At 68.0% G+C, this 115343-nt stretch carries 83 protein-coding genes and 2 pseudogenes (2 of these 85 only partly in view); 29 read left to right on the forward strand and 56 right to left on the reverse strand.

Annotation, left to right across the window (positions count from 1 at the left end):
- The 3 genes from ACO2Q3_RS00985 to ACO2Q3_RS00995 form a co-directional block, all read right to left on the reverse strand.
- Positions 1-252: the 5' portion of a tyrosine-type recombinase/integrase gene (locus ACO2Q3_RS00985; protein WP_423305640.1), read on the reverse strand. Its footprint begins 21 nt before the window's first position; 252 of the gene's 273 nt are visible here — the first part of the coding sequence; the start codon lies at positions 250-252; its stop codon lies beyond the left edge, outside the window.
- Positions 249-1250: a tyrosine-type recombinase/integrase gene (locus ACO2Q3_RS00990; RefSeq protein WP_423304492.1), complete on the reverse strand. Its 1002-nt coding sequence runs from the start codon at positions 1248-1250 to the stop codon at positions 249-251. Before ACO2Q3_RS00990 ends, ACO2Q3_RS00985 begins: the two co-directional genes overlap by 4 nt.
- A 189-nt stretch (positions 1251-1439) precedes the next feature.
- The gene (locus tag ACO2Q3_RS00995; protein WP_423304493.1) at positions 1440-1946 is read right to left on the reverse strand and encodes a TPR end-of-group domain-containing protein; all 507 of its coding nucleotides are present in this window, start codon (positions 1944-1946) and stop codon (positions 1440-1442) included.
- A gap of 835 nt (positions 1947-2781) precedes the next feature.
- Between ACO2Q3_RS00995 and ACO2Q3_RS01000 the strand changes: the two genes are divergently transcribed.
- Positions 2782-4644, forward strand: coding sequence for an ATP-binding protein (locus ACO2Q3_RS01000; protein ID WP_423304494.1), 1863 nt, complete (start codon positions 2782-2784; stop codon positions 4642-4644).
- Positions 4645-4850: 206 nt separating this feature from the next.
- Here the strand turns inward: ACO2Q3_RS01000 and ACO2Q3_RS01005 are convergent, their stop codons facing one another.
- The 7 genes from ACO2Q3_RS01005 to ACO2Q3_RS01035 all read right to left on the reverse strand — a co-directional run bounded on the left by ACO2Q3_RS01005 (position 4851) and on the right by ACO2Q3_RS01035 (position 15585).
- Positions 4851-7817 carry a TonB-dependent receptor domain-containing protein gene (locus ACO2Q3_RS01005; protein ID WP_423304495.1) on the reverse strand — a complete coding sequence of 989 codons (2967 nt, stop codon included), beginning with the start codon at positions 7815-7817 and terminating at the stop codon, positions 4851-4853.
- A 298-nt stretch (positions 7818-8115) separates the two neighbouring features.
- A complete protein-coding gene (locus tag ACO2Q3_RS01010; RefSeq protein ID WP_423304497.1) occupies positions 8116-9666 on the reverse strand; it encodes an AMP-binding protein in 1551 nt (516 codons plus the stop codon).
- Positions 9667-9727: 61 nt separating this feature from the next.
- On the reverse strand, positions 9728-10036 hold the full coding sequence (locus ACO2Q3_RS01015; RefSeq protein WP_423304498.1) for a DUF4387 domain-containing protein: 309 nt from the start codon (positions 10034-10036) through the stop codon (positions 9728-9730).
- A complete protein-coding gene (locus ACO2Q3_RS01020) occupies positions 10029-11435 on the reverse strand; it encodes an acyclic terpene utilization AtuA family protein (protein WP_423304500.1) in 1407 nt (468 codons plus the stop codon). Before ACO2Q3_RS01020 ends, ACO2Q3_RS01015 begins: the two co-directional genes overlap by 8 nt.
- A 28-nt stretch (positions 11436-11463) precedes the next feature.
- Positions 11464-12831 carry an MFS transporter gene (locus ACO2Q3_RS01025; protein WP_423304501.1) on the reverse strand — a complete coding sequence of 456 codons (1368 nt, stop codon included), beginning with the start codon at positions 12829-12831 and terminating at the stop codon, positions 11464-11466.
- Positions 12831-13898 (reverse strand): lactonase family protein, encoded by a 1068-nt coding sequence (locus ACO2Q3_RS01030; RefSeq protein ID WP_423304503.1) that lies wholly within the window; start codon positions 13896-13898, stop codon positions 12831-12833. The genes ACO2Q3_RS01025 and ACO2Q3_RS01030 overlap by 1 nt, the downstream gene beginning before the upstream one ends.
- 115 nt (positions 13899-14013) lie before the next feature.
- Complete coding sequence (locus ACO2Q3_RS01035; protein ID WP_423304504.1) at positions 14014-15585, reverse strand: acetolactate synthase large subunit; 1572 nt, start codon at positions 15583-15585, stop codon at positions 14014-14016.
- Between the two features lie 343 nt (positions 15586-15928).
- Between ACO2Q3_RS01035 and ACO2Q3_RS01040 the strand changes: the two genes are divergently transcribed.
- The 3 genes from ACO2Q3_RS01040 to ACO2Q3_RS01050 all read left to right on the forward strand — a co-directional run bounded on the left by ACO2Q3_RS01040 (position 15929) and on the right by ACO2Q3_RS01050 (position 18908).
- Positions 15929-17338 (forward strand): acyclic terpene utilization AtuA family protein, encoded by a 1410-nt coding sequence (locus ACO2Q3_RS01040; RefSeq protein ID WP_423304506.1) that lies wholly within the window; start codon positions 15929-15931, stop codon positions 17336-17338.
- Positions 17331-17639 (forward strand): DUF4387 domain-containing protein, encoded by a 309-nt coding sequence (locus ACO2Q3_RS01045; RefSeq protein WP_423304507.1) that lies wholly within the window; start codon positions 17331-17333, stop codon positions 17637-17639. The genes ACO2Q3_RS01040 and ACO2Q3_RS01045 overlap by 8 nt, the downstream gene beginning before the upstream one ends.
- 96 nt (positions 17640-17735) lie before the next feature.
- The gene (locus ACO2Q3_RS01050) at positions 17736-18908 is read left to right on the forward strand and encodes a citrate/2-methylcitrate synthase (protein WP_423304508.1); all 1173 of its coding nucleotides are present in this window, start codon (positions 17736-17738) and stop codon (positions 18906-18908) included.
- 4 nt (positions 18909-18912) lie between these two features.
- Here ACO2Q3_RS01050 and ACO2Q3_RS01055 read toward each other — a convergent pair whose 3' ends face one another.
- The 6 genes from ACO2Q3_RS01055 to ACO2Q3_RS01080 all read right to left on the reverse strand — a co-directional run bounded on the left by ACO2Q3_RS01055 (position 18913) and on the right by ACO2Q3_RS01080 (position 25331).
- Positions 18913-19848, reverse strand: coding sequence for a LysR family transcriptional regulator (locus ACO2Q3_RS01055; RefSeq protein WP_423304509.1), 936 nt, complete (start codon positions 19846-19848; stop codon positions 18913-18915).
- A gap of 24 nt (positions 19849-19872) precedes the next feature.
- Positions 19873-20880 (reverse strand): phosphoglycerate dehydrogenase, encoded by a 1008-nt coding sequence (locus ACO2Q3_RS01060; protein ID WP_423304510.1) that lies wholly within the window; start codon positions 20878-20880, stop codon positions 19873-19875.
- Positions 20881-20942: 62 nt separating this feature from the next.
- Complete coding sequence (gene leuD / locus ACO2Q3_RS01065; RefSeq protein WP_423304511.1) at positions 20943-21605, reverse strand: 3-isopropylmalate dehydratase small subunit; 663 nt, start codon at positions 21603-21605, stop codon at positions 20943-20945.
- 2 nt (positions 21606-21607) lie between these two features.
- On the reverse strand, positions 21608-23026 hold the full coding sequence (gene leuC, locus ACO2Q3_RS01070) for a 3-isopropylmalate dehydratase large subunit (RefSeq protein ID WP_423304512.1): 1419 nt from the start codon (positions 23024-23026) through the stop codon (positions 21608-21610).
- A gap of 114 nt (positions 23027-23140) precedes the next feature.
- A complete protein-coding gene (locus ACO2Q3_RS01075) occupies positions 23141-24028 on the reverse strand; it encodes an amidohydrolase family protein (protein WP_423304513.1) in 888 nt (295 codons plus the stop codon).
- Position 24029: 1 nt separating this feature from the next.
- Entirely contained in the window at positions 24030-25331 is a 1302-nt protein-coding gene (locus ACO2Q3_RS01080; protein WP_423304514.1) for an MFS transporter, read from the reverse strand.
- Positions 25332-25651: 320 nt separating this feature from the next.
- Between ACO2Q3_RS01080 and ACO2Q3_RS01085 the strand changes: the two genes are divergently transcribed.
- Positions 25652-27046, forward strand: coding sequence for an FAD-binding oxidoreductase (locus tag ACO2Q3_RS01085; protein WP_423304515.1), 1395 nt, complete (start codon positions 25652-25654; stop codon positions 27044-27046).
- Between the two features lie 142 nt (positions 27047-27188).
- Here the strand turns inward: ACO2Q3_RS01085 and ACO2Q3_RS01090 are convergent, their stop codons facing one another.
- The 9 genes and pseudogenes from ACO2Q3_RS01090 to ACO2Q3_RS01130 all read right to left on the reverse strand — a co-directional run bounded on the left by ACO2Q3_RS01090 (position 27189) and on the right by ACO2Q3_RS01130 (position 48445).
- On the reverse strand, positions 27189-28058 hold the full coding sequence (locus ACO2Q3_RS01090) for a S1/P1 nuclease (RefSeq protein WP_423304516.1): 870 nt from the start codon (positions 28056-28058) through the stop codon (positions 27189-27191).
- A gap of 109 nt (positions 28059-28167) precedes the next feature.
- Positions 28168-36798 carry a calcium-binding protein gene (locus ACO2Q3_RS01095; RefSeq protein ID WP_423305641.1) on the reverse strand — a complete coding sequence of 2877 codons (8631 nt, stop codon included), beginning with the start codon at positions 36796-36798 and terminating at the stop codon, positions 28168-28170.
- A gap of 609 nt (positions 36799-37407) precedes the next feature.
- Positions 37408-38151 (reverse strand): annotated as a pseudogene (locus ACO2Q3_RS01100) (hypothetical protein); the annotation flags it as partial.
- Between the two features lie 1030 nt (positions 38152-39181).
- The gene (locus ACO2Q3_RS01105; RefSeq protein WP_423304518.1) at positions 39182-40507 is read right to left on the reverse strand and encodes an HlyD family type I secretion periplasmic adaptor subunit; all 1326 of its coding nucleotides are present in this window, start codon (positions 40505-40507) and stop codon (positions 39182-39184) included.
- Positions 40504-42264 (reverse strand): type I secretion system permease/ATPase, encoded by a 1761-nt coding sequence (locus tag ACO2Q3_RS01110; RefSeq protein ID WP_423304519.1) that lies wholly within the window; start codon positions 42262-42264, stop codon positions 40504-40506. The genes ACO2Q3_RS01105 and ACO2Q3_RS01110 overlap by 4 nt, the downstream gene beginning before the upstream one ends.
- Before the next feature lie 1002 nt (positions 42265-43266).
- Entirely contained in the window at positions 43267-43509 is a 243-nt protein-coding gene (locus ACO2Q3_RS01115; protein ID WP_423304520.1) for a hypothetical protein, read from the reverse strand.
- A gap of 86 nt (positions 43510-43595) precedes the next feature.
- A complete protein-coding gene (locus ACO2Q3_RS01120) occupies positions 43596-44453 on the reverse strand; it encodes a S1/P1 nuclease (RefSeq protein WP_423304521.1) in 858 nt (285 codons plus the stop codon).
- Between the two features lie 951 nt (positions 44454-45404).
- Positions 45405-47495, reverse strand: coding sequence for a S8 family serine peptidase (locus ACO2Q3_RS01125; protein ID WP_423304522.1), 2091 nt, complete (start codon positions 47493-47495; stop codon positions 45405-45407).
- Complete coding sequence (locus ACO2Q3_RS01130) at positions 47483-48445, reverse strand: trypsin-like serine protease (RefSeq protein WP_423304523.1); 963 nt, start codon at positions 48443-48445, stop codon at positions 47483-47485. The genes ACO2Q3_RS01125 and ACO2Q3_RS01130 overlap by 13 nt, the downstream gene beginning before the upstream one ends.
- A 573-nt stretch (positions 48446-49018) precedes the next feature.
- Here ACO2Q3_RS01130 and ACO2Q3_RS01135 point away from each other — a divergent pair.
- The 3 genes from ACO2Q3_RS01135 to ACO2Q3_RS01145 are packed head-to-tail and all read left to right on the forward strand — an operon-like array spanning position 49019 to position 53271.
- A complete protein-coding gene (locus ACO2Q3_RS01135) occupies positions 49019-50284 on the forward strand; it encodes a DNA cytosine methyltransferase (protein ID WP_423304524.1) in 1266 nt (421 codons plus the stop codon).
- A 3-nt stretch (positions 50285-50287) separates the two neighbouring features.
- Complete coding sequence (locus tag ACO2Q3_RS01140) at positions 50288-51550, forward strand: hypothetical protein (RefSeq protein WP_423304525.1); 1263 nt, start codon at positions 50288-50290, stop codon at positions 51548-51550.
- A gap of 11 nt (positions 51551-51561) precedes the next feature.
- Positions 51562-53271 (forward strand): DUF262 domain-containing protein, encoded by a 1710-nt coding sequence (locus ACO2Q3_RS01145; RefSeq protein ID WP_423304527.1) that lies wholly within the window; start codon positions 51562-51564, stop codon positions 53269-53271.
- A 121-nt stretch (positions 53272-53392) separates the two neighbouring features.
- Here ACO2Q3_RS01145 and ACO2Q3_RS01150 read toward each other — a convergent pair whose 3' ends face one another.
- A complete protein-coding gene (locus tag ACO2Q3_RS01150) occupies positions 53393-54121 on the reverse strand; it encodes a DNA -binding domain-containing protein (protein ID WP_423304528.1) in 729 nt (242 codons plus the stop codon).
- A gap of 136 nt (positions 54122-54257) precedes the next feature.
- Complete coding sequence (locus ACO2Q3_RS01155) at positions 54258-54593, reverse strand: helix-turn-helix transcriptional regulator (protein ID WP_423304530.1); 336 nt, start codon at positions 54591-54593, stop codon at positions 54258-54260.
- A 184-nt stretch (positions 54594-54777) separates the two neighbouring features.
- On the opposite strand from ACO2Q3_RS01155, the gene ACO2Q3_RS01160 reads away from it, so the two are divergent.
- From ACO2Q3_RS01160 to ACO2Q3_RS01175, 4 genes are all read left to right on the forward strand, one after another.
- The gene (locus ACO2Q3_RS01160) at positions 54778-55263 is read left to right on the forward strand and encodes an RNA polymerase sigma factor (protein WP_423304531.1); all 486 of its coding nucleotides are present in this window, start codon (positions 54778-54780) and stop codon (positions 55261-55263) included.
- A gap of 11 nt (positions 55264-55274) precedes the next feature.
- Complete coding sequence (locus ACO2Q3_RS01165; protein ID WP_423304532.1) at positions 55275-56276, forward strand: FecR family protein; 1002 nt, start codon at positions 55275-55277, stop codon at positions 56274-56276.
- A gap of 274 nt (positions 56277-56550) precedes the next feature.
- Entirely contained in the window at positions 56551-59481 is a 2931-nt protein-coding gene (locus tag ACO2Q3_RS01170) for a TonB-dependent receptor (protein ID WP_423304533.1), read from the forward strand.
- A gap of 38 nt (positions 59482-59519) precedes the next feature.
- On the forward strand, positions 59520-61946 hold the full coding sequence (locus tag ACO2Q3_RS01175) for a prolyl oligopeptidase family serine peptidase (protein ID WP_423304534.1): 2427 nt from the start codon (positions 59520-59522) through the stop codon (positions 61944-61946).
- Here ACO2Q3_RS01175 and ACO2Q3_RS01180 read toward each other — a convergent pair.
- The 3 genes from ACO2Q3_RS01180 to ACO2Q3_RS01190 all read right to left on the reverse strand — a co-directional run bounded on the left by ACO2Q3_RS01180 (position 61924) and on the right by ACO2Q3_RS01190 (position 65495).
- The gene (locus tag ACO2Q3_RS01180; RefSeq protein WP_423304535.1) at positions 61924-63720 is read right to left on the reverse strand and encodes an asparagine synthase-related protein; all 1797 of its coding nucleotides are present in this window, start codon (positions 63718-63720) and stop codon (positions 61924-61926) included. The two genes, ACO2Q3_RS01175 and ACO2Q3_RS01180, sit on opposite strands and share 23 nt — an antisense overlap.
- Before the next feature lie 4 nt (positions 63721-63724).
- Entirely contained in the window at positions 63725-64366 is a 642-nt protein-coding gene (locus ACO2Q3_RS01185; RefSeq protein ID WP_423304536.1) for a lasso peptide biosynthesis B2 protein, read from the reverse strand.
- A gap of 496 nt (positions 64367-64862) precedes the next feature.
- Positions 64863-65495, reverse strand: a complete 633-nt coding sequence (locus ACO2Q3_RS01190; RefSeq protein WP_423304537.1) for a GntR family transcriptional regulator — start codon at positions 65493-65495, stop codon at positions 64863-64865.
- Between the two features lie 287 nt (positions 65496-65782).
- On the opposite strand from ACO2Q3_RS01190, the gene ACO2Q3_RS01195 reads away from it, so the two are divergent.
- The 7 genes from ACO2Q3_RS01195 (at position 65783) to ACO2Q3_RS01225 (ending at position 72389) form a co-directional block, all read left to right on the forward strand.
- Complete coding sequence (locus tag ACO2Q3_RS01195; protein ID WP_423304538.1) at positions 65783-66319, forward strand: helix-turn-helix domain-containing protein; 537 nt, start codon at positions 65783-65785, stop codon at positions 66317-66319.
- A gap of 386 nt (positions 66320-66705) precedes the next feature.
- A complete protein-coding gene (locus ACO2Q3_RS01200) occupies positions 66706-67767 on the forward strand; it encodes a zinc-binding dehydrogenase (RefSeq protein WP_423304539.1) in 1062 nt (353 codons plus the stop codon).
- Between the two features lie 371 nt (positions 67768-68138).
- The gene (locus tag ACO2Q3_RS01205; protein ID WP_423304540.1) at positions 68139-68585 is read left to right on the forward strand and encodes a MarR family winged helix-turn-helix transcriptional regulator; all 447 of its coding nucleotides are present in this window, start codon (positions 68139-68141) and stop codon (positions 68583-68585) included.
- 68 nt (positions 68586-68653) lie between these two features.
- Positions 68654-69214, forward strand: coding sequence for an isochorismatase family protein (locus ACO2Q3_RS01210; RefSeq protein ID WP_423304542.1), 561 nt, complete (start codon positions 68654-68656; stop codon positions 69212-69214).
- A complete protein-coding gene (locus tag ACO2Q3_RS01215; protein ID WP_423304543.1) occupies positions 69195-70649 on the forward strand; it encodes a DHA2 family efflux MFS transporter permease subunit in 1455 nt (484 codons plus the stop codon). The genes ACO2Q3_RS01210 and ACO2Q3_RS01215 overlap by 20 nt, the downstream gene beginning before the upstream one ends.
- Positions 70650-70842: 193 nt before the next feature.
- Positions 70843-71418, forward strand: a complete 576-nt coding sequence (locus ACO2Q3_RS01220; RefSeq protein WP_423304544.1) for a TetR/AcrR family transcriptional regulator — start codon at positions 70843-70845, stop codon at positions 71416-71418.
- Entirely contained in the window at positions 71415-72389 is a 975-nt protein-coding gene (locus ACO2Q3_RS01225) for an NAD-dependent epimerase/dehydratase family protein (RefSeq protein ID WP_423304546.1), read from the forward strand. The genes ACO2Q3_RS01220 and ACO2Q3_RS01225 overlap by 4 nt, the downstream gene beginning before the upstream one ends.
- Before the next feature lie 167 nt (positions 72390-72556).
- On the opposite strand, the gene ACO2Q3_RS01230 is transcribed toward ACO2Q3_RS01225, so the two are convergent.
- Positions 72557-73513, reverse strand: coding sequence for a hypothetical protein (locus ACO2Q3_RS01230; protein ID WP_423304547.1), 957 nt, complete (start codon positions 73511-73513; stop codon positions 72557-72559).
- A gap of 10 nt (positions 73514-73523) precedes the next feature.
- On the reverse strand, positions 73524-76475 hold the full coding sequence (locus ACO2Q3_RS01235) for a TonB-dependent receptor domain-containing protein (protein ID WP_423304548.1): 2952 nt from the start codon (positions 76473-76475) through the stop codon (positions 73524-73526).
- A gap of 284 nt (positions 76476-76759) precedes the next feature.
- On the opposite strand from ACO2Q3_RS01235, the gene ACO2Q3_RS01240 reads away from it, so the two are divergent.
- From ACO2Q3_RS01240 to ACO2Q3_RS01255, 4 genes are read left to right on the forward strand one after another with little or no spacing between them, the layout of a single operon-like run.
- Positions 76760-77353: a hypothetical protein gene (locus ACO2Q3_RS01240; protein WP_423304549.1), complete on the forward strand. Its 594-nt coding sequence runs from the start codon at positions 76760-76762 to the stop codon at positions 77351-77353.
- A gap of 47 nt (positions 77354-77400) precedes the next feature.
- Positions 77401-78789 (forward strand): acyclic terpene utilization AtuA family protein, encoded by a 1389-nt coding sequence (locus ACO2Q3_RS01245; protein ID WP_423304550.1) that lies wholly within the window; start codon positions 77401-77403, stop codon positions 78787-78789.
- 3 nt (positions 78790-78792) lie between these two features.
- On the forward strand, positions 78793-79110 hold the full coding sequence (locus tag ACO2Q3_RS01250) for a DUF4387 domain-containing protein (RefSeq protein WP_423304551.1): 318 nt from the start codon (positions 78793-78795) through the stop codon (positions 79108-79110).
- Positions 79111-79131: 21 nt separating this feature from the next.
- Positions 79132-80493, forward strand: a complete 1362-nt coding sequence (locus tag ACO2Q3_RS01255) for an MFS transporter (protein ID WP_423304552.1) — start codon at positions 79132-79134, stop codon at positions 80491-80493.
- A 1-nt stretch (position 80494) separates the two neighbouring features.
- Here ACO2Q3_RS01255 and ACO2Q3_RS01260 read toward each other — a convergent pair whose 3' ends face one another.
- The 5 genes from ACO2Q3_RS01260 to ACO2Q3_RS01280 form a co-directional block, all read right to left on the reverse strand.
- Complete coding sequence (locus ACO2Q3_RS01260; protein WP_423304553.1) at positions 80495-81685, reverse strand: citrate/2-methylcitrate synthase; 1191 nt, start codon at positions 81683-81685, stop codon at positions 80495-80497.
- 249 nt (positions 81686-81934) lie between these two features.
- Positions 81935-84409 (reverse strand): S9 family peptidase, encoded by a 2475-nt coding sequence (locus ACO2Q3_RS01265; protein ID WP_423304554.1) that lies wholly within the window; start codon positions 84407-84409, stop codon positions 81935-81937.
- Positions 84410-84484: 75 nt separating this feature from the next.
- Positions 84485-87430: a TonB-dependent receptor gene (locus tag ACO2Q3_RS01270; protein WP_423304555.1), complete on the reverse strand. Its 2946-nt coding sequence runs from the start codon at positions 87428-87430 to the stop codon at positions 84485-84487.
- A gap of 102 nt (positions 87431-87532) precedes the next feature.
- Positions 87533-88492: a FecR family protein gene (locus ACO2Q3_RS01275; protein ID WP_423304556.1), complete on the reverse strand. Its 960-nt coding sequence runs from the start codon at positions 88490-88492 to the stop codon at positions 87533-87535.
- Complete coding sequence (locus ACO2Q3_RS01280) at positions 88467-89060, reverse strand: RNA polymerase sigma factor (RefSeq protein WP_423304557.1); 594 nt, start codon at positions 89058-89060, stop codon at positions 88467-88469. Before ACO2Q3_RS01280 ends, ACO2Q3_RS01275 begins: the two co-directional genes overlap by 26 nt.
- A gap of 140 nt (positions 89061-89200) precedes the next feature.
- Between ACO2Q3_RS01280 and ACO2Q3_RS01285 the strand changes: the two genes are divergently transcribed.
- Complete coding sequence (locus ACO2Q3_RS01285; protein WP_423304558.1) at positions 89201-89734, forward strand: Lrp/AsnC family transcriptional regulator; 534 nt, start codon at positions 89201-89203, stop codon at positions 89732-89734.
- Between the two features lie 248 nt (positions 89735-89982).
- On the opposite strand, the gene ACO2Q3_RS01290 is transcribed toward ACO2Q3_RS01285, so the two are convergent.
- From ACO2Q3_RS01290 to ACO2Q3_RS01305, 4 genes are all read right to left on the reverse strand, one after another.
- On the reverse strand, positions 89983-91398 hold the full coding sequence (locus ACO2Q3_RS01290) for an aldehyde dehydrogenase family protein (RefSeq protein ID WP_423304559.1): 1416 nt from the start codon (positions 91396-91398) through the stop codon (positions 89983-89985).
- Positions 91399-91447: 49 nt separating this feature from the next.
- Positions 91448-92290 (reverse strand): enoyl-CoA hydratase-related protein, encoded by an 843-nt coding sequence (locus ACO2Q3_RS01295; RefSeq protein ID WP_423304560.1) that lies wholly within the window; start codon positions 92288-92290, stop codon positions 91448-91450.
- 43 nt (positions 92291-92333) lie between these two features.
- Positions 92334-93833 (reverse strand): AMP-binding protein, encoded by a 1500-nt coding sequence (locus tag ACO2Q3_RS01300; RefSeq protein WP_423304561.1) that lies wholly within the window; start codon positions 93831-93833, stop codon positions 92334-92336.
- A 181-nt stretch (positions 93834-94014) separates the two neighbouring features.
- Positions 94015-94911, reverse strand: coding sequence for a LysR family transcriptional regulator (locus ACO2Q3_RS01305; RefSeq protein WP_423304562.1), 897 nt, complete (start codon positions 94909-94911; stop codon positions 94015-94017).
- Positions 94912-95273: 362 nt separating this feature from the next.
- Here ACO2Q3_RS01305 and ACO2Q3_RS01310 point away from each other — a divergent pair, with 362 nt between their 5' ends.
- Together ACO2Q3_RS01310 and ACO2Q3_RS01315 are read left to right on the forward strand one after the other, a co-directional pair.
- Entirely contained in the window at positions 95274-95759 is a 486-nt protein-coding gene (locus ACO2Q3_RS01310; protein WP_423304563.1) for a MaoC family dehydratase, read from the forward strand.
- A gap of 5 nt (positions 95760-95764) precedes the next feature.
- Positions 95765-96916, forward strand: coding sequence for a CaiB/BaiF CoA transferase family protein (locus ACO2Q3_RS01315; RefSeq protein ID WP_423304564.1), 1152 nt, complete (start codon positions 95765-95767; stop codon positions 96914-96916).
- A 29-nt stretch (positions 96917-96945) separates the two neighbouring features.
- Here ACO2Q3_RS01315 and ACO2Q3_RS01320 read toward each other — a convergent pair.
- The 8 genes and pseudogenes from ACO2Q3_RS01320 to ACO2Q3_RS01355 all read right to left on the reverse strand — a co-directional run bounded on the left by ACO2Q3_RS01320 (position 96946) and on the right by ACO2Q3_RS01355 (position 106496).
- Positions 96946-98429, reverse strand: a pseudogene (locus ACO2Q3_RS01320) (aldehyde dehydrogenase family protein).
- 12 nt (positions 98430-98441) lie between these two features.
- Complete coding sequence (locus ACO2Q3_RS01325; RefSeq protein ID WP_423304565.1) at positions 98442-100043, reverse strand: GMC family oxidoreductase; 1602 nt, start codon at positions 100041-100043, stop codon at positions 98442-98444.
- A gap of 7 nt (positions 100044-100050) precedes the next feature.
- Positions 100051-101568, reverse strand: a complete 1518-nt coding sequence (locus ACO2Q3_RS01330) for an MFS transporter (RefSeq protein WP_423304566.1) — start codon at positions 101566-101568, stop codon at positions 100051-100053.
- A 264-nt stretch (positions 101569-101832) separates the two neighbouring features.
- Positions 101833-102591 (reverse strand): SDR family NAD(P)-dependent oxidoreductase, encoded by a 759-nt coding sequence (locus tag ACO2Q3_RS01335; RefSeq protein WP_423304567.1) that lies wholly within the window; start codon positions 102589-102591, stop codon positions 101833-101835.
- A 70-nt stretch (positions 102592-102661) separates the two neighbouring features.
- On the reverse strand, positions 102662-103840 hold the full coding sequence (locus ACO2Q3_RS01340) for a thiolase family protein (protein WP_423304568.1): 1179 nt from the start codon (positions 103838-103840) through the stop codon (positions 102662-102664).
- Between the two features lie 29 nt (positions 103841-103869).
- On the reverse strand, positions 103870-104676 hold the full coding sequence (locus tag ACO2Q3_RS01345; protein ID WP_423304569.1) for an enoyl-CoA hydratase/isomerase family protein: 807 nt from the start codon (positions 104674-104676) through the stop codon (positions 103870-103872).
- Positions 104673-105545, reverse strand: coding sequence for an enoyl-CoA hydratase (locus ACO2Q3_RS01350; RefSeq protein ID WP_423304570.1), 873 nt, complete (start codon positions 105543-105545; stop codon positions 104673-104675). The genes ACO2Q3_RS01345 and ACO2Q3_RS01350 overlap by 4 nt, the downstream gene beginning before the upstream one ends.
- A 21-nt stretch (positions 105546-105566) precedes the next feature.
- Positions 105567-106496: an SDR family NAD(P)-dependent oxidoreductase gene (locus ACO2Q3_RS01355; protein WP_423304571.1), complete on the reverse strand. Its 930-nt coding sequence runs from the start codon at positions 106494-106496 to the stop codon at positions 105567-105569.
- A gap of 229 nt (positions 106497-106725) precedes the next feature.
- Between ACO2Q3_RS01355 and ACO2Q3_RS01360 the strand changes: the two genes are divergently transcribed.
- Together ACO2Q3_RS01360 and ACO2Q3_RS01365 are read left to right on the forward strand one after the other, a co-directional pair.
- Positions 106726-108267 (forward strand): acyl-CoA synthetase, encoded by a 1542-nt coding sequence (locus ACO2Q3_RS01360; RefSeq protein WP_423304572.1) that lies wholly within the window; start codon positions 106726-106728, stop codon positions 108265-108267.
- Between the two features lie 78 nt (positions 108268-108345).
- Positions 108346-109170: an enoyl-CoA hydratase-related protein gene (locus tag ACO2Q3_RS01365; protein ID WP_423304573.1), complete on the forward strand. Its 825-nt coding sequence runs from the start codon at positions 108346-108348 to the stop codon at positions 109168-109170.
- 28 nt (positions 109171-109198) lie between these two features.
- On the opposite strand, the gene ACO2Q3_RS01370 is transcribed toward ACO2Q3_RS01365, so the two are convergent.
- From ACO2Q3_RS01370 to ACO2Q3_RS01395, 6 genes are all read right to left on the reverse strand, one after another.
- Entirely contained in the window at positions 109199-110122 is a 924-nt protein-coding gene (locus ACO2Q3_RS01370; RefSeq protein ID WP_423304574.1) for a LysR family transcriptional regulator, read from the reverse strand.
- A gap of 144 nt (positions 110123-110266) precedes the next feature.
- Complete coding sequence (locus ACO2Q3_RS01375) at positions 110267-111409, reverse strand: acyl-CoA dehydrogenase family protein (RefSeq protein ID WP_423304575.1); 1143 nt, start codon at positions 111407-111409, stop codon at positions 110267-110269.
- Positions 111409-112275, reverse strand: a complete 867-nt coding sequence (locus ACO2Q3_RS01380; protein WP_423304576.1) for an SDR family NAD(P)-dependent oxidoreductase — start codon at positions 112273-112275, stop codon at positions 111409-111411. The genes ACO2Q3_RS01375 and ACO2Q3_RS01380 overlap by 1 nt, the downstream gene beginning before the upstream one ends.
- On the reverse strand, positions 112259-112636 hold the full coding sequence (locus ACO2Q3_RS01385; RefSeq protein WP_423304577.1) for a MaoC/PaaZ C-terminal domain-containing protein: 378 nt from the start codon (positions 112634-112636) through the stop codon (positions 112259-112261). Before ACO2Q3_RS01385 ends, ACO2Q3_RS01380 begins: the two co-directional genes overlap by 17 nt.
- A 22-nt stretch (positions 112637-112658) precedes the next feature.
- Positions 112659-113120 carry a MaoC family dehydratase N-terminal domain-containing protein gene (locus ACO2Q3_RS01390; protein WP_423304578.1) on the reverse strand — a complete coding sequence of 154 codons (462 nt, stop codon included), beginning with the start codon at positions 113118-113120 and terminating at the stop codon, positions 112659-112661.
- Complete coding sequence (locus ACO2Q3_RS01395; RefSeq protein ID WP_423304579.1) at positions 113120-114313, reverse strand: lipid-transfer protein; 1194 nt, start codon at positions 114311-114313, stop codon at positions 113120-113122. Before ACO2Q3_RS01395 ends, ACO2Q3_RS01390 begins: the two co-directional genes overlap by 1 nt.
- A gap of 96 nt (positions 114314-114409) precedes the next feature.
- Between ACO2Q3_RS01395 and ACO2Q3_RS01400 the strand changes: the two genes are divergently transcribed.
- Entirely contained in the window at positions 114410-115303 is an 894-nt protein-coding gene (locus ACO2Q3_RS01400) for a LysR family transcriptional regulator (RefSeq protein WP_423304580.1), read from the forward strand.
- Between the two features lie 21 nt (positions 115304-115324).
- Here the strand turns inward: ACO2Q3_RS01400 and ACO2Q3_RS01405 are convergent, their stop codons facing one another.
- Positions 115325-115343 carry the 3' portion of an N-acyl-D-amino-acid deacylase family protein gene (locus tag ACO2Q3_RS01405; protein ID WP_423304581.1) on the reverse strand. Its footprint extends 1715 nt past the window's final position, so 19 of the gene's 1734 nt are visible here — the last part of the coding sequence; its start codon lies beyond the right edge, outside the window; the stop codon is at positions 115325-115327.

Below are 115343 nucleotides of genomic sequence, written 5' to 3' on the forward strand. Positions count from 1 at the left end.
AGGGATCTTTAGTAAGAGACCAAGGATGTGACCGCTCACGTCATCAGCGGCTACGACGAGCGCCTTGTCGAGATGCACGTACCGCTGGGCGACGCCCAGCGCCGCATGTCCGAGCAGCCCGGCGATGGTCAGTTCCGAATAGCCCATGTCCGCGGCCACGCTCGCGAATGTGTGGCGCAACGTGTGCAACGTCACGTCCCTAAACCCAGCCAAGTGGCAAAGCCGCGCGATCGTCGTGTCCGCCGCAATCAGATGCGTCTCTGCTCGGTCGCTCGGAAGACGAACACCTGCTCGTCGCTCCGTTTCTGGCTTTGAACGAGCGCGCTCACCGCCTTTCCGATCACCCGCGTTTGCGGCCCGGCCTTCGTATCCGCAAAATGCACGCAGTTGGACCCTAGCCACGCGTACCGAAGCCCCAGCGCCTCGCCCCGCCGGAATCCCGTCATCAGCATCAGGGTCACTGCGGCAAGACCCACACGACTTTCGCCGAGAGTGTCGACCTCTCGCATCGCCACCCCGAGGGCGACGATTTCTTCCTCCGACAGGCGTCGCGTTCTCTTCTTGCTCGCGATCTGCCGGACCCCCAGCGCCGGATTGTGTTCGATCAACTGCCACCGTTTGAAGTGACCGAGGATCATCCGCAGGGTCGCCACAGTGCGCCCCGCAACGCCAGGCCCACCTTTCGTGTTGGCGCCGCGTCCGCTTCGCCTCCTCCCGGCCTTCGTCGTACCGGCCGCGATTTTGGCCGGCATGGTCTCGATGTCGCCGAGGGTCAGCGTGCGAAGCGCACGCCCTCCAAGGAGCGGGCGGATGTGGGCCTCGATGCGCGTGCGGTCGTTCTTGACCGTGGTTGCCTTGATCGGCTTGCGGGTGCGCACCAGGAGCCGGCCGGCGCTCGCCTCAGCCAGATACCAGTCACAAATTTCCGACACTGTCTTGCCGGCGCGCCGGGCCTTCCGTTCACTAGTCGGGTCATTGCCGCCGGCGACCGCACCAAGCTGCTTTAGCGCGAGCTTGCGAGCCTTGTCCGGCACAAGGGCTCCGTGCTTGCCGAGGGCCATCCGTCGGGTGAGGCCATCTGCGTTGCGATACTGGACAACGTAGGTCTTCACCCCACCGGGCCTCACCCGCACGCCGAAGCCTTTGAGTTCGCTATCCCACACGATCTTTTCGCGATCGTCGGCTGCCAGGTCATCGACGAGCGTTTTTGTGAGCTTGGGCGTACGTCGCGCGACTCCAATTCCTATCAAATGAGTCGTGTTTCCACAGAAAGTTATCCACAGCCGGGAAGCACATGGGAAGCAGAACCGGGAAAAATCCCTGGTTCGGCATAGCGCGCTCCCGGCGGCAAAAAGGTCAAGTTATTCAGCGCTTAAGGCGTGTTTCTGGCGGCAATCGGATACTGCCGGAGAGGCCCCCGGGTCGATTCGGCAGGAACTCTAGATAGGCTTGGTTCCAATCCAGATCCGGGCGGCGATCGAAAAGGCGAAGTTGAAGCGCGCCTCGGCCCAGAGCGTGCAAAGCCCCGCAATGCGGGCGTCTTCTCCGAGGGTCGGAGCAAAGGCCACGGCCCGCGCCGGTTCGCCGGACCACAGGCGGTCCTGAACCCGCACGCTCGCCAGGAGTTGCTGGAACCTTGGTTCGCCGTGCAGCGAGGCGAGGTCCGTGTCTGTGGCAAGCTGCTCAGCGGAAACGCTGATGCCCGCAGCCTGCCAGGCCGTCAGCACATCCAGCGCCTTCTCAGGGCGGCCCGCCAACGCTTCCTCGCAAGCCAGGTCATACATGGCGGAATTCCACGACCAGCCCATGTTGGTCGGGCCCGCGGAAAAGAAGGGTTCGAGGATTGCGGCAGCCTCGGCATATCGCTTCGCACGATACAGCTCGAGCGACTGCGGATAGCGCTCAAGCAACGTGACCGCCGATAGCCTCTCCGGCGGTTCCGCCAAGGCTCCCCCCGCGGACAGCCATCCGCATGCAAAAATCCCGACAAACCCGAGGGCCCTGTGCCGCTGCGTCCTCGTCATTCCCCCCTCCCGCTCAATGACACTGTAATCTGTGAGTGGCCCCTGCGCGACAAAGGCGCCGATGGCGCCCGCCAATCTCACCCCACGCCGCTCGACGAGCCTTCAGCGCCGATAGCCCCTCGGCGTGCCCGATTAGTGCTGCACCTCTCGCAGGTCGGAGCGGCGCTGATTGAGTCCTGCGATCTCGCCAGGCCACCACCGGCCGGCGCACTTCATTGCGGGGAAGTTCCGCCCGGAGGATCCGGGCCGTCCTGTTGGACATTGCCACGGTAGCAGCGCGCGTTCGCCTGCGCTCCAATCGCGAACAGTTTCGAGACTCAGCCACCCGATCGTCGGCCTGGAACGGCGGATCACAGAGGTGCTGCCCACCCACGCGCGCGCTGCTGGGACAGCATTGCGCTGAAGGTCGTCGGCCACCCCGACCAACTGGGCGCAATCGATATTCCTGAGCAGATTGAAGCAAGCGGGCCGCCTCTCGAGGGCGGGAAATTGCAGAAGAGCATCTGCCGGCGTTCAGAACACGGCGAACACCGCGCGCACGTCCAGACAGGCCCGGCCGTGCGACAGATGTACGCGCAGGCCCGCTTGGCGGCGTTCGATTAATCGTCTGCGCGGCATGACGTTTCGCTCATTCGCGAAAGGCGCCGGCGTGGTCCGAACGACGACACCTCATCCCGGGCAAGCCCGCTCAGCCACCTGGCTGAGCTCTTTCGAGCTCAGGATTGTTGCGGTCTGCCTGATCACCACGATCAGCGCCTTGACCTTGGCCTTCGCCGCCTTCCAGTGGCAAGACTGGCACGCCGACCATGATGTGCTGCAGCGCGACCAGATCGCCCTGGCGCTCCGCGTCGGTGAAGAAGCCGCTTCACCCGATGCGCGAGGCCAACAGGTCAACATGGACATCGCCGCCGCCATGGCGCGTGGCAACGAAGAGACCACCGATGCCGCCTGGTTTCCGGCGGCGGGCCAACCCGTCCGATTGGTGCGCTCGGGAAACTTTGCAGAACCCATGGCCGCGCTCGGCGACACGACTCCGTCCGCCGAGTACGCCAGGGGCAGGCTGGTGGTGCGCGCACCCATCATTCATGCCGGCCGCCGCATCGGGGAAGCGGTCCTCTGGGCCCACGATCGCCAGATCGCCGAGAACCTGGGCCGCAACAATATCATCGCCATCGCCCTTGCCGCGACCGCGACCCTCGTCTCCGCCTTCGTCGCGGGCGCCCTGGCGCGCCGTGGTCTGCGCCCCCTCTATGCGCTGGATCACGGCATTCAGAAGGCCAGGCGCTGGCGAGACTTTTCGACCCGGGTGGAGGTGATCTCGTCGGACGAATTCGGCCGGCTCAGCGAGAACTTCAATGCCTTGCTGGCCGATCTGCAGACCTACGATGGGCGTCTGCAGGACACCTTGACGGAGCTCACCGCGGCGCGTGACCAGGCCGAGCACGCCAACACCTTGAAGTCGCAGTTCTTGGCCAACGTGAGCCACGAGATCCGCACGCCGTTGAATGGGGTGCTGGGCATGGCCCAGGTGATGAGCCTGGGCGACCTGGCCCAGGTTCAGCGCGACCGGCTGGACGTCATCCAGAGGTCCGGCGCCGCCCTGCTGAGCCTGCTCAACGACATCCTCGACCTCTCCAAGATTGAGGCCGGACGGCTGGAGATCGAAGCCGCGCCGTTCGACATTGAGGCGGAGACCCGCACGACGGCGGACATCTTCCAGCCAGCCGCCGACGGCAAGGGGCTGGCGTTCGACGTGCGGCTCGATGAGTCCGTCCGCGGTCAATGGCTCGGCGACGCCTTGCGCCTGCGCCAGCTCATCCAGAACCTGGTTTCGAATGCTCTGAAGTTCACAAGTACGGGCGGGGTGACCCTGCACCTGTCGACGCAAGGCGCTGGGGAAGATCACAGCGTGGTCCTCACGGTGACGGACACCGGTATCGGCATCGCCGCGGACGCATTGGAGAAGGTGTTCGAGAACTTCACCCAGGCCGACGCCTCGACCACACGACAATTCGGCGGCACGGGGCTCGGCCTGGCGATCTGCCGGCAGATCGCCGAGCTGATGGGTGGCACGTTGGAAGCTGCCAGCACCCTTGGGAAGGGCTCAACCTTCGTCGCCCGGTTGCCGATGAGACGCATCGGTGACGTCCCTGCACAAACCGCGCCTGCTGCCCGACCCATTGCCGACATTGGCGGGCTCAAGGTGCTGGCCGCCGACGACAACGCCACCAACCAATTGCTCATCCAGACTCTCATCGAGGCGATCGGGGGCGAGCCGACGATTGTCGCGGACGGTCTCGCCGCCGTCGAGGCCTGGCGGACAGGCAAGTTCGACGTCGTGCTGATGGACATCCAGATGCCGACGATGGACGGCATGAGTGCAACCCAAGAGATCCGCCGCCTGGAAGCCCAGGAAGCGCGCGCCGCCACACCGATCTATGCCCTCTCGGCCAACGCCATGAGCCATCAGGTCGAGGCCTACATCGAGGCCGGCATGGACGGACACCTGGCCAAGCCGATCATGCTGGCAGAGCTGATCGGCACGCTCGAGAAGGTCGGTGCGGCGTCCGCCCTTCAGCGCGGCGGACCTGCGTTCACCGTTAAGGCTGGGGGCATGTGACACTATCCGCCGCCGCACAATAGCGACCGCCCCGCTACGCTGTCGCGACGCCAGGCGTGGAGGCGCTACCGGGCTTACAGGCGACGTCGTAGGTTCCCCGGCTTGTCGACCAAAGCCTCATGGGAGCCAGACCTATGCCGAGGTCGGCCGCGGCGCCCCGCTTCGGATGTGGGTCCGCCGACCACAACTCCTCTCCCCGCCGCGGCCTAGAAGTTCGCCTTGAGTGACATGTAAACGCGCCGGCCGATGATGTCGTAGGTGTAGAGGTCGGTGCCGGCAGACATGAACGGCAGAACCGGCGGAGCCTTGTCGAAGATGTTGGTCATCCCCGCACGCAGCACCAAGTTGTGGCGCACCTTCCAGGCGACATCGAGATCGAAGTAGCTGACCGCCGGGGCCCCGGGGCCGGTGGAGGTCGTGCCGACGAAGGCGAAGTTTTTCATCCCGTCCATGTAGCGCCAGCGGAAGTTGGACCGCACAGGGCCGATCTCCCAGCCAAGCGTGGTCGTCGCCTTCCACTTGGGATGGGCGTCGGCGTAGGTGTCGACCTGGGTGTTGCCGATGGTCCCGGCGAAGTCGAGCACCGGCGAGGTCGGCGTAGACTGGATGGTGAACCTGTCCAGGTAATTCAGCAGCAGGTTCAGGCTGACCGTACCCAGGCGATCGGGCAGGCCGAAGGCGCTGACCGGCGCCGCCCAGTCGGCCTGAACATCGACGCCCGACGTCTTGTATTCGCCGAGGTTCAGCAGCGGGTTGGAGATGTTGGCGATCAGCCCGGTGGTCGAGCTGCGCGAGACCAGCTGGCAGTACGGGTTGTTCAGCGAATAGGTCGGATTGGTCGAGGCGGTGTAGCAGTTGTCGAGGATGGCGTTCGCGCCAACGGTTCCCATCGTGTTCTTCACGTCGATGCTGTAATAGTCGATCGATAGCGAAATCCTGGACAGCAACGGCGCACTGAACGTAGGTCGCAGAACCGTGCCCACCGAGAAGGTGTTCGCGGTTTCCGGCTTCAGATTGATGTTTCCCTGTGTGGTGCTGGGCGGCCTCGGCTGGTTGTTGGTGAAGCCGGTCGGCGTGCCCTGGGCGGTGCACAGCGCCTGCACCTTGGCGTAGTCGGGGTTCTTGGCCGGGTTCAGGTAGGCGCCGCTGGCGTCGCAAGGGTCGCCCGAAGCGAATTGGCCGGCCGAGCCGATCGACACCTGGGAGCCGGTGATACCCTGGAACAGGTCGCCGACGCTGGGGGCCCGCGTCGCGCGAGCATAGCCGCCGCGCAGGGTGAGCCAGTCCACCACCTTCCAGTCTGCGTCGATCTTGTAGGTCGAGACGCCGCCGGTGATGTTGTAGTCGGAGTAGCGGTAGCCGGCGTCGAGATTGATCTCCTTGGCGAAGGCCACGTCGTGAACCACCGGCGCCAGCAGTTCCAGATAGATCTCCTTCACGTCGGTCGACCCGAAGGTGCTGTAGGACGTCGGGGTGTTGGCGAAGTCGCCGCTGGAGATGATGCTGTCGACGTCCAGTCGGTAGCTGTTGCGGCGGTAGTCGACGCCGACCGCGAAGCGGGCGTCTCCGGCCGGCAGACGGAACAGCTTGCCCTGGGCGTCGCCCTCGATCACGTCCTGCTGCAAGACCGTATTGTTGTGGCCGGTGCGGCCCAGGTACCGCAGGCAGCTGACCGACAGCGGATTGACCCCGAACGGGTTGTAGCCGCCGGTGCAGATGCCGGTGCCGCCGCCCGGCGCCGACAGCAGGGTGTTGAACGCCGCCAGGCTCGCATAGCCGGTAAGCGTGTCCTGGAAGCCCATGTAGCCGTGCGAGCCGTAGACCTCCCAGGTCATGTCCTGCCACGCCAACGAGCCCTTCGCCCCCAGGGTGAACTGGTAGACGTCGAACACATTGTGGTCCTGCCGTGGACCGAAGGCGAACAGCGGGCTGGTCATGCTGAAGTTGGCGTTGGGGTTGGGCCGCGACGCCAGGATCGTCTTCAGATCCGCCGGGATGAAGGGATTGGTGACGGGCACGGAGATCTGGGTGCAGCAGGACGAGCCGATCACCGCGGGGTTCTGCTGGGTGATGGTGTCGTAGTGGGTGTAGAGCCCCTCGGCGTAGAGCGTGACGCTGTCGGTCAGCTTGTAGTCGCTGTGGCTGAACAGGCTGTACTTCTTCAGCGGGGTCTGGGCGAGCCAGAGGTCCTGCGCGGCCACCACAAGGCCAAGCTGCGCGGCCGACGCGGAGTGGTCGCCGGCCGTGGTGTAGATGTAGAGCGGGCTGCCGACCGGCCCCTTGTAGTTGATGGCGCCGCCGATGGCGAAAAGCGTGCCGTCGGGGTTGGTGGAGAGCTGCAGGGACGAGTTGTTCTTCACCGTCCCGGGCGCGACGCCGTAGCCCGAGAACACCGAATTGATCACTGCGGTCGAGGGCAGGTTGGACGCGTTGGCGATGACATCACCGCTGGGCACGTTGGTCGACAGCGCCCAGCCGCGCAGGTAGCTGCGGCTGCTGGCCGCGACGGCGTCCCGGTCCTGGTAGTCGAGCGAGAGGAAGCCGCTGCCGCGGCCGTCCGCGAAGTCTGAACCCAAGGTGACCGTGACCCCTCGCGTCGCGCCGTCGCCGCGCGTGGTCTCGCCGGCGTTCACGTCCAGCTCCAGGCCGGTGAAATGCTGCTTGAGCTTGATGTTGACTACCCCGGCGATGGCGTCCGAGCCGTACACCGCCGAGGCGCCGCCGGTGATCACCTCGACGTTGTCCACCAGGGCCGAGGGAATGATGTTCACGTCCGCCGTGCCGTTCGGCAGCGACGGCTCCAGACGGCGGCCGTTCAGCAGCACCAGGGTGCGCTGCGTGCCCATGCCGCGCAGGTCGAGGTTGGCCTGGCCGCCATTGGGAACGAAGCTGGCGGAAGCGCCGGCGGAGGGCGTCAGCTGCGGCAAGGTGTTGAGGCTGGCCTCTAGCGTGGCCTGGCCGGACGAGGCGACCAGCTGCTGGTCGGCGGTGGCGATCGGCGTGTCGGACGTATAGTCCCGCCGCTTGATGTGCGAGCCGGTGACCACCACCTCCGCCACAGTCTCCGCGCCTGGCGCGGCGGCGGCCGGCGCGGACTGCGCCCATGCCGACGTACCGGCCATGGCTGCGACCGCGCCGAAGACATAGACGGCGCACGACGTTCTCACTCGCATCCCGTTATCCCCCTAATGGATCGCGCTTTCGAGCGCGCACTTGCCAGTAGGGCTACGGCTGCGCCTGAATGGTCTCAAGGACGGCGGGCGCATGGTTCCATGCGACATGTGCATGGATCGGATTTTCGGAAGTTCACCGGCGGCGCGGCTGCTGGATGCGCCAAGACCAGGGCGGGCGTGGCAAGGCGCATTACTCCGCCAAGCGCCACAGGCGCCGCGTCGGCAGCGAATGTTCCAGCGATTCTACTCGGCGGGTACTGGCGCGCCCGTCGCGACGCACGGGCCACGAAGCCCGCGCCTAGATCTGCTTGTCACGCCCTGCCCAGAACGGCGCGCGGACCTGGCCGCGCAGCACCTTGCCGGCTTCCGACCGGGGAATCGACGCGACGAAGTCCACGGAGCGCGGCGCCTTGAACGGCGCCAGGCGGCCGCGGATGAAGGCGATCAGCTCGGTCTCCAGCCGCTCGTCCGCGCTCGCGCCGGGCTGGAGCACCACCACGGCCTTGACCTCCTCACCCCACTCGTCGTTGGGCGCGCCGACGGTGCAGGCCTCCAGCACGGCAGGGTGCTTCAGCAGTTCGTCGTCGATCTCCTGGGGATAGATGTTGACCCCGCCGGAGATGATGCACTCGGCCGTGCGGCCGGTGAGGAACAGGTAGTCGTCCTCGTCCAGGTAGCCCATGTCGCCGACGGTGAAATAGGTCCCGTCCAGCAGCACGGCCTGCGTCTTCTCCGGATCCTTGTAGTATTCGAAGGGCGCGCGCGGATGCATGCGGAAGAAGATCCGGCCGACCTCGCCGGGCTCGCAGTCGCGGCCATCGTCCGACACCACGCGGCTGCCCCAGTCCGGCAGGCGCCGACCGACGCTGCCGGGTTTCCGCAGCCATTCGTCCGAGACGATGTAGAAGCCGCCGGAGCCTTCGCTGGCCCCGTAGTATTCCTGCAGGACCGGCCCCCACCAGTCGATCATCGCCCGCTTGACGTCCAGCGGCGTCGGCGCGGCGCCGTGGACCACGCAGTGAAGGCTCGACAGGTCGTAGCGCCCCCGCACAGCCTCCGGCAGGGCCAGGATCCGCTGGAACATGGTCGAGACCATGTGCGCGTGGGTCACCCGGTGCTGTTCGATGAGGGCGAGCGTGGCCTCGGCGTCGAACTTCTCGGTCATCACCAGGGTGGCGCCGGCCCACAGGGCGTCGGCGAGCGAATGCCCCAGCGGAGCGGCGTGGTAGGCCGGCCCCAGCAGGAGGCAGACGTCGCCTTCTCGGAACGCCTTACGCGTCCCCTCCCCCCATTGCGGCGCCCGGGGCTCGGCGACGGCGCGGTAGACGCCCTTGGGCCGGCCGGTGGTGCCCGAAGTGTAGAACATGGTCAGGCCATGGACCGGGTCCGAAGGGTCTTCGGGGCGGCCGGCGCCGAGCGCCGCCTCATAGGGGTCGAAGCCCTCGATCTCGCCGCCGACGGCCAGGGGCGCCTCCAGCCTCGGGCTCTCCAGGGCCAGGCGCGCCGCCGGGGCGTAGCAGGCGTGGGCGATCAATGCCTTGGCGTCGCAGTCGCGGACGATATAGGCCACCTCTTCCGGCGACAGCCGCGAGTTCACCGGGATCAGCCGCAGGCCGCTGCGCATCGCCGCCAGATAGGCCTCCGCATAGGCGGCGACGTTGGGCAGCAGCACCGCCAGGTGGTCGCCCGGGCCGACGCCGCGGTCACGCAGCGCCGACGCCAGGCGATTGGCCCTCGCGTTGAGTTCGGCGAACGTCAGCCTCCCCGCTGGCGTGATCACCGCCGGCGTATCCGGCCGCAGCCGCGCGTGCAGCGCAGGGATCATGCCCAAGCTGTGGTGGCGCTGCACCTCCGCGGGATCCGTTCCCCGGAAGACAGCATCGGACCAGTTCACCGAACCCATTCCAATCTCACGCCAGTTCCAGGTCCAGCAGGTAGACGTACTGCTGGCCCGAGTGCAGGTCGCGCTCGACCATGCCGCCCTGCGGAGCGGCGCGCGGATAGGAGACCTTGACCATGTTCAGGCTCTCCACCGGATAGATCGACACCAGCTTGGCGTCGGTCTCATAGACCCTGGCCAGGGCCTCGGGGCTGATGGCGGGATTGTCGTGGTATTTCCGGTAGTTGTCCGGCCCGTCGAAGAACAGGTCGACCGTGACCCAGAACGGCCCCGCCACCTTGGAGCGCATGTGCCGGCAGACGTCGCGAAGCTTAGGCATGGGTGGTTTCCTTGGAGGCGTCGGCGGAAAGGTCGATCCAGGCGGTGCGCACCAGCTCGAGCGGATCGTCGAGCTCGACGACATGCTGCAGCTTGAATTCGAACACCTGGCCGCGCGCGATGTCGGCGGGGGTGAAGGGGAAGCCGTAACTCGGCATCTCGACGCCGTCGCGCAGCGGCATGTGGAAGAAGTACGGGTTGCAGGACTTGGCCATCTGGGTGGCCAGTTCCTGGGTCTCGGCGGTGATCACGCACATCACCCCCACCTCGCGCGGCGGCGGCGTCCCCTCCGGCACAGCGCGGCCTGAGACGGCGTTCCAGCCGTAGATGCGCAGCGATATGTCGAACTTGCCCGCCGCGTCGCCCAGGGTGCGCTGCACCCGGCGGGTCAGGGAGTGATGCATCTTCTGTTCGAACAGGTCGAGGTTGGCCAGGACGTCCGGATCGGTGATGCCGATGAACATGATTGTCTGGTACTGGCCGCCAGAAGCTCCCTCGAGCTTCATGGTGTAGGGCTGCGGCTCCCAACGCGAGTTGGTGACCCGCACCCGCGTCTCGGAGACCTGCTCGTAGCGCGCGTCCGTCACGTCGAGCACGCCGCCCGGCTCGTGCAGGCGGAAGGGGTTGCTGTTCTCGTACAGCATGTGCGCCGAGACGCTGTGCACGGTGCAGACGTTCTTGGGCAGCAGCGGCTCGACCTCGAAGCCGCCCTCGTCGATGGTCAGCATCACCCCGCTGCCGAGGTTGGTGAAGGCGGTGCACTGGCCGCCGCACTCGCCGGTCTTGCCGGCGTGCCACGACGGGCCGATCGGGGCGCCTTTCCACAACGGGTAGCAGGCCAGGACGGCGGTGTCAGTGCTGCGCCCGCCAATGATGATGTCCGCGCCGGCTTCCAGGGCGGCGACGTACGGCTCGGGGCCCATCAGGGCGACGATGTGCAGGCACTCGTCGACCACCGCGTCGTCCAGCGGCCCGGCCGGCGGCAGCGGCCGGATTTTGCCGGCCGCGTTCTTGGCCTTGATGACCTCGCGCGACTGTTCGGAATAGAGCACCGCGATCTTCGGCCGATAGCCGTTCTCGCGGGCGATCTCGCGAACGATGTCCACCGTCCAGTCGACGTTCGGATCGGCGCCCGCCTGACCGGCGGTGCCGACAATCAGCGGGATCTTCGCCTTGGCTTGAGCCGCCATCAGCAGCTTCAGGTCGGCGCGCACGGCGCCGCGGCTGTTCTTCGACGTGCCGGTGGCCAGGTAGGCCGCGCCACTATCGGTCGAGCCGGCGTCCATCGCCATCACGTCGGCGCCGCGCGCCAGGGCGGCGTCCACCTCCTCGGCGCGCACGCCCGCGCCCAGGGAGCCTACGGGCACGAACACCTTCACGGGTTTGAAGCCTTGCGCCATTCGATCACCTCTTTGCAGCCTGGTTCAGTTAGGGGTTCAGGGAGATCTGGTCGCGGTACGAGCGCCGCCCCCAGAGCATGATCAGGGCGGCCGCCAGGAAGGCGACCGGGGCGACGCAGCGGATCGACGTGGCGATCATGGCCGGGTCGCGGAACAGGTGGTCGTTAAGCAGGCCGACCAGCAGCGGACCCAGGGTCGCCGCCAACAGGTTGGAGGCGGCCACATAGCAGGCCGAGCCCACGGCCCGCATGCGGTTGGGCAGAAGTTCGGCCAGCGCCGCCTGCACCAGGCCGAAGTTGAAGGCGACCACATACTGCATGGCGACGACGCCGGCGAAGGCCACTTGCTCGGCGCCGGCGGTGGCGAGCAGGCTGGCGGCGACGCACAGGCTGGCGCTGACCAGGCCCACCACGATCTTGCCGTCGGAGCGCCCTGCCCGCTCCAGCCGTTCGGCCAGGAACGCCCCGGTCAGCGCGCCCAACGGACCGAGCACGATGGTGAAGGCGCCCATGCGCTGGCCGGCGCCGGCGATGCTCCAGCCATGGACGCGGACAAACAGGGTCGGGGCCCAGACCTGTACCGTCTGGGCGCCCAGGGCAATGGTGGCAAAGCCGATGATGGTGGTGAACAGCGCGCCGCGCTTGCGCGCGAAGGTGCGGCCCAGTTCGGCCAGGCTCGCCGGCTCGCCGGCGCTTTCGCCGCCGTCCGCCACCCGCGGCGGCTCCCGAACCGCCAGCAGCAGGGGAACGAGGATCGCCCCCGCGGCGCCCAGGGTGATGAAGACGATCCGCCAGCTTTCCAGCAGCCCGAACGGGGTTGCGATCTGGGCCTGGGGTCCGAGCGCGCGAAGCAGGGCGCCGCCCAGGCTGAGCGACAGCCCACCGCCGAAGAACACCCCCATCGAGTAGAGGCTGAGGGCGCGGGTGCGCCAGCGCGGCGTGAAGTAGTCGGCGATCACCGAGACCGCCGCCGGCGCCAGCACCGCCTCGCCGATGGCCACGCAGACCCGGGCCGCCAGCAGCTGGACGACACTCTGCGCCAGACCGCACGCCACGGTCGCCAGGCTCCAGGCGACGACGCCGACGAGGATCAGGTTGCGCCGGTGGCTGCGGTCGGCGACACGCGCCAGCGGCAGGCCGAACAGGGCGTAGAAGATCGCGAAGGCGGCGCCCTGCAGGAGGGCCACGGTGGTGTCGGTGAGGTGCAGCGACCGCTCCAGCGGGCCGATCAGCAGCGGCAGGATCGAGCGATCCATGTAGCTGAACGTGAAGCCCAGGCACATGACCACCACCACGTACCAGGCGTAGGGGCCGTCCCGGCCGGGCGCGCTTGGCTTGGCCGGCCTCGGCTCGGCCACCAGGGCGCCGCGCGGACCAGGATCGAGGGCGGCGCGCATCAGGCGACCAGGATGCAGGTGGGGGTGCCGGTCTCAGCGACGACGCCGAGCCTGGTCAGGCGCCCGTCCTCGCCGCGGTCAAAGGCGACCACCCCGTCACTGAATTCGTTGGCCACGAACACCTGGCGTTCGTCTGGCGAGAATGCGAAGTGCCGCGGGATCTTGCCGCCCGCGCCCACGAACTGCAGGGCGGTGAGCCGGCCGCTTTCGGCGTCGACGGCGAACACGCCCAGGCTGTTCTGGCCGCGGTTGGCGGCGTAGAGGAAGCGGCCGTCGCGGGTGATCTCGATCTCGGACGCGCGATGGAAGCGGCTGTAGGCGTCCGACTGCGAGGGCACGACCTGGAACGGCTTCACAGCCCCGCTCGCCGGATCGAAGGCGTTCGCCGTGATCGTCGAATCCAGCTCGTTCAGCACGTACAGGAAGGCGCCGGCCGGATGGAAGGTCACGTGGCGTGGCCCCGCGCCCCAGCGATAGCGGGTGCGGGAGGCCTCGATTTCCGACAGCACCCCGTCGTCGCCCAGCCGGTAGAGCCGCAGCTCGTCGAGACCCTTGTCGGCCATGGCCAGGAAGCGGCCGTCCGGGGAGAACTGGACGTGGTGCGGCTTTGCGTAGGGTTGCTGGTCGCGGTTAGGGCCTGGCTCGCCCTCGATGCGCCGGATATCGGTCGGCGCGCCGAGGGAGCCGTCCTCACCGATCGGGAACACCGTCAGGTTGGAGACGAAGCCGTCCTCGGTCAGGTGGTTGGTCAGCACCAGGAAGCGGTCCGTCGGATCCACCGCCACGTGCACGCCGTTCAGGCCCTCCGACGGGCGGCGATCGAGCGGCGTCAGCAGGCCGCTCGCCGGGTCGCGGGCAAAGGCGGCCACCTCGCTGCCGTCGCCCTGCGCCGCGTAGAGCCAGCGCCTGTGGCTGTCGAAGGTCAGGAAGGACGGGTCGGGCTCGGCCAGCGTCTGCAGTGGGCGCCAGGACCCCGGCTCGACGGCATAGACGCCGATGCCGACCCCGCGCGCCTTGCGCATGGCGTTCGTCCTCGATCCCACATAGGCGAACGTCGGCCTCGTCATGCTTGCCTCCCCTGCGCGCTCGCGGCGTCTCCGGCCGCGCCTTCACATGTCCTGATAGCGCCCGTCGGCGCGTTCGCTGACAGCGCGGGGCGCATGGATCGATGCGGCGCGCGCATCAGCGGCCGGCCCCGGGCGAGCGCACCATGTAGGCCTCGACCAGGCGCGGCCCGCTGGCGGCCAGGGCGGTCTGCAGGGCCTCCCGGAACGCCTCAGGCGTCTGGACGCGCACGGCGGGCACGCCCATGCCTGCGGCCAGGGACGTCCAGTCGAGCCCCGGGGAGGTAAGGTCGAGGAGCGCCCTCGCCTTTTCGCCAGCGTCGGTGACGCCTACGCGCTGCAGCTCGTGCTGCAGGATGGCGTAGGCGCCGTTGTTGATCAGCACCACGGTCACGTCGGCCGCTTCGCGCGCCATCGTCCACAGCGCCTGCAGGGTGTACATGCCGCTGCCGTCGGCCTGCAGGGCGACGACCTTGCGGTCGGGGCAGGCGATCGCCGCGCCGAGAGCGACGGGCAGGCCCTGGCCGATGGATCCGCCGGTGAGCGTCAGCCAGTCGTGGGGCGCCGCAGCGGCGGTGCGCTCGAAGATCGACAGGCCCGCCGTGCCGGCTTCGTCGGAAACGATCGCGTCCGGCGGCAGCAGCTCTCCCAGGAGCGCGCCGATCACCTTCGGCGTAAGGCGTCCGTCGAACGTCTCCACCACCGGGTCCGGCGCCGGACAGGACGCCACCACCGGCGCGTCCAGTTGCTCGGCCAGCCGGCCAAGGGCGTCGGCGACGTCCTGGCGCGCGTCGGCCAGCACGACCAGCGCGGCGCCCGGCGGGCTCAGTCGTCCGGGCTTGTCGGGATAGGCGAAGAAGGCCACCGGCGGGGGCGCGCCGACGAACACGATGGCGCTGAAGTCGCGCAGGAAGGCTGCCGCGACCTCGCCGAAGTAAGGCAGTCGTTCGACCGCGACGCGGCCGGCGCCCCGTTGCAGGCGGGCCGGGAAGGTTTCGCAGATCAGCCGGGCTCCGGACGCCTGGGCGATGCGCCCCAGGTCCTCCAGGGCTTGCGCAGTGAGCGCCGGCCCGCCGACGAAGAGCGCCTTTGGCCCGTCGGTGCGCAGCGTCTCGGCGGCGGCCTCAACGGCGGCCTCTGCAACCCGGGGCGCGGCTGGGGGGACCGCGGCGATCCCGGGGTGCGGGTCGCACGGCTCCCAGGCGTGGTTCGCCGGCGCGATCAGGGTCGCAACCTGGCCCGGCGCCACGCGGGCGGCCATCACGGCCTCGCCGCCCGCCACGGCGAGGTCGTCCGCCGACCGCGACACCCGCACCCAGTCCGACATCGGCGCCGCCACCCGGGCGACGTCCGAGGTCAGCGGCGCATCGAGCGCCGCATGGTGCGTGGCGTGGTCGCCGACGATGTTGATCACGGGGCTTCGCGCGCGCCGGGCGTTGTGCAGGTTGGCGCAGCCGTTGGCGAGGCCGGGCCCGAGATGCAGCAGGGTCGCGGCCGGCCGCCCCGCCATGCGGCCATAGCCGTCGGCCGCGCCGGTCACCACGCCCTCGAACAGCGCCAGGATGGCGCGCATCCGCGGATGGCGGTCGATAGCGGCGACCAGTTGCATTTCCGAGGTGCCGGGATTGGCGAAGCACACCTCGACCCCGTTCGCGTACAGCGTGCCGATCAGCGCCTGGGCCCCGTTCATCCGATCCGTCCCCGCGCGGCGTTCCTTGAAAATCGGCCGGGCGGTCCGCCGCGATGCGACCGCCCAGCCAGTTTCACCGGCGCGGGAGGAACGCCTGCCGGGGCCGAAGACCCGGCGGGCGGCCGGGCGTCTGGCGGGGCGGCGGTAGGCGCTGGGGGCAACTTGGGTCAACGTTTACGCTCGCATCAATCGATGCGCCGCCCAGCTCCAGAAGTTGAAATCCAAGGCCGGCTTGGCCAGGGCGGCGCGACGTCCGCCGATCGCACATCCATTGACGCCGTTGTCAATCTTGACGGACCTGAAAGGTAAGGCGCACGACCGCCGCGACATCAGGGAGGTTGCGATGGACGGAGCGACGCCGGACGGCCGGGTGGCCGTGCTGGTCCCCACCGGCGCCTTGGGCGCTGGCGTGCGGATGGAACATGTGGAGCGCGGCCTGGCGTTGGGCGCGGTGGCGATCGCCGCCGACGCGGGCTCCACCGACAGCGGCCCTTCCTATCTGGCGCGCGGGGTCTCCAAATGGCCGCGCGAGGCGGTCAAGCGGGACCTGGAGGTGCTGATGACCGCCGCGGCCAAGGCAGGCGTGCCGCTGCTGGTGGGCAGCTGCGGCACCTCGGGCAGCGACGATGCGCTGGACTGGACGGCCGACATCGCCCGGGAGGTGGCGCGCGAGCGCGGCCTGACGCCGAAGATCGCCCTGCTGTACTGCGAGCAGCCGCCGGCGCTGATCAGGGTGCGCAACGCCACCGGCCGGGTTCGCCCCCTGCCGCCGTCGGATCCGGCGACCGACGAACTGATCGACGCCTGCGACCACATCGTCGCCCTCATGGGGCCCGAGCCCTATGCCGCGGCCCTCGACGCCGGGGCTGACATCGTTCTGGGCGGGCGCACCACCGACACGGCGATCCTGGCCGCCGTCCCGCTGATGCGCGGCGCCGGGGCCGGCCCGGCTTGGCACGCCGCCAAGGTGGCGGAATGCGGCGGCGTCTGCACCGAGAAGCGCGGCGAAGGCGGGGTGCTGATCCGGGTCGGCGTCGACGACTTCGAGATCGAGCCGCTCAGCGCCACCAACCAGTGCACGCCGCACAGCGTCTCGGCGCACATGCTGTACGAGAACAGCGATCCGAACCGGCTCATCGAGCCCGGCGGCATTCTCGACGTCAGCGACGCGGTCTACACCGCGCTCGACGACCGGCGGGTCCGCGTGACCGGGTCCGTCTGGAAGCCGCAGCCATACACCATGAAGCTGGAGGGCGCGGGCGCCGGGCCCTACCAGACCATCAGCCTGGTGGGCATCGAGGATCCCAAGGTGCTGGCCGACCTGGACCTGTTCCACGACCGGCTCGTCGGCGCCCTGCGCGAGCGGATCGAGCGCACCTTCGGCGAGGAGGCCGGCGAGTTCGACGTCTCCGCGCGCCTCTACGGCTGGAACGCGGTGTCGGGCCGCAAGATGCCCAAGGACGCGGCGATCCCGCACGAGGTCGGCGTGCTGCTGGTGATCACCGCGGCGACCCAGTCGCTGGCCACCCGCATGTCGAAGACCTGCAACCCGATCTTCTTCCACTTCCCGCTGTCGCCGGAGCTGCCGCAACCCAGCTACGGCTTCGCCTTCACCCCGGCCGAGATCGAACGCGGCCGCGTCTACCGTTTCCTGCTGAACCACGTGGTGGAGACCGCCGACGGCCTGGAACTGGTCCGCATCCGATGGGCCGAAGCCGGCCAGCCGCACGCCCGGGAGACCCTCGATGCCTAAGGTTCGCGACGCCTGCCGCCATGTCCGCTCCAAGGCCGCAGGCCCGTTCTGGGTCACCATCGACCTGTTCTTCGACGGGCCGGAAGCCTACGCCCGCTACCACGACAGCCCGGCCCTCGGCCCCGAGACGTTCGCCCGGCTCTACGGCGCCGAGCCGCAGTGGGTGAAGCGCACCGCGGTGGACAGCCTGCAGGTGGTGAAGATCTCCTATCCCCGGGCGACCCCGCAGGGATGGATCACCGAGCGCGACCTGCACTCCGGCCAGCAGTACGTCCGGCTGCTGGACGTCGAGCTGGCCTAAGCGCGCTGGGGGTTGTGTTTGGGGGTGGCGGTTGACTTAGGCGCGCGTGCGCCGCACAGGCGGACACCTTAACGACGGCCGTCAATGTAGACCACCATGGAAGGCGACTATCTGAGCGCTGCCGAGGCGGCCGAGCGGCTGGGGGTGAACCTCCAGACGCTGTACGTCTACGTCAGCCGCAAGGGCATCCGCTCGCGCCCGGTCCCCGGCACGCGCCAGAAGCAATACTGGCGCGAGGACATCGAGCGCATCCGCCGGCGCGAGACGCACGGACCGGCCGTCGGCCCGTCCGGCGAAAGCGCCATCACCCTCATCTCCGACGGCGCCCTCTATTACCGGGGCCAGGACGCGGTGCGCCTGTCCGAGAGCGCCACGTTCGAAGCTGTGGCCGCCTTGCTGTGGGACGTCGCCGAGGCCCAGGCCTTTGCCGCCGCGCCGCCGGCCAGCCGCCCGCTGGCGGCCGCGGTGGCGGACCTGGTGCGCAACGAGTCCGACGTCACCCGCGCCCTGACCCTGCTGCCGCTGCTGGAGGACGCCGACCCCAAGGCCTACGACCTGTCCCGCGCCGGCATGGCGCGCACCGGCGCGGACATCCTGCGCTGGCTGGCGGCGCTGGTGACCTTCGCCGACGCCCCGTCAGCGGCCCCCATCCACACCTTCATCGGCGAGCGCATGGCGCTGCGGGCGGCCGAGACCGACCTGGTGCGCCGCCTGCTGGTGCTGGCGGCCGATCACGGCTTCGAGGCCAGCACCATCGCCGCGCGGTCGATCGCCGGCGGCGGGGTCACGCCCTGGCGCGCCGTGATCGGCGGCTTCTGCGTGACGGTCGCCAGGCGCAGCAAGTCCGGCAACCTGACGTCCATCGGCCGGTTCGTCTCGGAGGTGGCGGCCAGCGTCGATCCCCTTGAGCCGGTCATTCGGCGGGTGCGGGACGGCGAGCCGCTGCCAGGCTTCGATCCCGGCCTCTATCCGCAGGGCGACCCGCGCGCGAAGGCGATCTTCGACCAGGCGCGCCACGTCTACGACGGCGATATCGAGCACCGGCGCATGGAGCAGGCGTTCGCGGCGGCGCGGGAGATTCGCGGCGTGCGGCCCAACTTCGCCCTCGCCTGCCTGTTCGTCGGCCGCAAGATCGGCCTCGCGCCGCGCCACACCCTGTTCAACGTCGGCCGCGCGGCGGGCTGGATCGCCCACGCCATCGAGCAGCACGAGCTCGGCGAATGGGTCCACCCGGCCGGAAGCTATAGCGGGCCGGCGCCCCAGCGTTGAGGCCTCAGGCGTCCGCGCCGCCGGGCTCGGCCAGCGTCAGCTTGCGGACGTTGGCCCAGAACGACTCCGCCGCCGGACTCTGCCGCGCGCGCGGCCGATAGAGTCGGATGTCGATCGGCACGTCCCACTGCAGCTCGCCGGCGCGCACCAGGTCGCCGTATTCCAGGTCCCGCGCGATCAGGCTCAGCGGCAGCCAGGCGACGCCGCGGCCGTTGCGGCACATGGTGGCCAGCACGGTCGCCAGGTGGGCGGTGAAGGCCGGGGTCAGCCACACCGACGGGCCGTCCAGCGCCAGGGTGGAGGCCAGGATGCGCCCCATGCCCGAGACCTCGCTGTAGGCGAGATAGGGCACCGGCTGGTCCATGTCGCCGGGCAGCGTGAACAGGGGCGCCCCCGTCGTCCGGTCCGGCGCCGAGACGGGCGCCAGCACGTCGTGGCCGACGTCGACGGAGATGAAATAGTTCGGCTTGAAGGACACCTGGGCCGACGGGTGATGGTGACACAGCAGGAACTGCGCCTGCCCCTGCAGCATCTTCTGCTCGCAACCGGCCATGTTGTCGGTGACCAGGCTGACCGAGGCGTCCAGCGGATGGGCCGCCTCGATGTGCTGCAGCCAGTCCGGGAAGAACACCACCGACAGGGCGTTAGTGGAGGCGAACTTCAGGGTCGAGGTATAGCCGGCCGCCACCTCCCGGACTTGCTCCCGCGCGATCATCACGCGGCGCAGGATGTCCTCGGCGGCGCCCAGCCACTGATGCCCGGCGGGGGTCAGCTCGATGCGGTGTGTGTCGCGGTTGAACAGGGTGACGCCCAGCCACGCCTCCAGCATGCGGATGCGGCGGCTGAACGCGGGCTGCGAGATGTTGCGCTTTTCCGCGGCGCGGGAGAAGTGCGCCGTCTCGACCAGCGCCAGGAAGTCCTCGAGCCACTCCAGTTCCATGGGTCCCCCCTCCCCGGCTTTTGGTCAGCCGCTGCGGCGGCCGTCGGCGACGACGCATTCCGGGGCCGGATCCTCGCCACGCAGCACCGCGACCACGGACTGGGATGCGATCATGTTGGTCCGGTCCAGCCCTTCGCGCGAGGAGGCGCCGGCGTGCGGCGTGGCCACGACGTTGGGCAGGGCCAGGAGCTGCTTCGTCACCTCGGCGAAGGTCGGGTCGCTCTCGCTCATGAAGACATCGAGGCCCGCCCCGCCAAGCCTGCCCGCCTGGAGCGCCGCCAGCAGGTCCGCGTCCTGCACCAGCCCGCCGCGCGCGGTGTTGATCAGGAACGCGCCTGGCTTCATCCGGACCAGGGCGGCGGCGTCGATCAGGAACCGGGTCTGCGCCGTGAGCGGCGCGTGGATCGAGACATGGTCGCTCCGCTCCAGGAGTTCGGGCAGGCCGACGTAGGTGACGCCACTGGCCTCGGCATAGGCCGCGTCCGGCCTGGTGGTATGCACCAGCACCTCGGCGTCGAAGCCGGACAGGCGCCGCACCAGGCTCTTGCCGATACGTCCGAGGCCGATCACGCCGACCGTCTTCTGGTAGAGGTCCGAGCCCATCAGGATCGCCCACCTGCCGGCCTGCATGTCCGCCTGCGATTCCCGCAGGCGCCGGGCGAGCGCCAGCATCATGCCCAGGGCGTGGTCGGCGACCGAGGCGTCGTTGCCCCCGGCGGCGATGGCCACCACCCGGCCAAGGTCGCGAGCCGCGGCAAGGTCGACGCGCTCGTAGCCGACCCCGCGGCGGGAGATCACCCTCAGCGCCGGCAGGGCCTGCAGCAGCTCGCGCGTGACCCGCGCGTGCCCGACGACCCAGCCGGCCGCGCCGGCCAGCAGGGCTTCGAGCTCGGCCTGGTCCAAGTCGCCGTCGGCCCGGCCCGGCGGCAGCTGGGCGATCTCCACCTCGCAGCCGTTGGCGCGGAGGAAGCCGATCGAGCGGTCGTCAAAGAAGCGCTGGGTGACGACGACGCGCGGCAGGGACGAGGACATGCGGACGTGGCTCCACTGGGAACATGCTGGCGCCTGCGCTAGCACCCCAACATGAGGCCCCTCTAATACTCAGCGCGCATCATCCCATTGAAATCCTGCATAGCAAGGCCGTCGGGCGCCGCCCTCAGCCAGGGCCGGGCCTGGAAGTGGCCGGCCTCGAAGGCGCGGATCTCGTCGGCGTGGCGCAGGGTGGCGCCAACCGGATCGAGGCCATCGACCAGCATGGTCTTCAGCACCGGATCGATGTCGAAGCCGACGGCGCCGTCGGCGCCAGTAAGCGTCTGAGCCGGCAGGTCGATTTGCAGCCTGCACCGCGCCGGATCCGAAGCGGCAGCCAGCAGCTCGCTGACGACCGCCTCCGGCAGGGTCAGGGCCAGCAGGCCGTTACGGGCGCAGTTGTCGAAGAAGATGCCGGCGAAACTGACCCCCAGCAGGGCGCGGACACCCAGCTGCTTCAGGCCCCAGACGGCGTGCTCGCGGCTGGAGCCGCAGCCGAAGTTCGGGCCCACGACCAGGAAGGCGGCCTGTCGCCAGGGGTCGCGGTTGAGCACGAAGTCCGGCCGCGGCCGGCCGTCCTCGGCGAACCGCAGATCGTGGAATACGCCCCGGTCGAGGCCGCTGCGGTCGATGCCCTTCAGGAACATCTTCGGCATGATCACGTCGGTGTCGATGTTGGCCCCCGGCAGCGCGGCGGCCACCCCCTCGACGATCCTGAACGGTTGCAAGCTCACGCCTCCGAGAAACGCCGGCTGTCGGTCAGCCGACCGGTGATCGCCGCGGCGGCGACCATGGCCGGACTCATCAGGTGGGTGCGTCCGCCCTGCCCCTGGCGCCCTTCGAAATTGCGGTTGGTGCTGGAGGCGCACCGCTCGCCCGGCGACAGCACGTCGTCGTTCATCGCCAGGCACATCGAGCAACCCGACTGCCGCCACTCAAAGCCAGCCTCAAGGAACACCTGGTCCAGGCCCTCGGCCTCGGCCTGGCGCCGCACGGCGCTGGACCCCGGAACCACCATGGCCCGCACCCCTTCGGCGACGCGTCGCCCGCGCACCACGTCGCCGGCGGCCCTCAGGTCCTCGATCCGGGCGTTGGTGCACGAGCCGATGAAGGCCCGGTCGATGCGGATCTCGTCCAGCCTCTGCCCCGGCTGAAGCCCCATGTAGGCCAGCGCCCGCTCCACATCCTGGCGGCGCGCCGGATCGCCGACCTCGCCGGGCGACGGGACGCGACCGCCGATCGGGCCGGCCTGGTCGGGGCTGGTGCCCCAGGTGACCATCGGCTCGATGTCGCCGGCCCGCAGGCTGATCTCGCGGTCCCACGCCGCATCCGCGTCGCTGCGCAGCGCCCGCCAGGCGTCCAGCGCCTGGTCCCAGAGGTCCGCCGGCCAGGCGAGCTTGGGCGCCAGGTAGTCGAACACCGCCTGGTCCGGGGCCACCAGGGCGCCGCGGGCGCCGCACTCCACCGCCATGTTGCAGAGGGTCATGCGTCCCTCCACGCTCATCGCCTCGATGGCCGTCCCGCAGAACTCGATGGCGTAGCCCGTGGCGCCCGACGCGCCGATCGCCTCGATCAGGCGCATGACCACGTCCTTGGGCGTGACCCCGGCCCGCAGCCGGCCGTCGACCGCGACGCGCAACGACTTCAGTCGCCGGTAGATCACCGTCTGGGTGGCAAGGTAGTGCTCGATGTCCGACGTGCCGATGCCGAAGCCGAGCGCGCCGAGGGCCCCGTAGGTGGTGGTATGGCTGTCGCCGGCGGCGACCACCATGCCGGGGGTGACGCGGCCGAGCTCGGGCATGACCACGTGCTCGATGCCCTGCATCGGGTGCAGCACGTCGAACAGCTCGATGCCGAAGTCGCGGCAGTTCTCGGCGAAGTACAGAGTCTGCCGCGCCCCACCGGCGTCCGGCATCTCGGCTACGCGTCGCGGCGCCGTGGGATTGACGTGATCGACCACGCCGAGCGCCGCCTCCGGGCGCCAGACCTTGCGCCCAGCCTCGCGCAGGCCGGAGAAGGCCTGGGGGCTGGTGTACTCGTTGAGCACGGTGCGGTCGACGTAGAGCAGCAGCTGGCGGCCGTCCTCGTCGAGGTCGCGCACCCGGTGCTGATCGATCAGCTTGTCGTAAAGCGTCCTTGCGCCGGCCATGCTGGCAGTCGGCCCCCTTTGCAATCTTGCAGTGAACGATAGCGGCGCGGGCCGGCGCGGCTCATGCGAATGGCAAATCGATCTATGCCGTGCGCCCATTGCGCAACGAGCTGATCAGTCCGCCCAATAGAGCCGGGTGGGATTGTCGACCAGGATGCGGCGCCGCACGGCCTCATCCGGCGCCCACTCGGCCAGGCGATCGAACAGCATGGCCCCGTCCGGCTTCTGCGCGCCGGCGACCGGGTGCGGCCAGTCCGATCCCCAGATCAGCTGGTCGGGGTTGAGGCCGACCAGCTTCACCGCCAGGGGATCGATGTCACGGTAGGCCGGAAAGCCTTCGCGCGAGGAAAGGTAGAGCCCAGAGAGCTTCACATAGCCTCCGGGTCGCTCCAGCAGTCTGTAGAGCAGCTTCGCGGTCGCACTTTGCGTCCCCTCAGGCTGCGGCGCCCACCCGAAGTGGTCGACCACCACCGGGCAAGGCAGACCCAGAATCTCGTCCTGGCGCTCCACGAGCACCTCCCGCTCGCGATTGCCGACGAACTGCAGGCTCCAGCCAAGGTCGGCGGCGCGCCGGCCCATGGCGGCCAGCTCCTCTCGGTCCGGCACCCGGTTCTTGGCCATGTAGACCCGCATGCCGCGCACGCCGGCGCGGCGATAGTCTTCCAAGGCTGTCTGAGGGACCTCCGGGTCGACCAGCACCACGGCGCGCGCGACGTCCGTCCCCAGGTGCTCGAGGGCGGCGACCACACCACGGTTGTCGGTCCCATGGTAGGAGGCGGCGACGATCACCGACCGCGACAGGCCGAGGCGGCGCTTGAAAAGCCGATAGTCCTCGACCGTCGCCTTGCCGCCCCGTCCCACCTCCGGGCGCTCGAAGCGCGGATCGAAGATGTGGTGGTGGCAGTCCGTGGCGCCGACGGGCGCCGGCGTCTTCGGGGGGGCGCAGCCCAGCGACCAGGGCGCCTGGAGGGCTTCCCCCCGGATCAAGTCTTGTGACGACACATCAGGCATTCAGGCCACCGGAAGCTTGGGGATTGAGCGATGGCCGGCGCGTCGGGCCGGGCGCCGCACAGCGCCCTCCCCCGACACCCAGCAGGAAGGTGAGCGCCGCGGCCACGAGGGTGACGACAGCCAGGACCACCAGGCCGGGCGTGGGGCCTTCGGTGTGGCCGCGGATCACGCCGAACAGATACGGCCCGGCGAAACTGCCGAGGTTGCCGACCGAGTTGATCACGGCGAAGGCGATGACGGACGCCTCGCGGCTGAGGAAGAGACGTGGCAGGACGTTGAACGGCGCCTTGAAGGCGTAGAAGCCGGTCAGACAGATCGAGAGGAGAACCAGGGACGGTGCGACGCCCCGCGCGAAGGCGCAGGCCGCCAGGCCGAGCCCCGCGACGGCCAGGGCCGCCGCGGCGTGCAGGCGGCGCTCGCCGCTGCGGTCGGACGATGCGGACCACAGGTAGAGGCCGACCGTCGCGACGGCATAGGGGATGGCCGACAGCCAGCCGACCTGGCTCAGCGACAGCCCCTTGCCGCCGGCCTTCAGCAGCTGCGGCATCCAAAATCCGATGCCGAAGTTGCCGAGCTGGAACAGCAGATAGATCAGGCCAAGGTAGAGGGTCTTCGGGTCGATCAGCACCTGAAGCGTCGAAGGACTGGCCAGCGCGGGGGCTTCCGAAGCCTCCGACGTCGCCGCCTCGAGCCAGCGGCGCTCGTCAGGCGAGAGCCAGGTGGCGTCCCTCGGCCGCTCGGTGAGCACGAAATAGGTCGCCGCGCCGGTGATCAGAGCGGGGACCCCCTCGGTGAACAGCATGGAACGCCAGCCGGCGAGGCCGAGCACAGACACATGCTCCATGATCCAGGCGCTCAAAGGTCCGGAGGCCATGTAGGCCACCGGCACGGCGGCCCCGAGCAGGGCGCCGGTGCGCGCCAGCTGGCGCATCGGGAACCAGTAGTTGAAGTAGGCGATCAGGCCCGGGATCAGCCCCGCTTCGGCGACGCCCAGCAGGAACCGCGCCAGGTAGAGCTGGTGTACGCTCTGCACGAAGGCCGAGGCGCAGGCCACCACACCCCAGGTGAGCTGGATGCGGGCCAGCCAGACGCGGGCGCCGAAACGCCGAAGCGCCGCGTTGCTGGGCACCTCGCACAGCAGGTAGCCGAGGAAGAAGACGCCCGCGGCGAAGCCGAAGGCCTCGCCGCTCAAGGCGAGATCTCGCCCCATTGCCAGCGCGGCGTAGGAGACGTTGGCGCGGTCGATGAAGCTGACGGCGAACACCAGGAAGCAGAACGGCAGGATGCGCAGCATCACCTTGCGCAGGACCGTCCGCCCCAGGCGATCGCCTTCCGGCGGACCTCCACGGCTCAGGACCTGGACGACATCATGTGGCTGGACTGTCTGCGACAGCGCGCTTCCCTCCCTTGGCCGAAGGACCGGCGCCGCCCTGAAGGATCGGAACCGGCCCCCTACTCGCGGCTCGACGGAGGTAGCAGAGGGCGCAGGCCCCAGACCAATGCGCCTGGCACATCAACGAATCCAAACTTCGCATCGCCCCTTGCCAAGCCTCGTCCTAGCCTTTTGCGGAAGGCGGGCGGCCAAGGCTGCCCCGGAGATGGCAGGGAGCGCGGATGTCCGGTCTAATCGAGCGGCTCGAGGCCGCCTTGGGCGAAGGCGCGGTGCTCGTTGGGGACGCGGCGAAGGCGCGAGCGCACAGCCGCTGGAGCCGGCTCGGCGTGCCGCAGGCGGTGGTTCGCCCCACCTGCACCGAAGAGGTCGCGGCCACCTTGCGGCTGGCGCACGAAGCACACATGCCGGTGGCGCCCTGGGGCGGACTGACGGGGCTGGTCGATGGCGCCCGCGCCGACGGGGCGTTGGCCCTCTCTCTGGAGCGTATGAGCGGCATCGAGGCCATCGACCCGATTGGTTCAACAATGACCGTGCAGGCAGGCTGCAAACTGCAGGCGGCCTGCGAGGCGGCCGAGGGGCAGGGTCTGTTCCTGCCCATTGATCTTGGCGCCCGCGGATCGGCCACCATTGGCGGCGCCATTTCCACCAACGCCGGCGGTAACCGGGTGCTACGCTGGGGCATGACCCGCGAGAGCGTGCTCGGTCTTGAGGCCGTGCTCGCCGACGGCAGGACCATCTCGAGCCTGAACAGCCTGATCAAGAACAACGCCGGCTACGACCTGAAGCATCTCTTCATCGGCAGCGAGGGGACCTTGGGCGTGATCACCCGCGCCGTGCTGCGTCTCCGCCCCGCGCCCCTGAGCCACAACACCGCCTATGTCGCTGTGGCCCACTTCGAACGTCTACCGACGTTGCTGTCCCGGCTTTCGGGCGCCCTCGGCGGATCGTTGTCGGCCTTCGAGGTGATGTGGTCGGACTGCTACGAACTGCTCACCACCCCGCCGGCCCTGGGCCGCGCGCCGATCCCCTACGGCCATGCCTACTATGTGCTGGTCGAGACCCTTGGCGCCGATCAGGCGGAGGACGGGGCGCGGTTCGAGCGGGTGCTCGCCGGCGCACTGGAAGAGGAGATCATCGCTGATGCGGTGATCGCCAAGTCAGGCGCCGAACGCGAAGCCATGTGGGCGATCCGCGACGACGTCAGCCAGACCGCGCGCAGCGGGCCGATCTTCGCCTTCGATGTGTCCCTGCGCATCAGCGACATGGAGGCCTATGTCACCGAGGTTCGCGGCGCGCTGCGCGCGCGCTGGCCGGATACCGCCAGCCTGATCACGTTTGGCCACATGGGGGACGGCAACCTGCATCTGATCGCCGGTGTCGGCGACCGCTCTCCGCAAACCCGGGACGCGATCGAGCACCTGGTCTACGAGCCCCTGGCGAAGATCAGGGGCTCCATCTCCGCCGAACACGGTGTCGGCCTGCAGAAGCGTCAGTTCCTGGGCGTTTCCCGCTCGCCAAACGAGATCGCCCTGATGCGTCAGCTCAAAGCCCTGCTGGATCCGCACAACATTCTCAACCCCGGCAAGGTGTTCGAGGTTCGGGCGGCCGACGACTGAGCCTTCCCGCAGAACTCTCCGCCAATGACCAGGCGGTGCGATGCAACGCCCGGTCAGACCGGAGCGGCAAGCGGCGACCAATGCTCCACCGTCGTCGTCAGATGGCCCTTCCGTCTAGTCTGAGGGCGCGCCGGCGAACGTCCTACCTGAGCGCCTGGTTCAGCGCCGCCGCGATCCGCACCCCGGCGCGGCGCAGCTGCAGGTCGACATCCTTCTGCGCCTGCGCCTGGTAGGCGTCTGAGAGGCTCACCGATCCTTTCGCCGCACAGGTCGGCCGCGACGGCACCGCGTAGGCATCCTTCTGCGCCAGGGCAAAGGCCTGCATCGCCCACTGCTTCGGCGTCCCCTTCGACCAGCTCGCCCGCTGCCCGGCCGTCGTCTCCGCATCCAGCTTGTCGGCGATCGCCTCCGGTGTCTCGGCCAGCGCCTTCATCACGCCCGTATCCCAATAGCCGTGCAGGTTCTTCGACCCACCCACCGTAGGCTCCAGGGCGATGCAGTTGCCGCCCTCGTCCTGGTGATCCGAACTATGCAGCGGCTGGTGCAGGTCGCCCAGGAAATGTACCAGGAACTTCAGCGCCAGGATCTGCTCGTCGGCCGACACGTCCCTGGAGGAGAGCTCCGCCTCGAACTCCCCAATCTTGTCGACGCTGCAGTCCTTCGGCTGCCCGGCGCTAGCCACCTGGCCGGCCGCTAGTTTCGGATATCCGTAGCAAGCCGCATCGAGACCCGGCTGATCGATCTCGATGTCCGCGAAATGCCACTGCGCGGTTTCCCGGTGCTGAGCCCGGTACTTGTCCGCCCACGTCGCCCGGCTCGCAAAATCCGGCGCTGTCAGGGTGTCGGTATCCGCCGCCAGCAGCGCATCCACCTTCGCCTTCGCGACAGGCGTCAGATGCCGATAGGCCAGCAAGGCCGTGACCTTATGGCCAACGTCACCCCAAGCGGCGGCGGGAGAGGCAGCGACAGCCCAAAGGCCAGCCGCGACGAACAAGGAGGCGATGCGAACCATGTCCGAACGCTAGCACGGGACTGTGACGACTACTGCGCCGCCCCGGCCCCACGCGGCAAGCCGGGCGGGGCCTCTTGCGTCTCACGACGCTGGAAGCCAGCGTCTCGCATCACGCGAAGGCGAAGTCGCCGGCATGGAGGTTCGCCAAGGTCATGTTCTTCACCAGGATGGTGTCGCTGGCGTCCACCGTAATCAGGACGTCGGCGCCGACCTGGGTCGAGGCCGCGGTCACCGCCGCGAAATCGGCTAGCAGGGCGTGATCGATCTGGATGATGTCGCCGTCCGCGTGGCTGAAGTCGGTGATCGTATCGACGCCGAACCCCGCCTTGAAGACGAAGGTATCGGCGCCGGTCCCGCCCGTCAGGCTATCGTTCCCCGCGCCGCCCACCAGCACGTCGGCGCCGCCCTGGCCCGACAGGGTGTCGTTGCCCGCCAGGCCATCCAGATGGTCGGCGTCGGCCGTGCCGGTGACCGTATCATTACCGGTTCCGCCGCGGATCCAGCAGTTGGCGAGAATGTCGGCATGGTTCCAGGCCGTGCCATTGGCGAACTGAACCTGCTCGAGAGCCTGGCCGGCTGTGCCCGAGAACTCGTTCATCACCCGGATCGATTGGCCAAGGCCATTGACCTCGATGTAGAGGTCGCCAGAGCGGACGAAGGTCACGTCCGACGGGTTGAGGTTGGTGAACACCAGGGTGTCGACATCGGCCGTACTGGTCGCATCGTCCTGAATGGTGTCGGAGCCATCCCCGGAGGCGTAGATGTAGGTGTCCGAGCCGGCGCCGCCGTTCAGGTAGTCATTGCCGCCGTTCCCCAGGAACGTCTCGTTCCCGTTGCCGCCGTAGTAGTAGTCGGCGCCGGAGCCGCCGCGGTACCAGGATGCGGCCACGATCTGGCTGTAGCTCCAGGTCACGCCGTCCGAGAACTTGACCTGCTCGATGCCGTGACCGTCGGCGGCAAATTCGCTCATCACCCGGATGGAGTCGCTCGTGCCGTTGATCGAGATGTAGAGGTCGCCGCTGCGCGAGAACGTGACGTCGGACGCCTTCAGGTTTGTGAACACCAGGGTGTCGACGTCGGCGTTCCCGGACGCATCGTCCTGGATCGTGTCGGACCCGTCGCCGTAGGCGTACCGATAGGTGTCCGAGCCACTGCCGCCGTTCAGGTAGTCGTTGCCGCCGCTCCCCAGGAAGGTCTCGCTGTCGGCGGTCCCGTAGTAGTAGTCGATGCCCGTGCCGCCCCGGTACCAGGACGCCGCGGCGATCTGGTCGTGGTTCCAGGTGACGCCATCGGCGAACTTGATCTGCTCCACCCCGTAGCCGTTGCCGCTGAACTCACCTTGCACGCGGATCGACTGGCCGGTGGCGTTGACCGTCGCCCACATGTCGCCGTTGCGCGAGAAGGTGATGTCCGAAGCCTTCAGGTTGCTGAAGACCAGGGTGTCGATATCGGCCGTGCCGGTGGTGTTCTCCTGGATCGTGTCGTTGCCGTCGCCGGAGGCGTAGACGTAGGTGTCCGAACCGCCGCCGCCGGTCAGGAAGTCGTCCCCGCCATTGCCCTGGAAGGTCTCGTCCCCCGCTCCGCCGCCCATGTAGTCCGCGCCGGAGCCGCCGCGGTACCAAGCGGCCGCGTCGATGGCTCCGCGGTTCCAGGTAGTCCCGTCTGCAAAGACGATCGCGTCCAGGCCCCGCGTGGCCGCCTGGAAGTGATTGCTGTCGGTGATGACCTCGCCGGTGGCCGTCACTGTGATGGTCAGGTTGTTCCCGGAGTGGGTCAAGCTGACATCGCCGGCGTAGAGATCGTTGAGACGAAGGGTGTCGACCTCCCCAGCGGTGGTGGAGTCGTCGTTGATGACATCAGACCCATCGCCCTTGTTGTAGTCGTAGAGATCGTTGCCGCCGCTGCCGTTGAGGCTGTCCGCCCCCTTGCCACCGAAGAAGGTGTCCGCTCCCGACGTGCCATTGAGGGTGTCGGCGCCGGTGGTCCCATAGATCGGATGCGGATCGCCGGGCGGCAGCAGAGCCGTCACATCGGTCGGCGTCCAGACCGTCCCGTCGGTGAAGCGGATCTGCTCGATGCCGTCGGTCCCGCCGCTGAAGTAGCCGACCACGGTCAGGCGGTCGGTGGTTCCGGCGATGGCGATGTTGAGATTGAGGCCCGACTGGGTGAGGTGCACGTCCGAAGGCGACACCCCGGCCAGCAGTTGCACCACGTCGGCGGCCCCGCCATTGTCGCCGCGGTCTTCCAGGGTGTCGTGGCCGTAACCGCGGCCGAACACGTAGGTGTCGCCCCCCGCCCCACCGCTCAGGGTATCGTCGCCGGCGTAGCCCTGCAGGGTGTCAGCCAGGCGCGTGCCGGTGATCGTGTCGGCGCCGGGCGTCTCCTGGGCGTTCACGACGCGCTGATAGACGTCGGCCATCGTCAGGATGTCGCCATTAGCGAACTGGAAGCTCTCCACCTCGCTGGTGGTTGCACCGAACTGGTTCTTCACGGTCAGGGTGTCGGATGTTCCAGCCATGCCGATCACCAGGTCCGAGCCGGAGCGGGTGAAGCTGACGCCCGCGTCGTCCACGGTGTTGTCGAACAACACCATGTCGGTCTGGTCGTCGTAGGTTCCCGGCACGCTCTCCTGGATGGTGTCGTGGCCGGAGCCCTTACCGAACACGTAGGTGTCGTTGCCACCCAGCCCCTGCAGCACGTCGTCGCCGGCCCCGCCGTGCAGGATGTCCGCGCCCCAGAAGCCGACTACGGTGTCCGCACCGCTGGTCTCGGACTGGCTGATCAGAGCAGCGCGGATCTGGGCATCGGTCATGCTGACGCCATCGCCGAATGTCACGGTCTCTACGTCGTTCCAGCCGTCGAACCAGGCCGACCGGCCGAACTGGCCCTGGATCGTGACCTTGTCGGTCGTCCCCTTGAAGCCGATGGTCAGGTCGTCGCCGCTGCGGCTCAAGATGGCGTCGGCGCTGTTCAGGCCGTCGCCGAACTTGATCACGTCGGCGTCGCTGATGCCGATGTTACCGACGCTCTCCTGGATCGTGTCCTGGCCAAACCCCTTGTCGAAGACATAGGTGTCCGGTCCGTCGCCACCGCGCAGGATGTCGCTGCCTGCCCCGCCCACCAGCGTGTCGGCGCCCGATGTGCCGGTAATGGTGTCATTGTCGGACGTGCTCTGCTGGGCCACCACCACGGCGGTCAGATCGGCCGCCGACAGGGTCTCGCCGTTGGCGAACTTGAACGACTCGATCTGGTTGAACTCGGCCCCGAACTGGTTCTTGACCGTCAGGGTGTCGGCGCCGCCGGCGAGGGTGATCACCAGGTCGGCGCCCGAGATGGCGAAGTGGGTGTCGCCGCGCATCACGCTGGAGTCGAACACCACCTGGTCAGGCGCGTCTTCCCAGGCGCTGCCCGAGATGTCGACGATGGTGTCGTGGCCATAGCCCAGGCCGAAGCGATAGGTGTCGCCACCGCCCTCCCCGATCAACTGGTCGTCGCCCGCCCCACCGTCCAAGACGTCGTCGGTATAGTAGCCCGTCACCGTGTCGTTGCCGGCGGTCTCGGACTGCTGGATCAGCGCGGCGCGGACGTCGGCGTCGGTCCAGGTGGTCCCGTCGGCGAAGCGGAAAGTCTCGATGTCGCTCCAGCCCGGATAGAATCCGCCGTGGCTGAACTGGCCCTGGACGGTCACCTGGTCGGTCGAGCCTTTGAACCCGATCGTCAGGTCGTCGCCGCTGCGCGTCAGGACGGCGTCGGCCGAGGCAAGACCCGTACCGAACTGGATCACGTCATTGTCGGGGATGGTGACGTTGCCCACCGACTCCTGGATCGTGTCCCGGCCGAAGCCCTTGTCGAACACGTAAGTGTCGGACCCGTCACCGCCTTTCAGGATGTCGTTGCCGGCGCCGCCGTTGATCAGGTCGTCGCCGCTAGTCCCGGTGATGGTGTCGGCGCCCGAGGTCGCCGTGGTTGAGGTCACCGACTGGCTGGTCGGCGACCATACCTGCAGCGTGCCGTCCGCGAAGCGGAACTGTTCCACCACCGCCGATTCCGAGAGGTACTGGTCCTTGATCGTCAGAGTGTCGGTCACGCCCGCGATGGTGACGACCAGGTCATTGCCGGACCGGGCATAGCTGACATCCGTCGTCGATACGCCGCTCTTGAAAGCGATGGTGTCCGGCTGGTCTTCGTAGATCGACCCCGTGCTCTCCTGCACCGTGTCGTGACCGGAGCCGGCGCCGAACACATAGGTGTCGCCCCCGCCCATGCCTCTCAGCAGATCATCCCCCGCGCCGCCCTCGATGACATCCCCGGTGAAGAAGCCGGTCACCGTGTCGGCTCCGCTGGTCTCCTGGCTGGCGATCAGGGCATTACGGATGTCCGCATCGCTCCAGCTGACCCCGTCGGAGAAGGTCACGGTCTCGATGTCGCTCTGCCCGGCGAAGTAGGCGGCGTGGCCGAACTGGCCCTTCACCGTCACCTGGTCGCTCAAGCCGGCGAACCCGATGATCAGGTCGTCGCCGCTGCGGGTCAGAACGGCGTCGGTGGACTTCAGGCCGCTGCCGAAGGTGATCTTGTCGTCGTCGGCGTAGAAGGTGTTGCTGACGCTCTCCTCGATCACGTCCTTCCCGAAGCCGGGATTGAAGACGTAGGTGTCGGAGCCATCGCCGCCGCGCAGGACATCGTCCCCGGCCCCGCCGCTGATCGTATCATCCGACCAGAAGCCGGTGATGATGTCGTTCCCGGAGGTCGAGGCCTGAGTCAGATAAAGGGCGCGCAGGTCCGCCGCGGTCCAGCTTGAGCCGTCGGAGAACTTGAACCCTTCGATCTGCATGGTCGGCCCGAGAGAGCCGAAAGCAAACTGCCCCTCGATCGACAGGGACTCGCCCGTCGAGGTCAGCGTCAGCCGGGCGTTCTCCAGGTTGTCGCCGTAGCGGCTGACGACGATGTCGCTGGCCATAACGCCGGCGCCGAACAGCACCTTGTCATCGTCCCCCGTGAGGATGTTGTTGTGGTGGTCGGCGATGACGTCGGCGCCGTAGCCGACGTTGTAGACATAGCTGTCCGACCCATCGCCGCCCTCCAGCCGGTCGTTGCCCGCCCCGCCATCCAGGACGTCGTCGCCGTGCGTGCCGATGATGTGGTCGTCGCCGGCGGTCTTGGCCTCGGCGATGAGCTGCGCCTGCAGGTCCGACCACAGGATCTGGCTGCCGTCGGCGAATTTGAACACCTCGATCTGGTCGAAGCCCACCGCGCCGAACGGGCCGGTTTCTGTGATCACGTACTGGTTCAGAATCCGCAGCGTGTCCGCGCCGCCATCCATCGAGATGAGAAGGTCGTCACCGTCGCGGGTGAAGGTCACGTCGGCCGCGGTGATCCCCGCTCCGAACAGCACCGTGTCGTCGGCGGTCGTCAGGACGTTGGTCTGGCGGTCCTGAATGGTGTCGTGGCCGTAGCCCTTGCCGAACAGGTAGGTGTCGCCGTCATCGCCGCCGGACAGCACGTCGTCGCCGCCCTTCCCATCCAGAGTGTCGGCGTAGTAGGCGCCCGTCAGCACGTCGTTGCCGGCCGTGCCGGTGGTGACGTCGTGCAGCACGTCCTCCCACGTCACGCTCGTCCCGTCGGCGAACTTGAACTCTTCGATGCGGTTGGACCACTGCAGGCCGATCAGGCCAAACAGGTCGGCGTTCACGGCCGTGAACTGGTTCTTGATCGTCAGGGTATCGCTCGAGCCCGCGATGGTGATCAGCAGGTCATCCGTGCCAACGACCCGCGTGAAAGTCACGTCGGCCGCCGAGATCCCGTCCCCAAACACGATGCTGTCGTCAGCGCCCCAGCTGTAGCCCAGTACGCCGGAGACGAAGGTGTCCGCATAGCGGGCATTGTCCTGGATGGTGTCGTGTCCCGTCCCCAGGTCGAAGTGGTAGGTGTCCCCACCATCCAGCCCGGACATCCAGTCGTCGCCATTGCTGGAATAGAAGGTGTCGGACGTCCCGAAGCCGTAGGTGGTGTCGTTTCCATCGGTCGTGTAGGCGGCGATGGTCTTGGCCTGGAGATCCAGCCAGCTGATGCCTGTGCCGTCGGTGAAGAACAGCGCCTCGATGCGGTCATCCAGGGCGTACTTCGTCTGGTATCCGAGCGGCGTGTAGGCGAACTGATCCTGCAGGAGGATCGACCCGCCATCCGAGAAGGTCAGGGTCAGGTCGTTGCCCGAGCCGCCGCCGCTGCGCGTCAGGGTGATGTTCCCCGGCATGATGCCGCCGAGCAGCGCCAGCACGTCCGCCCCGTTCAGCAGGGGGTTGGTCATCACGTCGTGGATCACGTCATGGCCGTCGCCGAGCGTGTAGTAGTAGGTGTCGCCGTTGTCGCCGCCAAGCAGGGTGTCGTCGCCCTTCAGGCCCTCCAGGGTGTCCGCCTGGCCAGTGCCGGTCAGCGTTTCCGAGGCGTTGGTCCCCTTGCCCACCGCCGCGGCGATGTCGCCGCTCTCCCAGATCTTGCCGTCGGCGAACTGGATCTCCTCGATGCTGGTGTCGGCGCTGATCGGCATCCCCCCAGCGCTCACGACCGGCGTGTTGAACTGGCCGTGTACCGTGACGCTGTCGCCGGTCGCCTTGACCGTGATCACAAGGTCAACGCCGCTACGCACCACTGTGACGTCATCGGCCGTATAGTCCGCGAAACGGATCCGATCGCCGCTCTGCGTCGTCTCGCTGTCGTTGATCACGTCATGGCCGAAGCCTTTGCCGAACACATAGACGTCCTGGCCGGCGCCGCCGTTCAGGGTATCGTTGCCCGCCCCGCCGACATAGACCTGAAGACCAGTCGCCGACCCGCGCGCCAAGGTCTCGGCCGAAGACGCGCCGACATGAACCCCCTGCAGCCCCATGCCGGCCACGAGTTGGTCCAGGCCCAGGGCGATGCCAGTGGTGTCGTCCAATGCGGCGACCAGGCTCTGCACGGCATAGTCGGTCTTCACGTCCACGCCGTCGACGCGGTCCAGGTTCTGAGCCAGGGCCGCCATCAGGGGTCCCCACAGGTCGTCCCACTGGTCGAGGGCCACTGACGGTGTTGAAGACAGCTGCCCCAGGGCGGCGCCCAGAGCATCCGCCAGGGTAGAGGCCGAGGCCGAGGCGAACCGATCGCCGGCCGCGTCATAGCTCACGCCCGGGAACAGGCTGGCCAACGGCCCCTGGATCGCCAGTCGCACCGTCTCCTTCGCCAGCACATCGTTCCAGCTGGCCATTAGGTCGGCAACATTGACGTCGGTCGGGTGACCCGCACCATCCCGCATCGCCATCTGCTGGCCGAAGAAGGTCTCGAGGAAGGCAAGCTTCTGCGTGTCGAACACGCCGCCCCCCATCGAGGTCGCCGTCGTCGCGTCCGCATGCGCCCAGCGCAGCAGGATTTCTGCCGCGGCGCTCTCCAGACCGGCCCAGTCGGTACTCGCGGGCAGCGCCTTGAAGGCGTCCGCCTTTGCCAGCAGCGTCGCATCGGCGGTCATCGCCACCCGCAGGTCGGCGAGGTTGCCATAGCCCTTCAGCTGAGGATCCGCCGCAGCCGCGGTGGAGACGGTCTTGTCGCCAAGGTAGACGCTGTCGAGCTGGCTGGAATCCAGCTGCACGTTGCCGATCGTCCCGCTCTTGCCGTCCGCATAGGTGACTGTCGCGGTGGCCGTCACGGTATTGCCGTTCACCAGAGACGTCGCTGGCGCTCCGGTGGTCAGCGAAATCTCAGTGATCCCGAGGTCGGTCAGCGTCTTCAACTCGCCGGCGTCGGTGACGCCATTGCCGTTCATGTCCTGCCAAACGACCAGGCTGGCGAAGGCCGCATCGGCACTGCTGATCTTGCCGTCGTGGTTGGAATCCAGTGCGGCCAGGGCCGTGAAGCCGGACGCCGTCGCATCGCCAAACAATTCGGCGCCGCCGTCGATCTTGCCGTTGCCGTTGAGATCCCGCGCCAGGAAGCCGTCCGTCGGCGCCACCCACCCGGTCCGTTCGGCGAACCCATCGTTGTCGATGTCGAAGTAGGTTCCGACATCCTGCCTGGTAAGGTTCAGCCCATCCCCATTCAGATCCAGCACGAGCGGATCTGAGCCCGACTTCAAGCCAATGCTGGCCAAGGCGTATTTGAGCGTCTGCTCGAGCCGGTCGAGTGAAAAGTGATCAAGTGTCAGCCTGAAAACCGTGATGCCACCTGTGGCATCGTCGAGCGAGTAGTTGTCGACCACGGATTCACCAATCCGGCCATCGCCAGCCTGGATCACTAGCTGCCCGCTCTCGGTTGTCGTGTACCGGAATGCCGTCATCTCCGGCACATCCAGCATCATGCCGATAAGATCGAACACACCCATGAATTCAGGGGGCGCGATACTCAAGAGACCCGCGGTCACGGAGGCGTAGGCGTATCCGTCTTCCTGCCACCATTGCTGGACGCCGCCCGTAAGCACAAAGGCGCCCCAGTCGATCTGATCGTCGCGTCCAGCATCCGTAACGTGAGTGTTGGCGGCAATGAGGTAGTTGTCCTTCCCACCACCACCGGTCATCGTGGTGGCGAAACCGCCGCCGACCAAGATGTCGTTGTCAGCGCCGCCGACCAACGTCGTCTGGTAGCCCGTCGCGATCAGGGTGTTGTTGCCGCTCCCACCATTGATCGTGACCTTGCCGACCGACGGGCCGGCAATTGTATCGTCGCCCCCCCCACCATCCACGGTGATGTCGAGCGTGTTCTGCGCAATGCTGGCCACCTTCGCGGCGCGAGCTGCATACTGCGCAAAGATCGATGCGGGGTCTTGGCTGTTGTCGATCAGCGTCGCCCAGGCGTCAGAGATAGTGGCAATCGCCGCGCCATCCAGCTGCCCCCCAGGGGCCATTGACTGGAGCGCGAGTCTGTCGCCATTCGCAGTTCCGACCACGTGCTCGAAGTTGGTATACCCAAGTCCAGTCGGGTCACTCAGCGAGTGGGCATCCCCGTGCGCGTAGACTTCAACGACACCACCAACGGCAGCTCCCGAAAACGTAGAGTGAGCGGCGCCCAGGTAGACGCCGGCCGCGCTCCCCTCGAATGTCAGCGTGTCCTTCCCGCCTCCGCCATCAATCAGCATGGGGGAGGATGCCAGACCTGCAGTGAGGTCCTGGGCACTGGCGGTTTCTGTCACCTGATCTGCGCCAGCAGACAGCCTGACGATCTCAACACCGAACAAATTGTCGGTCGCGCTTATCTCGCTATGAGCGAGACCGACGCCCTTAGATGCACCGTCAGTCGCGGCACTAACCGTCAGGGTTACCGCGCTGGAAGCACCATAGTCGACGGTGTCGACGCCAGTTCCACCGTACAGATTGTTGAGGCCTCCGCCCCCATCCAACTTGTCGTCTCCGGCGCCGCCAAACAGGTAGTCGTCCCCGTCTCCTCCGGACAGCTTGTTCGATATCTCATTGCCAATGATGACGTCGTTTCCAGCACCCCCATTGGCATCCTCGACTGTTACGCCGTTGGCAATGGTGTACCCGCCGGGGATTCGCGTTCCGCCGACGCCAAGAACGGAAGAGATGAACCCACCCGCGTGGTGCCCAGCATCAGCGATCTCCGTTTGGGTTTGAGTGCTCAGCTTCGACCATTCACCCGAAGCCTGGAGCTCTCCAAGCAGCGTCGCAAGATCCGCCCCATCCGTTAGAGAGAGTGTTGCGGCGTTGATGTTGATAAGGGCGTCGAGCGGCCCAGAGTACGCGAGCAAGTCGGTTCCCGAAGTATCGTAAATGCACGCGTACTGCGCCCCGTTATTGATGTCTGCCTTTGTTGAATCCATATTCAACGCGGTGGAATCTATGCTTATTTGGTATGTCGTATTTCCATCGTTTGCGTGTGCAGCAGGCCCATATTGGGCCTGCATAGTGGCGATATCGAGCGCCATAGGCGTGACGGGAAACGCCACAAAGGACAGACCGTCGATGTCATACTGGGGATAGTTCCCAGGCACCATGATCGTATAGACGTCGTAGTCCAGACCGACATGAGCTGCCGTCTGATGATCCAAGCCGAGGAGATGGCCGACTTCGTGCAAGATTCCGTATTGTTGGAATCCCGCTGGTGCCGCATTCATGCCTGCTGTGTATAGGCCAGAGAAAATATTAGCATTTTGCGGGGCGAACGTATTGGCAGCTTGCGACGTGTTGTTTGCGTTCCACAGCTCGCCAATTGTGTAGTCGTCGCCGAAATTGTCATCCACTACATACTTAAACGTTATGAACTTTTGCCAAATATTTAGCGCGTCAATATAAAGCTTCACCTCATCGTCAGACAGTGCGGAACTTCCGTACACGTAGTATGGCGAAGCCGGATTTGCGTTTGCAGGATTATGTAAAGAGTTAAAATGATTTATCAGACCATCATAATACGCAATCTCAGAAGCTGTACTATTTCTGTCGACAAAGTTGATGGAGATTATCCCATCCTGCACATCAGTCGTATTATCCCAAACCAGGCCTGTTGCTAGAGGGACGAACAACGCGTTAGGGTTCGAAGTCGATGCTGCTTTTGCTTCAGTCGTCACTTCGAATTCCTTTCGCTGGATTCACGGTGATGGATGCCCCCGGCCTGGGCGTTCACAAATGCAGGGCCAACGCCCGAAATTTGCTGACAATCCCGCAGCGCGCAAATCGTCCTAACAACGACGTAGCCACGCCTAGCAGGCAATACAGCAATAGTATCTGCCACTCCGGCTTGCGTTATGTAGACGTTGGTGCCGGATTCAGCCCACCTGCTGTCTCGCCTAAGCTCGTGGAACCAAGTCAAAGCGGTCGCGACGTCCCGGCTTCCCGAGATGTCGACCAGGGGCTCCTGCCCAGGGGCGCACGTACTCGCGCACCCCCTTTTGTATCGGCAGATGAAGCCCAGGCGGCCAGCATCTTCAGTCGATTTGTGTATAAATTGGCCCCTTGACTCCACAACATCCGGACAGCGGAGTCCGGTTGGTGTATAAGTCCACGCGTCTGACGATCTCACCCAGCCCGCTTGCGGCACAGCAACAATATCCGCACGCAAAGCGCCTGCGGGCATTAGTCCGAGGCATACCGCGAGCCCGAACGCACCGCGCAGCATTCGTCTTGGAGCGGTTATCCCATGGCGCATCGTTACTCCTCCCGAAACGTCCGCGCCATCTGGTCCGAGAGCGGCTTGAGGAAGTAGCTCAAGGCGTTGCGGCTGCGGGTCTGGATGTGGACTTCGGCGGGCATGCCGGGGATCAAACCGGCTCGCATGGCCGGGATCAGCGCGGTGGTGCTGAACACGCAGCGCACAACGAAAAAGCTCGCACCGGTCTTCTCGTCGGCCTGAGCGTCAGCCCCCACCAGAGCGACACGGCCGGTGATCTCCGGCGTCGCCGGCCCCTGGAAGCCCGTCATGCGGATCTGGGCAGGGGCGCCAGCCTTCACCTGCTCAATATGCTGCGGGTCGACCCGGGCCTCGACGACGAGCTGGTCGTCCTGAGGCACGATGAGCATGAGTGTCTCACCGGGGGCGATCACACCGCCACGGGTATGCAAAGCCAGCTGCTGCACCCGCCCTGCGACGGGCGCGCGCACCTCCAGTCGATGCAGTTGGTCGTCGCTGGTCACCTTCTGGTCCTGGACCTGACCCAGCCGCAGATTGGTGTCTTTGAGGTCGCTCATCACCTCTTGCAGGTGATCGGTGTCGACCTGCAGGAGCTGGACACGGATCTCGGCAATGTGGGCGCGGGTGCGCGCGATCTCGGACACGAGCTGGCCGCGTTCGCCTTCCAGCCGCTTTCCCTCGCGTTCAAGGGCGTTCACCCGGCTCAGGGGCGACAAGCCCTTGGCATAGAGGTCGCGAATGCCCTTCAGTTCCCCCTGGATCAGGGTGAACTGGTCCTGTTGCGAGGCCACCTGCGCCTGCAGACCTTCGATCTGCTGGCTCGCCTGGTTGGCCTGCTCGCGAAGTTGAGCCTTCTTCTGCTCGCGCTCGGTGAGGCGCGTCGTCAGCAGCGCCTGCTCGGCGCGCAACGCAACAGCCAGGACCGGGTCAGCGCCAGCCGGCGGCGCGATCCGGGCGAGGCCATCGCGTTCGGCCTCAAGGCGCAGCCGCCGCGCCTGAAGTTCTGCGTCCTGGCTCCCGGCGTTGGCGGCATTGGCTGCGGCCACCGTAGCGTCCAGCCGGACCAGCGTCTGGCCTGCCGCCACGCGATCACCCTCGTGAACGAGAACGTCTCCGACGATGCCCCCCTCCCGGTGCTGGATGCGCTTGACGCTGGACTCCACGGTCACCCGGCCCGGCGCGATCACGGCCCCGGAAATGTGCGCGAGAAGCCCCCAGCCGAAGATCGCAATCCCCAGGCCGGCCATCACCGTCACGCCGGCCCTACGGTGCGCGGCCAGACCGAGGTCGTCAGCTCCAGCGCCGGACGGGATTACCCCCAGGGCGTTGGTCGAAGTCGCCGTCACGACACGACCTCCAGATGCGGCGCCGCAGGCGACGGTGCGCCAGCCTGGGCCGCCAGCACCCTTCGCAGCACGTCCTCACGCGGACCGAAGGCCTGCTGCGCGCCGCCGGCCAAGACCAGCAACTTGTCAAGCGGGGCAAGGCCGCTGGGCCTGTGCACAGCGGCGATGACGATAGCGCCCCGGCCGCGGGCCTGCGCCATCGCTCGGCCGAGCGCCGCCTCGCCCTCTGCGTCAAGAGCCGCGTTCGGCTCATCGAGCACGACCAGGAAGGGATCACCGTAGAGCGCGCGGGCAAGCCCGATGCGCTGGCGCTGCCCCGCCGACAGGCGTTGGCCGCCCTCACCCACCTCGGTCTCGAAACCGTCCGGAAGAGCGCGGACGAGACTATCGACCCCGGCGATCGCCGCCGCCGCCAACACGGCGCCCTCCGGCGGCGCCGGGTCGAACCGGGCGATATTCTGAGCCACCGTTCCAGGGAACAGCTCCACCTGCTGCGGCAGGTAGCCGATGAAGCGGCCAGCCACGTCTCGCGGCCATTGGTCCAGAGTCGAACTGTCGAGGCGAACGGTCCCGCGATGCGGCGGCAAGACGCCGACCAGGCCGCGCAGCAGGGTGGACTTGCCGGCGCCGCTGGGACCGATGACGCCCAAGCCCTCACCAGCCTGCAGGCTGAAGCCGACGCCCTGTACCAGCAGCCGGGCCGCACCAGGCGCCGCCACTGTGAGCTGCTCCACGACCAGGGTGCGGCTCGGCGCCGGCAGCGCCAGGCGCTCCGTTGCCGCCATTGCGGCTGAGCCTGACGCATCCATATCGGTCAGGGCCGCCTCCAGACGGCCGAACGCCTGGCGCGCGGCGACGAATGAACGCCAGTGCGCGATGGCCAACTCCACCGGCGCCAGGGCGCGCCCCAGAAGCACGGACGAGGCGATCATCACCCCGCCGGTGGCCTTGCCGGAGACGATCAGGAAGGCGCCTGCCGCGAGGGTCGCCGACTGCAGCGCCATGCGGACGAAGCGCGACAAGGCGCCGAAGAAGCCCGCGGCGTCTGCCCCGGCCAACACAGCCGCGCCGGCCGCCAAGTTCCGTTCGGCCCAGCGGGCGCCGAGGACACCCGCCATGCCGAGCGGCCCGACGGTTTCCGCGCCGCGGCGCGCCTGCTCGGCGAGGGCATTGGCTTCGGCAGCCAGCCGGGAGCTTTCTCGCTGCGCCGGGCCGGCCGACTTTTCACTAAGCCAAGTCAAGACGGCTAGCAGGGCGGCGCCTACCACGCCCATCAGCCCAAGCAGCGGATGCAGCAGAGCCATCAGCAGCAGATAGATAGGCAGCCATGGCAGGTCGAAGATGGCCGTCGGCCCAGCGCTCGACAGGAAGGCGCGCAGCTGTTCCAGATCCCGGAAACTCGCGCCCCTCCCCGTCCCCTTCGCGGCGTCGATCTGGCCAGCAAACACCAGCGGACCGAGCGAGCGATCGACGTGCCGCCCGATGCGGGCGAACAGCCGGGAACGGATCAACTCCAGCAAGCCTTGCGCCGCATAGAGCGCGGCCACCAGCACCAGCAGCGCCCACAGGGTCGGCAGGCTGCGGCTGGGCAGCACGCGGTCATAGACCTGGAGCATGAAAAGAGAACCGGAGAGCATCAGCAGATTGATCGCGCCGCTAAACCCGGCGGCCGCGATGAAGCTGGAGCGGACCGCCGCGAGTGCCGCCCGGCAGGGTCCCGAGAGGGCGGAGCTTGGCCTTGAGAGGCGGTCAGCCATCGACAGCCGTCCGCCCCGGCACAGACTGGCCAGACCACCCGAAACGCAACTCAACCACGCAACCGATCATGACGCCTCCCGACAGGCGGGTTACGATTGCGTCGAAGCCGAAATGCATCGCAAGGTTAAGTTGCTGCGATGACGGCCTCGTGATCCAGACGGGTGTTTCACCATGTTAAGGTTGTGGGAACTACCTATATCGATGACGCAACGCGTTCCGCTGCACGCCCAGGTTCATCGCCAATGCCGGCTGCAGAACGCTCCAAACCAGCGCGATTGCAACAATTGAAATGGTCCATCGGACCACGTGGTCGCGTCCGGAGGCGCCGCAGGGCCGTCCATGGCGCGCTGCCGCGGAGCTGCGACCTGAATGTGGCTTTGGCGCTTGTGAGTGCGGAAAACAGGTCGTCTGTCGACCTCGTCGACAGCGGTCCTGACTGCGGGCGCACCGTCGCCCCCTATAGCCCGTCCCAGGATCGAGGTGAGACCTGACGGGCCAAGGCTTCACGCGGGACCAACAGCGCCCCAGGGGCCGCGCCCTTATTTCTTGAAGGCCTCACCGTCGACCAGGATCGTCAATGCGTCGGCGCCGGTCGCGACAGACGCGAGCGACGTGTTCGACGCGCCATTCGCCTGCTCGAGCTGCCCGCCACGGCACTCCAAAGGGCCGACCTCGTGATCGTCGCCCTGCGCCCGGGGCGACCGTGTAAAGCGTACCGGCGTGGGTCACGGAGACGGCGCTTCGCGATGCGCCGTTCCAGGTCCCAAGCCGCGGCTGGCAGGGGTCAGTCGCCGCCGAAGCCTGATTGTTGTGCGGGCTTGCTGCATCCGGCCAGCAGCGCCAAAGCGGCCAGCCCCAAAATGCCTCGCATCACGTCCGTCCCCACCGTTTTCCGAGCCACCAACCATCGGCGACGGAGCCCCTAGTCGACCCAGCGCGACTTCGACAGCGAAATGAGACGGGTCCACCGGGCCCCGCCCCACCTCGTACAGAACCAGTGGTCAGGCCGGCACAGCGCCCGGCGCGGTGCACTTCGTGAACTTCTTGGTCTTCGGATCCTTGCACTTGATCGGCTTCACCGGCACGGCCGGCCCGCATAACTCAGCCTTCGCGAACTGGCCGTTAGAGCCGATGCACTTGCCGGCCGAGTCGAGCTTGTAGGGTGCGGTCGCGGCGGCCTGGGTGGTCCCGGCGGAGACCGCCAGCAGTCCGACGGCGGCGATCATCATCAAGGCGTGCCGCATTCTGGGCCTCCCATGGCTCATTTGACTGAGGCGAAGCTCGCACTGACCCAGCCAGACTACAAGCTGTAGACGTGCTCACCGCGCGGCTAGCGCAGCGCCCGATTGAGTACGACCGCGATACGGACGCCCGCGCGTCGCAGCTGCAGCTCTGCGTCCTGCTGGACCTGCGCCTGATAGGCATCGGACACGGTGACAGAGCCCTTGTCAGCGCGCGTCGGCCGGCTGGGCAGGGCGTAGGCATCCTTTCGAGCGATCGCGAAGGCCTCCAGCGCCCAGGATCGGACCGTACCTCTCGCCGACGCCTTCCGCTGCGCCGCAGTGGTCTCGGTGTCCAGCTTGTCGGCGATCGCCTCCGGCACAGGTCCGAGCGTCTTCACGACGCCGGTGTCCCAGAAGCTGTGCAGGTTCTTCGACCCGCCCGCCTCTGGCGCCAGGCCCACACAGTTGCCGCCCTCGTCCTGGTGGTCGGAACTGTGCAGCGGTTGATCGATGTCGCCCAGGATGTGGATCAGGAACTTCAGCGCGATGATCTGCTCGTCGGCGGTGCCGTCGCGGGAGGCGAGCTCGGCTTCGAACTCGCCGACCTTGTTGATGCTGCAGTCCTTCGCGGGCCCAGCGCTGGCGACCTGCCCAGGGGCGAGCTTTGGGACCCCGGCGCATGCCCCGTCGAGCTCAGGCTGATCGATCTCGATGTCGGCGAAGTGCCACTCAGAGGTCTCGCGGTGGTGCGTCCTGTACTTGTCCGCCCAGGTCGCGCGGCTCGCGATGTCTGGCGGCCTCAGGGTGTCGGAGTCGGCCGCCAGGAGGGCGCCGACGCGCGCCTTGGCCGCCGGCGTGAGATGCCGGTAGGCGATCAGGGCGGTGACCTTGTGGCCGACGTCGCCCCAGGCCGCGGCAGGGCTGGCGGCGGCGGTCAGGAGCGCGACGGCAACGGACAGGCGCACCGCGCCCGCATCTGGATCGACAGCTCATGACCGACGCTCGGCGCACGCGCATAGTCCAGCGTCACCCAACGCCGCGCTCTCGCGCCGACGCTGGCGTCCCCGCGCCTCACGCCGCCCAAGGCCTCATCCACTGCATGTCCGGCGACGACCACCGCACCAGGCAAGGACGCCTCCGACTACCCCAAGACGCCCAACCGAACGACCGGCCACGCCTCCCACGACGGTCAACCCCGAGCGCCGGCGCCTAATCCCCATAGGCGCTGCCGGCTGACCGCGGCTTCTTCCCCTGAAGGCTTCCGGACGGCGACCCCCGTGGCGCACCCCACATCGGTGCTGGGCCGCCATCCGAAACGCTCAACAACAACGGACCTTGGGAGAACGCCGAAAAGCGGACTTTCGTCGTTACTTCACCGTCGGCAATCGTGGCGAACGTCGCAGCTCCTACCGGGCCCGCCTTGGCTTGGCCTGGGTGAGCAATGAAGACAGCTTCATTGCCACGCTCGACGCATTACCTTGCGATGCCGGGATCGCGACGCGCCTTCGCAAGGAGAACGAAAACGATGGGCTGACGAAAGGCGACCGCAGCCTAGCGACCGCCTCGAGCTCAGCCGGCTTCTGCACGTTGAGCAGTACGCAAGTAACGATTGCGCAAACCGAATTGTTCGCGTCATTGTGTAGCTAGGGAAAGGAATTGCCGACGATTGGAGATCAGCACTCCAACTTCGACGGCGTGGAGGGGCGAATGAGCCAATACAAGCGGCAGCCTTAGCGCTTGGCGGACTTCTTACACTGGATGCGGCGAAGGAATTTCTTGGCCTCTCCAAGATCACTCAAATCGCGATGGCTAGCTGAGCGTGACATTAGGCATGGTGGCGCAGCCGCCGACTGCGCCGAGCCCCAATGTGGTCGCCATCAAAATCGCTCTTCGCATAGCCCCCTCCTTGCCTTGCTCTAGTTGACTCCGCTGAAGACGATCGCCTCGACATCGCTCAGGTCCTTGGGCTGAGGCGGCAGCGGAGCAGGGTCGGGCACAACCGCGTGATCGACGATCCGCGCGGTCCTCCGAAATGTGATCATCGGCGCCTTGGTGCTGCCGGCTGGCGGACCCGCCGCTATGGGACAGGGCGTAAAATCGCCCCCTGGCCGGTCCACAAAGAGCCAGGCCTCCCCTTCCTGTCGCTTGAACGCCCAGAGATTGTCGCGGTCGCGTTGGGAGACGTTCGCCCCGTCGGTGACGCAGCGCAGCCCCCAGCTGTCCTCTACTTGGCCGATCCAAGTTTCAACCCGGTATCCGCCTGGCGCACCGGGATCAGCTATGCGGACCTTCAACAGGTCGTCGTAGAGTAGCAAGGCCGCAGGAATGTCGAGCTTGGAGCCGGAGACCAAGTTCCAGCGTACCTGAGCGCCGCCCAGCAGCTCTCCGGAGATCAGGATGCGGGTGCGAATCTGCGCGGGCTTGAGCGATCCATCCAGCGACGCCAGCAGGGACGCGGCGAAGGTGACGATGGGGGCGGCTGTCGAAGTGCCGCTGAGCGCCACCTGGTGGTCGGCGTCCTTCCATGACAGCACCCCGCACCCAGGGGCCGCGATATCCACCGACTTTTGACCGTAGTTGGTGAACCAAGCCAAGCGGCTGGGCTCGGCCGCATCGTGAGCCGCCACGGAGATCACGTTGGGCCGGTCCCCAAGGGCGCCTGGGAATTCCAGGGCGACGGTGGCCGGCTCGCTGTCATTTCCGGCCGCGACCACGAAGAGAGCGTCGCCCATCGTCGCGAAGAGGCTCTGGAAATAGCCGCGGGATCCGCCGCCTTGGTAGGCGACGCTCATGTTCACGATGCTCAGCTCACGTCGGTCGCCGATGGCGTTCGTGAGCAGGGGCTGCAGGCCCTGCTCACTGTTTTCCACCAGGTCGTGTTCGCCCGCACCCAGCGCGATGATCGTAAGGTCGAGCCTCGAGTCCTGGAGGAGGGCGTCCCGCGGCGTCTGGAAGTCGGGCCCGCCAAGCACCAGGCCGGCAACGTGGGTGCCATGGGAGGCGTCGTCGTCCGGCGTGAAACTGTCGGGTTGAGCGGCGAAAGCGTCGTTCTTGTAGTTGTTCGGCCAGACCGTCCTTGGCCCAAACCTGGAGACCGGACCAACTACGCCTTCGGAGTTCGACCACCTCAGAAAGAGCGACGGCGGAAAGGAGCTCGCGAAGCGTGAGCCGTGTCGCTCCAGGCCAAAAAAGCCGTTGTCGACCACGTAGATCGAGGCGGACCCCGCCCGGCGGGTCTTGTCGCGCCGCTTTTGCGACCAGTCGAAGACCGATTGGACCAGCGCCGCATCCACCGCTGAGCTCGTGGCGGGACAGGTCGAACCCGCCGCTCCGCCGCGGGTGGGATCGGCAACCGTCTCCAGGATCCGTCCTCTCATCGGGGTCGCAACGAACGCCGCCGCCGCAGGCTGGCCGCCGATCGTCTGCAGGGCCATCAACTTCTGCGCCGCATCATCTGCGGTCAGCCCCTCGATCGGCCGAAGTTCGACGGGGGTCGTCACCACGCCGCGGAACTGCTGGACGGACCGGTTCAGGGCGGCCGGAAACGACTGCAGGACCCGGCGCCGTTCCTGGCCGGCGGGCGCAGTGCTGATGGCCGCGAAGTCCGCGGCCGCCCCACTTGCGATTTCACCGGGGCGGGGCGTCACGGGCAGCAGCGAAACCTTCAGGCAGGCCGGCCATTTCAACGTATCGGCCGCTGTCCCCAAGGGCGCGTCGAAGCTGTATTTCGCGCCCGTGTTCAGGGTCTGGAACTCAACGAGGTATGCAGGCGAGACCGCTCCGCAAAGCTGGGTGATCTCTTGCCGTAGGGTAAGGGTAGGAGCCTGCTCAAGCTGGCCGCCGGAGAACTCGGTGAACTTGAATTGCCGCGCGACCAGGCGAACGGTTTCAGCGTCCAGCACCGCCGAACTGGCCCGCGCCACGATCACCTGGTCCTCGGCGGCGACCGAGTCACCGGCGAGCAGCACAATCATCGCGCTGGCGACCAGGATCCTTACGGGCGACATGAGGTCGCCACCGATGGATCGGAGAGGCCGCAGATATAGGCGCCTGAAAATCCCGAGACCCAGGTCTTCGCCCACCCCGCGAACTGAGGTGAACTCAGCATGGCCACCCGGGAGAGATACCCTGGGCCGCCGTGCTGGAACGTCGAGTTCACCCCTCTGACGCTGCGCGGGACGTCCTGGTGGCTGGTTGTGGCGCCGGTGATCAGTGGACCGCCCGAGTCTCCGGGACAGAGGGCCGGACGATCGGTCTCGGTGGCGGTGATGATGGAATAGTTGCCCATGCTCCCGGCACCGTCCGGCGCATAGCCAATCTCGGTGTCGCCGATCGCGAGCGTCTGGTTCATGACGGTGGGGGACTGGATGTCGGTGCAGCCGTATCCCGTCAGCAACACCGGATCGCCACGCTTGACGGGCCTGACGTCGATGTTCTCGAACTTCATCTGCGCAATGGCGGGGTGAGGCTCGTCGAGCTTGGCGAAGCAAAGCGCCACGTCTTCGCTGCGACGAGGCGCCGGCGCTCCGGCGTCGGGGGGATCGAGATAGGCCGGCTGGAGCGCGCACGTCATGCGCACGCGCTCCTTGTCCACGGAGAGGTAGGCCGCCCTCAGCTCACCCTTGGGATCGCGCTGATCGAGGCAATGTGCAGCCAGGAGCACCACCACCGGGCCCACCAGCGCGCCAGTGCATCGCTCATCGACGGGACGGACGGTGCCCGAAGCGCCGATGACCGGGGTGACTACAACCGTGTTCCAGAATCTCGATTTAACGTCGACCTGCTGGCCGTGGATGATTTGGGTGCGGGACTTTGGAAGCACCGTGGTGACGAGGACAAAATCCACCGTAGGGTCGGCGGCCGGCTGCGACGGCGCCTGCTGCGCGCAGGCGGAGACGGTCAGCGTGCTCGCGCCCGCTGCTACGCACCCCAAACGCCACGCGTCGTAGCGGTGCACTCCCCCCTCCACCCTGGGACGATCACCCTATGGTAGCACCATTTCCCGACACCACCAGCGCTTCTGCATGAGGAGCCCTCGCCCAATCAAGCACGTCCCCGCATCGCCAACGCAATACGATTGGCTGCCTTCGGCTTTCATGGGCTGTTTCACCCTCCCCCCATCATGCTCCGGCTCAATAGCCAATTCGTCACCGCCGTCTGGTCGGGAGACGGACCTCGCGAATGACCGAAAAGCGAACCTTCCGAGCGACCTCTCAGCGGCGAGCGCAGTTGCAGTTCCCGCGATAGTTCAGCTGCACGTCCGCTTTTGACGCAGGCCGCAGCCATCTAACACCCGACGTTCCATTCCGAGGCACTAGAGTAGTTGTCGCGACAAATTCCGCATTCACGCGACGTCGTCCCTAGAGCCGGGCTCGCATATGATCGACGTGATTTTTGATTCTTGGGGGCCACCGGTGTCCGAAGGCCAACACATCATTGGAACCCTGCGATGCGCCGGTGGGCCGCGGGCTGACCGCAGCCGCGACGCCGGCGTTGCCCTGACCTTTGGGCGGCCGGAGCGCGCTTCGTGATGGCCCATAATCATTATGCAATTGCGAAGCCCACGCGACCGGTACCGCATGCGCCGAGTGCCATCGACCTTTTCTCGGGCGCGGGCGGCCTCACGCTTGGCCTACTCGCCGCTGGCTTTGATGTTCGGTTCTCCTCAGACATCGACGAAGCGTGCGAAGCTACGCACCTGCGCAACATGCCCAACGTCCCGTTCGTGCGCGCCGCGGTGGAAGCCCTCACTCCTGAGCTGATCCTCGAGAAGGCGGGCCTGGCGCCGGGTGAGCTCGACCTCCTCGTCGGTGGCCCGCCGTGCCAGGGGTTCAGCATTATCGGCCAGCGCGTGGTTTGGGATCCGCGCAATGGCCTCGTGAAACACTTCCTGCGCATCGCCGCCGCGTTGAAACCGCGCTGCGTGGTCATCGAAAACGTGCCCGGCCTTGCGACTCTGGCTGGCGGAGCCGTGTTGAAGGACATCGGGCGCAGCTTCGCTGAAGCCGGCTATGCCGTGGAGTGTGCCGAGCTACTCGCAGCCCAGTATGGCGTGCCGCAAATGCGCTGGCGGATGTTCTTCATCGGTTGGCGGATCGATGAGGAGCGCAGCGGCGGCTTCCCCGTGCCGACCCACGGTCGCGCCGGGATCGGCGATCTCGTGCCGAACCGGACGATCAGGGCCGCCGACATGCACGGGTTCGTCACGATCGGCGAGGCGATCGGCGATCTCCCCGCAGTCGACGCCGGCGCTCGGCAGGAGCGTTATGACCAAGCGCCCCGTGGGCTCTACCAAATGGCCATGCGTGCCCAGAGCGATGGGCTCTCGAACCACTACGCGCCTCGTCTGTCAAAACAGAACCTGGCGCGGATCGAAGCGCTCAAACCTGGACAGGATTGGCGCGATCTGCCGCGTGAACTGCTTCCGGCGGGGATGCAGCGCGCGCATCGCAAAGACCATACTCGCCGCTACCGGCGCATGGCCTGGGATGGTGTTGCGCGATCAATCATCACGCGCTTCCGTGACCCGAAATCGGGTGAATACACTCATCCCGAGCAGCACCGCACGATCAGCATCCGCGAAGCGGCGCGCATCCAGAGCTTCCCCGATTGGTTCGTGTTTGAAGGCAGCAACACCCAGCAATACGACCAGGTCGGCAATGCCGTTCCGCCCCTCCTGGGACGGGCGGTCGCCGCCGAGCTCAAGGGCTTGCTCGAGGCCGAGGTGGCGGAACGGCGCCCGCCTGTGAAATCACGCTACCGCCTCCCCACGCCCCCGTTGCTTGCGGCCGAGTAGACCATGGCGAGCAAGAAGAGCCGTGGAGAGCCTGGCAACTTTGTGAGCGAGTGGTTCGGCCATCGCGTTCATCCGGCGGTGATTTCGACGGTCGCATCGGTGGCCGACCAGCAAAGCGGACGCTGCCCGTTCCTCTCGAGCGCCACGACCGAAGACCGCCCGTGCATCAAGTCCGCGGCGGCCAAAGGCGTCTGCACGATCAGTTCGCTCTCGAACGGCGCGCGTCAGGATTGGCTCGTGTGCCCCTATCGCGCACTCAGCGGCGATCTTGTTGCACGATCGACGCGACAGCTCTTCGCTGTGCCCGAGGCCACGGACATCTTCGTCACGCCCGCGTCGACCCTGGCCAAGGAAACGATCCGAGACGACATCAGAGCGCGACTGAGCCGGGGCCAGCCTGTCTACATTTACTTTGATAAGAAGACCGGGGGCGAGCTCTCAATCCCGCCCTCTGAGCGCTCGCCGGAATTCTCGTTCGACGTCACGATCGTCGAGATCAAGATGGAAGACGGCGCGCCCCACGTCGGCCGCTTCGGGATTCTGGAAATTCAGACCATGGACTTCCACGGCTCTTATCGCGACGCCGTCCGCAACCTCACGGACGGGTTGCGCATGCATCCGGCTCGCTTCGGCCCCACCGTCCAGGAGAACCAGTGGTGGCTCTCCCACGGGGTGGAGGGCCCGAACATCGCCAATGTGTTCAAGCGGACCTTCTACCAGATGATCTTCAAGTTCCAGCTGGGGCAGCACGATCGCTGCGTCGGCTGTGTGCTGGCGATCCCGCAGTCAGTTTGGGACTCATGGCAACGCCACCTGGGCGGCCCCACCCTGCAGGCGGAGGTGGACGGGACGATGAGCCTGCTCGCACCCGGGCGCGCGCGCCTCGATCCGTGCCCGGCGTGGATCTATGTGTTCGAGCCCGACGCGACCTCGCCGATGACACCCTCCCCGATCCGCCTGAAACAGATGATCGGGACCGATGCGCCCTCGATCTCACACTGGGCGCTCGAGGTGGCTCCTGAGGCGGCGCTCTCGAACATCGATGCCGAGTTTGGGTTCCTGGCCAACCTCTCGCGCCGCGTGAAGATGTTCTGGCCCGAACTCGCGCGCACGATCAAGGTGGCCGTGCCCGAAGGCGGCCCAACGAAGGGACGCCGTCGCAAGCCGCGCGCTGCCGAAATCCCGCTCACGGACGCCGAGGCGGTTTCAGACTATTCCGGACCAGGGGCCGACGCAGTGCACGGGGAAGAGCCGGACGAGGGCTAGCGAGGGGCGGAATGAGCGAGGCCATTCGAGAGGCGCCCGCCGACGGTGTGGGCAAGATGCTGCAGGACGACCGCTTCGTCGTCCCGAACCATCAGCGCGACTATTCGTGGAAAGTCGACCAAGTCGAGCAGCTGTTCGACGACATCGAGGAGGCGCTCAACAAGGGCAGCAGCGCCCACTTCCTGGGTCTTATGGTCTTCCTGCGTGACGGCGAACGGATGAAGGTCCTCGACGGGCAGCAGCGGCTGGCGACCATCGTCATAATCCTGGCCGCCGTGCGGAATTGGCTCCAGCAGTACAGCGACCACAAGCCCGATGCCCAGAAGATCCAAGACTGGTTCATCGGCCGGAGTGAGCTCGGACAGCGTGACTTGACGCCGCGGCTGACGCTAAACGCCGCCAACAACCAGATTTTCGCGGACTACGTGCTGAAGTCGGTCGCGGCGAAAGATGTCACCGCCGCGAAGGACGCCCTCAAGCGGCAGGATCCGAACCGCCGGCTTCTCGAAGCCGCTCTCTACGCCCATGCCCGGATCGACAAAATCGCTTCGAACCAGGGCTCGCCCGAGGCTGCAGCAACGCGGCTCATGGAAATGGTCAAGTTCATCCGCGACAAGGTCAAGGCCGTGCGACTGCTCGTGGAAAGCGAGGATGCCGCCTACACGATCTTCGAGACACTGAACGATCGCGGCCTGGAGCTCTCGCCGCTCGACCTGATAAAGAACCATCTCTACCGCAGCGCCGGTATCCAAGACGGCGACCAGATGCGAGACCTAGAGCGGCGCTGGCATCAGATGATGGCGACGCTCTCCAACGTCAGTGCCGACACCTTCTTGCGCGTGTTCTGGACGTCCCGACACGGCCGAATCCGCTCAAACAACCTCTTCGACGCCTTCAAGAAGGAGTACGTCGCGTCGGCGATGGCGATCGAGCTGTCGCGCGACATGCTGAACGCTGCCGAGCACTACGCCGCCATTGGCTCAGCCGACGACCCCGTGTGGGCCGAGTATCCTGAGGCCGTCCGCGCGTCAGTACGTGCGTTGCGCCAGGTCGGCGGCGCAATCATGCACCCAGTGATCATGTCAGCGATCGCTAGGTTCGAAGCGCGCGAGATGGAGCGCTTGCTGCGGCTCCTGGAAGTGATTGTCGTCCGCTACCAGCTGATCGGCGGCGGCGCGACCGGACGCATGGAGAGTATCGCCGCGACCGTCGCCAAGGATATCTACACCGGCGAGCTGACGAGTGCGTCCGCCGTGTTCCAGGAAATGAAGGAACTCTATCCCTCGGACGACGAGTTCCGGTCGGCCTTCACCTACCGCCAAGAAAGCAAGAATGCCCTCGCAAAGTATTATCTGGTGAAGCTTGAGGGCGAGGCCCGCCGACTAGAGCAGGGTGGAATGGCTCGAGAGCTTGCGCCCGGGGAGCTCACCGTTGAACACGTGCTTCCCCGCAACCCCGGGCCCGAATGGGCCGACGAACTCGCCACCGACGAGGCGCTGGCCGAGGATTGCACCTATAGCTTGGGTAATCTGTGCCTGCTGACGCACGTAAATCGTGACCTCGGCCGCAAAGGATTCGCCGACAAGCGGTCGACCTTCGCGGAGAGTAATCTGCTCACGACGAAGAGTGTCGGCGCATTCCCCGGCTGGGCGCGACCACAGATTGAGGCGCGTCAGCAGGCTTTGGCGCAGCTCGCCGTCAATGCGTGGCGCTTTGCGTAGCCTGCGCCCCTACATAGGTTTGTCACCGCGCAAGGGTGCCACCTAGACTAGCGGATCTTCCGAACTTCGCTGATGAGCCCAAGTCCGACGTTGTAGTGTTAGGCCACTCGGCCTTAGGGCCCTACCCCCGCCTTCTCAGCAGCGTCAGATAATCCCCCCGCATCATTCGCTCACCAAACCGCACGAGCCTGATCGTGGCGTCCCGCACCGAAGCCGTCTTCCACGGCTCGCCCTCAACGACCGCCTCGCCGAACAGGGATTTTGCGATGGCCCGGTAGCTTGCGCCCCCGCGGGCTCCGTCAAGGGCGCGCAGGGCTTGCGCCAGTCGACGGCGGCGAAGCGCAGACATCCCTCCCCCTGACGGTCCAGCCCTTCTGTGCAGAGCGTCCGCCGCCCGGACCCGGAGTCCGTAGTCACGATCAAAGGCCAACACGACGACGAGCGGGCCATCCGGCCTGGCCTCGCCACGCAGGAACAGCTGAAGGCCATTGGCCAGCCGAAGATGCCGTCCATCCTCCGCATGCCTCACGCCCCCCACGGCACGGAGTGGCCGCCGGGGCGCCCCCTGCCCCTCCCCGCCCGCTACCAACGGCACCACGAACCCCGGCGCTACTTCGGGTCGCCAGAACACCTCGGCGTCGGGCGCGGCGTCTTGGGGATCTGTCCCAAATCTGAGCCCCCACCGCGGATCGATGTCCGCCGCACCGCCCCCGTTTGCGAAGTCCGCCACATAGTCCGGATTGCGGCGTAGGAATTCCCAGGCGTAGTCCGCAGCGCTCAGGCGCGCAGGGTCCCGCCCGCGCCCGCCGCCGGGACTGTCGTGTCCCGCAAGGCCATCGGACGTCGCCATGGACCGATGACGTCAGATCGAAACCGTCCGCGCACTCGCCAGATGCGTGCAGGCCGCCGAGTCGCAGAGACTTCAGGGAGCGCCCGCAGCGTTTCGGGTTATCACCCCCGCAATTACGGGGTCAGGCCCGCAGCATTCAGGCCCGGGACTTCCGAGCCAGGATCGAGGCCACGACGCGGTCGAGCCAATCCATGTCGTCATCGTTCAGCCCGGACACCCGTTCGATCAGCCGAACGAGCGGATCATTGCGGCCCGCCTCTGCCGCGAAATCACCGACTCCGAAGAGGTCACGCACCGCCACGCCCAGCGCATCCGCTAAGTCTTGGAGCGTCTCGAAACTCGGGGCGGTTCGGCCGCGTTCGACGCCGCCGATGGTCTCAAGTGATCTTCCCGTCCGGTCAGCGAGCTCTGCCTGTGTGAGGCCCAAGCGTTCGCGGTGATGACGAACCAGAGCTCCAACCTGCCGCCGCAATGTCGACATCCACCCAAACCACCTCGCGAACTCGTCGCGGGACTTTCGGGCAGCGCGCTCAGGACACAGAGGAAAGCAAAACACACCAATTGTCGCTTTATGTGTTTTCAACACACATTGGTTGTACGAACCTGTGGGCCGAACCCTGACAGGGCCAGGCAGTATGGACGGATTTGGACGCCCCTTGGACGCGCCGCGCACGCAGAGCCGCGTGCTGGAAGACCTCTTCAAGCGGCACCACCGCTGGTTGGCGGCTGTCCTCAAGCGCCGCTACGGCGCCGAAGCGGCCGAGGATCTGGCGCAGGAGACCTACCTGAAGCTGGCGCGGCGCCAGGGCGACGCGGCGATCCAGCACCCGCGGGCCTTGCTGATGCACGTCGCCAAGAACCTCGCCATAGACCAGAACCGGCGGGCGCGGCGCGAAGTCGAGGCATCCGCTTCGTCGCCCGAGACCGAAGTGCTTCCTACCCCGCCACAGCAGCAGCAGGCGCTGCTGCTCAAGCAGATCGTGCTGGCTCTCCCGCCCAAGTTGCGCGATGTCTTTGTGCTGAACCAGATCGAGGGCCTCACCCACCAGGAGATCGCCCGGTTGCGCGGCATCTCGGTCAAGACCGTAGAATGGCGGATGCGGAAGGCCCTCGCTCAGTGCGTCGCAGCGATGAAGGACTAGGCGACCGCGCCATGAGCGACGAGCAACGGGAGACGCGCCGGCGCACCGACGAGGCGGCGGACTGGTTCACGCGGATGAGCAGCCCGCGGATTTCCAATGAGACGCTCGACGGCTTCTGGACCTGGCGACGCGATCCGCTGAACCGGGCGGCCTACGAACGGGTCGAGCAGGTAGCCGGGCTGGCGGGAACCCTCGGGAGCGATCCGGAGATCCGCGCCGCCGTCCAGCAGGCCATCAGCCGGCGGCCGTGGTGGCGGACCCTGGCCGACGGCTTGAGCGCCCGTCGCGCCCTTCTCTTCACGGGCGGCGCCCTAGTGGTCGCGGCCCTGGCGGGAGGGCTCTTCCTGCTGCTGAACCGCGGCGAGGAGTACAGCACGGGGATCGGGCAGCAGACCACCATCAAGCTGTCGGACGGCTCGTCTCTGCGGCTGGACACCGACAGCAGGGTGCGGGTGCATTTCGAGGAGAGGCGCCGGCTGCTGACGCTCGAACATGGCCAGGCCTTCTTTCAGGTCGCCCATGACAGCGCCCGCCCCTTCATCGTCGACGCCGGCAGCGCCCAGGTGCGGGCGGTGGGCACCGAGTTCGACGTCCGGCGGTCGCCGGACGGCGTGGACGTCACCCTCACCCAGGGTCGCGTCCAGGTGACCTCCCCCGTCGTCAGGGCGGCGAGTTGGACGCTGGAGCCAGGCCAGCACATCCGCGTCGATCGCCGTGGGGCCGCGGCGGCGCCCACGCATGCGGACCTGCAGCAGGCGACCGCCTGGACGACCGGACGGATCTTCTTCCACGACACGCCGCTGGCCGAGGCGGCGGCCGAACTCAATCGCTACAACCGGCGCAAGATCACCCTCGCCGCCGACGCGCCCGCGACTGTGCGGGTCAACGGCGCCTTCGATACCGGGGACGTGGACGGCTTCGTCGCCGCGGCGGCGGACAGCCTGAACCTCTCCGCGCACCGCCAGGCCGACGGCGGCGTCGAACTGCGGCCGCAACCGTCCTCGCACGAGTAGCGACATTTTTTCGACAGGCCGCTTAGGGGTTCGCGCGTCCGTTTGCGTCTCACCCGCCAGTCCCGACCAGAAGGACCCGCCACCCCGGCGGTCCGGTCGGGCCGAGGGGTGAGTCTTCATGGGGCGGATCGGTAGTCGTCTTCTTCTCTGTTGCGCGGCGTCGGCTCTGGCCTTCGGGCCGCTCGCCGGCGTCGCCCTCGCGGCCGGCCCGCTAACGTCGGCCGAGCCCACGGTAAGGGTGTCGGTCCCGGCCGGTCCCCTGGACCGGTCGCTGATGACCCTGGCGGCGCAGACCCGGCTGCGCATCTTCTTCACCAGCGATCAGGTCGCCGGCCTGCGCGCGGCCAGGCTGGTGGGCGAGATGACGCCCAGCGCGGCCTTGAACCAGCTGCTGTCCGGCACGGGCCTCGAGGCCCACAGTCCGCAACCCGGCGTGCTGGTGCTGCGGCGCGCCGCGCCCGTCCGGGCCCCCGTGTCCGTCTCCCAGACCCGCGAGGCTCCTCAGGCCGAGGGGGCGGCCTCCCCCGTCCAGCCAATCGATCCGGTCACCGCGAGCGTCGCCGCGGAGCCATCGCCAGAGGCGCCCACCCAGCTGGACGACGTGGTCGTGATCGGCAGCCACATCCGCGGCGTGCACGAGAGCGCGTCTCCGGTGATGATCATTGGCCGGGACGACATCGATAGGGCCGGGTACACCAGCGTCGCCGGCGCGCTATCGGCGCTGCCGCAGTCCTTCGGCGGCCTGGCGAGCGAACAGACCTTCTCCACCCACGTCGACCAGAGCGGGACCAACGATTCCGACGCCACCGGTGTGAACCTGCGCGGCCTCGGGGTCGGGGCGACGCTGGTCCTGGTGAACGGCCGGCGGATGGCGGGCACGGGGTCGACCGGCGACTTCGCGGACGTCTCCTCGATCCCGCTGGCGGCGGTGGAGCGCGTCGAAGTGCTGCTGGACGGCGCCTCCGCCCTCTACGGGTCCGACGCCGTGGGCGGGGTGGTGAACATCGTCATGCGCAGCCACTACGACGGCGCCGAGACCCGGGCGTCCGTCGGCGGCGCGGCTGGCGGATACGCCACCGAACAGGTGGCGCAGACCTTCGGCAAGACCTGGTCCACGGGCCACGCCCTGGTCGCCTACGAGTACCAGGCGCATGGCGACCTGCCCGGCAACCGGCGCGCCTTCGCCGGCAACGCGGATCTCCGCAGCCTCGGCGGCAGCGATTGGCGGCAGTACTATTCGCAGCCCGGCAATGTGCTCGGCCTCAATGCGGCGGGGACGGCCTACGTCCCGCTCTACGCCATCCCCGGCGGCCAGAACGGCGTCGGCCTGACCGCCGGCGACCTGCAGGCGGCCCAGGTCAACCTGGAGAACCAGCAGAGCCTCTACGACCTGCTGCCCAGCAGCCAGCGCCACAGCATCTACGCCGTGTTCGGCCAGGACCTTGGCGAGGCGGTCGAGATTTCGGGAGACGCCCGCTACAGCCACCGCGCCTTCCGGTCGATCGGCACGCCATCGACCACCACCCTCACCATCACCCCGGCGAACCCGTATTTCCTGTCGCCGACGGGCGGCGGCTCGACCCTGGTCGCCTACTCCTTCGCCGACGAACTGGGCGGCACGGTCACCAAGGGCGCCGCCGAGAGCATGGCCTTCAGCCTCGGCGCCAACGCCAGGCTGCCGGCGGGATGGCGGCTGGACGCCTATGGCGCCTTCGCCCAGGAGCGGGGGGTCACCAACCTCACCAACGTGGTCGACAGCGCCTTCCTGGACGAGGCGCTCGGCAACACCCCCGACAACCCGGCCACCGCCTTCAAGACCTCGACGGACGGCTTCTTCAACCCGTTCATCGGCAAGGGCTCCAACCCGGCCTCGATCCTGAACTTCATCCGCTCCGGCTACGAGCACCGGGAGGACCGAAGCCAGACCATGTCGCTGAACATCCAGGCGGACGGGGCGCTCTTCAGCCTGCCCGGCGGCCCCGTCCGGCTCGCGATCGGCGGCCAGCTGCGTCGCGAGACCCTGAAGACCGGCGGCGAGAGCCTGGAGAACGCCGCCACCCCGACGCCGATCACGCAGCGCAACGTCGGCCGGGACGTGCGCAGCCTGTTCGGCGAACTGAACATCCCGGTGTTCGGCGACGCCAACGCCATTCCAGGATTTCAGCGGCTGGAGTTGTCGGTGGCCGGCCGATACGAGAACTACCAGGCCATCGGCTCGACCGCCGACCCCAAGATCGGCCTGATCTGGTCGCCGCTCACGGGCGTGGCGATCAAGGCCAGCTATGGGACCTCGTTTCGGGCGCCCAACCTGCCGGAGCTGAACGATCCCTACCGGATCGCGCCGACCTTCCTGCCAGGCCCCAACGGCAGCGTGCTCAGCCTGATCCTGATCGGCGGCAACCCCAACCTCAAGCCCGAGACCGCCACCTCCTGGACCGCGGGCGTCGAACTGACGCCAGCCGCCCTGCCCGGGCTGAAGTTCGGCGCGACCTTCTTCGACACCAACTTCAACAACCGCATCGCCCAGCCGGCGCTCGACAACATCACCACCGTGCTCACCTCGCCGGAGCTCGCGCCGTTCCGGACCCTGGTGAACCCGACCACCAGCGCGGCGGATCTGGCTGAGGTCAACGCCCTGCTGGCCAACCCGGGCGCCATCGCCCCGACCCTGTTCCCCGCGACCGCCTATGGCGCCATCGCCGACGCGCGCTGGGTGAACACCGGCCAGCTGGACGTGCAGGGCGTGGACTTCACCGCCGCCTACTCGACCACGATCGGCGCCGATCGGCTGGACCTGCAGGCCGACGTCTCCTGGCTGGACCGTTACGAACGCAAGGTGACGCCCCTGTCCACACCGGTGGCGCTGGCCGGGATCGCCGGCTACCCGGCGGACCTGCGGGGACGGGCGACGGGGACCTGGACGCATGGACCGGTCGCCGCCAGCCTCAGCCTCAACTTTGTCGGCCCGGGGCACGACCCGACCGGCCGGCGGGTGGACAGCTGGACCACCGCGGACGTCCAGCTGCGCTGGCAGCCGAAGGCGGCGAGCGGCCCTCTGCGCGGCCTCTCGCTCAGCTTGACGATCCAGAACCTCTTCGACACCGATCCGCCGTTCTACAATTCACCGTTCGGCATCGGCTACGACCCGGCCAACGCCACGGCCCTCGGGCGGCTGGCCAGCCTCCAGCTGACCAAGGCCTGGTAGCACCCCCGCCTCTCCCTCTCCTCGTCCAAGGATTCCCGATGCGACGTCTTCCGGCGCTTGCGCTTGCCTGCGCGCTTGCCTTCCACGGGGCCGCTGAGGCCCGCCCATTCACCGTCGACGACCTGCTGAAGCTCGAGCAGCGCGGCCCGGTGCAGATCGCGCCCGGCGGTCGCTGGGCGGTCGTCCAAACCTATGCGTCCTGGGACCAGGCGGCGACCTACGACCTCGACTGGTGGACGACCTACAGCCTGGGCCGCCTGCAGCGGGTCGACCTGCAGAGCGGCGCCGTCCAGCCGCTGCTCAAGGCGGAGGCCGGCTCGGGATACGTCGCCGGGCCGATGTCGCCGTCCGGCGCGCGGATGGCGGTCAGCCGGATGACTGGCCATGTCTGGGAGCTGGGGGTGGTGGTCCTGGCGACGGGCGAGGTGCGCTGGCTCGGCCTCTCCCCTGAGATCCCACAATGGGGGCGGGAGATCGCCTGGCGGGGCGACGATGAGCTGCTGGTGATCGCCCAGGGTCCCAACCCCGTGGGCCACCGGCTGGGCCTGGGCTGGCAGGGTCAGGCACGCCTCACCGAGGCCTGGGCGAACGCCGCGGCCGGACGGCTCTCGGCCACGGTGCTCGGCAGCGGCCGCTACAGGACCCTACGCCCGAAGGCCACGCCCCGGCGGCTGGTGGACATCAGCTTGTCGACGGGCCGGCTGCGGGTGCTGGCCACCGGCGACTTCTTCGACCTCGAACTGGCCCCCGACGGCCGCAACGTCGCGGTGATGGGCAACGGCGACGATCTGCAGGAGGTCACCGGGCCCACGACCACCGGGACGGAGCTCTACAGGCGCTGGCTGATCCTGGTGGATCCGAGCTCGGGCAAGGTCGTCGAGCCCTGCCCGAGCTGCGACGTGATGCAGGGGCTGCTCAGCTGGTCTGCGGGCGGCGAGCGGCTGCTGATCTACGCCCGGCGCGGCGGCGGCTGGGAGAGCGGGGGCTACGAGGTGATCGACGCCCGATCCCGCACGGCCACGCCCGCGCACGCGCCTGGTCTGCGGCCGTCCCTGGTGAAGAAGCACGACAATGGCGTCCGCGCCGTCGGGGGCTGGCTGGGCGACCAGCCGGTCATCTACGCCCGGCCGTCCGGCGAAGGCGGCCGGCCCGACTGGTACGCCCTCTCACGCGCCGGCCCAAAGTCATTGACCGAAGGGTTCGCCACCCCCTCGCCCCGGCTGCTGGCGATGGATGCGGACAGCCTGGTGGTCAGCGACGGCGACGCCGTCTGGCGTGTCGGCGCCGATGGCGCGCGTCACCGGATCGCGGAACAGGCCCACGACCTGACCCCGTTGAGCTCGGCGACCGAAATGGACTCCGAGCGCCTTGCGCTGGCCCCGCGCCCTTCCACGGCCCTGGCCGTCAGGTCCGCCCAGGGATTGGCGGCTTTCGCGCGGCCCCAGGGGGCTCCGTTGCCGCTGCACGATAGGGAGACACCGCTCGCCGTCGACAGCCCATTCCGCTCGCTGATCGTCTCGCGCAAGGACGCCCATGGCGTTGAGCGGCTGACCCTGCGCCAGGCGGGCCGCGCCGACCGCGAACTCCTGGTCCTGAACCAGGACTACGCGGCGATCGACCCACCGCAGATCCTTCCGATCCACCACCTGGGACCGGACGGCCAGGCGCTCACCAGCTGGCTTTACCTGCCCGCCAACCTCAAGGCTGGCGAGAAGCCGGCCCTGGTCGTCATCCCCTACCCCGGCGACGACTTTCCCGAGCCGCCGGCGGAGCAGGCCCTGGGATCGTTCCGCTTCCACGCCAATGCGCAGGTGCTGGTCGGCGCGGGCTTTGCGGTGCTCATGCCCAGCCTCCCCTATGCGGCCCATCGCGAACCGATGGACGGCCTGGCCGACCAGGTGCTGGCGATCGTAGACGCGGCCGGCGCCCAGGCGCCGGTCGATACCGATCGGCTGGCGCTCTGGGGCCACAGCTACGGCGCCTACACGGCGCTCGCCCTGGCCACGGAAAGCCCCCGCTTCAAGGCGATCATCGCCAGTTCCGGGGTCAACAACCTCACCAGCGCCTATGCCGGGCAGCTTCCCTATCAGTACCTGGTCCCGGAAACCGGCCTTTCGATCATGGGCTCGTCGGGGTGGATGGAGACAGGTCAGGTGCGCATGAACGCGCCGCCCTGGAAGGATCCCGATCGCTACCGTCGCAACAGCCCGATCACCTATGTCGATCGCATCACCGCCCCAGTGATGCTGATGCGCGGCGATCTGGACGGCGACGTCACCCAGGCCGAGCAGATGTTCACCAGCCTCTACCGTCAGAACAAGGACGCGATCCTGGTGATCTACCACGGTGAAGCTCATGTGGTGGTCAGCCCCGCCAACGTCCGGGATGAGTACGCCCGGGCCTTGGCCTTCCTGGCCGAGCACGTCGGCCCGCCGGCCGGCATCAAGCCTCGACCCGGGTCGTGACGGCGGCTGCACGCGCGGCCAGGATCTGGGCCTGCCACCAGCGGGTCCAGGCTTCCAGCAGCACCGCGATGGTCAGCTCCCCGGAGTGGTCGAACCAGATCAGGTGATCCCGGTGCAGGATCGGCTCCAGCCGGCTCCGGTCGATCAGGCCTTCGGCGGCGAGCAGCCCATCCATCAGGTAGTCGCGCAGGAAGGGGATATTCTCCGCCATGCTGCGGGCGAAGAATACCGACAGGTCGCCCTTCCACCGGCGCTCACGAACCGCAGTGGGCAGACGATCGCCGTAGGCTGCCCGGGCGAACGGCCGGTCCAAGGGGCCGATGGCGAGCATCGGCGCGGGGATCGACAGGCAGACTTCGACGACCGGCTGGCTCATCAGCGGCTGCAGCAGCCGCCCGCCCCTGGCCCTCAGGCTATCGCCGAACATGCTCTGGTTGTTGGTGAGGGCCTGGATCTGCAGCTGCTTGGCCGGACTGACGCCGCCGAGACCCTGCAGCCAGGGATGGCGATCGCCCGACGGGCCAGCCGAGGCCGCGCGATCCGAGAGGAAGGACACGCCCGGGTGAAGCGGCACGGGCTGTCGCCAGGTCCTCAGGGCCTCGACCACCAAGGTCGAGACCGGCGATCTCATGCGCCGCGCCAGTCTCGCCCAGGCGACGGGCGACGTCCGCGAGATCCCCAACCCGCGCAGCAGATCGCCGGCCAGGGCGGCGCCCGCCATCTGGAAGAAGACCGCATCGCCGCCCTGGCCGGTGAACAGGGCGTCCGCGCCGCCGGCGGCAAGTCGTTCGGCCATATCGGCATCGTAGGCGGGGTCCGCGGCGCTGAAGCTGGGCCGCGCTGAGCAGGCCACCTTGGCCAGGGTTTCAGCGTCCAGGCTGAGCAGGCCGTGAGCCCGCTCCGTGAGCACGAGACCTGCCTGTTCGGCGACAGCCCGGGCGAAGACCCGTTCATCGGCCTCGGGCTGGGGCCAGTAGTGATTGATGGCGCCAATGACCGGGGCCCGGGCCTTGGTGAGCGCCGCCAGCACAATGGCGGAGTCGAGTCCGCCCGAGACTTCGCAGAGGACCCTGGTGCGCCCCTCCGCCCACGCTGCCACAGATCCATCCACTGCGGCGGCCAGCTGCACCGGTCGGACGTCCGGGCGAAGCGCCTTCACGCTGGCGAAGTCGCCAGGCCGCCAGAGGCGTAGCTGTCGCCCGTCGCTGCACAGCAAAGCGCCAGGGTCGACGCCGCGGACGCCCTTGAGCGGGACCGTCACGCTGGAGAGGTTCTTCTGCCGCAGCAGGCCGGCGAGCGCGGTCCAGTCGATCTCCAGCCCCGTCGGCGCACAGGGTCCCGCAGGATCCAGCTGCGAGGCCGCGACGGACACCCCATCTCGCGTCCAGGTCAGGCATTCCAGGGCGCCGAGGGGGTCGCGAAAGACGTTCGCACCGCCCTCGCGGTCCGGCAGGATCGCGACATAGGCACCCCAGCACTGGGCGATCAGGTTCCGGGCGACCTCGATTGGGCTGCCGGCGTGCGCCCGACCGAGTTCGGCGGCCTGTCCGCGCCCGCCCAGGGCCGCCTGCTTGTCGAACGCCGATCCGATGACGACGCCGGCCTGGCCAGGAAGCTGGACGCACGGCAGCGGGGTGTCGCGATCGAGGTAGACCGCGAAGGCCGGCCGGTTGACGACCAGATGCAGCCTCGCGTCCGCCGCAAGGCCCGCCTTCAGATGGAGGGCTGACGCCGCTGCGGCGGGGGGCCAAGCCAGGACAAGATAGCGGGTCACCGGGTCACGCCACCATGATCGGGGAATAGGCGGCCAGACGTTCGAGATCCTCATCCAGCGCGGTGTGGCCGACCTGCAGCCAGCAATGGGCGCTGAAGGGCCAGGTCCGCACCCCGAACACCCACAAGGCGTCGAACCCCCGGGACCTCAAGAAGGTCCGCAGGTGGTAGCTGCGCAGCAGACACTCCCCCTGCAGCGGAAGCCACGGCCGCATCTGCTCGAACTGCTCGACAGCTTCGATCAGTTGGGGCTGCGGCTCCGCCAGGGCCTCCCGGTCGGCGCTTCCTTCCAGAAGGTCAGCGAAGCTGCGGCGCGGAAATCGCCAACCGACCCGCGCCGTGACGGCGAGCGCCGCAAGCCATGTCTTCAGGGGCAGCCGCCCCCGCGCCGCTAGATGACGGCACGACGCTGTCGGCCTTGGCGGCAGACTGAGACGGCCGGGGGTGGGTTCGGCGGAGAGAAGGCCGGCCTCGAGCAACTGGCGCGCGGTCTCATCCTGCTGGACATGGGCCTCTCCATCCGGACCGAGACTGATCACCTCGCCGCCACCGCCGAGACAGAAGTAGGCGTCCGTGGTCACGTCCAGGAAGACGAGATCGCCAGCGATGTCGACGGCATGGACTGCGCTGGCAAGGAACAGACGCATGGGCGATCCTGAGAGGAGAAGAAGGCCCGGGCCGGGCTTGGCCAGCGCCGAGCACGGGCGGCCGGCGGAGAGATGGCTGGCGAGGGTCGGCGCGTCCGAGACGCGCCGACCGCCGTTCAGGCGTAGTGCTCGATCGGGTTGTCGAGCTCCGGCACGATTCCGGGGCCGCCGGAACGGGTCAGGATCTTGGCGCGACCGACACGGACGAGCCTGGTCTTGCAGGGAACGGTCATCATGACCTCCTGTCTGGCTGGATGAAGGTTGATCGTGGTGGGGACCGCAGAGAGGGACCGACGGCCCCTCCCCAGAACCGCCGGGCGGGGCGCTAGGAGTAGCGCTCCATGGGATTGGTGAGCTCGGGGAAGATGCCCGGCCCGCTGGTGCGGGTCAGCACCTTGGCGCGGCCGAGGCAGACCAGCGTGGTCTTCAGGGGAGCAGTCATTGTAGCCTCCTGGTTTGGATGATGTCGCAGGCTTGCGACCCCCAAAGCAGGCGATCAGGGCGATACATATTCAAGGTATATTTGGTCTATATTTCTACCTTGAGCGGCAGCAAGAATGGCGCTCACCGTGCGGACCCGCCGGCGATAGTAGGCCCGTACCTCGCGCGCGGACGCGGCCGCCCCCCCTTCGAGCCGCAGCCGCCCAAGCTCAGCGTCTAGATCACCCAGGACGCTAGTCTCCGCCTCCCGGAAGGGCGCCAGGCGATTCCACAGGTTGCGACGCGCCGCCCAGAAGGCGCGGCTCTCGGGCATCCCCAGTCGCGCCAGCGCCAGCTCGGTCCGCTCGACATGACTGTCAAGCGACGGCGCCTCGGCCGTGGGCGGCCACGCGGCCAGCGGGCGTCGCTTTGAACTCAGGGCGGCGAGCGCATAGATCTCGTCCAGGCTATAGAGGTCCGCGAGGCTGGCGGCGTCGTGCCGTGGTGTCACGTAACCGGTGGAGGCGCGTTCGATGAGCCCCTCCCCCGCCAGCCTCGCCAGGGCCTCCCGGACCGGCGTGGAGCTAATGGCCAGATCCGCCGCCAGCCTGTGGACGTGCAACGGTTGGCCGTGGCCGAACGCGCCGGCGCGCAGGCCGCGCGTCAGGCGGGCGACCGCCCGATCATAGGGATCGCGGTCCCGGCTCACGGTGGCTCCCTCGAAAGGCGAGAGGCTGAAACCTCGGGGGTCTGCCTGTCGAGGGCTCCATCGATTTGGCGGGCCCGGCACGGGCCGAATCCCTGCGATCCGCAGAAATTCCAGGGGATCTGGCAAGTTCTCTGCGGGCGAACCCGCGCCAAATCATGCCCAGCGCCCTGTCGAAACGCCGAAGCTTCCCCAAGGGAAGCCCAATTGGCCAAACCCAGGCCAGATAAGGCGCGGAAGGCTGATTGACCGCGGACGGATCATTGATCTGTCCGCGCGTGGACTCCAAAGTGATCAAGCGTAAGTTGATCCGTGGGCGGTACGGGGTGCGTATGCCGAGGTCGCCATCTCTCAGTCTCGCAAGGCAGGCCCGGCTTCTCTCCACCATCATCAAGACCATCCGCCTGGAGCGGAGAATGAAGTCCGTCGAGGTGGCCCAGCGCATGGGGATCGCCCTGAGGACCTATGAGGACTTCGAAGCCGGTCGCGGAAGCCTGGATCTGGAGAAGGTGCGCATGTTCGGCCTGGCGACCGACACAGATGCGGCGGCCATCACCTTCGGCCTCCTGTTTGGCTCCAAGGAGACCGCGCTTCGCGCCATGGACAACAAGTTCTCCAGTATCCTCTGGGTGGCGCTACAGGAGTTCGAAAAGGAAGCCGGCGAGCAGATTTCCATCATCCCCGGCAGGTTCTTCCTCGAATCCCTGCGCCACGCCTTCGTGAAGATGAAGGAGTATCTGGAGAAGCGGGACACCAGCGCCGAACGGTGGCTGGAACTCGAAATCCAGCGCCTGCACACGCCGGAGGGCGAAAGCGATTCCGACTGACGCTCACTGGAATGCAAGCGCCGACGCGCCGAAACTGCGGCCCAATCTCTGTGCCCCCGAGGCGCATAACCACTTGCACGCCTCGCGAGATTTTTGCATCTTCCGGGCGTCCCACCGTCTCGCCCCCCGAGAGCGCGGACAGCGTAGAGGCCCGGCGATTGCACTCGCCGGGCCGAGCTGTCTCCTGGGAGCGGATGCTCAGCAAGCCCGTCGCGGGCGAGCGGCCTCGCCCTCGCAACTCACCCGCTCATGCTGCCAGGAATTGAGATCCGCAGGCATCTGGCGATCGCCATCGCAGTGGGCCTCTCAGTCCTAGGATAATCTCAGGACTGAATAGCGCGCCACAGCGGCTGTACGGTGGAGCCTCAACAACATGAAGAGGTTCCATGAAAGCCGCAGTCCTCAAGGAATTCGGCGCGCCGCTCGCGATTGAGACGCTACCCGACCCCGAGCCGATGGCCGGAGGCGTGGTCGTCGACGTCGTGGCGGCGGGTGTCACGAGCTACGCCGCCAACGTGTTCAACGGCTCGCGCAACTACGCGCTCGAGCTCCCGGTCGCGCCAGGCGCCGGCGGTATCGGGCGGATCCGCGCCGTGAGTCCGGACGCCACGACGCTCAAAGTCGGCGATTGGGTGTTCTGCGAAGCGACCGTCCGCTCGCGTGACAACGCCGCGGACAGCATCCTCCAGGGCTGGACCTATCGGACGGCGGCGGCCCTGCCCCTGCACCGCCTGTACCACCATGGCTCCTACGCCGAACGGATGCTGGTCCCGACGGAGAACGTCACGCCGCTCGGCGAGATCGAGCCCGCCGAGGCGGGACGCTGGACGGCGCTTGGCCGGCTGCTTGTGCCCTTCGGCGGCTTGATCGCGGGCGACCTCAAGGCAGGTGAGACCCTGGTGATCAGCGGCGCCACCGGAGGATTCGGCGGGGCGGGCGTTGCGGTGGCGCTGGCCATGGGCGCCGGTCTTGTAGTCGCCACAGGCCGCAACCCGGGCACGCTGGACGACCTGGTCCGCCGCTTTGGCCCACGGGTAAGAGCGGTGCGCATGAGCGGCGTCGAGGCCGACGACCTCGACAACATCGTCAAGGCGGCGGCAGGCCCTATCGACATGGTGCTCGACTTCCTGCCGCGCGAAGCAACCGCGGCGCAGGTGCAGGCGCCCCTGGCCACGGTCCGTCACGGTGGCCGCATCATCCTGATGGGCGGGGTCCGGTCAGAGCTGGCGTTGAGCTACAACGTCCTCATGCACAAGGAGCTGACGGTGCGCGGCGCGTGGATGTATTCGCGCGAGGCTATCCCGCGCATGATCCAGATGATCCGGGCCGGCCTGATCGACTTGTCCCAGTTCGAGCTGACGGAGTTCGCGCTGAGCGAGGCCAACGACGCCGTCGCCCACGCCGCTGCGAACGCCGGCCCCCGTCAGCTGACCACAATCCGCCCCTAGGACCTGCCCCGTTGGCGGCGCCCCTGGAGCGCCGCCAACGGCGGGACCATCCCAGCCTGGTCCTCGTCGAGGGGACGTTGCCGCCGGTCAACGATCTGGGGCGACAGGGCGCGGCATCACCGCCTCCCACCACAGCCGCGAACCGCTTCGCGTAGGGGTCGCCGAGCGCCTCCCGGCCGCCTCATGGCTCTCGCGCGGGGGCGCCCAGCGTCGCTCGATTGCGCAAGGCCTCTCCAGCGTCGCCGGCCGCCTTAGCCAGGGAAATCTTCAGCGCGATCGCCGGACTCAACTCCCCACGAGGGTGATCGCTCACGACATTCATAATAGAAGATAAACTTGCAAGTTTACCTGCCATATTGCAGGGTCGCGCCATGAAAGAAAAGGCGGACCCCTCCCTGGACATCGTGGCCACGGACCTCACGAGCGCGATCGGGCGGCTGCTCAGGCGGCTGCGCGGACTGCGCACCCAGGCCAATCCGAACGCCCTCGCCCTATCGCAGATGGGGGCCCTGGCTCGCCTTGAGCAAAGCGGATCCATGACGACCGCCGATCTGGCGCGCGCGGAGCTGATGAAGCCGCAGTCGATGGGGGTCATCCTCGCGAGCCTCGAACAGGAAGGGCTGATCGCGCGGCGGCCTCACCCCACGGACCGCCGACAGATTCTGTTCACGCTGACCGAGACTGGAACGGCCGCGAGAACCCGACACCGCTCCGCCAAGCGGGACTGGCTGGTCGGTGCGCTCGCCGAACTCGACCCGGCCGCCCTCAAGACCCTGACCGACGCCATCCAGGTCATTCGCCGGATCGGCGAATCCTGAGGCTGACGGAAGACGTCCGCCGTGAGCGCGGACGAGCACTTGTCCCCCCGACCCTTTGGAAGGTCTCCATGCCCGTATCCCAGCTCGATCCCAGAGCCGCGCTGATCGTCGTCGATCTGCAGAAGATCATCCTGTCGATTCCCAGCGTCCATCCGGTCGCGACGGTGGTGAAGAACTCAGCCAACCTCGCGGCGGCCTTCCGGCGCCGCGGTCTGCCGGTCGTCCTCGTGAACGTGGTCGGGATGGCGCCAGGAAGGACGGAACGGGCACAGGCGGGCGGCGCTCTGCCGCCCGACTGGGCCGAAGTGCTGCCGGAACTGGATCCGCAGCCGCAGGATCATTTCGTCTCGAAGAAGACCTGGGGCGCCTTCACGGGCACGGACCTGGAGACCTACCTGAAGTCGCGGGGCGTCACCCAGGTCGTCATCTGCGGCGTGGCGACGAGCGCGGGCGTCGAGTCGACGGCCCGCCAGGCGCACGAGCTCGGCTTCAACGTGGCGCTGGCGGTGGACGCCATGACGGACTTGAGCGCGGACCCGCACGCCAACAGCGTCGGCGAGATCTTCCCCAGGCTGGGCGAAACCGCCACGACGCAGGAGATCATCGCGCTTGCCTACGCTCAAGGCTGAGTCCGGCCATTCCGAAAGCGCCGGGACGCCCGGCTCGGCGAATCCCTCCGGACACGACCGCCTCGATCCGTCGGTGTGGAGGATCTGCGCCGTCGCCCTGTTCGGCGCCCTGCTGGCGCAGCTCGACGCGACCATCGTCAACGTCTCGCTGTCGCCTCTGGCGACCTCGATGAGATCGAGCCTTTCGACGATCCAATGGGTGACGAGCGGCTATCTGCTGGCGCTCACCCTCGTGCTGCCCCTGAGCGGATGGCTGGTCGACCGGGTCGGCGCCAAGGCGCTTTACCTGGGCTGCTTCTCCGCCTTCACCCTCTCATCGGCCCTGTGCGGCCTGGCGTGGTCGGCGCCCTCGCTGATCGCCTTCCGCGTCCTGCAAGGCGTCAGTGGCGGCCTCCTGGCGCCCATGACGCAGATGATGGTCGCCCGGGCCGCGGGGTCTCAGATGACGCGCGTGGCCGGCTATATGGCGCTCCCCGTCCTGCTGGCCCCGGTGCTCGGCCCCGTCCTTGCTGGGGTCATCCTGCAATACGGCTCCTGGCGCTGGCTCTTTCTCGTCAACCTCCCGGTCGGCGTCGTGGCGCTGCTGCTGGCGTTGGCGTTCCTGGCCAGCGACCGGCACGAGACGACGCCGCGGACCCTGGACTGGCTTGGCCTGGCGCTGCTCTCTCCCGGCCTGGCGATGGTGCTCTATGGTTCGGAGCGGACCGGCCAGGGCGCGGGCCGCGCCTTGCTTGTCGCGGGCCTTGCGATGATCGTCGCATTCCTGTGGACGGCCCGGCGAAAGGGCGACGATGCGCTCATCGACCTGCGCCTCTTCAGGGGCAACGTGTTCTCCACGGCCGCCGTTATCCAGTTCCTGTCCAACGGCGCTATGTTCGCAGGGCAGATGCTCATCCCCGCCTTCCTCATCCAGGCGTGCGGTCGCAGACCCGCCGACATGGGCTGGATGCTGGCGCCTCTGGGGATCGGGATGATGATCACCAACCCGCTGATGGGGATGCTGACGGCGAGATTTGGCATTCGCGACGTGTCCGCGGGCGGCGCCCTCCTGGCGCTCGCCGCCACGACACCCCTGGCATATCTCGCTATGCACGGCCTCGATCTCGCCCTGCTCATGCCGGCGCTCCTTTTCAGGGGCGCGGGGATGATCGCCGTCGGCCTGCCCTCGCTGAGCGCCGCCTATGCCTCCGTCAGCCGGCAGAAGCTGTCGATGGCGACCACCTCGCTCAACATTGTCCAGCGGCTCGGCGGCCCGGTCATGACGACGCTGTGCGCATCCCTCCTGGCATGGAAGTCTGGCCCCGGCGTCGCGGGGCCCACGGCGTCGCAGGGCTACGCCTGGGCCTTCCTGCTTCTGAGCGCCCTGCATGCCCTTACCTTCCTCATGGCGAGCCGGCTGCCCCGGCGACTGGAAGACGTCACCCTCAGCGCCTGAGCGACCGACCACCGCTCCTTGCGGCCCGCGTAATTTGCCGGACGGCGAACGGTATCAAGCGGGCGGGCCATTGCGCCGTCCGGATCGACCCGCAGGGCGTGGGCGCCTGCACGGGCAAACGGGCCGACCGGCAGGGATTCCATCACTATAGCACCGCTATAGACATCCGCTATAGCGCCGCTATACTGGGCTAATGGATACTCGCATTGTCCTGCTCGAAGCCGCCTTGAAAGTTCTCGAGGACGAGGGAGAGGCGCTGTTCTCGACGCGCCGCGTCTGCGCGATCGCGGGGGTGAGCGCACCGACGCTCTACCATCACTACGGCAGCGCCGATGGGCTTCTGAGCGCAGCGATCGCAGAAGCCTTTGCGCAATTTCTCGAAAGCAAGAGGTCGGCGGCGCAATCCAGCGATCCGATTACGGCGCTGCGTGAGGGCTGGGACGACTATGTACGCTTTGCGGCCGCTCGTCCCCGGCTCTACGCGGCGATGATGGGGCGCGTTCTCGGCGGCGGGGACATTCCGGCAGCGACCCAGGCATGGGCGCTGCTGATAGAGCGCGTCGGAGCGATCGCTGCACAGGGACGGCTGGCGCCCCCGCCGGCGGAGGCCGCCGATTTGTTGTGGGCGTCCGCCAACGCCGCATCGCTGCTCTTTGTCACCGCCCGGGTCCGCGAAACACCTGAGCCGGCGCCGGCGACGCTGGAGCGGATCCGCGAAGGCGCGATGCGCGCCGTCTTAAACGCCGAACCGAAAGGGCTGGCGCCATGAGAATCCTCGTGACCGGGGGCACTGGACTGCTGGGCGCTCGTGTCATCCAGAAGCTGGCAAGGGACGGCCACGCGGTGTTCGCCCTCACACGCTCTGCTTCGTCTTACGGCAGACTGGAGGCCATTGGTGGGACGCCGGTCCTCGGCGACCTCGAAGATACTGCGCCGCTTTCGTTGCCGGCAATCGAGGCGGTCGTCCACGCTGCGGCGATGTTCCGCTTTTCTGGGCCACGTGAACCGTTCTTTCGTGTCAACGTCGATGGCGCCGCCGCGTTGCTGACGGCGGCGGAGGCCGCCGGCGCACAGGCTTTCGTCCATATCAGCGCGGCCGGTATCATCATGGACGAGGCTGGCGCGCCCGTTCGAAACGCCGACGAGAGCGCGCCAACGTTTCCGGACCACTTCTGCAGCTATCTGGCGAGCAAGGCGCGAGCCGAGGCGCTGGTGCTGGCGGCGAACAAGCCTGGCTTTCGCACCATCGCACTGCGACCGCCCGCGCTCTGGGGCCCGGGAGATCCGTTCAGTCGGGCGCTGCCCGAGGCCATTAGGTCCGGGCGATTCGCCTTCGTCGATGGCGGCGAATATCCCTTTGCGACTTGCCACGTCGACAATGCGGTCGAGGCCATAGAATGTGCGCTTCAACGGGGAGAAGGCGGTCGAGCTTATTTCATCGGCGACCGGGACAAGCAGACATTCCGCGCGTTCGTCTCCTCGCTTGCGAGTTTGCAGGGCCTGTCCGTCGAGACGCTGGGTTCGATGCCCTATTGGCTCGCGTCGGCCGCTGGTCGATTGCTCGACCTGATCTGGGCTGTCACGCGTAGGGACGGAGATCCACCTATTTCGCGTTCTATGATGCGCATGATCGGGCGGGAATTCACGATAGACGACGCTGCCGCACGCCGCGAGCTGGGATACTTTGGAAGGACCTCACGCATGGATGGCCTGCGAACTTACGCCGCCACCCATGGTTAGCGCTCAATCAGAAGCCCGCCTGCTGGCGCCACTGGCTCACCGAGAAGGACTCTTCTGCGCATTTCGCGGCCGCGCATGACTTGCACCCAACTCCGACACCGATATCTGAAAGGGTTGCGCCGATGCCCCACGCCCGCCGGCGCCTGACCTGTCACGGTAACTGCCCGCTACAGCTGCCCCGATAGCCAGAGCGCGACCCGTCCGGCGACCTCGTCACTGTTGCGGTCCATCATCAGCATGTGGCTGTTGCCGAAGACGCCTTCGCCCGGCAGGTCCAACAGGTCCACCTGGCCCCCAGCCTGCCGCAGAGCGTCAGCGAACCTCTTGAACGCCGTCTCGCGTTGGAAGTTGTCGCCGTTCACGAGGAGGATCGGCGTCCCGGCCAGCCCCTGAAAAGGATAGTCCGCCTCCGGCGGCAGCACAGGCTCGAGCAGCACCAGAGCCTTGAAGGCGTCCGGGCGGCGGACGGCGAGGTCCAGGGCATAGAGGCCCCCCTGGCTGTGGGCGATGACGATGGCCGGAGCGCTTTGCGCGAGCAGCGCGTCATAGGCGCAGATCGCCCAGGCGTCCGACTGGCGGCTCCCCCAGCGGGCCACGAACTGCTTGAGGAAGATCTCCGCGGCCTCGACCGGAAACTGCAGGCCCGCGAACGCCTGCCGCAGCGCTGGATCGGGGTGATAGCCGCCGGGCGGTCCGAAGCGGAACATCCACCAGGCCATCTCCAGGGTGCGGTGCCAGGGCGCCTCGGCGTTGATCTCCGGATAGGGCGCCCAGGACGCCCGGCCCCGCTCGGGCGCATCGACAACGGTGACGTCGAAGCCCCGGCGCAGGAAGAAGTTCAGCCATCCCGGGCGCCCGTCCGGAGTCGTCTCCCAGCAGGCGCCGCTGAGGCCTCCCCCATGCCACAACTGCACGGGGAAGGGCCCGTCCGGCCGGCTCAGCTGGAACGACTGCAGATAAAGCTGACCGACCGCATAGGCGCCGTTGGGATCGATCTGCCGCGGCGGCGCCCCACGGATCGTCGGCAGCTGGCGTATCGGGAGGCCCTCCAGGCGAAGGATTTCTCCGCCGACGAAGGCGCTGCGGATGCCTCGAAGCTGGATCGTCTGCCGCGGGGGCCGCATGGTCGCCACCTCAGAAGTGGGCCTTCAACGCGACGTAGAAGCGCCGGCCCAGCAGGTCGTAGGTGTAGGGATCGGTGGCGTAGTTGCCGACGATGTTGTTGTTCAGCACCGGCGGGTCCTTGTCGAACAGGTTGACGATCCCGGCCTGCAGCTCGAGCCCATGGCGAACCTGCCAGGCCGCGTCGAGGTCGAAGTAGCTGACCGACGGCACGCCGTGGGCCGTGCCGGTATTGCCGACGTTGCTGGCGTTCTTCATCCCGTCGATGTAGCGCCAGTGCAGGTTGGAGGTCACCGGGCCGACCTGCCAGGACATCGTCGCGGCCCCTTTCCAGGTGGGATGGGCGTCGGCAAACTGGTCGATCTGCACGTTGCCGATGGCGCCGGCGTACTGCAGGGACGGCCCCTTGGGCAGCGTCTGGATATGGAAGTCGGCCAGGTAGTTGGCCACCAGGCTGAAGGTCACCGTCCCGTACTTCTGGTCCAGGCCGATGGCGTCCAGCGGGATGGACCAGTCCGCCTCGAAGTCGACGCCGGACGTGCGATAGCCGCCCAGGTTCAGCTCCGGATTGACGATGTTGATGATCTGGCCGGTGTTCGGGTCGCGCGAGATCAGCTGGCAATAGTAGTTGCTGTTCGACAGGTCCGGATTGATCGCCGTGTTGAAGCACTGCGAGGTGGCCACCGTGTTGGTGACAATGCCGATCGCGTGGGTCACGTTGATGTTGTAATAGTCGATGGAGCCGCGCAGCCGCGACAGCAGAGGATTGCTGAAGCGCGAGGTGAACACCGCCCCCACCGAATAGGTGTTCGAGGACTCCGGCGTCAGGGACGTGTTGCCGGAGGTGACGTTGGGGGTGCGCGGCGTCGTATTGGTGAAGTTGTCGACCAGGTTGCCGGGGACCCCCTGCGCCAGGCAGAGCGCCCGCACCTGGGCGGTGCTGGCGTAGCTGGACTTGCGGTAGGCGCCGTTGACGTCGCAGGGATCCCCGGAGCCGAACACGCCAGGCGCGCCGAGGGCGAGCAGGCCATGCGTCTGGGCGGTGTAGAGCTCGCCGACGCTGGGCGCGCGCGTCGCGTGGGCGTAGCCGCCGCGCAGCCCCACCACGTCGCCGAGCTTCCAGTCGAAATCCGCCTTGTAGGTGCTGACGCCGCCGACGGTGTTGTAGTCGGAATAGCGGTAGCCGAGGTCGAGGTTGAGGGCCCGGATGAAGGGCCGGTCCTTCAGGATGGGCGCGAGCAGTTCGCCGTAGAGCTCGGTCACGTGCTCTGATCCCGACGACGGCAGGATCGGCAGGTAGTTGGCCAGGTCGCCGCTCTGAATCTCCGCGTCGGGGCTGTAGCTGTAGCTGTTGTTGCGATAGTCGACGCCAGCGGCGAAGCGAAGCTCGCCCGCGGGCAGGGTCATCACCCGTCCCTGGGTGTCGAACTCGACGATCTGCTGGCGCAGGGTCGTCAGGTTGGTGGCGTTGCGCTCGAAGTAGTTGATGCAGCCTTGCGAGATCGGCTGCGCGCCGAAGGGATTGTAGCCGCCCGTGCACAGGCTCTTGCCGCCATCGGCGGCCTGCAGGAGCGTGTTCATCGCCGAGGTGCTGTCGTAGTTCAGCTGGCGCTGCGTCTGCTGGGTGGCGCCGACGCTGACGTAGCCGTTCCAGGTGAGGTCCGCGGCGTCCAGCCGGCCGCTCAGCCCGGCCGTGAGCTGGTAGACGTTGTACTGGTCCTGCTCGTGGCGATTGCCGACCGGAGCGGGGTTCACCGCCAGGCCGAAGTTCGCCGTGGGATTGGGCCGCGAGGCCAGCAGGGTGGCGAGGTCGGCGGGGATGAAGGGGTTGGTGACGGGGATGCTCAGCGGCGCGCTGGTGGCGCCGCCGACGACGACCGGCGGTCCCTGGGTCTGGACGGAATAGGTGGTGTAGAGCCCGTCGACATAGGCGCGGACGTTGCTGGTCAGCCTGTATTCCGCGTGGCCCACCACATTGTAGCGGGTCAGCGGCACCTGGGCGAGGAAGGTGTCGCCGGCGATGGTGTAGAAGTTGCCGTTATAGAACTTGAACGGCGGCGCGGTCGAACCCTTGTAGTTGTAGGAGGGGGCCGACGAGAACAGGGTGCCGTCGGCGTTGAACGAGAGGACCGCGGAGTTCTTCACCGTCCCGGCGGCGTAGCCGTATTTGGCGAAGAGGGCGTTCATGGCCGACTGGCTCGGCAGGTTGCTGGCCACCACGTTGAGCAGCGACGTCGGCGTGTTGGCCGTCAGCACCTGGCCGGAGAGGTAGCTGCGATCCGTGAACGCCACGGCGTCCCGGTCGGCGTAGTTGAGGGACACATAGGCGTTGCCCCGGTCATCGGCGAAATTGCCGCCGACGATGAGGCTGAGATCGCGCGTCGCGCCATCGCCGCGGCCGGTTTCCCCGTAGCGGGCGTCGACCTCCACGCCGGAGAAATGTGGCTTGAGCTTGATGTTGACCACCCCGGTGACGGCATCGGACCCGTAGACGGCGGAGGCGCCGCCGGTGATGACCTCGATGTTGTCGACGAGCGCCGTGGGAATGGTGTTGAGGTCCACGGTGCCGTCGGCGCCGGACGGCTGCATGCGCCGCCCGCCGACCAGCACCAGGGTGCGTTGCTGCCCAAGGCCACGAAGATCCACGCTCGCCTGGCCGGCGCGCGAGGTGAAGTTGGCCTGGCTGCTGGCGGACGAGGCGATCTGCGGCAGCTGGTTGAGGCTCGTCTCCAGCGTCGACGAGCCGCTGGACGCCAGCGCCGGGGCGCCGAGGGTGACCATCGGCGAGTCCGAGACATAGTCGCGGCGCATGATGCGCGTGCCCGTGACCACCACCTCCTGGACCGATTGCGGTTCCGACGGGGCGGGCGAGGCCGGCGGGGCGCTCTGCGCCAGGGCGTCGGCGCCGAACATGCTGATGAGGGCGCCCAGTCCGTAGACGGCCGCCGGCGTGGAGACACGCATAGAGATTTCCCTCCCGAATATCGATAATTATCGTCGACGTTGAATCGTCGTCGCTCAGCATTCTGACGACAACCCGCTGCGTCAATCTCGACGCGATTTGTCGATATTCGGGGCCCCTGCCGTCTCCGCGCGGGTTGGCGGACGAGAAGCAGATCGTCCGCCTGACGCACCGCAGGAAACGCCTATTCCATACATCGACACTTCTCGTCGAGATTGACGACACGGAGAGAGTCCGCGAGCTATGCGGCCGTCGGCGACCTCAAGCAGCGCCGCGGGAGGAATGAGTGCCGATCTACAAGCTGGAACACGGCGATCCCGATCGCCGCGAGGCCGTCGCCCAGTGGCTCTGGGGGCTCGACCTGGTCTCCGCGCCGGTGCGCGAGCAGATCGTCACCGCCTGGGTCACGGCCTGGACGTCGAGCCCGTTCATCGCCCTGGAAGAGATGCCGTTCTCAGCCCTGGCCCCGCGCTACCGACTCAAGGCGCACGTCAACGACGTCACCCGCACGGGGATCGATCTGGCCCGGCGGGCCGTCGAACAATGGGGCGACGCCATCGACTACGACGTGCTGGTGCCGGTCCTGGCCCTGCATGACGTCGACAAGCCGCTGATGTTCAGCCTCGACGGCGATGCGGTGGGATATGCGCCGCTGGCCCGAGAAATCCCGCACGGGGTCGTCGGGGCGATGTTGATCAAGGACCTGGACTTCCCGGACAAGGTCGTCAGCACGGTCGCCACCCACGCCTCCAACGCCCCCTTCCACGGGCGCAACCTGGAGGCCTTCCTCTTGCATTACGCGGACTTCTTCTCCGCCGACCACGTCCTGCTGCACGAGGGCGCGGGACACACGCCCTTCTACCAGCGGCATGGCCGCTAGCGGCGCGCGGCGCCGCCCGTTCAACGCATCCGTCAGGAGAGATCTGCTTGTCCGAACCGCTTGAATGCCGCTTCGTGGCCGCCACGGGCGTGCTGGGCGTTGGCGTGCACGAGGAAAGCCTGCGCGAGGCGATGACCCGCAGGCCGCACTTCGTGTCCGCAGACGCCGGGAGCACCGACGCCGGCCCGTTCGCGCTGGGCCTGGGCGTGGGCGCTTTTCCGAGGGAAGCGATCGCCGAGGGCCTCGCCGTCATCCTGCGGCACGCGCGTCCCGCCGGTGTGCCGGTGCTGATCGGCTCGGTCGGCACGGGCGGCGCGGACGTGCACGTCGACACCTTCATGGAGATCGTCGCCGAGGTCGCCGCGGCCGAACGGCTCGACCTGCGCGTTGCGGTGATCAAGAGTGAGCAGGACGCCGAGCAGCTGGCCGCTTGGCTGGCCGCCGGCCGCATCACCGCCCTGGACCCGGCGCCCGCGATCGATGCCGATACGCTTCGGCGCAGCACCCGCATCGTGGGGATGATGGGGGTCGAGCCGCTGCAGGCCGCCCTGGCGGAGGGCGTCGACCTGATCGTCGCCGGCCGCTGCAGCGATCCGGCGCTCTACGCGGCCATGCCCATCGCCATGGGCCTGCCGGAGGGGCTCTCCTGGCACGCCGGCAAGGTGGTCGAATGCGGCGCCTCGGTCTGCGAACGGCCGGGGCCCGGCGTCATCTTCGCGACGGTGCGGGCCGACGAGGCCATCATCAGTCCAATCGGTCCGGGCCTGCGCTGCACGCCACAATCCGTGGCGGCGCACAGCCTCTACGAGAACGGCGACCCCTTCTTCTTCAAGGAGAGTTCCGGCGAGCTCGACATTCGCCAGGCCACCTACGAACAGGTGGACCCGGTCAGCGTCCGGATCCGTGGCAGCCGGTTCAGCCACGCCGAGCGCCCGACAGTGAAGCTGGAGGGCGTGCAGCTCGCCGGCTACCAGACGATCCTGGTCGGCGGCGTCCGCGACCCCTTCATCCTGGCCGACTTCGCCAACTGGATGGACGGCGTGAAGCGGCGCGTGGCCGGCTCGGTCGAGCGGGTGTTCGGCGCGCCCCTCGAGGCGTTGGGCGGCCGGATCGACTACCACTTCTACGGGCTGAACGGGGTCATGGGCGATCTGGAGCCCGCGCCCCCTGCCCTCCCCCACGAGATCGGCATCGTGGTGGAAGCCACGGCGGCGGACCAGGCCACCGCCACCAAGCTGGCGCAGATGACGCGCCAGCCGCTGCTGCATCATCCCATCGGCAAGTGGAAGGGCTCGATCACCGGCTTCGCCTGCCTGCACAACCCGGCGCACATCGAACGGGGGCCGGTGTTCCACTTCAACCTCAACCACGTCGCCTGGCCGGAGACGGCCACGTCGATGTTCCGCACCACCTTCCACGACATCACCGGGGCCTGATCGATGACGCAACTCTCGGACCTCGCGGCGATCATCCGCAGCAAGAACGCCGGCCCCTTCGTGCTGACCTTCGACATCCTGTTCGCCGATGAGGAGAGCTACCTGCAGGTCAAACGCTCGGGCGCCCTGAGCGCGGAGACCTTTGCCCGGCTCTATCGGCTGCCGGTCGGGACCGTACGCTTCTTTGAATGCGACCTGGCGCGCGCCTTCAAGTTCACCATCCCGCAGCCGATCACCCAGGGGGGCTTCGGCGCCGCCGACCAGCACGGCGGCCAGCAGTTCGCACCCCTGATCGACGTGCCGATCCCGGACGCGGCCTGAAGCCGGCGCGGAAGGCTCACGATGCACAACGACACCGAGGCGGTCGGCGCGCGCATCGACGCCCTGGCCGGATCCTGGCGCCTCTGGCGGTGGATCCTGGCCATCGCGGTGGGCGGCTTCTTCGAGATCTACGATCTCACCCTGACCGCGCCCCTGTCGGCCGGACTCGTCAACGCGGGGGTCTTCAGAACGGGGCACGCCGGCCTCTTCGGCCTCGCCGACCAGGCCACCTTCATCGCCGCCACCTTCCTGGGCCTTTACCTGGGCGTCATTGGCTTTTCGGCCTTCGGCGACCGCCTGGGCCGGCGCCGGGTCTTCGCCTACTCGCTGATCTGGTACGCGGCCGCGACCCTGGTGATGGGTCTGCAGAGTGAGGTCGTTTCCCTCTGCTTCTGGCGGTTCGTCGCCGGCATCGGGGTCGGCGCCGAAGCGGTGGCCATCGACTGCTTCGTGGTGGAGATCACCCCGGCTCGCCTGCGCGGCCGCGCCTTCAGCCTCTCCATGGCGGTGCAGTACCTGGCCATTCCGACGGCGGCCTTCCTGGCGGCCTGGCTGATCCCCCTGGCGCCCGCAGGCGTCGCCGGATGGCGCTGGATGACCCTGGCGCCGGCGCTGGGGGCGGCCGGCTTCTGGTTCGCGCGTCGCAGCCTGCCGGAATCCCCCCGCTGGCTGGCGGCCCGCGGCCGCGCCGAAGAGGCCCACCGCATCCTGGACGGGCTGCCGGCGCAGCGCCGCCATCCTGGCGAGGTCACGGCGACGCCCGCGGCGCCGGTCACCACCACGCCGGCGACGCGCCGCTACCTGGTGCGGGCGACGATCATGATGCTGGTCTACTTCAACCTGCAGAACGTGGCCTACTTCGGCTTTTCCAACTGGCTGCCTACCCTGCTGCAGGCCCAGGGCGCGCCGCTGAAGAACAGCCTCCTCTACAGCGCCGGCGTGTCGCTGGCGGCGCCGCTCTCGCCGCTGCTGCTCCTGCTTCTGGCGGACCGGTTCGAGCGCAAGCACCTGCTGATCGTCGCCGGCCTCGTCTCCGTCGCCTGCGGGCTCGCCTTTGCGGGCGCAAGGTCGCCCATGGGGTGGATCACCTTCGGCCTCGGCCTTGCGGTCGCCAACACCATCCTCAGCGTCAGCAGCCACAACTACCTGAGCGAGCTCTACCCCACCGAGATCCGCGCCCGGGCTGCGGGCTTCGTCTACTCCTTCACGCGACTTGCCGCGGCCGTCAGCGGCTACATCATTGCCGCCATCCTCGATGCCGGCGGCCCCGGCCAGGTGTTCGTCGCGATCAGCGGCTTCATGATCGCCGCCCTCGCCGCGGTGGCCTTTGCCGGACCGCGGACGCGCCATCGCACCGTCGAGCTGCCGGCGACCGCGCCATGAGCTAGCCGGGTTCCGGGAGCGAGCCCCGGTAGTTCGCGGTCGGCGGGGTGACCATGCCCGCCTCGTACTGCTCGATGGAGTGGGCGACCCATCCCGCGCAGCGCCCCAGGATATAGAGCACCTTGCCGTCCGGCAGGCCGATGAGGCGCGCCAGCAGGGCGTTGATCAGGGCGAACCCCGGATGCAGCCCCATCCGTTCGCGGACCATGTCCATGGCCTGGGTGGTCTTCACCAGCAGCGGATGGTCGCCGAAGACCGCCGTCACGGAGGCCAGCAGCGCTTCGGCTCTCGGATCGCCCGCCGCATAGGGTTCCGGGGATTCAAAGCCCGGCGCCTTCTCGCCCATCTGCAGGTGGCGCAGGATCGCCGCATGCGGATCGCGGCTTTCGGCGATGTCCGATAGAAGCCGGCGGATGCCTTCCAGCCGCCCGAAGCTGGTGCGCCGGCCCATGACGATCGCCAGGCCGGCGAGGACCGAGCGGTACGGGGAGACGCCGGTGCTGGCCACGGCGCGCACGGCATAGGACCCCGCGCCGAACCCGTGATCGGCGGCCAGGACCATGAGCCGCCGCACCAGGTCCGCCACCTCATCGCCGCCGCCGACAAAGTGCGCCACCTGCTCGTGCAACGGGGCGTCGCTGATCGTGTCACGATCCGTCAGGATCGCGGCGTACCAGCGCATGACCTCCGCGCCCGTGCGACACATGCCGGCGTGACTCAGGTCGTAGGCCAGGGGGTTGGCCTGCTCGATGAACGGCAGCAGGGCGATCGCCTTGTCGATGGACGAGGCGTTGCGCAACACCGCCGACAGCTCGGCCAGCTCCGGCGGCGCATGCGCGTCCGCGGAGCGGAACGCCGACTTGCGATCGACCTTCCAGAGCAGGGCCGCGATGTCTTCGATGCTCTGCGTCTGCGCCAGGCTGATCGCGCTCTGGCCGCGGTAGAAGGGGCCGTCGCTGGTCACAAGGGTGATGTCGGAGTCGTGGCTGATGCCGAAGTGCGCCAGCGACGGGGTGACTGAGGCGCCGCGCGCAACACGATCGATGTCGGGACGCCAGTATCGCCGCTGGCGCGTGCCCGGCGCCTTCTGCGAGCGGATCTGCTTGCGGCTGACGTAGGTGTAGAGCGTCTGCACCGAGACGCCGAGCATGGCGGCGGCCTCCTCGGCGCTGATGAACAGGTCACTGGACAAGGCGGCCTCCCTCTGACCGCACCGTAGTCGATAACGACGAGAACCGTCGACTCCCGTATGAGCCGCATTCAGGATGCGGCCGCGGCCGGCCGGGGCGCCCACGTCAGCAAGTCCTATGAGACCGGCGAGGTCAGTCCTGCGCTCGCGAACCCTCGCCCGCATTGCTCGGGACATCTGACCTCGCGGGAACGTCCCGAACATCGACCGGCCAGAACCCGGCCCTCCCGGCCGGAGCGGCCAAGCATCAGGTCAGCGCAGGTAGTGCGCGAACCAAGCGTTGAACCTCGTCCACTGATCGCGGACAGCCCAGGGGTCGTCCTGCACGTGCGTCTCCCCCCAGTAGCGGATCATCACCGCCGGATTTCCAGTTCGCCGAAGGGCGGCGTAGAGCCGCTCGCTCTGCTCCAGCCGGGTGGGACCGAGGTCGAGGTCGCCCACCGTCAGCAGCAACGGCGCCTTGATGTCCGCGGCGTGGTAGAAGGGGCTGTTGCGTACGTATGCTTCGACCGCCTGCCACGGCGGCACACCCAGACCTTCCTGGCCGTGCTCGACATAGCCGAAGGTCTCCAGCGAGAAGCCGTGCCCGTCCTCGTCGACGAGCTGATCGACGGGCATGCGCGCGCCCCATGCGGCGGCAGGGTCGTAGATGCCGCTCATGGCGATCCCCGCCTTGAAGCGATCCGAACGTTTGCTGAGCACGGAGGCTGTCGAGTAGCCGCCGAAGCTGTGGCCGATGATGCCGACATGGGTCGCATCGACCCAACCCTGGGCGGCCGCCGCGTCGATCGCCGCGACTGTATCGCGGGCAAGGTCGTCAGCAACGTCTCCCGTCGCGCCGCGTCCTGTCGGGGTCGAGGGCAGGATCACGGCATAACCCTGCTCGGCCCACAGCGGCGCGCTGAAGACCGGGGTCACCGCTTCCGCGGGGTGGGCGCTACGCGGGACGTCGGTGGTCATCACCTGGCCGCCGTAGATCCAGACGATCGCCGGCGCCGGACCGCGCTGGCCGGGCGGCAGGAGCACCCAGCCGTCCAGCTGGCGTCCTCCCACCTCATAGGTGAAGTGCTTTCGCTCGCCGAGCGGCCGTCCCGCCCACTCCGGATTGGCCTGGACTACCGTGCGGGCCGCCTCCCCCTTGACGCTCAAGATGGAAGACCAGCCGGCCTCGTCCAGGCGGGCGGCGGCGGCCAGGCTGGGTGAGAGGGCGACCAGACCGTCCGAAGGCGTTTCGAACATCACCTGGCCATCGGTCGAGCGGAGCGCGACCTCCTGTCGGGGCCCGCCGGGGCCTCGGGCCACCACGGCAATGATGTCCCCGCCCGCGCCCAGGTGTCGGATCGCCGGCTTGAACGGCCCGCCGAACGAATTCTCGCCTTCCGCCAGGCCGACCACACTCAGGTCGGGCGCGCTGATGCGGCGGGGCGCCCGCCCCGGCTTCACACCCCACAGGGCGCCGTCCACGGCGACAAAGGCCTCCCCCGCGCCGCCCTCATCGAACCGCGTGATGGACTGCCCGGCGAAATCCGTGAGGGCCGTGACGCCGCCGTGGCCGTCGGCGACATAGAGGCGCAGGCCGCTCCGGCGGGTCTCGCCGTAGTCGAGGTGGGGGTCGGCGTCCGCCGCCAGAACCTTGGCCGTCTCACCGATGAAGGCCGGCCTGCCGTCCACCCAGCCGAGCTGGCGGAAGTTGGCGATCGCGCCGGCGCCGGTTTCGGCCAGGCCGATCTCTGCGGGCACGGCGACGGCGGTCAGGGCGAGGGTCTTCATGTCCACCACGTAGAGGCCCAGGCGATCGTCGGCGCCCCTGGCGCCGACGAGCAGCTTGCCGCCGTCCGGCGACCAGGCCTGGGCGTACTGGCCCGCGTCGACCTCGGGGAAGGCCGCGGCGAGCCGCGCCCCATGTTCGGTCATGCGGAAGACCTGCAGCTCCGCGCGGCGGCCGGTGATCGTATCGAGGGCCCGCGGCTCGCCCTGCTTGAGGGAAAGCACCGCGAAAGCCCTGCCATCCGGGGAAGGCTTGACCGAGGCGAACTCGCCGCGGGCGACGATCTCGGCGGAGCCGTCGGACGGGTCGGCCACCACCAGGCCGCCGCGGGGGGGCTCGGGGTTTGGGACCAGGGGATTGTTGGACTGGACGGTCACCTGCGGCTGGTCGGCGTTCCACGCCAGGCTCCAGCGATGATCCAGGTAGGCCAGGGACGCCGGCCGAGACCAACCGGAGGGCCTGGCGCCCTCCTCGGTGATGTAGACCACCCGAGAGCCCACCCAATCGCCGACGAGCTGGGCCGGCGCGGGCCAGAAGGTGCGGACCTGGCCGCTGGCCACGTCGACATAGCCCAGGGCCTGGCGCCCCTCGCTCGCCTGCATGACCAGGAAGCCCGCGCCGTCCGGGGCCCAGGGTCCCTGCATCTGCGGGGCGATACCCAAGGTTCCGGCGCCGCCGATCTGCGAGATCGCCCCCGTTGATAGATCGGCGACATAGGTCTGGAACTGCTCGAAGGAAATTCCCAGGCCGCGCGAGGGCCGGTCGTTGCGGGTCATGCTGTAGATCAGCCGCCGCCCGTCCGGAGAGAAGCTCACCGCCTCGATCCGGCGCTGGTCCCGCATCACCTCCTCGAAGGTCATCGGCGCCGCCGTAGCCTGCGCCAGGCCGAGTGTGGGGCTCCCCACGGCGGCGGCCGTCATCAACAGCGCCAGCAGGCGCCCCCTGGAAAATGTCGTCATGGGAAGTCCCCTGCCCGCCACGACGCGGCGGGTGTTGCGAGTGGATGGGGTGGCAAGCGCGGTCCGCGCCGCCGGTCACCAGCGCTTGGCGATGTTGATCGCGACGAGGCGGCCGACCGGGCTGTAGTTGTGGGCGTCGTAGCCGTAACCGTCGTACTCGGCCAACGGCGGGTCGGTGTTGAAGAGGTTGTTGACCGACAGGGTCATGCGCATGCCCCGGGTCACCCCGAGGGGCGCCGAGACCCCGTCCAGATCATAGCTCACCTGCAGGTCGAAGGTGGTCTGGGAGCTGACCGGCACGTGGGGGGTGACCGCGTTGTTGACGTAGCCCGACTGGTAGTTGGCGAAGATGGACGCGCCGAGGGAGCCGCGGCGCCAGGCGACGCCGGCCCGCCCGCGCAGGGAGACCGGATAGCCGATGGTGTCGTAGACCTTCACCGCCGGCGCCGTGGGCGAGAAGCGGCTGGTGTAGCCGAGGTAGTAGGTGAAGCTCGCCGAGGCCGTGAATTCGCCGGCCCGGGTGTTGAACACCTGGCTGACCGCGAAATCCAGGCCGTCGAGGTTGACCTGGGAGACGTTGGCGACCCTCAGGTCGACGATGGCCTCGACAGGGGTGTCGCTGGGCAGACTGTCGATCACCCTGGGAACCGAGGCCAGCAGGGCGTCCACCTGCGCCTGGCTCGGGTTGAGGAAGTAGACGCTCCCCAGGTAGGAGGCCGGCGTCAGGAACGGCGACAGCAGGCTGGGCAGCTGGGCGATGCGGTCGGTGAAGGCGAGGTTGAAATAGGTGACCGAGGCGGAGAACCCCGGCAGCTGCCGCGGCGTGGCCCGGACGCCGATGGTCCAGGCCTCGCCTCGCTCGGGCTTCAGGTTGGGGTTGCCGCCCTGCATCAACAGCAGGGTGGAATAGCCGTCGTGGTTGGTGTCGGGGCCGCCGTAGGCCGCCGGCAGGGGATAGAGTTGCGCGGACTGCGGGTTGAGGAGGTCGTTCAGTCGCGGCGCCTTGAACGACCGGCCCCACGAGCCCTGGATGCTGAAGCCGTCGAAAGGGCTCCAGGTCGCGCCGACCTTCGGATTGGTGGTCGAGCCGAAGTCGCTGTAGTGGTCGTAGCGGGCGGAGGCTGAGACTTCGAGCCGGCGCAGCCCCAATCGCCCGTTGGCCTCTCCCACCAGGGGCACGAACAGCTCGGCGAAGGCCGCCGTCGCCTCGCGCTCGCCGGCGCGGGTGGAGGCCGACGGCGCCCCGGTCTGCCAGTCTATCCGGTAGTTGGTGTCGAACGACTCGTGACGCACCTCGCCGCCCACGGCGATCTTCACCGCCCCGCCCGGCAGGTGGAACAGGGCGCCGTCGAGGATCGCGTCCACCGACTGGTATTGCGAGACCGCCTTGTCGAAATAGGGCGCCTTCAGGCTGTCGATCACCGATTTCGGACTTCCACCGCCTGAGCCGAAGGGGTTGAAGGCCGTGGCCGGATCGCTGCTGGCCAGGGCCCGGTCCAGCGCGTTGCCCACCCGGTAGGTGTCGAAGTAGGGCTGGGTCGTGTAATCGCGGTTCTCGCCGGCGGCGCCGTACAGGTTCAGCCGCCAGCCCCCGCTCAGATCGACCTTGAACCCGGCGTCGACCGCATAGGCGCGGGTGTCTCCGATGACGTTGGTCGCGCCCAGGTCATTGGTGAGATTGTATTCGATGACGATGGGGTCCGAGCCGGCCAGGCCGCTGTGCTGGCGATAGTAGTTGGTCGACGGGACGATCAGCTGGGCGGCGACGGTCGGAAGCCGGAAGTCGGAGCGGCGGTAGCTGAAGAGACCGTCCGCGTAGGCCGTCACCCTGGGGCCTAGGGCCTGCTCGCCGGACACGAACAGGCTGTGCCGTTCCTGCCGGGGCAGGATTTCTCCGCCGGCGTGGTCGTCGAAGAGGTTGGTCTGTCCCTTGAGGATATCGCCCGGCTGCAGGTTGAGCCCGCTTCCGGCCGGGAGGGCGCCGGCCAGATAGGACGGCGAGATGATGTTGCCCGGGAAGGCGTAGGCCGTCCGGTAGTCGGCGCCGCCGAACGGCCGAAGGTCCGCGCTCGCCGTGTAGGGCCGGTCGGCCGCGGCCAGGGCGCTGCGCTCATAGTACTCATAGCTGCCGAGCACATGGCCGGTAGCCCAGGACTTGCCGGCCAGGGCGCTCACCCGCCATTCGTGGAGGCCATCGCCGACGCCGTAGTGGCCCTCCGTCTCGAGGCCGCTGAAGCTCTGCTTCATGAAGATGTTCACGACCCCCGCCATGGCGTCGGAGCCGTAGGTGGCCGAGGCGCCGTCGGCCAGGATCTCGATATGGTCCACGGCGCTCAAGGGGATGGCTGACACATCCACGAAGTCGCCGTAGCCCGCTGGCGCGAGGCGGCGGCCATTGAGCAGGGTGAGGGTCGCATCGGCGCCGACACCCCGCAGGTTCAGGGAGGTCCCCAGGCTGAAGCCGGCGCCGCTGGAGCCCCCCTGGTTGGCGAGGAAGGTGTTCTCCTGGGCGTTGCCGCGGAAGTTCTGCGACACGGTCTGCATGACGTCAGTAAGGGTGGTCTGACCGGTCTGGCGGATCGCCCTGGCGTCAAGCACGGTGAGATGCGCCCCCGCCGGAACCGCGCCGCGGATCAGCGTGCCGGTCACCGTCAGCCCGCTCACCTGGGTGTTGTCCTCCTCCGGCGTGGACTGCGGCTCGGCGACTGGCTCGCGCGGCATGATGGTGTAGGTCTGAGGACCGGTCCGGCGCGCCACCAGGCCGGTGCCCTGCAACAGGCGCTCCAGCCCCTGCTCGATGTCGAAGGATCCCACGACGGCATTGGTGCGCCGCCCCCGTGCATCCGCTCCGCTGATCAGCACCTGGACATCCGCCTGGCGCGCGAAGTCGGCGACGCCCGTCGTGGCCGGCTGGCTTGGTACGTTGAGCGCCTTGGTCTGCGCACACGCCGGCTGCGCCATGAGCAGCACCGCGGCCGCCGCCGCCGAGGCCAGGATGCAGGACTTCAGATTGACCGCCACTTCAGATCCCCCGACGGACGCGGCCCGATGCGCGTCACCCTGGATCAGACGTGGCCGGCGCCGGTTTCCTTCAGCCTTGCGACAGTTTTGTTATCAGAGGGGTCAGGCCGTGGGCTGATGGTCCGCGGAGATGGTGATCTGTCCCTGCAGGCTCACCCGGGCGCCCAGGCTTTGGGCGACGGCCTGCGCAAAGCCCTCCGGATCATCGGCGCGAAACACCCCGTAGAGCGGCGCCCGGGCGAGAGCGGGATCGTCCACGATCACCTTGCGCGTGTTGTAGCGGTTGAACTCGGCGGCCGCTTCTCCCAGCGTCTCGCCGGCGAGGTCGATCTTGCCGTCCCGCCAGGCCAGCGTGCGATCCACCACGGTAGGGTCGTTCGCCCGTACCAGCACCGGCCCTTGGTCGCCGACCACCGCCATGCGCCCCGCCGCGATCTGCAGCCGCGCGGCGGCGTCGCCCTGTCGCCAGGCTTCGACGACACCTTCGGTCACCAGCACCTCGACCCGGTCCGGCAGCTCGCGCACCGAGAAGGCCGTTCCCACCGCGCGCACGCGCACGGCGCCGGCCTCGACCACGAAGGGCCGCGCGCTGTCCTTGGCCACCTGGAACCACGCCTCGCCCCGGCGCAACCGGACGTGTCGCAGGCCCTCGTCCAGGGACACCGTCACGGCGCTCTGGGTGTTGATCGCCACGGTCGATCCATCCGCCAGCGGGACGCGGCGGATCTCCCCGATGTCGGTGTCGTAGCGCCGCCCCTGCCCTCGGCTCAGCGACCAGAGACCCAGGGCGCCGCCGGCAGTCGCGACGCCGGCGGCTGCGGCCACCAGGCGCCGGTTCACGCGCCCGGCCTGGCGCGCCGGACTTGCGGCTTGCACGGGCGCGGCGGCCATCAGCGCCAGCGCCGCCTCGGCCTGGAGTAACGCGCCTGCCCGGCGGCTGTCGCCCGCCAGCCAGGCCTGCAGCTCCGCCTCAAGCGCGGGCGTGCGTCCGTCCTGCTCCAGGCGCAGGGCGAAGCCGACCGCCTCGGCCTCGACTTCAGAGGCGGTTTGACGCGCGGCCATGGGCGGCTCCTCCAGAAGCGTCATCGCCTTCGAGCTGGCGCAGCGAGGCCAGAATGATGCGAACGGCCTTGACGCCCTCGTTCTCGACGATGCTTTCGGTGACGCCGAGACGCTCGGCGGTCTGGCGCTGCGACAGTCCCTCCAGGCGGCGCAGCTCGAACACACGCCGGCAGCGCTCCGGCAGCCCCCTGATCAGCTCCGCCACCAGGGCCAGTTCCCGCCTGGCGGCCGCGGAGCTTTCCGGCGACGGCTGGTCGGCGCTGACCCGAAGCGCGGCGAAGTCACCACCCATCAGATCGATCGGCAGCACGCGCGCGCGCCGCATCTGGTCGAGCATCAGGTTGCGAACCACCTGGAAGAAGAAGCTGTCGGGCCGGCGGATCTGCTCGAAGGCGTCGATCGCCGACAACTTGGCGTAGCCTTCCTGGATCAGGTCGTCGATATCGTCGGACGCCACACCGCGGCGGCGCAGCCAGGCGCGCACGGCGGGCTCGTGAGGCATCACCTCATAGGCCACCCAGGCAACCAGCGCGCGACGTCTGCTATCGCTCATACCAACTCCGTGCATCGTCAGACGGACGAGCCGGCCGTTTCCTTCAGCGCGGAAGCGAAAAAGGCGACGCTTGAGAAATTTTTCCTCATGCAGGCGGGGAAACCCCTCTCCCGCACGTCTCAGTCCCCAGGATCACACGGACTTCGGGGGGCCCCTTGTTTCGCGTCCTGGCCGCGCGCACGCAGCGCGCCCTGCAGCATCACGAGCTGACCGCCCTGATCGACCGGTGCACCGGCCCGGCGCAGTCCGTCGACCGCCTCGCCGAGAGCCTTGCCCTGTCGGCGCGGCGGATCGGGGCGCGACTGGCGCTGCTGCGGCGGCACGGCGTGGCCCACCGCGTGACCCTCTATGATCCCACACGCCTTGGCCGCCCGTTTCAGGCCCTGACCTACGTCACCTTCCGCCACGGAGACGCCCGGGCGCGCGCCGAATTCGAACGGCGCTGCCAGGAAGACCGCGAGATCACCACCGCAGTCCTGATCACCGGCGCCTACGACTACGCCCTGACCACCTTCCATCGCGACGAACAGGTGGCGCGCCGATGGCTGGCCGTACTGCGCACTGTCGACGGCGTCAGTCGCGCCGACCTCTCTCCGCTGCAGACCCGCTTCGGCCACACCATCAAGGGCGCCCCGGTCTTCTGGAGCAGCGCACTCGACCCCCGCAGCCGCCGCCATGGGGTGGCCTGACAGGTCGCTGCTCCTGCGGTCGGCGGCGTAAGGCCGACCGCCGGCTCCAGGGCGCGCAGCAGCTCGCCATGCGCGCGCGCCGCCAGGCTCAAGCCGAGCGCCCCGCGCCACAGTGCGAGCGGACAACATCCGTTCGGGGCGCCAGTCAAGATAGGGCAAGGCGGCAGTCGGCCCAAACTCCAGCATCACGACTGGACGGAGGCCCCAAAGGCGCGGCGCTGACTGCCGCGCAGGATAGACCCACAGCGCTAGCGTGCGACGTAGACCGCCTGGGGCGCCATGTACTCCAACAACCCCTCCAGGCCGTTCTCGACGCCAAATCCGCTCTGCTTGTGGCCAGCGAAGGGGGTATCCGGCCGCAGGTTGAGGTTCTGGTTGACCCACACGGTCCCGGTTTCGATCCGGCGCGCGATCGACAGGGCCGTCTCGACATCGTTCGACCACACGGCGCCGCCGAGGCCGTACTCGCTGGCGTTGGCCCGGGCGATCACGTCGTCGATGTCCGTGAACTTCATCATCGGCAGGATCGGGCCGAACGCCTCCTCCCGGACCACTCGCGCGTCCTCGGGCGGGTTGTCCACGATCGTGACCGGGACGAAGTAGCCGCCATTATCGGGAACGGCCGCGCCCTGGATCAGGGTCAGACCTCTGGCCCTGGCGTCGTCCAGCAGCGCCGTGACCCGCTCGAACTGGCGCTTGTTCTGGATCGGCCCCAGGGTGGTTCCCTGCTCCGATCCATCCCCGACCCTGGTCGCCGCGGCGATCGCCGCCAACCGGTCGCGAAGGCCGTCGTAGACATCCTCGTGGACGTAGAGCCGCTTGGTCGCGACGCAGATCTGCGCGCTGTTGTAGAAGGCGCCGAAGAAGATCTTCGGCGCTACCGCATCCAGGTCCACGTCCGGCAGGACGATGGCCGCATCGTTTCCGCCCAACTCCAGGGACACACGCTTCAGGTCGTTGGCGGCGCTCATCATCACCCGCTTGCCGGTGGCGGAGGAGCCGGTGAACGAGATTTTCGCGAAGCCCGGGTGGCTCGTCATCATCGGACCAAGGCCGTCACCGCCTGAAACCACGTTCAGCACGCCGGGCGGGAAGACCTCACGGAAGAGCTCGCCGATCTTGAGCGTGCAAAGCGGCGTGAAGGGAGATGGCTTGAGCACCATGGTATTCCCGGCCACCAGGGCGGGCGCGATCTTCCACATCGCAAGGCTGACAGGCGCATTCCACGGCGCGATGGCGCAGACCACGCCCAGCGGCACATAGCGCGTCTCGATGAATTGCGTATCGCTGTCCTCGGCCACGTGGACCGGAGGGCTCATCTGGGCGAGGGCCTTCATCCAGCCCGCGCCGCGCACGATCTCCGTCTTCGCCAGGTCCACCGGCCGTCCCTGCTCGCGCGTGAACAGGCGCGCGAGCTCGTCCGCGTGGGCAAGCAGCAGGTCGCCGGCCTTCGCCACCAAAGCCTGACGCTCCTCGATCGGCCGGCAGCGCCAGGACCTGAACGCCTCCTGGGCGGAGGAGACCGCCGAATCCAGCGCGGCCTTCGAGCAGTCCGCCGCTCGCGCAAAGGGCCGGCCGGTGGCTGGATTGATGACATCGATGGTGGCTTCCCCGGCGATGGCGCGACCGCCGATGGTCATGTGGTAGTCGGCGCTGAAGTTCATCGTGGCTCCTTGGCGTTTTGCGCGCAGACTGGAGGGGTGCGACGCCGCCCTAGACGGACGTCGTCTTGGCCGTGCGCCCATCACCGAAGGTTGCGTCGCGGCTCGTCAGCGCCGAGTTGAGGCCCCGGGTCTGGATCTGCGCCACCCAGGCCCTTGTCGTCTCCGTCGACATCGCCAGGGCCTGCATCTCGGTGCCGGCGCGGATGCCGGCCCGCATGCCCATGGCGTCCATCTGCCGGTGCACCGCGCGCTTGTTGATCTGCTGCAGGTCGGAGGGGATCTTCGCGACGCGGGCCGCCATCTCGAGCACCCGGCCCTCCAGCTCGTCGAGCGGAAAAGCTCGGTTGGCGAAGCCGAAGGCGGCGGCCTCGGTCCCCGACATGGCGTCGCCGGTCAGCATGAGTTCCATCGCCCGGCGCATGCCCATGAGCCACGGGAAGGATTGGTTGTCCGGCGGGCTGATGGAGCGAACCGCGGGGTAGCCGATCATGGCGTCGTCGGCCACGTAGACGAGATCGCACGCTACGGCGAGTTCTGTGCCACCCGCCAGGCAATGGCCGTGAACCTGGGCGATCACTGGCTTGGCCAGATCCCAGATCCGGAAGCAGCCTTCAACCACGTGGCGCGGCCAGTTGGCGAGGCCCGGCGCCGTATAGAAGGGTTGGCCTTCGCGGTTGTTGGAACCCAGATCGTAGCCCGCGGAAAAGCACTGGCCAGCGCCGCGAATGACGGCCACGGAAACGGCGTCGTCACGATCGGCCGCTTCCAGGGCCGCGAAGAGCTCGGTGCGTAGCGCATTGCTGAGGGCGTTGCGCTTCTCCGGACGGTTCAGCGTCAGGCGCCGGACCCGCTCCACCGGTTCGTCGACCAGGATGTACTGATAGTCGGACACAGCCGATCTCCCTCTCTCGTGGACGCGCGGCGCGCGCCGGTTGTCAGGCGTTCGCCAGTCGCGTTTCGCGCAGTTGCGATCGGCGCGCCTTGCCGGCGTCGTCGCGAAGGTGCTCGGTGCAGAATTCGAAGGTCCGCGGAATCTTGTAGCGAACCAGCCTATCGGCGAGGAAGGCGCGCAGGGCGTCCGCATCCGCGCCGTCACAGGCGTCTTTCGCTACCTGCACGATGGCGTGTGTGCGGTGGCCCAGGTCGGCGTCGGGAAGTCCGATGACAATGGCCGACCGGACGTCGGGATGCTGCTCCAGCGCCGCCTCGACCTCCGCTGGGAAGATGTTGGCGCCACCGGAGATGATCATGTCGGTGCGACGGTCGGCGATGTAGAGATAGCCGTCCTCGTCGACGTGCCCGAGGTCGCCATAGGTCTCCCAGTCGCCGGACGCCTTCGCCTCGGCGCCGATGTATCTGTAGGTCGAGCTTCGGCCCGCGTCGGGCAGGAAATAGATGCCCCCGACCTCGCCTGGCCTGCAGACGCGGCCGTCCTCATCGAGGATGCGCATCTGGTAGCCCGGCATCACCTTGCCCACCGAGCCCCTGTGCGCCAGCCATTCCGAGCCGGTGATCAGCGTCATGCCCATCACCTCCGTCCCGCCGTAGATCTCGAAGATCTTCTCGGCCCCCAGCCACTCGATCCAGGCCTGCTTGAGCCACGCCGGGCACACCGAGGCCATGTGGAAGACGGTCTTCAGGGACGACAGATCGAACGCGTCCCGTTCCTCGGCCGGCAGCTTCCAGATCCGGCTCATCATCGTCGGGACCAGGTTGACCCAGCTGACCTTGTGCCGCCCGATCAGCTGCAGGGCGCGCAGGGCGTCGAACCGACCCATCTCGACCACATGGCCGCCGGTGAAGAGAGCGCGCATCGAGAAGGCGAAGGGGGAGTTGTGATAGAGCGGGCCCGGATTGAGCGTGGTCTCCCCGGGCGACCGGTTCAGCGCCACCATGGCCGGATCGTAGACGCCGGGCTGGTTGTCGACGATCAGCTTGGGCCGCCCGGTCGAGCCGCCGCTCGTCATGATCTTCCAGCGCGGCGCAATCCTGGTCGGCAGGGGCGCGGCCGACACATCTGCGGTGGGCTCATCGCCGGCGCAAAGGAAGCTCCACCCTTCGAGCCGGACAGCCGCTTCGCCCACGACCAGGCGCGGCCGGGCGAGTTCGACGATCGCGCGCAGTTCCGCCGCGGGGAGCTTGGCCGAAACCACACTGGGCGTGGCGCCGAGCTTCCAGATTGCGAACACCGTCTCATAGAAGGCGAGCCCGTTGGGGAGGGCGATAGTGACGACGTCGCCCTCGTTCACGCCAAGCGCGGCAAGCTGGCGCGCCTTGCGGTTGGACCGGGCATCGAGCGCGCCGTAGGTGACGGTGACGTCCTCGAACGTCACTGCCGGGCGCGCCGGATCGTTCTGGGCATGATGGGCCAGGAGCACGCCTATCGGCAGCGGGGCGCTCGCTGCGACCGGTTCCTTGCCTTGCTCGTCCGCCACGCGCTTATCCTCTCCAGACCTGCGACTTGTCGAACACCGGCGCGTTCGTCGCTTGGATCTCGACCTTACGCACAGGCTGTCGGTCTGAGGCCGGACAAAGCCGGTCGAGCCATGCCCGCAGCGCATGGCTGGGGCGGGGCCCTGGCTTCGTCGAGCAAGGCGCGGCGCACCCTCTAAGGGGTCAGGTCGGGAAGCGCTCGCGGCAGGCCCGGACGAAGGCGCGTACGGCGGGCCGCGGACTCCAGCGCGTGCGCGTCGCGCAGCAGAGCGACGACGGCGGGAGGCGTTGCAGGTACGGCACGACGGCAAACCGGCTCTTGAAGATCCGGGTCTCGGTGTATTGCAGCGAGACAAGACCGACGGCATTGCTGTTACGCACCAGCCGGGCCACGATCGGGAAGTAGTCGATCACGTGCAGCCGCCCCGTCGGCTCGGCATCGGCCTGGTCGTAGACCTGGCGCCAGACCGCGTCGTACGGCGGCGAGCCGGACGGCGAGATCAGGTCGTATTTCGCGATGTCGCCGATATCCACCTCGTCGAGTTCAAGGATGGGGTGGCCCTGGCGGACGAAGAAGCTGGTCTTCAGCGGCGGCAGAGTCTCGAGCCGGAAGTCCGGCTGGGTTTCGAAGGCCGCCTCGTAGCCGAGTGCGACATCGAGGGCCCCAGTGCGAAGCTGCTGGACGATCCTGTCGAAGCTCCCGCCCGTGATGTCGAGCTGAACACTGGGGTGCTGGGAGAGCAGGGTCGACAGAGGCTCGACCAGCAGCCATTCCAGGGAAGCCGGGCCAACGCCGATCCTCAGCACGCCAGCGTAGGGATCCGACCGGGTGGTCGCCCCGCGGAAGAGCTCTCGGGTGTCATCGAGGATACGCGCCGCCCGCTCAACGAAATCGCGGCCTTGGTCGGTAAGGAAGACCCCGCGGGCTGTCCGGTTGAAGATCGCATAGCCGAGCTCCCGCTCCAGCTCCGCCACGCTCTTGGTGACGGCGGACTGGGTGACCCCGACCTGATCGGCGGCCGCCGTGAAGGAGCCGTACTTGGCTGTGGACACGATGTAGAGAAGACGTCGATCAGTCATGCCCCACCTACAGGCGGACGAACTTCCGCGGCCCAGCCGACCGACCCTATCGAGGATCGATTTTCGGAGCCAAGACTCATTGGCTTGGCGCCAATTCGCGCGGCGTATCGGCGACGGTCTTAAGCGCGTGGCGGGTCATCTGTGTCGCCCCGTCAACGCGATACCCCTAGGAAATCACCCAGGCTCCAATCAATATTGGCTCGCGGGTGGGATCGCCCCTAGCCTGAACGTCGTTGCTGGGAACAAGGCAGGAGGCGGGTGCGGCGTCGCGCTCGATGGCGCAGGTCCACCGCGCCAGCGGACGCGGTCCGTCTCGGACTTGCCGCGCCGGCGGACCTTGATCAGGATCTGACGGAGCCCCCATGCCATCACTGCCTTTGAAGACCGTGGCGCCGCTTGGCCAGGGCCTCTTCTGGCAGGACATGCCGGAGGGCGCGGTCTTCCAGACCTACACCCGAACGGTCACCGAGGCCGACCTGATCAACTTCGTCACTCTGACCGGCATGACGGACAGCGGCTTCCTGGACGTCACCAAGGTCGGGGCGATGGGCGCCCGCCCGGTTCCGGGCGCCCTTACCTATGCGTTCGTCGAAGGCTTCGTCGTTCAGTCGATGATCCGCGGCACCGGCATCGCCATGCTGTCCTGCGCGCTGGAGACCATCGCGCCGGTCCGTGTGGGCGACACCATTTGCGCCCGGATCGTCATCGACGGCGTGCGCCCCACATCCAGGGCCGGCCGGGCCATCGTCGACTCGACCATCACTGTCCTCAATCAGGAGTCCGCCCCCGTGATGCGCTACACCTCGCGCCGGATGATCGCCGGGCGCCCCGAAGCCGTGGAGGCCTGAGCGCCATGCTGCCGCTCCAGGGTATCAAGGTCATCGACCTCACCACGGTCGCCATGGGTCCGTTGGCCAGCATGTGGCTGGGCGATTTCGGGGCCGATGTCATCAAAATCGAGGCGCCCGGCGGCGACTCGACGCGCTACACCGGGCCCGCTGTCGAGCCCGGGATGGCGGCGACCTTTCTCAACACCAACCGGAACAAGCGCAGCGTCGTCCTCGATCTGAAGCAGGCGCAAGGGCGCGAGGCGCTGCGCAATCTCGTCGATACGGCGGACGTCTTCATGCACAACATCCGGCCGCAAAAGCTCGCCAAGCTGGGCCTCGAGCCCGAGGCGCTCACCGCCCGCAACCCGCGGCTCGTCTACGCCGGCCTGCATGGCTTCGGCGAGGCGGGCCCCTATGGCGGGCGGCCGGCCTATGACGACATCATCCAGGGCCTGTCCGGGTGCGCGGACCTGATGCGGCGGCGCATCGGAGAGCCGCAGTACTTCCCGACCATCACGGCAGACAAGACGACGGGCCTGATTGCGGCCATGGCGATACTGGCGGCGCTGACAGGGCGGGCGAGCAGCGGCCGCGGCTGCGTGGTCGAGGTGCCCATGTTTGAATGCATGGCCGGCTTCACCCTGGTGGAGCATCTCTACGGGCGACTGTTCGCGCCGCCGCAGGGCGAGATGGGCTACCCGCGGGTCCTCTCACCCAACCGCCGCCCCTACCGAACGGCGGACGGCTATGTCTGCATGCTCCCCTACACCGACGCCCATTGGCGGTCCTTCTTCGCCGAGGCAGGCGCGGCCCACCATGCCGCCGACCCGCGCTTCGCCTCGATCGCAGCACGCACCACGCATACCGACGCGCTCTACGCCCTGGCTGCCGAACTGATCGCAACGCAGACGACCCAATACTGGCTGGAGGCCTGTGAGCGGATCAGCGTTCCTGCGGCCCCGATGCTTTCGCTCGACGAGATCGTGGAGGATCCGCACCTCAATGCGGTGGGATTCTTCTCGAGCCTGCACGATCCCGTCCTGGGCGAGGTGCGCATGCCGGGCGTGCCTGTCCTGTTCGATGGCGAGCGTCCCCCGCTTGCCATGCCGCCGCGCCTGGGCGAGCACAATCAAGAGGTGCTGGGCGAGCCGGCCCCAAGCCAGCAGGACCGTTGATGGTGCGGCTGTCCGAACGCCCGCGCGCCCTAGAGCGCGGTGATCACCGTCTTCACCTCCGTGAAGCTCTCGATGCCCTGAACGCCGTTCTCGCGCCCCCAGCCGGACTGCTTGAAGCCACCGAACGGGAGATTCGGTCCGGCTACCGGTCCGGAGTTGATGGTTACTGTGCCCGCCCGGATCTTCTTGGCCAGCCTGTAGGCCGAGGAGATGTCGCGCGTCCAGATGCTCGCCGCCAGGCCATAGATCGTGTCGTTCGCGAGCATGGCAATGTCGTCGAGGTCGTCCACGGGCGTGGCCACCAGGACCGGGCCGAAGATTTCCTCCTGCACAACCCGCATCCCGGGATGGGTGTCGCAGATGATGGTCGGCGGCACGAAGAAGCCGTCCGACGCCGGGGTCTTGCCGCCGACGACGACACTTGCGCCCTCCGTGCGCGCGCTGTCGATGTATTCGCAGACCCTCGCCTGCTGCTGGGCGGACACCAACGGTCCGAGCAGGGTGGACGGATCGAGGCCCGGTCCGATCTTCAATTGGCCGGCCACGGTGCAGACGCCGGACAGCACCGCATCGTAGTGCTGCCGGGCGACGTAGAGGCGCGAACCGGCCACGCAGACCTGGCCGCTGTTGAGGAAGATCGACTGCGCCGCTGCTGGAATGGCCTTCGACAGGTCGGCGTCCGGCAGGATGATGGTGGGCGACTTGCCCCCGAGCTCCAGCGTCAGACGCTTGAGGTTGCCGCGCGAAGCCCCGATCAGCAGCTTGCCGACCGCGGTGGAGCCGGTGAAGGAGATCTTGTCGACCTCCTCGTGCTCGGCCAGGGCGGCGCCGGCGACCGCGCCCGTGCCGGTCACGATATTGACGACCCCGGCCGAACGCCGGCCTCCAGGACGATCTCGCCCAGCCGCAGCGCCGTCAGCGAGGTCTGCTCCGCGGGCTTCAGGACCACCGTGCAGCCTGCCGCGAGCGCCGGGCCGAGCTTGGTCACCACGGCCAGGAGCGGGAAGTTCCACGGCGTGATGAGCCCGACCACGCCCACCGGCTCGCGCAGGGTCATGGCCAGGTACTCGCCCGGCATGTCCACGGTGCGGGTCTCGCCGGACACCTTTGTGCACCACCCCGACCAATAGCGCAGGCTCGCGATGGCGGCTGGAAGGTCGACGCGCTTGGACATCAAGATGGGTTTGCCGTTGTCGAGGGTTTCGAGTTCGGCGAACTCCTCCTGGCGCGCCTCGATCAGGTCGGCCATCCGCCAGAGCACCTTTGCGCGCTCGCCGGGCGTGAGCGCAGTCCAGCGCCCTTCGTCGAAGGCGCGCCGCGCGGCCATCACCGCCTTGTCCACGTCCAGCGGACCGGCGGCGGGAATTGCGGCGATGATGCGCCCGTCGGCGGGGTTGACGACATCTAGGCTCTTGCCGGCGCTGGGGTCGACCCAGGCGCCGTCGATGAGCAGCTTGAACGGGCGCGCCAGGCTGGCGCGGGTCTGGTCCTGCGGGGCAAACGTTGTGGACATGAGGGGCGCCTCTTAGCTGGCCTGGATCATGTCGGCGGCCTTCTCGCCGATCATGATGGAGGGGGCGTTGGTGTGGCCGCCGATCAGGGTGGGCATGACGGAGGCGTCGGCGATGCGCAGGCCCTCGATGCCGCGCACCTTCAGTTGCGCATCGACTACCGCGTCCGGGCCCTGCCCCATCTTGCAGCTGCTGGCGGGGTGCTGGGCGGTGCCGACGGTCTGGCGGATGTAGGCGTCAAGGGCCGCGTCGTCTGCGAGCGCGGCCCCCGGAAGGGCCTCGTCGGCGACGTGATCGGCGAGCTCGCCCTGGCGCACGAAGTCGCGGGTCCAACGGAAGGCGTGGCGCATGAGGCGCAGGTCCTCGGGATCCTGCAACAGGTTGAACTGGATGCGGGGCTTGTCGAAGGGGTCGGCGGAGCGGAGCCGAACCGAGCCGCGGCTGCCGGGCCGGAGCACCACGTTGAGTACCGTCAGCTGGTCCGGCCTGGGCGGGCGCCAGCCCGGCAGCCAGACGTGGGCGGCCATGTTCGTGCCCATGAAGATGTGCTCGAGGTCGGGGCGCTCGAGATCGGGCCGCGACTTCAGGTAAGCGATGCTGCTCAACGGCATCGCCGCCGGAAACCCCCGCCCGGTCAGCCACCAGTAGAGGCCCGACAGGGCCAGCTTGTCGGCGCGCAGGCCCTGGGTGAAGCGAAGGGGACGCTTGAGGCTGAAGGCCATCGGCGCGAGCGGATGCTCCTGCAACCCGCTCCCCACGCCGGGAAGGTCCAGGACGGGGCGGATGCCGTGGCGCCGCAGGTGCTCGGCCGGCCCGACGCCGGAAAGCATCAGGATCTGGGGCGTAGCGTAGGCGCCGCCGCAGAGTATGATCTCGCCCGCCTGAACGGCGTTCGCCTCGCGCGCCGCCTGATATTCCACGCCGGTCGCCCGGCCCTTCTCGAGGGTGATCCGGGTGACGTGAGCACCGGTGACGATCTTCAGGTTGGCTCGGCGTCTGGCGGGCTCCAGGAAGGCCGTCGCCGCGCTGGCGCGACGGCCGCCGAACACGGTGAGGTCCGGCAGCGCGAAACCTTCCGGATCACCGGCTTCGAAATCATCGAGGACGCGGTAGCGGAGGCCGCGCGCAGTGTCTCGGATCGCCTTGGCGATCGGCTCCCCGCTGCGGAGCGGGCTGACGCGCAGCTGGCCGCTGGCGCCGTGCGTCGGTGTCTCACCACGCCAGCTCCGTTCGGACTTCTTGAAATACGGGAGGACCTCGTCCCACCCCCAGCCGTCGGCGCCCAGCTGCCGCCACTGGTCGTAGTCCCGCGGATGCCCCCGCGAATACATCATGCCGTTCACCGAGGACGAGCCGCCCAACACCCGTCCGCGCGCCGCCGGCACGATCCGTCCATTCACATAGGGCTCGGGATCAGTGCCGTAGCCCCACTCGAGCGTCGGGTGTCCGCGCAGCGCCGTGAAGGTCAACGGCATCTTCATGAGGAGATGGCGTTCTGGACCGCCCGCCTCAAGCAGCAGGACGGTCTTCCCAGGGTCCTCGCTCAGGCGCGCGGCGACCGCGCATCCGGCCGAACCGCCACCCACCACGACGTAGTCAAAGGCCTTGTGCTGCATCGCGTGGTCACCCACCTCGGCGGGCCGCAAGGTCCGCCATGATCGCGGCGTGGCCCTTGCGATCGATCCGATAGAAGAGGACGAACACGATCCCCAGCAGCGCCAACACGGCCGAGCCTGGTCCGCCTATGAACGCCAGCAGGTCGGCGGTCTGTCTCGGGACGCCGGCGGCCGCAGCGGCCGGCGCGGCGGTTTGCGTCGGGAAGTGGATCAGCTGCAGCACCAGCCCGGCGATCAGCAGTCCCCCGCCCGTCGCGGCCTTCGTCGCGAAGGCCCAACCGGCCGCGTAGAGCCCCTGACGCCGGGTTCCGAACAGCTGCTCATGCTCGTCGGCCGCATCCGGAATGATGGCGATGAAGGCGATGGCGCCCAGGGCGAAGGTCACGGCGTTGGCGAAGGTCGCGGCGGCCAGGAAGGCGATCAGGCCGGCGCCGGTCAAAGGCAGCAGGTCGAACAGCTTCAGCAGCACGGGTGTCGACTGGCAGAGCGCCATGCCGACGAGACCGATCAGCAGCATGGTGCGCTTCTCGATCCGGGCGGCCAGCGGCCCGGCGAGCGGCGCGGCCAGCGCCAGGCCGAGCACGCCCGGGAGCGTGATCTGCTGGATCTGCCCCGCGCTCAGCCGCCAGAAGAAGACGTGCATGTGGAGCGAGAGCGTCAGGAAGAGCCCCTGGGCGACGTTCAGGAGCAGCTTCGAGGCGAACAGGGTGCGGAAAGTCCGGTTGCGGAACATCTCCGCCATCTCGCCGAACAGCCGCCGATGGATGGCGTCCGTGGGGCCCGGCTCGTCGGACTTCACGGAGCGCACCGCCGCGCCGACGCGGATGGCCAGGAGCGCGCCGGCGACGATCAGGACACTCAACGACAGCGTCAGGGGCAGGTAGGCGCCGGCCCGGGACAGCCCTTCGGGCCCCTTCAGGAACACGCCGTAGCCGAGGCCGATGACCGCGAGTGTGCCCAGGATGCCGATGCCCCACCGCCAGGCGGCGATCGCCGAGCGTTCGGCGTAGTCGTCGCTGAGGTCGGCGCCCAGCGCCTGAAAGGGCAGCGTGAACACCGACAGGGACGCCCGAAGGCAGACCGAGAGGATCAGGAGCCAGCCGAACAGGAGCGGCGGCTGGAGCGACGACGGCAGGGAGAACATCAGGTTGAAGGCGACGACCAGCGGAAGCAGGCCGGCGACCATGAAGGGCACGCGCCGCCCTAGCCGGGATCGCCAGCCGTCGGATAAGGACCCGATGAAGGGATCCATGAAAGCGTCGATCACCAGCCCGGCGCCAAGGGCGAGCCCGGCCAGTCCGCCCGGCAGACCGCAGACGGCGGTGACGTAGAACAGCGCGAAGCTGTTCAGCATGCTGCTGACGATCAGCTCGACAATCTGTCCGGCGCCATACGCGATCTTTCGGAACAGCGGCAGGCGCGCCGATGACCGCACGGCGTCCAGCGTCGCGGGCGCCGCATCGGACGCGACGCGCTGGGCCGGCGCATCGCCTGCCGCAACGGACGAGGGTTCCGCCGCGCTCATCGCTGGACGACGTCGTTCCGGCGCGCGGCGCGGAGGGACACGGCGGACGACCCGAGTGTGTCTGACATGACGAGGCTCCTCCCAAGGACGCGGCATTTGGATTGCCCGACCATCCGCCGAGTTGCGGCTTACGCGCGGCTTTGCGGTTCATATGAGCGACGCCGTCGGGGTCATTCCAATATTAATTGGCGGACAATCGATTTGTGACGGGTATCAATTGCGACGCGACTTCCCTCATGACGCGCGCGCCGACGACGGCTTGCGTCAGCTCATACGGGCGCCGGCGTCGAGGCTGATCGTTGTGGCGTTGAGATAGGGGTTCTCGACGATGTGCTGCACCAGGGCAGCGAATTCGTCGGGCTCGCCCAGGCGGCGCGGGTTGAGGATCATCTGCTCCAGCCCCGAGCGGACCTTGTCAGTCATGCCGGCGGCCATAGCGGTTTCGAACAGCCCCGGCGCCACGGCGACGACCCGAATACCATAGCGGGCGAGATCGCGGGCGACGGGCAGCGTCAGACCGACCACGCCCGCCTTGCTGGCGGCATAGGCCGCCTGCCCGCGCTGTCCCTGGTTCCACGCGCCCGAGGACACGTTGACGATCACCCCGCGCTCGCCGTCGACAGGCTCGTTGCGGGTCATGGCGTGCGCGCACAGGCGCATCACATCGAAGAGGCCGACGAGGTTCACGTCCAGGACCCGGCGAAAGGCCTCGAGGGGCAGCGGATCGGTCCCATTGGTGGTCAGGCCGGGCGTCGCGACCCCGGCCGCGTTCACGCAGACGTCGATACGGCCCATCTGCTGCCCGACGGTGGCGATGGCGCGCTCCGTCGCTTGCGGATCGGCCACGTCGACAGGCACGGCCAGGGCTTCTGGCCCGATTTCCGCCGCCACGGCGTCGAGGCGGGCCGGTTCGAGGTCCAGCAGAGCGACCCGCGCTCCCAGGCTCGCCAGCCGCCGGGCCGCGGCCCGGCCAAGGCCGGAGCCTGCCCCCGTCACGACGGCGACGCGTCCAGACACCTTCATACGCTAGTCCTCCTATGGCGCGGCCAGGCTGCGGTCGCGGCCTGAGCCCTGATCCGATTGGGTGGCGGCTTCAGGTCGCCAGCACGCTCACGGCCGCTGCGGCGCCCTCGGGACCCAGGTAGCCGCCGGCGTTTTCCGCCACGGCGAGGCGCGCGCGCTGGACCTGCCGGTCGCCCGCCTCCCCGCGCAGCTGTTCGACGAGCTCGAAGACCTGGGCGAGGCCCGTGGCCCCGAGCGGGTGGCCCTTACTGACCAGCCCGCCGCTCGGATTGACGGGAAGGCGCCCCCCCAGCGCGGTCTCGCCGGCGCGCACCAGGCCGACCGCCTCGCCGGGTCCCGCGAGCCCCAATTCCTCCAGCACGATCAGCTCGGCGGGGGACGCCGCGTCATGGACTTCGAGCACGTCGATGTCCTCCGGCGCGATCCCCGCCCGCTCGAACGCGCGGCGCGCCGTGTCGCTGATCAACTGGTCCTCGCGGCCGCGCCGACCGCCCCCGACCACGGACGAGAGCAGACGCACGGAGCGTGGCAGGGCGGATGCGCGTGTCGCCCCGGTCAGCACCGCGGCGGCCGCGCCGTCGCCGATCGGCGCGCACATCGGCGCCGTCAACGGTCCAGCCACCAGCCGGCCGGCCAGGACCTCTTCAGGGGTCAGCTTGCGCCGGAACTGCGCGCGGGGGTTCAGGGCGCCGTTGGCGGAGGCCTTCGAAGCGATCAGAGCGAAGTCGGCCGCGGTCGCTCCGCTGCGCTCCATGTAGGCCTTCGCCAAGTTGGCGTAGACCTGCATGAACGGGGAACCGCCGGACGTATCCAAGCCCAGGGACCTGCGCAGCTCTGGCAGCCGCTCCTGGTCCATGGCGCCTTCCATCACCCGGAAGGCCTTCTGCTTGTCGGGGTCCGTCATCTTCTCGACGCCGAGGACCAGCACGTTCTCCGCTTCCCCGGCCGCGATGGCGGTGCGGCCCAGCGACAGGGCCGAGCTGCCGCTGGCGCAGGCATTTTCGACATTGAAGACCGGCGCGCCGGCCAGCGCCGTGCCGTCCAACCACACCTGGCCGCGCACGGATTCCTGTCCCTGCATGGTGGCCGCAAAGACGTTGGCGACGTAGACGGCCGCGATCTGGTCCGCCGTGAGGCCAGCGTCGGCGAGGGCCGCCTCGACCACCTCCGCCACCATCATGCGCGGCGAGCGCTCAGGGAACTTGCCGAACGAGGTCATCCCGACCCCGATGACCCGAACATCGATCACTGGTTCTCTCCTGGGCGCCGCGGCGCCGGTCAATCGTCGAACGTGGGCCGCTTGCCCTGCCGGAACGCCGCCAGTCCCGCCACGACGTCCGGCGTCTCGAGATAGGCGGTCAGCGTCTCGTCTTCGGCCCGGAGGGCCTCGTTCAGGGTGGAGTCGCCGCCGGCCGTCACCAGCCGCTTCATCGCCGCCATCACCCGAGGACTGCGCGCCGCCAATGAATTTCCGAGCGCCTCCAGGGCCTCGTCCAGAGTGTCCGTCGGCACGATCAGGGCAATGAAGCCCAGGGGCGCCAGCTCCTCGGCGGTGACGAAGTCGCCGGTGAACATGAGCCGTTTGGCCATCGGCTCGCCGACGGCGCGGGGCAGGCGCGCCGAACCGCCGGCGCCGGGCAGCAGGCCGTAGTTGCTGTGCGCATCGGCGAACCGCGCGCCCGCCACGGCCACGACGAGGTCGCAGGCCAGGACGATCTCCAGGCCACCGGCCGCGCAGAGCCCGTTGACCCCGGCGATCACCGGCTTCGGCAACGCCGCGATGCGCTCGACGACCGCGGCCACCCGCTCGACGGTCGCCTTGATGCGCGCCGTGTCGATGATCGCGCCGGGCACTTCCATCAGATCCGCGCCCGCGCAGAAGGCCCGTCCCGTCCCGCGGATGACCATGGCGCGAACGTCCTTACGGCTGGCGCGATCCACCGCCGCCGAAAGGCCCTCGACGATCTCCTCGTTGATCGCGTTGAGCACCTCAGGGCGCTGCAGCCGCACCCAGAGGACCTTGCCACGCAGCTCCAGTTCCACCGCCGGCGCCTTGGCCCCAGAGCCGATGTCGGTCGCGCTCATCCGGGGCGCTTTCCATACTTCTTGAGGATGGTGGGGTCGGCGGCCATGCCGAAGTTCTCTTGGTTATAGGCGTGGCTGAGGTGGTGATAGGCGAACCCGAGCAGCAGCGTGTCCCTGCGGCCCTGGCGGTCCTCCGCGGCGTTCACGACCTCCTTGGCCAGGCGAAGGGCGAAGAGCTGCTTCTCGGCGATGCGGGCCGCCAGGCTCAGGGTGTAGGTTTCCAGGTCCGCCGCCGGCACGACCTGGTTCACCATCCCCAGCCTGTGGGCCTCCTGGGCGGAGAAGACATCCCCGGTGAACAGGATCTCCTTGGCCTTGCGCGTCCCCAGTTCCCAGGGCTCATGGAAGAATTCCGCGCAGGCCACGCCCAGTTCCATGGCGTTGATCCTGAAACTCGCGTCGTCCGCGGCGATGATCAGGTCGCACGGCCAGATCAGCTGCATCCCGCCCGCAAAGCAGCGCCCCTGGACCTGGGCGATGGTGGGCTTGGGGATGTTGCGCCAGCGCTCCGAGAGGCCGAGGTACATCTCCTTCTCGATAACCCAACGGCCTTCGACGCCCGGGTCCTCGAAACCGGCCCAGGTGCCGACCGTGTCGAAGTCCTCGAAGGCCTTCATCCGGTCAGGGTCGCGCAGATCGTGGCCGGAAGAGAAATCCGGACCGGCCGCGGCCACGACGATGACGCTGACACCCTTGTCCTGGGCCGCGCGATCGAAGGCCTGGTTCAGCTCGTAGAGCATTCGATAGCTCTGCGCGTTGCGCTTCTCCGGCTTGTTGACGACGATCCGGGCGACCCGCGGCGCGGGGGTCTGGTAGAGGATCGTCTCGAACTCGGTGTTGGCCGCCTCAGCCTTGACGCTGTCGGTCATGGTTTCCTCCGTTGTCCTGGGTCAGCGGTGCGGCGCCGCCGCCAGCGCCTCGAGCAGCACCTGATGCCGTTGCTCCAGGTGCGGGCCGATCTGGTCGTCGGTGTAGATGTAGAGGCGGCCGGCCCGGATGGCCTCGAGCACGAGCTCGCCGACCGCGTCGATCGACGAGCCCCGCGCCTTCGATTCCTCGCGCTTGGCGCTGGTCCTCTCGTCGGTGGGAGCCCGCCCGACCGGGCTGAGGGCGGCCGAATTCTCGGCGATGTCCGTGGTGACGAAGGCGGGACAGAGCACGCTCACGCCGATGTCGCGGCGCGACAGCGCGTTGCGCAGGGCTTCGGACATCCCCACGACAGCGAATTTCGACGTGTTGTACATCACGCCCGAGCCGATGACGACGAGGCCGGCGCCGGAGGCCGTGTTGACGATGTGCGCATCGCCGCCGCGCTCAAGCATCCGCGGCAGGAAGGTCTGGACGCCGTTGACAACGCCCATGACGTTCACGCCCAGGACCCAGTCCCACATCTCGTAGGTCATCTGCGTCACGGAGGCGCCGCCGGCGACGCCGGCGTTGTTGAACAGCAGCGACACCGGGCCCAGCCGCCGCTCGGTCTCGTCTGCGATGGCCGCGTACCTGTCGCGATCGCGCACGTCGAGCTCGAAGACTTCGACCTGGGTGAGGGTCGACAGTTCGTCCTGCGCCCACTTCAGGGCTTCGGTGTTCACATCGGCGATGGCCAGCTTGACGCCTTCGCGCGCCAGGGCCCGGGCGATTCCCAGACCGATCCCCTGCGCGCCTCCGGTGATGAACGCCGTCCGGCCGTTGAACCGATCCATCCGCATCTTCCTCAACCACTTGCTGTTTTGCGGGCGCCGCTCGCGGCGCGAGCCCCTGCGCCGCGTCCAGCGGGGCTTGTGCAGTGGGTGGAGGGTAGGAGCGAGCGCGTGCCGCAATCCAATATTAATTGGATGGCCTGCGATTTCTCCTACGTATCACGGGCCCGCCCTTAGTGCAGGCGTCGCCCATCCGAGACGATATCTCCAGCATATCGGACGCTATTCCATCAATATTGGATCAACGGCCCGAAGGACCATAGGTGTCTGTACCGGTTGGGGGCGGAGACGCACGGCCCGGTCGGCGAATGAGTTGCTCCCGGTTCCCGACCCCAGAAGGGAGGCGTGAGTGAACGAGCAAGCTGGAATCCTGCGCGGCAAAGACTTTCTCAGCGCAGACGACTTGAACCTACGCGCCCTGCGCGCCGCCCGCGCGCTTCATTCGGTCGGCGTCGCGGCGGGCGACACCGTGGCTTTGCTGCTGCGCAACGACACCGCCTTCTTCGAAGCCTCGTTCGCAGCCGGCCTGCTGGGCGCCGCGCCCGTGCCGATGAACTGGCACAGCCATCCTGACGACATCCTGTTCGTCCTGCAGGACAGCAAGGCCAAGCTCCTGGTCGCACACGCCGATCTGATCCGCCCGGTGCTCGATCGCCTGCCGATGGACCTGGAAGTGCGGGTGGTCCCCACGCCGGCGGACATCGGCCGTACCTACCGGATACCGGAGGAGATCTGGTCCGTCCCCGCAGGCCTGACGGATTGGCTGACCTGGATCGGCGGTTTCCAGCCGTGGGCCAATGCGCCCCAGGAGGCGCCGGCGGCGATGATGTACACCTCCGGCACGACCGGAAAGCCGAAGGGGGTGCGGCGTCCCACGGTCTCCTTGGACCGGCGCGCGACGTCCGCCTACTACGCGGACGTGGCCAGGATCAGCGGCCTGGAGCGAGCGCCGCGCGCCATCGTGACCGGCCCGCTCTATCACGGCGGACCGTTGGCCTGGGCGATGGGCTGGGTGCGCATGCGCGGCTTCGTGGTGCTTCAGGCCCGCTTCGATCCGGAAGATCTGCTGCGCCTGATTGAGAGACATCGGATCACCCACCTCTGCGTGGTGCCGATCATGTTCACCCGCCTCCTGAAGCTGCCCGCCGAGGTTCGCGGGCGCCACGACGTGTCCTCGCTGGAGCACGTCACGCACGGGGCGGCGCCCTGCCCGCGGCACATCAAGGAACAGATGATCGCCTGGTGGGGTCCGATCATCTACGAGCAGTACGGCAGCCTCGAGATCGGCCTCGTCACGGGGGCCGACAGTGCGGAATGGCTCGCCCACCCCGGCACCGTCGGCAAGCCGCTGGCCGGCGTCGAACTGCGGATCCTCGATGACGATGGGCGAGAGGTCCCCGTAGGCGAGCCCGGCGAGGTCTTCACCCGGGTCGGCGACCAGCCGGACTTCACCTACGAGGGGCGTCCCGAGGCGCGCGCCGAAATCGACCGCGACGGTTTCGTCACCGCAGGCGACGTCGGCTACCTGGACGGCGACGGCTTCCTCTACCTCTGCGACCGCAAGAAGGACATGGTCATCTCCGGCGGCGTGAACATCTTCCCCGCCGAGATCGAGGAATGCCTCCTGACCCTCCGCGGAGTCCGCGACGCCGCGGTCTTCGGCATACCGGACGACGAGTACGGCGAGTCCCTGGCCGCCGCGATCGAGCTCGACGGCTCGGTGAGCCTCTCCGAGGACGACGTGAGGGCCCACGTCCGGGCCAACCTCGCCGGCTTCAAGACGCCGCGTCGGGTGGAGTTCATGGACGAGATCCCGCGCCTGGACTCGGGGAAGATCCTCAAGCGCAAACTCCGCGAAGCCTACTGGGCTGGAACCGGCCGAACCATCTGACCGCGCCGCAGACCGGGGCGGCGCCGGAGCTTTGGCGCACGCCTGATGAGACGAAACGCCGATCGAAGGAGGCACGCCATGTCCGAACAGTTCGAGACCATCCTCTATGAGGTGGAAGACCCCGTCGCGGTGATCACCCTGAACCGACCCGAGCGGCTCAACGCCTGGAACATGGTGATGGCGCGCGAGGTGCGCGAGGCCGTTCGCCAGGCGGGCCAGGACAAGCGGGTGGTGGGGGTGGTGATCACCGGCGCCGGCCGGGCCTTCTGTTCGGGAGGGGACCTGAAGTCGATCACGCCGGACGACCTCAAGGAGAGGCCGGCCGACGCAGCCGGTCCGGCGGCGCCTCAGGCCGCGGCGGACCCGGCCGGTCCCCTGGGCTTCCTCATCGACCTGCCGAAGCCGGTCATTGCCGCGTTGAACGGGCATGCGTTCGGCATGGGCGCGGTGATCGCGCTTTGGGCTGACATGCGCTTCATGGCCGAAGAGGCCATCTTCAGCATGGCCTTCTCCACCCGCGGTACGGTCGCCGAATCCGGCAGCAGCTGCCTGCTCACCCGCCTGGTCGGCCCGTCCGTTGCACTCGACCTCCTGATCTCTTCGCGCCGGATCGGGGCGGAAGAGGCCCTGCGACTGGGTGTGGTGAACGCGATCGCGCCGGCGAGCGACCTCGTCGAAAAGGCGCGCACGTACATCAAGAGCCTGGCCGACACCTGCTCGCCCGCCTCTGTCGCCACCATGAAGCGCCAGGTCTACGCGGACCTGCCGGACGATCTGGGCGCCGCTTCGGCGGCGTCGCGCAGGCTTCTGGGGGTCGCGGCCGCCGGCTCCGACATAATGGAAGGCTGGACGGCCTACCAGGAGAAGCGGGCGCCGCGTTACGCACGGATCGGCAGCGACTGAAGCTCGACCGCAGGCGCTGCCCCCAGGATCATTCCTGGTCGGCGGCCTCGGCATCCATCAGTTGATTCGCGGCCGTTCGCAGGGCGTCGATGAAGGCGTCGCGCGCGGGTCGGCTTTCATCGCGGCGGGTGGCAAGCGCCACCCCCACCATGATCGGGGAGCCCTGGACCGTCAGGCGCGCATAGCCCACCCGGCTCGCGCCGGCGATCCGCGACACGGCCGGCGCCAGGGCGACCCCGATGCCGCTTTCCACGAGGGCGATAGCAGTGTGGAGGTGGGCGGCCTCTTCGACGATGTTGGGCTGGAAGCCCGCGGACTCGAAGACGCTGAGCGAAAGGCTCCAGTAGTAGGGCAGCCGCGCCCGCTCGTGGCCGATGAAACGCTCGTCGCGCAGGTCCTCAAGGCGCAGCACGCCCTTGCCAAGCAGTGGAGAGCCCGGCGGAAGGAGCAGGATCATCTCTTCGCGATAGAGGCGCTCGAGGTTGAGGTCGCCGATATCCATGACCGGTGTGCGCAGCACGCCGATATCCAGTTCGCCCGCTTCGACCCCACGGACGATATCCACCGTGGTCGCCTCACGCAGGCTCAGGTCGACGCCCGGGCGTTCGGCGCGAAAGAGCGGCACGGCCTTTGGGAGCAGCGCATAGACCGCGGTCCCCACGAAGCCCACCGTGAGGCGCCCCCCGGTGCCGTCGACGGTTGCGCCGATCGCGTCGCCCATGGCCTCGAGGCTGCGCAGGGCCTTTCGGGCGTGCGGCAGGGCCACGCGGCCCGCCTCGGTCAGCGTCACGCCGCGGGGTTCGCGCGTGAAGAGCTCCACGCCGAGCTCCTGCTCGAGCTTGCGCATCGAGATCGAGAGCGGGGGCTGGGTCATGTTCAGCGCCTTGGCGGCGCGATGGAAGTTCAACGTCTCGCTGAGCGTCACGAACTGCCGGATCTGCCTCAGCTCCACGATACCCTCCACAAATCACAAGTGACCGATGAGATATACCACCATCGCATATCTCATGGTCACTGCAATTGGCCGGGCGTGGCCGCCACGCCGCGCCGGACCGCAAGTCTCCCGCACGGCTCCGGACGCCGACGCCCTGGGCGCTCAGATCGTCCGGGCCACGACTTCCTTCATGATCTCGGAGGTGCCGCCGTAGATGCGTTGTACGCGCGCATCGCGCCAGAGCCGGGCGATCGCGTACTCGTTCATGTATCCCGCCCCGCCATGCAGTTGCAGGGACGCATCGCAGACTTCCCACTGCAGCTCCGTATGGAACAGCTTGGCCGCCGACGCCTCGGCGGCCGTCAGCCGGCCCTCAAGGTGCCGGGCCAGGGCCCAGTCCAAGTGCGCCCATCCGGCCTGCAGCTTCGCCTTCAGGCCCGCCAGCGTGAAGCGTGTGTTCTGGAAGTCGAAGACGGTCTGACCGAAGGCCTTGCGTTCCTTGGAGAACCTCACCCCCTCGTCGAATGCGCGCTGCCCATTGGCCTGGGCCGTGATGGCGATGCTCAGCCGTTCCTGGGCGAGTTGGGTCATCAGGTAGGCGAAGCCCCTCCCCGCCTCCCCCAGCAGATTGGCCACCGGCACGCGCACGCCTTCGAAGAATAGCTCGGAGGTGTCGGAGCCGTTCTGGCCGATCTTGTCGAGGTTGCGGCCGCGCTTGAAGCCGCTGCGCGTCGCTTCGACCAGGATCAGCGAGATGCCCTTGGACCCGGCGACCGGATCGCTCTTGGCGACGACGACCACCAGGTCGGCGTTCTGGCCATTGGTGATGTAGATCTTCGAGCCGTCGACCACATAGTCGTCGCCATCGCGTCTGGCCGTCGTTCGCACGCCCTGCAGGTCCGAGCCCGTACCCGGCTCGGTCATGGCGATCGCGGTGACGACCTCGCCCGAGACCATCCTGGGGAGCCATTGGAGCTTCTGCTCCTCGGAGCCGTACTTCTCGATGTAGTCGGCGACGATGTCCGACTGCAGCGTGATCGTGGTCGCGACGCCGGCATAGGCCAGTTCCTCGTTGATCACGGCGTTGTAGCGGAAGTCGAGCCCGAGACCGCCGTACCGGGCGTCGACCGTGGGGCACAGGAGGCCCGCCTCGCCGGCAGTGCGCCAGAACGCCCGCTCGACGATGCCGTCGGCTTCCCAGGCGTCGAGCCTGGGCGTGACTTCACGCTCGATGAACTTGCGGACCTGGTCGCGGAAGACCCTGAGGTCCTCGTCGTAGATGCGGCGCTGGTCGGTGGCGAGCATCACAGGCTGATCCCCCCGCCGACTTCCAGCAGCTGGCCGCTGACGTAGTCGCTGTCCGGGCTGCACAGCATGTAGATGCTGCCCGCCGCCTCCTCGACCCTGCCCGCCCGGCCCATCGGGACGAGGTCCGCCATGGCCTTCAGCCCGGCGGCAGGGATGCCGGCCTGGATCGTCCGCCCCGCGATCTCGATCCGGCTCTCGGGGTCGTCACTCGCCTTGGTCAGGCGGGTCTCTATGAGCCCGAAGGCCACGCAGTTGACGCAGACCTTGTGACGGCCCCATTCCTTGGAAAGGGTCTTGGTCATCCCGACGACCGCGGCCTTGGCCGAGGCATAGTTGACCTGGCCAGCGTTGCCGCGCGTGCCGGCCATGGACGAGACGTTGACCACCTTGCGAACAACTTCGCGACCGGCCTCGATCTCGGCCTTGCGGAACACCCGGATCGGCTCGGCCGCCGCGCGAAGGATGCGGAACGGCGCCATCACGTGCACGTCCATCATCGCCTGGAACTGGTCGTCGGTCTGCTTCTGGATGACACCGTCCAGGGTGTATCCGGCGTTGTTGACGATGATGTCGAGGCCGCCGAAGCCGTCCACCGCAGCCTTCACGAACCGCTCGCCGAAGTCGGGCTCGGTGACGCTGCCGATACAGGCCGCCGCCACGCCCCCCGCCGCCTCGATCTGCGCCACCACCGCTTCGGCCGGCGCCGCGTCGAGGTCGTTGACCACGATCCTCGCCCCCTCCGCCGCCAGCCGCAAAGCGGTCGCGCGTCCGATCCCGCGGCCCGATCCCGAGACGATGGCCACCTTGCCGGAAAGCCTGCCCATGCCCTGTTCGTCCTTCTTGATGTCAGCCGAGGGCGACAAGCGCTTCGCCGTCGACGGTCTGCAGATCATTGTCGGTCCACGCGCCGAGCTTCACCCGGGCGAGCCGCTCGTCGCCCTGCTCCAGGATTTCGACGATGTGGCCGCGACAGTGGACGGTGGCGTGCAGCGGCGTGATCGCCACGAAGCGGACGCTCCACCGGCGCAGGCTCGACTGCGGCCGCCATCGGGTGAGGAACTGCCCAAGATAGGCCATCACCAACATGCCGTGGGCGAACACATCGTCCATGCCCGCGGCCTTCGCGAAATCGCTGTCGATGTGCAGCCTGACGTGGTCGTGCGAGGCGCCGGCGAACAGCGCCAGCGTCGTGCGGTCGATCGGACCGCAGACGTGCTCGGGCAACGCCGGCCCTGGAGCGCCCGCCTCATCCATTTCGCACCACCGTGACCTGGCGGGCTTCCACGCACACGGCCCCGGCGCCGTTGGTGACGCGCGTTTCCTGGACGACGAACTGCAGAGCGCCGCCCTTCCTGTCGTAGATGTCGGTGGTGGTGGTGACCAGTTCCAGCTGGTCTCCCGCATGGATCGGGTGGTGGTAGGCGAAGGCCTCCTCGCCGTGCAGCACCCGGGCCATGTCGACGCCCAGACCGCCGACCGGGTCGAACACGTCGCCGGCCTTTGCCGGCGCCGAGAGCTGCAGGCTGAAGACGTACGTCGGCGGCGCCAGGATGTCGGGATGCCCGGCCGACCGCGCCGCCTCGACGTCGAAGTAGATCGGGTTGGTTTCCCCCGTCGCCTTAGCGAAGAACCTGAGGAGGCCGCGCTCCACCAGGACGACACGGGGCTCGGAAACGACACCGATATGGCGATGCGCGTCGATCGCCATCAGCGCGCTCGTTCGTAGAGCGTGACGACGCAGGCCCCGCCCAGCCCGAGATTGTGCTGCAGCGCGTGGCGCACGCCCTCCACCTGACGCGCTCCTGCGGAGCCGCGCAGCTGGTGGGTCAGCTCGAAGCACTGGGCCAGGCCGGTGGCGCCGAGTGGATGGCCCTTCGACAACAGGCCACCGGACGGATTGGTGACGACGCGTCCGCCGTAGGTGTTGTCGCCGTCGGCGACGAACCTGGCGGCCTGACCCTCACCACAGAGGCCGAGGGCCTCGTAGGTCACCACCTCGTTGTGGGCGAAGCAGTCGTGGAGCTCGGCGACGCGGATGTCCTCCGGCCCGATGCCGGCCGCCTCGTAGACAGACTGCGCGGCCCGCTCGGTCATATCCTTGCCGACGACATAGCGCATGTCGCCGGCCTCCAGGCTGTTAGGCCGATCGGTCGTCATGGCCTGGGCTGCGATCCGAACGTCGGCGCGCAGGCCGTGGCGACGGGCGAAGTCCGCCGAGACCAGCACGGCGGCCGCCGCGCCGCACGTCGGCGGACAGGCCATCGGCCGCGTCATCACCCCGGGCCAGATCACCGGCGCGGCGAGCACCTCCTCCTCGGTCATCACGTTGCGGAACACCGAGAGCGGATTGTGGGCTGCATGGCGACTGGCCTTGGCCCGAACCTTGGCGAAATCGCGCAGGGTGACGCCGTACCTCTCCATCTGCGCCAGGCCGGCGCCGCCGAAGTAACGCAGCGCGATGGGCAGATCGACGTCCACCAGCGCGTCCGTCGCCTTATCAAAGGCCGCGAACGGGCTGATGCGGTCGGTGAAGACGTTGCCGATGGCGCCCGGACGCATCTCCTCGAACCCGACCGCGAGCGCGCAATCGGCGGCGCCGCCCAGGATGGCCTGGCGCGCCAGGAAGAGCGCCGTTGAGCCGGTCGAACAGTTGTTGTTCACGTTGACGATGGGAATCCCCGTCATGCCGGCGCGATAGATCGCGCGCTGGCCGGAGCAGCTGTCGCCGTACACATACCCCGCGTAGGCCTGCTCGATCTGGTCGAACGATACGCCGGCATCCTGCAGCGCCAAGCCGATCGCCGTGCTGGCCATCTCGTCGTAGGCGGGGCTTTGCCCGGGTTTGCTGAATGGGATCATGCCGACCCCGCCGACCAGCACGTCGCGATCCGATCCGCCCAATTCCAAGTCTCCTGCCTGCAGCGCCTCACCCTTGTGTGCGTGGCGGACTCCGTCCAATTCATTATGCTGGCGTAATATTCCTTAGAGGAATTTGAGATGCTCGACCCGCGCCTCAATCACCTGGTCTCGGTGGCCCGCCTGGGCTCCTTCACGGCCGCGGCCCGGGCGATCGGCGTGACGCAGTCCGCTGTGACCAAGGGGGTTGCAGACCTGGAGCGGCAGCTGGGCTACGCCGTCTTCCACCGGACGGCCCGCGGCGCGATGCTGACCGAGCAGGGTCGAGACTTCGTGGAGCGCGCCTCACGCCTGCTCGACGATGCGCACGAGCTGTTGCGGGGCAATACGGCCGCGAACGATCCGTATGCGGGCGTGCTGCGGATCGGCGTGTGCCCGGCGTCTCTGGAATGGTTGCTGATCGATCCTCTCTCCAAGCTGACACATCGCCACCGGGATCTGCGTTTCGACGTCAACAGCTCGAGTTTCGAGCGGATGATCCAGCAGCTGCGCAGCGGCGCCGTCGATGTAGCGGTGGGGTTCGATGCCGCCTTCCGTGAGTGGCCCGACGTCGACCGGCGGCCCGTCGGCGAGCTTCAGTCGGTGCTGTTCGTCCGCAAAGGGCATCCGCTTCTGCAGGAAGCGGTCCTCACCGAGGACATGATCGCGCGGTACCCGCTGGTCTCGCCCTCGGACTCTCGCCCCTATGGCGCGGTCATCCGCGACCTGTTCGAGAGCCGAGGCGAGCAATGGCGCCGCCATCTGCACGTCATCGACTACTTCCCGGTGGTGAGCCGCATCGTGGCCACCTCCGACGCCCTGGCGGTCGTCTCCGCCTCACACGCCAGGAGCGCGGGGTTCCTCCGAGAATTCCGGACCCTGCCTCTGGAGGTCTTCGCGCCGGCGCCGATCTGTTGTGCGGTCCGCGCGCGGTGGGAGCCCGGCCCGGCGGCGCGAGCCCTTATCAACGCGCTGCGCGAGAGCGACATGATCTAGCCAGCGCGCGCGAGGGCCGGGTCAAGCGGCCTGATCGCCG

It is taken from the genome of Caulobacter sp. KR2-114, assembly GCF_049446115.1.
Classification (GTDB): Bacteria; Pseudomonadota; Alphaproteobacteria; order Caulobacterales; family Caulobacteraceae; genus Acaudatibacter.

Bases quoted from the DNA above. Each gene is read 5' to 3' on its own strand.
- ACO2Q3_RS01020 (WP_423304500.1), bottom strand. From the start codon at position 11,435: ATGGCGCAAGGCTTCAAACCCGTGAAGGTGTTCGTGCCCGTAGGCTCC.
- ACO2Q3_RS01090 (WP_423304516.1), bottom strand. From the start codon at position 28,058: ATGGTTCGCATCGCCTCCTTGTTCGTCGCGGCTGGCCTTTGGGCTGTC.
- ACO2Q3_RS01250 (WP_423304551.1), top strand. From the start codon at position 78,793: ATGACGCAACTCTCGGACCTCGCGGCGATCATCCGCAGCAAGAACGCC.
- ACO2Q3_RS01140 (WP_423304525.1), top strand. From the start codon at position 50,288: ATGGCGAGCAAGAAGAGCCGTGGAGAGCCTGGCAACTTTGTGAGCGAG.
- ACO2Q3_RS01305 (WP_423304562.1), bottom strand. From the start codon at position 94,911: ATGACTGATCGACGTCTTCTCTACATCGTGTCCACAGCCAAGTACGGC.
- ACO2Q3_RS01165 (WP_423304532.1), top strand. From the start codon at position 55,275: ATGAGCGACGAGCAACGGGAGACGCGCCGGCGCACCGACGAGGCGGCG.
- ACO2Q3_RS01045 (WP_423304507.1), top strand. From the start codon at position 17,331: ATGCCTAAGGTTCGCGACGCCTGCCGCCATGTCCGCTCCAAGGCCGCA.
- ACO2Q3_RS01025 (WP_423304501.1), bottom strand. From the start codon at position 12,831: ATGCGCGCCGCCCTCGATCCTGGTCCGCGCGGCGCCCTGGTGGCCGAG.
- ACO2Q3_RS01390 (WP_423304578.1), bottom strand. From the start codon at position 113,120: ATGGCGATCGACGCGCATCGCCATATCGGTGTCGTTTCCGAGCCCCGT.
- ACO2Q3_RS01230 (WP_423304547.1), bottom strand. From the start codon at position 73,513: ATGCGGCCCCCGCGGCAGACGATCCAGCTTCGAGGCATCCGCAGCGCC.
- ACO2Q3_RS01015 (WP_423304498.1), bottom strand. From the start codon at position 10,036: ATGCCTAAGCTTCGCGACGTCTGCCGGCACATGCGCTCCAAGGTGGCG.
- ACO2Q3_RS01275 (WP_423304556.1), bottom strand. From the start codon at position 88,492: ATGGCCGCGCGTCAAACCGCCTCTGAAGTCGAGGCCGAGGCGGTCGGC.
- ACO2Q3_RS01255 (WP_423304552.1), top strand. From the start codon at position 79,132: ATGCACAACGACACCGAGGCGGTCGGCGCGCGCATCGACGCCCTGGCC.
- ACO2Q3_RS01080 (WP_423304514.1), bottom strand. From the start codon at position 25,331: ATGCTGCGCATCCTGCCGTTCTGCTTCCTGGTGTTCGCCGTCAGCTTC.
- ACO2Q3_RS01145 (WP_423304527.1), top strand. From the start codon at position 51,562: ATGAGCGAGGCCATTCGAGAGGCGCCCGCCGACGGTGTGGGCAAGATG.
- ACO2Q3_RS01110 (WP_423304519.1), bottom strand. From the start codon at position 42,264: ATGGCTGACCGCCTCTCAAGGCCAAGCTCCGCCCTCTCGGGACCCTGC.
- ACO2Q3_RS01205 (WP_423304540.1), top strand. From the start codon at position 68,139: ATGAAAGAAAAGGCGGACCCCTCCCTGGACATCGTGGCCACGGACCTC.
- ACO2Q3_RS01175 (WP_423304534.1), top strand. From the start codon at position 59,520: ATGCGACGTCTTCCGGCGCTTGCGCTTGCCTGCGCGCTTGCCTTCCAC.
- ACO2Q3_RS01315 (WP_423304564.1), top strand. From the start codon at position 95,765: ATGCTGCCGCTCCAGGGTATCAAGGTCATCGACCTCACCACGGTCGCC.
- ACO2Q3_RS01400 (WP_423304580.1), top strand. From the start codon at position 114,410: ATGCTCGACCCGCGCCTCAATCACCTGGTCTCGGTGGCCCGCCTGGGC.
- ACO2Q3_RS01225 (WP_423304546.1), top strand. From the start codon at position 71,415: ATGAGAATCCTCGTGACCGGGGGCACTGGACTGCTGGGCGCTCGTGTC.
- ACO2Q3_RS01265 (WP_423304554.1), bottom strand. From the start codon at position 84,409: ATGACGACATTTTCCAGGGGGCGCCTGCTGGCGCTGTTGATGACGGCC.
- ACO2Q3_RS01055 (WP_423304509.1), bottom strand. From the start codon at position 19,848: ATGGAACTGGAGTGGCTCGAGGACTTCCTGGCGCTGGTCGAGACGGCG.
- ACO2Q3_RS01170 (WP_423304533.1), top strand. From the start codon at position 56,551: ATGACCCTGGCGGCGCAGACCCGGCTGCGCATCTTCTTCACCAGCGAT.
- ACO2Q3_RS01325 (WP_423304565.1), bottom strand. From the start codon at position 100,043: ATGCAGCACAAGGCCTTTGACTACGTCGTGGTGGGTGGCGGTTCGGCC.
- ACO2Q3_RS01375 (WP_423304575.1), bottom strand. From the start codon at position 111,409: ATGCTCGCCACCGACCAGCGCCGCATCTACGACGAGGACCTCAGGGTC.
- ACO2Q3_RS01005 (WP_423304495.1), bottom strand. From the start codon at position 7,817: ATGCGAGTGAGAACGTCGTGCGCCGTCTATGTCTTCGGCGCGGTCGCA.
- ACO2Q3_RS01035 (WP_423304504.1), bottom strand. From the start codon at position 15,585: ATGAACGGGGCCCAGGCGCTGATCGGCACGCTGTACGCGAACGGGGTC.
- ACO2Q3_RS01085 (WP_423304515.1), top strand. From the start codon at position 25,652: ATGTCCGGTCTAATCGAGCGGCTCGAGGCCGCCTTGGGCGAAGGCGCG.
- ACO2Q3_RS01235 (WP_423304548.1), bottom strand. From the start codon at position 76,475: ATGCGTGTCTCCACGCCGGCGGCCGTCTACGGACTGGGCGCCCTCATC.
- ACO2Q3_RS01365 (WP_423304573.1), top strand. From the start codon at position 108,346: ATGTCCGAACAGTTCGAGACCATCCTCTATGAGGTGGAAGACCCCGTC.
- ACO2Q3_RS01135 (WP_423304524.1), top strand. From the start codon at position 49,019: ATGGCCCATAATCATTATGCAATTGCGAAGCCCACGCGACCGGTACCG.
- ACO2Q3_RS01030 (WP_423304503.1), bottom strand. From the start codon at position 13,898: ATGACGAGGCCGACGTTCGCCTATGTGGGATCGAGGACGAACGCCATG.
- ACO2Q3_RS01220 (WP_423304544.1), top strand. From the start codon at position 70,843: ATGGATACTCGCATTGTCCTGCTCGAAGCCGCCTTGAAAGTTCTCGAG.
- leuC (WP_423304512.1), bottom strand. From the start codon at position 23,026: ATGGCCGGCGCAAGGACGCTTTACGACAAGCTGATCGATCAGCACCGG.
- ACO2Q3_RS01280 (WP_423304557.1), bottom strand. From the start codon at position 89,060: ATGCACGGAGTTGGTATGAGCGATAGCAGACGTCGCGCGCTGGTTGCC.
- ACO2Q3_RS01115 (WP_423304520.1), bottom strand. From the start codon at position 43,509: ATGCGGCACGCCTTGATGATGATCGCCGCCGTCGGACTGCTGGCGGTC.
- ACO2Q3_RS01350 (WP_423304570.1), bottom strand. From the start codon at position 105,545: ATGACCGACAGCGTCAAGGCTGAGGCGGCCAACACCGAGTTCGAGACG.
- ACO2Q3_RS01185 (WP_423304536.1), bottom strand. From the start codon at position 64,366: ATGCGTCTGTTCCTTGCCAGCGCAGTCCATGCCGTCGACATCGCTGGC.
- ACO2Q3_RS01200 (WP_423304539.1), top strand. From the start codon at position 66,706: ATGAAAGCCGCAGTCCTCAAGGAATTCGGCGCGCCGCTCGCGATTGAG.
- ACO2Q3_RS01050 (WP_423304508.1), top strand. From the start codon at position 17,736: ATGGAAGGCGACTATCTGAGCGCTGCCGAGGCGGCCGAGCGGCTGGGG.
- ACO2Q3_RS01330 (WP_423304566.1), bottom strand. From the start codon at position 101,568: ATGAGCGCGGCGGAACCCTCGTCCGTTGCGGCAGGCGATGCGCCGGCC.
- ACO2Q3_RS01345 (WP_423304569.1), bottom strand. From the start codon at position 104,676: ATGAGCGCGACCGACATCGGCTCTGGGGCCAAGGCGCCGGCGGTGGAA.
- ACO2Q3_RS01210 (WP_423304542.1), top strand. From the start codon at position 68,654: ATGCCCGTATCCCAGCTCGATCCCAGAGCCGCGCTGATCGTCGTCGAT.
- ACO2Q3_RS01060 (WP_423304510.1), bottom strand. From the start codon at position 20,880: ATGTCCTCGTCCCTGCCGCGCGTCGTCGTCACCCAGCGCTTCTTTGAC.
- ACO2Q3_RS01150 (WP_423304528.1), bottom strand. From the start codon at position 54,121: ATGGCGACGTCCGATGGCCTTGCGGGACACGACAGTCCCGGCGGCGGG.
- ACO2Q3_RS01290 (WP_423304559.1), bottom strand. From the start codon at position 91,398: ATGAACTTCAGCGCCGACTACCACATGACCATCGGCGGTCGCGCCATC.
- ACO2Q3_RS01040 (WP_423304506.1), top strand. From the start codon at position 15,929: ATGGACGGAGCGACGCCGGACGGCCGGGTGGCCGTGCTGGTCCCCACC.
- ACO2Q3_RS01310 (WP_423304563.1), top strand. From the start codon at position 95,274: ATGCCATCACTGCCTTTGAAGACCGTGGCGCCGCTTGGCCAGGGCCTC.
- ACO2Q3_RS01125 (WP_423304522.1), bottom strand. From the start codon at position 47,495: ATGTCGCCCGTAAGGATCCTGGTCGCCAGCGCGATGATTGTGCTGCTC.
- ACO2Q3_RS01335 (WP_423304567.1), bottom strand. From the start codon at position 102,591: ATGAAGGTGTCTGGACGCGTCGCCGTCGTGACGGGGGCAGGCTCCGGC.